The organism is Pseudobutyrivibrio sp. 49, assembly GCF_900100545.1.
In the GTDB taxonomy this organism is placed as follows: Bacteria; Bacillota; Clostridia; order Lachnospirales; family Lachnospiraceae; genus Pseudobutyrivibrio.
On record NZ_FNDP01000008.1, the window covers coordinates 1 to 115343 of the forward strand.

Consider the following 115343-nt stretch of genomic DNA (forward strand, 5'->3'; position numbering starts at 1 on the left):
CTCGCCATGTTTGGGAAGAATACATGGAAACATGTGAAGACATAAGACATACCTTAGGTATGAAAGATTTATACTCTCACAGAAAAGAAACCATTGAAAGAATCTTTGGAACAGCTAAAGAGAATCATGGTTTTAGATATACACAGATGTATGGTAAGGCGCGCATGATAATGAAAGTCGCGCTTACCTTTGCGTGTATGAATTTAAAGAAACTGGCAAAAATACAGCAAGAATGGGATTTGAAAATGGCCTAAAGGAAGGCCTTTTTACACAAAAATCAAAATATAATCTTAGAAAAAAGGAAAGGATGCTGCAAAATTTTAGTTTTGCAGCATCCTCTTTGTCTACACTCTGAGCTTCCCGACTGTATAAGTCGAGAAGCTTTATAATCCCATTCATTACATAGAACGAACAGATTTTTCATAAACCTCATTAATTGTTGTAGCGCCATATTTGCATAGCATAATAAGGTATGTAATAAATGCTCCTGAAATTATAAATATAAAAAATGCTCCTAAAATTGTATCTACGCTTATCCAATTGATCTATTCTCTTAGCCACAACAACAAAAACCGTCAAAATAACACAACCCATGAGTACCGAGTTTCCAATCAATCTCTTATTCATTTCTATCTCCAAAATCTAAATATCAAAATAATAGAGTTCTTATTTGTCACACAAGCTCAAGATTATATAAAGATTTTTCTGCGTTAACAACGATAATAGAATACAATTTTCAATTTAGTCTTATTGGATGCATTTGTGCACTTTGTAATCGCTTTGTATAAATGACACACATTTTGTTATAAATAAGCAAAATAATTCATAATAATTAGACTAAAATAATATATATAAAAAATAGCCTGAAGCTTACGCCTCAGGCTATAAAACTGCATATTATTTATCTCCAAAAGCCTCGGAAATAATCGAATAATTTTTTAACAAAAACAATTACCTGCTCTACCACATAGCGAACTACCTTCTCAACCTGCTCTCTAGAAGGTTTTTCTGGAGCTGGAGTTGGTGTTGGCTTAACTTCAGGGGTAGGTGTTGGTGTTACCACTGGAGTTGGTTCTGGTGTTGGGGTTGGGGTTGGCTCTACTATTGGTGTTGGCTCAACCTCTGGTGTAGGTGTTGGCTCAACAACTGGAGTACCTGGGTTTGGTGCAGGAGCTGGTTCTGGCTCTGGTGTAGGTTCTGGTGTTGGAGTAGGTGTTGGTGTTACCACTGGAGTTGGTTCTGGTGTAGGAGTTGGGGTTGGTTCAGGAGTAGGTGTTGGTTCTGGCTCCTCAGCTGGTTCCTCCTGCTTAAGCTCCTCCTCGCTTGGTCTTACAGTAGTAACAAGAGTCTTGTCACCTTCAATCTGATCATGCTTTCCATTGTCGTTTACGATTAACTGAAGCACAGGTGCCACTTCCTCAGCATGTACTGTGATTGGTGCGAATGTTGTGTCAACAGCATCTTTAACCTTATGCATGAAATTAATAATATTATGTACAATATCGCCTACTGTGATTTCGTCAGATTCCTCTGTAGCCTCTGACTCATCGCCAGACTCTTCGGAAGCTTCCTCAGCAGCTGTAGCTACTGGCTCTTCAACCTCAGTTGTCTCTTCCTCTGCTACCTCTTCTGCTTCTTCCTCAGTCTCTTCTGCAACTTCCTCTTCTACTAACTCTTCATCAGCAACTACATCCTCAAGATACTGACTATCGATATCTACTGAATGCCATCCGTTGCCGATGTGAGTCATCTTTGTTCCTGGCCAGTCACCAAGTGGTGAACCCGCAGACGTTCCATCTGCCTTCTTAAGCCAGCCATACATAAATACGTCACTGTCCCAGTCAGCATCAAGCTTGTAGTAAACTCTTGTCTTTCCTTCTGCAAGCTCTGGCTCTTCTTCGATTGCCTTAAATGCCTTTGGCTCCTCTGGATTAGAAGGTGCTGGTTCCTGAGGCTTTTCATTTACATCAGGTCTCTCAGAAATAAGGTCAACATTATTAATCTGCTCACCATTACCATTGTTATTAGCGATGAGATGTAATCCATTATGTGACAATGCATCTTCGCTGACACTTACTGAATACCAGTTGCCACCGATGTGCTGCATCTGCTTTCCTGGCCATCCACCAAAGTATTCTGTGTTGGCACCATCTGTCCATGCATACATGCTAACTTCATCCCAGTCAGCCTTGTTGTAATAGTAAATCTTTACCTCGCCATCCTTTAAAGCTGGCTCTTCCTCAACAGGTCTGTCTGTTGGCTCTTCGATAGGATTGAGCTCTGGATGAAGATTCTTTTCTAACTTAAGATTATCATTTTCAAGTGCATCTAAAGCTGCTGCCTTTGAAGCATACTTATACTTAGCGCCAATGAAGTAAACCTTCTTCAAGCTGTCGCACTTCATATCCTCAGTCTGGCGCTTGTCATCATCGCTTGTTGGCATATTGTTAAAGATGATGTTGAAGTTTGAGCTTGGAGCGCACTCAATAGTCTTCTTCCACCAGCCATCTCCCTCATATTCACACTGAGAACCTGGCCAGCTTCCCATATCCACATCGCCCCATGTATAAACACCTACATTTCCCCAACCAGCTGCATCATAGAAATGAACGGTTGTTGATGTACCGTTGATACCTGTTGCCTCTTCTGCCTCAGCCTTTGAAGAATACTTGTCTACAACAAGATTTCCACCTGGCTGATCTGCTGAAATAGCGATTACATTCTTGCTCATGTCTGACATTGAAATGTCAACTGTCTGAGCGCCGTCGTTGTTGTTAAAGATAATTGAGAAGTCATGGTCGCCAACCATCTTTACGTCAGCTTTCCACCAGTATCCCTCTTCATTAACAATTGGTGCACCTGGCCATCCACCAAAGTGCTGTGTTCCGTCTGTCCACGCATACGCATATACGGATTTCCACTCCTCTGTGTTGAGGAAGTAAACTGTCTTTGTAACAATGCCAAGAGCGTCCTCTGCCTCAGCCTTGCTTCCATATATCTTATTTGACTTTGCAGTCATAAATCTGCCTGACTTAGAAGTTACTTTAAACTCAGCAGACTTATTTGTTCCATCTGTAAATACTACTTTAAATTCCTTCTCTGGAATGGTAACCTTCCACCAGTTATCCTGTGTATAATCACAAGCATAACTATTACCGTTAACAAGAGCGCTAACGTTAGCCCAACCATCGGTGTTGTGAAAGAAGATCGTGGAATAATCTCCATCAGCTGGTGTATCAAGAACAACTACTGACTTAGCAGGAACTGTTCCATAGATATTTCCATCTGATACTGTATAAAGTCCGTCTCTTCCTTCTACTGAATCAACATAAGTTCCATCTGAAAGATTAGTCTGCGAATCAAGTGCAAAATCATTTTCGCTTGCATTTACAATTACAACTCCCTTAGTACCTCTTTCAATCATTAAGATTGATGAGTTATTTCCTGGATTTCTGAGATTCTCAGAAAGTCCTTCCATTGCTGTTCTAAACTTGTTAACAGCAGCTACCTCAGGTGCTTTGTATATATCGCTACCTGCATCGCCGATGCGATTAGCACCCCATGGGTTCTCAGCTGAGCTTCCCTCTGGACGGCTGAAGAAAAGTGGAGTTCCATCGGCACGTGCTGCAATAATTGCCCATCCAAGGATAACTTCTCTGTCGTCAACCTCGTTATAGCTGTGATCATTAATATAGTTATCGTGAGACTCTACCCAAGTTACAAGCTTGTTTGAATCAGCTGTGTAGGTAGTTCCCATAGATGTGTCATCACTAATCTTGTAGCTTTGAAGCTTCTTTACAGAAACATTGCCTGAAGATGTAGCATTTCTGATTGCCCCACCGTAATTGCTGGCAACTGTTCCGCCAAGCATATCCTGATAGGCAGCAACACGTGATGCATCGCCATCAAGTACTTCGCCGTATACGAAAAGGTCTGCATAGTCCTTTGAACCATATGCATCAATGGCAGACTTCATATTAGGATAGAAGTTATTTCTGTCATCCTGACCTGCATACTCCTCTGGTACCTTGTCATCAGGAAGTGCGATGTGCTTAGCAGTATCAATTCTAAAACCATCTGCTCCACAGTCGATACAATCTTCAAGGAAATCATAGAAGTACTCCTGGAATCCAGGATTCTCTGTATCAACGTCTGGAAGACCACCCATTGCATCGTATGTAACAGATACACGGTTGTCATACTTCATTCCACCATCATCGCCATTCTCAACCTTTGCGCCGATGTGATAAAGAGCATCCTCTCCACCTGCAGCTGCCTTTAAATCCTCAGAAACCTGATCATATAAAGGTGTTGTGTGGTTAGGAGCGATATCTACGATGATACCAATGCCGTACTTGTCAGCCTCGTCACACATAGCCTTAAATTCAGCACGTGAGCCAAGCTGATAGTTTCCAATCTTCCAGTCTGTTGGCTGATAGTGATAGTACCAACGACCTTCGTCTTCTGTGTCTCCATAAAGAGCCATTCCGTTATGGATAGAAAGACAATCATTGATTGGTGATGTCTGAACTGCTGTGTAGCCTGCAGCTGCAATCTCTGGCATCTTCTCCTTTATGGTATTAAAATTCCAACAAAATGCGTGTAGAATTGTGCCATCATGAATTGATGACCTTGTGACAGCAGATGCTGCCTGAACTGAATCCATTCCCTGTGTAGCAAATACACTAAGATTTGCACCAGGAATGCCTGCTACCATGGCAAGTGACATGGCAACTGCGACGAATCTCTTCGCCATCTTACCCATTCTTTTCATTAATGTGACCTCCCTAAACATACTAGTTTTTAGATGCTTGCCTAAGGCATCTGCGCAACTACTTGCGCATAAGTATTTTTAGAGATTTCCTTCCCCCATTAATTTAAAATATAAGGCTTTGACACAAAAAGGTCAATAGCATTATTTTGTCATTTTAATGCGCAACCCTATAAAGAGTTGCGCATGTAATTTAACCTTTTACAGAACCGGATAATCCTTCTACATAAAACTTCTGTAACCATATAAATAGAATGACAATAGGTATTGCTACTATCACTGCCCCGGCAGCAAACTGTGTATAATATCTATCGATACGTCTGAAATCTGTCAACCAGTATAAACCTACTGCAACTGTGTACGAGCTTTGCTTATCGCCAAACAGCATACTTGGGAAAATGTAATCCGACCATGCTGCAAGGAAATTAACAAGTGCCGTATATACGATAATTGACTTTGAAAGAGGCAATGTAATGTGAGTAAAAATCTGTAAGCGTGATGCCCCGTCAATTATGGCTGCCTCATCAACAGCTCTTGGAATAGTATCGAAAAAGCCTTTGCTTACGTGATATCCCATAGCCGCTCCCGCTGCACTTACAATGATAAGTGCCACAAGTGACTGATTAAGTCCGATTCCCTTAAGGATGTTATAAACTGCAATCAGCGACATAAATCCTGGGAACAAACCAATAATCATAAGCACGTTCATAAATGCTTTTCGTCCTGCGAATCTTGTACGGCTCAATGTAAATGATGTAGCAAGAATAATCAGTGTGTTTAACACACATCCACAGATAGCTACTATAAATGTGTTTACCCACCATTTTCCAAATGGAATTACACTGTCCTTGGCAAATAGCTTTGTAAAATTTGAAAGTGTAAGTCCCTTTGGGAAGAAATATCCTACATAATATCCCTGCTCTGCACGAAGGGCTGTAAGTAAAATCCAAAGGATTGGAAACATCCAAATAATTCCCATTATAGTAAGTACAATATAGCCAGTGTTTGTCTCATTTAGCTTCATAACAAAGATTAATGTAAGAAAAGCAAAAATGAATCCACCATAATAACCTAATCCCAGATCCTTGTTTAAGAATCCCCTGGCCAATCCAGCTTTTTCAACTATTGTCTTCGTTGAAAATAATAATACTGTTATGGCCACTGTATTAATTGCCTGAAGACATTGCCATATCTGCACCTTCACCTTTGATTTTGAAATCAGATTCACTACCACAAAGCCAAAGGATAATATCGTAAATACGATAGTTCCATAGACAACTACATTTAATTTACTTCCACCCTCTGTGTGAATTAACATTGATGTCATGTGGAAAAAATTATGCTTGCTGCCTTCAATATTCACATAAGGGAGGAACAAGCAGATGAACTGCAATATTCCAAACACTACTGCCCTTGTGAAATACTTTATATTTAATCCTATAACCGCCTTTTTCATCAGCTGAATCCCTCCTCATTCTTAAGTGAATTTGACCTTGAAAATGATATCAGGGTAAAAATCGCTGAAATAACAAATATAATAATTCCGATTGTTGCCGCTAAATTAAAGTCGTTGCTATCCTTAGTCAGCTTGTACAACCAGGTAACTAAAAGGTCTGTCTTTCCTGCACCCTTATAGTAATCAAGAGTGTGTGGTTCACCTGCTGTCAGGAAATAAATAGTGTTGAAATTATTAAAGTTGCTAATCAGGTTTGAAATCAGATATGGAGTAGTTACGAACCACATATATGGGAAGGTAATCTTCCTAAACATGGTCACAGGTCCTGCTCCATCGATTCTAGCTGCCTCATATAATTCCCCTGGAATATTCATTAATATGCCGCTCACCATCAACATTGTAACTGGAACACCTATCCAGAAATTTACAATGATAACTGAAAATCTGGCCCATGTAGCATTTGATAAAAATGGAAGTGCTGCATTGGTAAATCCCCACTGCTGAAGAAGCACATTGAATATTCCTTTTTCACCTAGCATTGTAGCTACTACTCTAAGCGAAATAAAACCTGGTATTGCCATGGTAAATACGAATATCGTTCTCCAGAACTTTTTAAATCTAATACCCTTTGAATTGATAATCATTGCTAAAATCATTCCACCAAAATAGCAGGTAAATGTGGCTGCAAATCCCCATACAAGAGTCCAGCCAAGTACAGGCCAGAATGTAGATGCCAGTCTGTCGCCTGTAGAAAGCAATGTTATAAAGTTCTTTATTCCTACCCAGTCAAAAAGATTTCCTGGTGGCTGATGATTCTGATCGTAGTTTGTAAATGCCATCAGAATCATGTACAGAAGTGGCATTACCGTAAATACGATAAGTCCTACCACTGGAACACTGAGTAATAAAAATCGGATGTTATTGTTTGAAAGACTTCTTACATCCTCCAAAAAGTTGTTGTTATGTTTTCCTGCCAAAGCTCTGTCTCTGGCAGCCTTTCCAGATGAAACTGAAAATAATCCAATTGATATAACAACACATGAAATAACTATTGTGATTACTCCGTAGAGAAGAATCAACATGGAGTTATCTCCGGCTGTCATTTCGTATATTCCGATTTCCTCATTGAAATTCATACCCTGCAGCTTGTCACCAAGAGTGATTAGCTGGGCGAGATTTCTCGCCCCGCTAATAATCATGAAGAGTATGTATGAAATTTCTAATGAAAGAAAAATCAAACCTTTAACTATCTGTCCGTGGATAATATTTAAAAGACCCCAGACCACATATGATAATTTTGTATAAATATCCTTAATCATAATAATTTCTTCTATTCTGTAAGAGTTCCTGTAATGCTGTCTACTAATGAATCAAGCTGAGCCTGAAGGTTTGCTGATGTAATATCGCCATAGTAGATTCCTTCGCCAAGAGCCTTCATAGGATCCCAATAGTCTCCCATCTTTGGAATACTTGGCTGGTTTGTCGCGTAAGATGCCTGCTGGTTAAGTGCCTTAGCTACGAAATCAGCTGAGATAGCTTCGCTAGAAGCCAATGACTCAAGCACTGGAATATCTCCCTGATTCTCATATCTTGTAAGACAGTTTTCTGGATTTCCCATAAATACTGCAAGCTGCTGTGCTGCAAGTGGATACTGTGTATTTGACTTAACAGTGATTGTCTTGAAATCTACGAAGTTTGAAAGCTGAACCTTGTTGCCTCCGATTGTAGCTGTAGGAAGTGCAACTGCTCCAAGCTTGTCCCCAAGTGCCTCTCTAAACTCTGGTGCTGACCAAGCTCCTGATGTGATAGCACCAAGGTTTCCTGCCTTGAATTCAGAACCTCCTGCTCCATCTAAATCTTCGATGTACTTAGGATTCTTTACAAGATCAACAATATACTGACCAGCTGCAAGACCAGCCTCGTTGTTGAATGTGCAATCTGTTGCATCCTTACCGTCATCACCGAATAATGTACATCCATTTCCAAGGAAGAACATCTCTGAGTACCATGAATCAGTGATGTGTGTACTGAAGTTGTACTTTCCATCTCCTAAATCCTTAGCCATGATAGTATCCAGATCCTTCACATCTTCCTCTGTGAGAAGATCCTTGTTGTAGTACATGAAAAATGTATTTGGTGAAAATGGAACTGCGTAAGTGATGTCGTCCACTGTAACTGCATTTAAAGCACTCTCTGGAAGCTCATCCTTGATTTGCTCATAATCCTTTGTGATTGGAAGAAGGAGTCCCTTTCCTGCAAGATCAGCTACACCACCTGATGGTGTGTAAAAAATATCTGCGGCTGTATCAGCATCTGTATCGAGAGCCTGTGGCGCCTCGTCTATACCAACTACTGCAATCTCGTATGTGATGTTAAATTCATCATGAATCTCATCAAACTTCTTAACCATTGCATCTGTAATCTCTACCTCTTCTTCAGGTACCCAGATCTTAAGTGTGACATGCTGTGTCTCTCCCTCCTGAGCTGTAGAAGCTGTAGCGCTACCCTCGCTACTTCCGCTGTTAGCTCCACAGCCTGCCACTGTGCCTGCTACCATTGCAGCCGAAAGCATGGTAGCTACTAATCTTTTCATTTTCATTCTTTGTTCCCTCCATACCTTTTCTTTGGTTTTGCGTTTAACTCATTTTAAAGAGTTAAACATTCTTCTTCATTTGTTTCTTTGGGTTTTATTTAGGTTAATCGCTTAACTAAAATATAGTCATCGAACCCCAAATCGTCAAGAGGGATTTTTTATTTTGTGATTAATTGACAAAAAGAGACCAATTTAATTTGGCTAAAAAATACAAAAAAGGCTTCCCCGAAAATGGGAAGCCTTACACCTCATCCGTCAGCTTTGCTGACGCTTTTATTCACTTATATCCTTTACTGACTGACGTTCTATCAGCTGCACCGGCAAATGCAGATCTTCTCCGCCATCCTTTTCTCCCTCAAGAATCCTGAACATTCCTTCCACAGCTGCTTTAGCCTTGGCAGAAAAATCCTGAGAAATTGTAGTAAGCTTAGGCGTCATGAATTCGCACTCTGGTAAATTATCAAAACCGACCACGGAAATATCCTCCGGCACCTTAAGACCACACTGCTTTATTCCTTCTACTACACCAAAGGCAACCACATCCGACATGGTGGCTACGGCAGTGTATTTCTTCTTTGCAAGCATCACATCCAGTCCAGTGCTTACTGCGTTTTTGTATATAGTATCTACCTTGAAAACATCATCCTCAGTAAAATCTATATTAAGCTCCTTCAGGGCTGCAGTAAAGCCCAGATATCGCTCTCTTACTACTCCTGTCTCATGATAGTCAGGGCAGACTAAAGCTATATTTCTATGGCCCTTTCCAGCCAGATATCTGGCAGAAAGATATCCACCTCTATAGTCATCCAGACCAACATTAACTGTATCCTTGATGTCTGAATATGTATCAAGAAATACTACAGGCGCACCCAGAGCTTCCTGTATTTCTGCCACATCCTTTTCCATTACACCAAGGAAAAATGCTCCATCTACGTTCCATGAAGAAAGCAGAGGTATTACCGCCCTGCAGTCTGGAACGCATCTCAGCATAAGATAATAATCCCTGTTTCTTACAAAACGCTCGATGGCAGCCACCATGCGGGCATAGTATGGGTTCATGAGGAAATCATCCTCAGCCCCTATATATGGAACCACCAAACCAAGAATCTTACTCTCTTTTTTAGCGAGAGATCTGGCCATGGCATTTGGCTTATAGTCTACTTCTTTGATGATTTTTTCTATTTTTTCTCTGGTTTCCTGAGAAACCTTGCTGTTGTTACCATTTAGAACATTTGACACTGTAGCGGTACTAACCCCGGCAAGTGCCGCAATATCTTTTAAATTCATCTTTATTCCCCATTCTTAGATTAAACGATTAACCACTAATAACTATAAGCCTTTTGCCAATTGATTGTCAATTAATTCACCTACATTAACTCAAGCAAAGCATCCTTAACCATAAGGTTAATATTAGCACCTGAAATCCACTGCTTTAGCTCATCCATAGACTTACAGCTTCTGACTGCATCAAAGGTTCTCTCCTTTTCCAAGATATCCATCCAGCCATTCTCAAGGATAGAAAACGCTGCAGCCTCAATATCATTCTCAACTCTTAGCTTTCCTTCAATCTCCCAGATATAATCCTGCTGAACTGGAATCTCAGGAGTAAGATGGTTCTCCACTTTTCCTTCCAAACCAATAACCTGGATTTCGTATGTACGTTTTTTTGGAATAAGTGAAAGATTGCCCTCTGCCCCATGGATAACTACACGAGTGACATTCCTATCACTAATATATTCAGTGGTAAATCTTGTGGTTACAAAATCTCCATTTTCAAAGTTCTTGCTGCAACCATCATCCTCAAACATGGTAAACTCACCATTTTCTCCTGCACCGATAAGAAGTTTAATGTTTACTGGATTACTTACATCATTTCCAACATTCAATGATAATGGCACTATTCCACCAGCCTTAATAAGAACTGGAATGGAATCAATTGTTCTGTAAAGATTTCTTCTGCCTTCTGTATATCTGTAGCCTGTGAAAATATCGAACCAGACGCCCTCTGGAATAAGCATATTTGCCTTTGCCATACGGAGATTATCATCTGTCTTTTCAGTAATTGCTCCTACCAAAAGATTATCTCCAAAGAAATATTCATTTCCTACCTCGTAAGCATCCTTCTTATCGTTTATACGATAATACATTGGTTCCAAAAGCATCTGACCATCTGTGTACATCTTATAATTCATAGAATAGATGTATGGAATCAGCTGATGACGAAGGCGCATAAATTCTCCCATAACTCTTCTATAAGGCTCAGAAACATTCCAAGGCTCCTTATTGAAGAATGGGCTGCAGCTGCTGTGTAATCTCATAATTGGAGAGAATACACCAAACTGAATCCATCTTATAAGACGCTCCTCATCCTTTGTGCCCATCATGTGGCCACCAATGTCATGGCTCCACCAACCGTATCCAATGTTTGAAGACAACGCTGTGAAATAAGGCTGAAAATCCAGACTCTTCCACGTAGCTACAGTATCTCCTGAAAATCCCACAGGATATCTGTGGCTTCCCACTCCGCCATAGCGAGAGAAAATCATTCCACGACGATTTCCTCTGTTTGAATCCTCATAGTGATAATGATTCAAAAGGAATAATGGGTCTACAGCATTTTCCTCTCCGGTGCCCTGCTGCCAGTCTATCCACCAGAAATCCACACCATCATCCTCATAAGGATCCATTACTATATCAAAATAAGCTTTTCTAAATTCAGCATCTGAAAAATCAAATTCAATTGGTCTTTCACTGGCAGGATCCACTCCCAGTCTCTTTGCCATCTTTTCATACATTGACTCAAATGCTCTGATTCCATCTGCTGGATGTAAATTAAGTGTTGTTGCAAGTCCCCTATTTTTTAGTCCCTTCAAAAAGCCCTTATAATCTGGAAATAAATCTTCATTCCAGGTATAGCCTGTCCAGCCAGTTCCGTACTTTGGATCAACATTTGTAACATGCCAGTCCATATCCAAAACTGCCACTGAAACAGGGATATTCTCCTGCTCCATTTTATCTAAAAGCTGATTGTATTCCTCTGCTGAATAGGCATAATAACGGCTCCACCAGTTGCCAAGCGCATATCTAGGCAGCATAGGTGTTTTTCCACAAAGTGTGAAGAAATCCTTCAATCCGCCTCTGTAATCCTTTCCATATCCAAAGAAATAAAGATCATGCCCTTTATTTTCTCTTGCTACAAATTCTCCATCAATCAGCAATGCACTGTCACTGTCATCAAGGACAGCAAAACCCTTTTCTCCAAAAATTCCATATTCAAGACAGACACCACCATCTGCGTTATCAAGTGTACGGGCAGTACCATAAAGGTTTTTGTCTGAATTTCCATAAACGATGCTATAATGCCAAACCTCGCCGTTTTCTTTAAGCTCAATAGTCAGACCATCTGTGGAAAACTCCCTGCCATCGTATTTAAAAATCAAATCATCTGTCTCTAAAATAAGGAGTCCATCCTTGTGAAGTGTTGTGTACTCCACCTTTGGAAATGATCTGTTCACCACCATCTGAGTTGGTGCATCAACAAAATCATAACCAGCCTGATACTCCATTCGAATAAGCCTGCTGGTAAGCACAGTTATTCTATATTTATTTCCAATTGTCATCGTCGACCTCTCTCTACTACATAAAACTATAATTACAGAGCTCGAACCTTTTGTTGGGGATAAAAAGAGATAAAAAAGAATTTTAGACAACAAAAGGTTTTCGCCATAATAAGCGAAAACCTTTTAACCCATGTCCGTATTATACGTTGCACCAAATCTAATTGCAACTATTATTTTACAGAGATGTAAATTTCTGAGTTGTATCGTTCAGCTGCTCTGTAACCTCGGTATTCTTGTCCATGGCCTTGAAAATGTTCTTAATACCAGTAACAATCTCTGCTGAATTCTCTGCACTCATAGTAATTGCTGTAGAGCTTTCACGAACGGAATTTGTAATTGTATCTACAGAATCAACCATATCCTTCATAATTACATTAAGGCTTTCTGCCTTCTCAGTAAATTCTGTAAGCATCTCGTTCATAACCTCTGCAGTATGTCCATACTTCTCGCCAGTATCAACGAACTCATCATAATCTCCGATTACAGTTCCATTGATGAAATCAAGAACCTCTTCTGCACTGGAAGCCAAAGTCTTAACTGCCGCTGTAACTTCACTGGCTATCTCCTGAATAGTAGCTGCGGTCTGTCTTGAATTAGCAGCAAGCTTACTAATCTCATCAGCAACAACTGCGAAGCCCTTTCCTGCTTCGCCTGCTCTTGCAGCCTCAATAGAAGCATTAAGAGCAAGAAGATTTGTCTGGCTGGCAATGTCCAAAATATCATTTGTAAGATCACTAATCTGATCAACTTTCTCTGAATCCTTAACTGACTTTTCAAGTGTCTCTGAAAGATCTGCCATCTTAATGCCTACATCTGACTTCTTGGTATTAACCTTAATCTGAAGCTCCTCTGCCTCAGTCTTAATTTCGTTTGCTGTCTGCGAGCCTTCCTCAGCCTGATTTGTAATCTTTTCAGCTGCTTCTTTAACATCCTCAACACTCTCATTGATTGATGCAAGAATACCAACTACAGATTCCATATTAGCTGAAAGCTCCTCAAGTGCTGCAGAGGAACTTGTTACATTATCATCTGCAATCTGAAGCTGTGAGTTAACCTCCTCAGAACTATCTCTAAGTACTCCTGTACCATCCTTAACATCCTTCATAATTCCCTGAAGTGTCTCGATGAAATGATTTATACCATTCTTGATATAAAGAAGCTCTGATCTGGTCTTTGTATTAATTCTTGCTGTAAGATCGCCCTGTCCCCTTTGGATGCTATCGATAATATCATTTACCTCAGCACTCATAGACTTGATTCGTGCAACTACACTTCTATAGGTCATGAGGAAGTTGAAGATAATAAGTAAAATGAAAATACCAATACCGATTGCAGCTATAATATTTCCTCTCTTAAGAAGGTAATTCATATTAGACTTGGTATTTGAAGAGTTTTCTTCGATTGCCTCATCCAAAATCTCTGTTGAATGGATAATAGCAACCTTCTGAATCTCTGCCTTATCAAAGAGTATCGCATATGCGTTATCCTGATCTCCAGCATCACACTTCTCGATTGCCTTATCAATAAATGAGCACATTCTGTCGTACTGAGCTTCAATTTCCTGAAGCTGTGCTGCTGCGTCCTCATTGCTGTATGCGGCAAAATCTGTGGTCAGCTGTGAAATATCCTCTGCTATTGTAGACTTAGCCACTTCTATCTGAGGCAACAATGCTTCCTGCGTTTCTGCTGAGCCTGATGCTATATAACCAGTTACCTGATCATAAAGAGACATAATATCTGTTTTCAGCTTTGCATCATGTGTAGTCAGATTCATCATTGAATCAAACATCTCAACACTGGTGCTTGTAGAGGTGTTCATTGATGTCATGATCATAACCATAACTATCAAAAATGCTATAAGCATACCAATATTTAAGAGAGATATCTGTACAACTATTGAATGAATTCCGCCTACTTTTACGTCTCCGTTATCCTTCTTACTCATAACAAACACCCCCCTTCCTATAATTTAGCGTACCATTCTTCAATGGTACGATTGAACTCATCCCTAAAGCCTTCCGCAGTAAGCTCTCCATTTGCATATCTATAATAGCTGTAGCAGAAGCCTCCTTCTCCGTTACCAATACCTTCAGGCAGGTTCATCCAATGCCAGTTGGAGGTTTTTCCTGACGCAATGTAGTCTGAAATAGTCTGTGCGAATGGATCTGAAGCCACATACTTGCAATCTGTAAATGGGCTTACACAACCTGCTGATTCTACCAAAATCTTCTGGCCTGCATCCTCTGAACACCACTGAAGAAACGCCTCAGATGCTGCCACATTTCCTTCCTTGAATACTGCCCACCATGAAGGTGCCGCTGTAAGTATTGTCTCCATTCCATCCTCAAATGCATATGGAACCATTCCTACCTTGAAGCTTCCAGCGGCTGCATAAGCTTCAGAAGAGGTAAGAGATGCACCAATCCATGAACCCTGTGTGATAAATGCGTACTTTCCAGCTGCGAAATTTGCAACCTGATCATCGTAAATACCAGTTGTTAAAAGCTCTGGGTCAGAGTATTGATTAAACAAACCTATCATATTTGCAAAATTTAGGAATCTGGAATCATCCACCTTCTTATCATTTGCAATCATATCGATGTAGGTTGTATCATCACGTGCCAATCCAGAATCTATATATGCGCCAGTAATATGATTACCAGCTGACCAGCCTAAATTAACTGGCTCTGCACAATAACCAATTACTGCTTTAAGTCCTAATGCATCCTTATTAGCAGCTACTGCTTCGAAAGCAGCACGAAGAGCATCTGGTCCTGTGATAGACGCTGGGTCAACACCGCACTTCTCTAAAATGTCAGCATTATATGCCAATCCGATAGCCTCTGTAGTATAAGGGAAGCCCAGAGTTCCATATGTACTGTCTACATAGGCGGCCTCTGTTCTCTTTGCCCAGTCCTGATTGCTCATATCTACAAGCAGACCTTCCCAATTACCAAAGCCCGAAGCCTCGCAGGCAATTATATCTGGCATCTGGTCAGACAGATAATATCCCTTTAATGTTGCCTGTGCATCAACACCAGCTGGGACATTAATCACCTTTACCTCCACGCCAGTGGCTGCCTGATAAGCCTTAGCAAGCTCTTCAACCTGAGAATTAATCTCACTTTTGATGTTTACCATCGTAATTGAGCCACCAGCAGATGTATCACCAGCATCACCACTTGCTGCCTCTTCCTGCTTTCCACAACCACCCAAAACAGTGGCCATAACCAGGAACAAACACATCCACACACTAATCTGCTTTCTCATAAGTTTTCCCCTCCTGCCCTATTAGTAAGCATATGTCTACCCAATTAGTATAGGGAACTTAGATTAAAAAACTGTGAATTATCTATTAAAGTTCATGTCTTAGAGAATATTATCTGATAATTATCCTAGACAAAAAAAGAGTCTCCCGAAGGAGACTCAATAATTAAAGGAGCACTATTCCTTTACACCACCAAGTGCAACACCTGCAATGATGAATTTTGAAAGGAACAAGTACGCGATGATAATAGGTACGATTGCAACAGTAATCATCATGTAAACCTTTCCCATATCGAAGTTCATATAATCAGCACCACGAAGAGTAGCAATAAGAATAGGAACTGTAGCCTTCTCCTTTGACTGGAGAATAAGTGCTGGAACAAAGTAGTTATTCCATGAACCTACGAATGTGAAGATGGCCTGTACTGCAACAGCTGGCTTCATGATAGGGAAGATAATTCTGTTGAATATCTTCATCTCAGAGCAACCATCAATTCTTGCAGCCTCAACAAGTGAAAGCTGAAGGTTTGACTGAAGGTAGCTGTACATGAAATAGAAAACAGCTGGTGATGCAATCGAAGGTAAAATAAGTGGAATTAATGTATCATATAATCCCATATTTGTAATCAGACGAAGGAAACCAAGTGCTGTAACCTGTGTAGGCATTACAAGGATAATCATGATGAATGTAAATGCCACCTTCTTAAGCTTGAAGTCATAAACATAAAGTCCATAAGCAGTAAGTGCTGAGAAGTATGTACAGATTGCAGCGCAAAGGCTGGATACGATAATACTGTTTCCGATACCCTTCATCATCGGGAATGTACCGTCATTAGCAACTGCGTTAAAATTCTTACCGAAGTAATTCTTTGGAAGAGCTGAGAAGCCCTTCTGTAAATCTGCATGCGAACATGTAGAGTTAATAATCAAAATATAGAAGAAGAATAAGCACATAAAAGCAAGAATAATTAAAACTAAATGTGCTATGAAGCTTCTTGCAACTCCCGCAAAATCTTTTCTTGCCATTAGTTCTTTCCTCCCTTCGCTGCCTTCATTCTCTTCTTGGCAGCTTTCTTTTCAGCCTTTGCATCATTATCCTGTCCGTTTACCATCTTATAAACAACAAGGCAAAGAATACCGCTGACAATAAACAAATAAACTGAAAGTGCACCTGCGCGACCGTAATCTGGAGCGCGAAGTAAGTTGTTGAGCCACATAATAAGTGTGTAGCTTGTTCTGTTTGGATTTCCCTGTCCGTTTGTAAGGATCTGAGGAACGTCAAACATCTGAAGACCACCGATAAGTGATGTGATTAATGTGTAAGTCAAAATAGGTCTGATAAGTGGCAATGTGATATGGAAGAATGACTGTCTAGGTGTGCAGCCATCGATTGATGCAGCCTCGAAAATATCAGGGCTGATACCCATAATTGCCGCCATAAGCATGATTGTTGTATTACCAAACCACATAAGGAAATTCATAAGTGCAATAAGAAGTCTTGTTCCTACTGGTGTTCCCATGAAATCAATTGGTCCATTTACAATTCCAAGACCTGTAAGGATGTTGTTAACAGGACCTGATGTTGAGAACAAAGTAAAGAATAACATTGCAAATGCTGATGCCATAATAAGATTTGGTAAATATATCACCACCTTGAAGAACTGTTCACAACGGATTTTAAGTCGAACATCTACAAACCATGAAGCAAGTAGAAGTGCGATGATAATCTGCGGAACAAATCCAATCATCCAAAGGATAAAGGTATTTCCCATATATGTGAAGAAATCCGCACCCATCACATTGATATAGTTATCAAATCCCACGAAAGATGGTCCTACGATACGAAGACCAGAGCGGTAATATTCATAAAAACTATACCTAATCGTGTCTAACAGTGGTATCAATGAAAAAATGAAATAAGTCACAAAGAAAGGCAATATGAAAAGGTAGCCATACTTTGCTCGGCTTATACTTTTTGCTTTTTTCATAATGTAAATCTCCTTAAAAAGTCGGGGCAGACTTATGCCTGCCCCATATATATTTGGGATGAATAGAGAAAGCTAAATTAGATATTTCTATTCTGGCCAGTTAACAGCTGTGATATCTGGATATCTCTCCATAATAGCCTTTTCGAAGTTAGCCTTAGCTGTTTCGAAGTCAACCTGACCCTGGAAGTAATCACCAAATGAGCTCTGGATAAGCTCTACACAACCCTGATCATATGGTGAAAGTGTTGTCATCTTGATAGATGCAGCTGCTGGCTGGAAGTACTTGAATGGATTCTCACCGCCAAGGAACTCAGCACCAAAGCTCTCGTCCTCTGCGATTTCCTTCATACCAGACTGTGTATTTGTGAAATCAAGATAATCCTTTGTAATCTTCATAAGGTTATCCTTGTTTGCTGTAACAGCAAGGATGATTTCCTTAACGTGCTCTGGGTTATCTGTACCAGCACAACCGTGAACGAAAGAACCACCCCAGTTGAATGCCTGTGGACCATCTGTAACTGCCCATTCACCAGCTTCGCCATCCCAGTTTGGATTAAGTACGAAATCGATACCCCAAGCTGGAAGTAAGAAACCAAATACCTTTGAAGCAGAACCCATTGACTTGTTCCAATCATCTGTCCACTGACCCTTGATGTTCTTATCAAGAAGACCAGCATCAAGCCAATCCTTAGAATCGTTAATCCAGTTGATGATCTGTGGATCTACGTTAATCTCTGTTGAACCTTCCTCAACCCATGGAGCTGAAATGCTGTTTCCATAAGCACGGAATGTATCTGCATAACCTGCAAGTGTGAAGTAACCCTTAGCCTTAAGCTCTTCGCCTGAAGCCTTCATTGTTGCCCAATCAGCAACCTTTGCGTGAATCTCGTCTGGATCATCTGTTCCAAATGTATCCTGAGCGATGTCTCTACGATATACGAAAAGACATGGGCAAGCCTGCCATGTAGAACCTCTCTGTACTCCGTTAGCATCAGAAGCAACTGTCTTTGTGAAGTCATACTGATCAGCTAAATCTGTTTCTGGGTCAATACCGAGGTCTGTAAGTGGAATAGCTACATCTGCCTCAGCGTCTGTATACTTAACAACATAATCTGTCTCTGAAAGGAACATATCAATCTTGTCATCATCTGCTGCTGTAGCCTGGTTTAAAAGACCCTCATCAAGCTTGCTCTGATATACACCGTCCTGGTTAGGATTTACTGTCCAGTGAATCTCTGTACCATCTGTAAGGTATGTGATTGTTCCATCGTCAGATGTGTGATCGACCTTGTCATAAACTGCCTCAACTCTTGTTCTGAACTCGTCGTTCCAGCAGTAAATGTTAATTACCTTTCCTTCTTCGCCTTCTGCAACATAGCTGCTATCCGCACTAGCATCTGCTGCACCGCTGTTGTTACCAGCTGCGTCTCCCCCGCAAGCTGTAAGTCCTGCTACCATAGAGAAGGCAAGCATAAGACTAACTACTCTTTTTTTCATTACTTTTTCCTCCTTAAAGAAAACTACTTTGGGATTCCGTTTTTATCTCCCTTAAACGTTTACTATATTAATTTTTCGGCAATCTTTTTAATATCAAATTCATTGCTAAAATATAAAAATCATGCTATGCTTTTCTAAAAATTTAATCCGTTTTATAGAGGATAAAATAATGAGTAATATGAGTAATTTATTTATTAATGTGAATGACGACGGTGATGAGGTTGTTCATCGTCATCAGAATGCCGAGCTGTTATTCTATCAGCAGGTTGCCAAGGGGGATATTGATGCCATCCGTGAAAACTGCTTAAAGCATGAGTTTTTGAATCAAGCAGGAGTTGGCATTCTTTCAAAGGATCCTCTACAGAATCTGAAATATCATTTCGTTGTTTCTGTCGCCATTATTTCTCGTCTTTGTGTAGATAATGGAATGGAAATGGAAAAATCATACAGACTTTCAGATTATTACATTCAGTGTTTAGATGACATTACTTCTATAGAAAAGATGGAGCAGCTTCACGACCGAATGGTCACTGACTACACTGGCAAGATGAAAATCATTCGTCAGAATGCAGGTCTTTCACGTCCTATGACAGAATGTATGAATTACATCTTCTCTCATTTAAAAGACCGTATCACTGTAAAGGATCTTGCAGAATACACAAGCAACTCTGCCAGCTATATTTCACGTCTTTTCAAAGAGGAATTAGGTGTTTCCACTAGTGATTATATTAGAAATGCAAAATTGGAAGCTTCGAAGAATCTTCTTAGATATAGCGATTACTCTCTTGTTGAGATAGCAAATTATTTTTCATTTACGTCTCAGAGTCATTTCTGCCAACTCTTCCAGAAAGAGACTGGCCTTACACCAAAAAAGTACCGTGAAAAATATTACGGTACTCATTGGAAAGGAACTGATGGGGATATAATGGATTATATCCCCCATGAAGAATGAAGATATGTTATCCTAAAGTCACGATAATGCTATTGCATTTTGGAAGGTTATCAATAACTTCTCGTGAGATAGTAACCTTAGTTTCATCAAAGGCGAGTTGGCCCTCATTAAGGCTGGCCGCCTTTATTTTATATGTGCCCTGCTGAAGCTTTGATGCATTCGCATATACGATATCAAATCTCTTATCAGCAAAGTTCAAACTAATCTTAGCCTCGCCGGCTTCATCAAACTGTTCTTTTAAAAGTGCAGGAGCAAGAACCAAATTTCCTGCCTCCCCCTTAACGCCAAACACCTCAGTAATCATAGTCAATAAATACCATGATGCTGCTCCAGTCAGGTAAGGATATTTACCTCGACCCTTAGCATCAAAATACTCAGGGATGCCTGGATACATGTGACTTATATTGAAATTCATAGAAGCTTCTGAAAGAGCATTAAGTGATTTGTATCCCTCTTTAGCGAAGCCTCTCTGATACAATGCATTTGAATACATCACAGCCATATGTGAAAATACCGCGCCATTTTCTTTCTCCCCGTAAGCAAAGCCGAACATTCTGCCAAGGTCGCCCTTAAGCTCATGGAAGTCAGTATTCAGCCTGTAACCTCCAATCTCTTCCCTGTACAGATATCTGTCTGCAGCCTTACTTATATATTCTATCTGCTGGTCAGTTGCCACATTACCCATAATTGCAAACACCTGACCTGTCAGCATCATGCGAGTTTTTTCATCATCCTTATCGTAGCATTCAACTCTACGACAGCTATCATCGTAGTAGCTATTGAACCATCCCTGGCCCTCATCACCTGAAATCCATTCCTGTTTATTCAGATGTTCTGTAAACCATTCTGACATTTCCATAAGCTTAGAAACCAATGTAGATACTGGAATAGAAATCTGCTTACCAGAAACATCTCCTTCAACAAGCTTGCAATACTTATCTAAAAGCTTAGTCTTTTCTGTTACTGATTCGTAAATCTGAACGTATGAATCCAAAAGAACGTTAAGCTCAGAGGCAATGGAAATAGTATCGATGCCGGTATTCTCTGCATATTCCTGAATCAATTTCGAAAGGTCTTTAAGATTTCCAGCATATGCGTATGAGAATGCAACGGACTCACCATTATGTGATGCCATATCAAGAGCATCGTTCCAATCAGCTCCACGAAGCCTTAATGTATTGTGCTCTCCCACCTCGTAGAATGCGCAAAGGTTCTGAACGAGAAGATGCTCGATGATTGAGCCCTCGTATACCTTTCCACCTTCGCTGTACTGGTGATTGCCTTCTGTTTCAAACTTCTTGTCGATAAGATTTCCTCTGTGGACAATAGAATCCTTGAAATAAGGAACCTTTTCCTTGAGAATCTCATAATCACCAGACTGATGTATGTATAAAAGCAATGTCTTAAGTGGCCAGTACGCGTGGTCCATCCAGACTCTTGCGATTCCATTTCTATCTGCAATAAAGTTGCCAAGACCGTCACCGATGATTGTGGCATTGGTACCATCCATTCTGACACCACCAAAGTTTGCAACAAGCATCTTGCGAACGTCATCTGGCTCCATGAAGAGAAGTGCAAGGCAGTCCTGCCATAAATCTCTCCATCCTCTTCCACCTCTTCCGTAGTCATGATATGGAAGGAATGAGCAACCATAAACTCTTCTAAGGAATGGCTGGAATGCTACCCATGCCATAAACTCATCGAATTCCTTGTTTCCTGTGTGGAAGCTAACATTAACTTTGTTTTTCCAATATTCCTTTGTAGCCTCAAGTGCTTTTTCTACATCAGCTTTTGATGCAAGCTTCTTCTTTGCGTCATCAAATTCTGCCTGATCTTCTGCCACACCAATTAATACCGTATATACGATTTCTTCCTTAGGTTCAAGTGTAGCCTTCGCAAACTTTAATCCACCAACAGCCTCAAGACCAGCGAAGCTTTCACCAGCGCCACAGCCTGCTTCCTGACGATATACACTTCTAGGCTTTGAGAAGCTTCCTCCCTCACCTATGAAAGACTCTACTGTAGGGAAGAAAGACTCTGGCTTATTGCCTTTCTCATCAAATCCAATTACAAAATATGTTTTATTATTAAGTCTATGCCCCTTCTCATCAAAGGACATAGTTGGCTTTACAGTAACACCATCTTCTATAGTAGAAATTCGGTGGAGCATAGATGTAACGTTTCTATGATCACGAAGGTTATCTGCAGAACGTCCAAAAATAGGAATTGCTGCAATAGGGGTTATAACCTTTGTCTGTTCGGAGATATTTTTAATTGTTACTGACATGACTTCAACATTTGCATCTACAGGTACAAATGAAGTAATCTCTGCCAATACACCAAGGCTACTGTTTGCTCTTGTAGCGGTATGCCACATAAAGCCAGCGGAAACAAGGCTCTCATCCTGCTCCATTGTGAATTTCTTACTCTCCTGCTCTGCAGAAGTACCAACAGCTGACCATACAGAACCGTTGTCCATATACAGCCAGAAGTTACGGCCATTTTTATTATTGTGGAGGTTCTCCACGCTCACTGGCTCGAGAAGAAAGGTTTCCTGATTTACCATAGCGTCACCACCAAGATTTGGTGTAACAGATGACTTTAAACCCTTCTCACCAGCTATTGGAAAATAAAGGTAGCTTGTGTCCTCGGCTCTGCCGATTTTAAAGCTTCCCTTGTTATCTAAAAACTCAAACTTACCTGTATTGATTGTTTTTAACATATCATACCCCTCACGAAATTTATTTTGTGATTATGTGGTGTATTATACGCCGTGGTTTTAAAAAAAGTTATCAAATCCGTTATTTAATATCAGATTTGTGAACTCAAAAAAATAAGCCACCTCTTTTTTAGAGGTGGCAAAAAAATTATCGTAATTCCGAATATCCAAATGAATTGACAATCGCGTCGATTGGTACCCCCTGCTTGCAAAGAGGGCAGTCATGAAGTGGATAAGAAGCATAATTTGGAATATCCTCATCGTGGAATACTGCAGTGATGTCGATACCAGCGACCTGGCGTACAGCAGAGAAAATAGCACAGGCGCCACTTATCTTTGCTCCATAATACTTAACGCATTCTGCAAGACTTTCTACAGTACGTCCTGTACTTAATGAACCAAAAAGTAGAAGTACATTTTTATCACGTACAGTTAACTGCATATTATCACGGAAAATACTTTGTCCTGTAGATGTAAGCTCTGGAGATGTGACATAGATTGTCTTGTGCTGATTATAATTTGCTACTCCAGCTTTTGTAAGTTCCATAGCTAGAAATGTTCCAACAACTTCCATGTCATCGGCACATACGATTGTGTCAACGGGAGTTTGTACTGAATAATGCATAGCAAGAAGCTGGGCAACACCCTGTGCCTCGTTGCATCTGGTCTTCATTGTACCGATTTCCATATAGTTAGTGATGTGTGAATGATTGGTAGCAAAATGACCAGGAATAATCTTGAGCGCGACTTCTGAATTTAGTGGTGCAGGAATTTTAGTATACTCTTTTAGCATAATAACCCCCTTTTATTAACCTAATATTAATAACCCCATTTACAAAATACTCTCTAGCAAAGTTATTATATCATACCCTTAAAATTAAAAGTGTGAATTTTTTAATGCAACTATTCACAATTTTTTTACTATTGTTATGTAGAATAAACATAAGATATTAGGGGGCATTATGGAATTATTCAGATTCAGTGATGAAATTCAAACTGCATACGAGCGATTACCACATGCACTGGCTATCTATCAATTTATAGATAATCAGATTTTTGCCATTATGTTATCTGATGGATATTGCGAATTATTCGGGTTTGAGGGCAAGGATCAAGCCTATGAGGCCTTGGACAAAAATGTTTATCATAATATCCACCCAGCCGATGTATCTCGAATTAATGACGAGGCTTATCGCTCGTTGATGGCTGGAGATACTTATGACATCATCTATCGCTCTCGCACAGCTGGAAATGACGATACAGCTGAATATAAAGTTATTCATGCCATTGGAAAGCATGTAGATATGGAAAATGGAGTACATCTTGTTCATGTAGTTTATGCAGAATCTGGCGATCAAGTAACTAAAAAAATTATGGATTTACAGGAATCTGTTTCTTCTCTTCTTTCAAATATGCCTGCCATGACATTCTCAAAAGATGTTGTTACAAGAAAATATATTGCTTGTAACCAAGCCTTTGCGGATTATGCATGCAAAGAAACTCCAGAAGGTGTAGTGGGGCTCACTGATTTTGAGATTTTTGATAAGGAAACCGCACAGCACTTTGTAGATGATGATAAAAAGGCCTTGGACATGAATAAACCTTACATCTTTTATGAAGATGTGCCAGATGCAGATGGAAATCCACGCCGATTTCAGACTACAAAGCTTAAATTCATGGATGCTACAGGAAGAACCTGTCTCCTTGGACTATGCCAGGATGTGACAGATGCCATGGTAATTAAGGAAGAATATAACAAGAAATTGGAAAATGCTCAGAACCGTGCCAACGTCGATGCTTTGACAGGTATAAGAAATAAAGCAGCCTACGTTGAGTTTGAGAACAAGCTCAATAAGACTATTAATGAAAAAGGCTGGGTTCAGTTTGCTATAACAATATTTGATGTAAATAACCTTAAAACCATCAATGACACTCTAGGACATCAAGCAGGTGATCAATTCATATGCGAAGCCTGTAAAATAATATGTACTAAATTTAAACACAGCCCTGTCTTTCGTATTGGCGGTGATGAGTTCGTAGCAATATCTCAAGGGGAAGACTTCGATAACATAGAAGAATTATTACAATATTTCAGCGAGCAAAATAACGCAGCTATAAAGAGCGGTGGAATTGTTATAGCTTGTGGTATGGCCATTTATAACAATGAAGGTAGTGTATCCCCAGTGTTTAAAGCCGCTGATGAACAGATGTATAAAAATAAGCAGTATTTAAAGAGTCTACAATAACTCATAGTAAAAAAATGGACTGGCGATTTCGCCAGTCCTTATATTTTCTATTAAATTTCAGGCATTACCTTTAAAGCACCCTTTACCTGAGTAACCTTTGCAGCTGTAGTGTTTGCTTTAGTAAGCAACTCTTTTACCTGATCTGCTGTAAGCTCCATGCCATGACCTAAAATGTAATGAAGTGCGCAACCCATGAAGGTATCTCCAGCACCTGTAGTGTCTACTACTGATTCCATCTTAACACCAGCTACTTTAACAAGCTCACCATCAGCCATTCCGATACTTCCGTCTGGTCCAAGTGTAACAAACACCTGCTTAGCTGATGACATTTCTTTAATCTTTTTATATCCTGCTTCCATATCTGTAAGGCCTGTCATAAACTCAACCTCGTTATCAGATATCTTAAGGATATCACAGTTTTCCATTCCCCACTTGATAGCTGCCTTGGCATCATCAAGATTTGCCCAGAGTGGCTCACGTAAGTTTGGATCAAAAGAAACAAGAAGTCCTTTTTCCTTTGCAAAAGCTACAGCTTTCTTTGTAGCTTCCTTTGCACATTCTGATGTCATTGAAAGTGTTCCGAAATGGAAAATCTTTGAGTCCTCGATTAAGCCATATTTAACCTCAGACGCATTTAACATCATATCTGCACCTGGATTTCTGTAGAAGCTGAAATCTCTGTCTCCGTTAGGAAGCTTCTTAACAAAAGCAAGTGTAGTGCGAACCTCCTTATCGAAAACAACACCCTCTGTGTTGATTCCGATTTCCTCGATAGTGTCTGTAAGCAAACGACCAAACATGTCCTCGCCAACCTTGCCAATAAATGCAGTCTTGTGACCGTTCTTGTTAAGTAATGAAAGAACATTGCAAGGTGCTCCACCTGGGCATGCCTCGAATGTGTCATTTCCCTGTGAACTCTGCTCACCTGGAGCCATGTCAATTAAAATCTCTCCTAATGCAATTACATCGAATTTCTTCATTTATACTGTGCTCTCTCTTTCTATATAAGATACTGGAAGAAGTGTGCGCTTTGGCACGACCTTTCCCTCCGCAGCTGAAATCACAAGCTCCACCGCCGACTCTGCCATTTCTTTTATTGGCTGGTGTATAGTGGATATAGGTGGTGTAGTAAGACGTGATATCATTACATCATCAAAACCCACCAGCTTAATGTCTTCAGGAACTTTTCTACCTATTTTACCACAAACTTGAAGCACTTGCGCGGCAATTAAATCCGAACTGGCAAATACTCCATCAATATCAGAATCAAGCTTTAAAGCACTATCTAAAAGTGAATGATAATCCAGGCTTTCGTACTGATCCTGACTGGTGACTATTTCCTTATATGAAATACCATTTTTTTCACAAACTTTTGCAAAACCTTTTACACGATCATCCGCAGGCATTGAATTATTAACAACACCTGAAATCATAAGAACATTCTTACATCCTGAATCAATAAGAGCCTGGGCTGCCAGCATTCCCCCCTGTTCATTGTCACACTCTACGGCTGCAGTTCCATTTTCTATAAAACGCTCTACTGTGACAAGTGGAATTTTGCTATCTGCAAACTCCGATACCTGTACACTGGAAGAAAATAATATAACACCTGCCACTCTATTACTTGTGCACATGTCTAGGTATTCCTTCTCCTTGTGTTTTGCCCCTTTTGAGTTGGCAAGGATTATTTTATATCCTTGTTTATTTGCTGCGTTTTCAATATTACTAATCATTTCCGAAAAGTAAGGATGTCTGATATGTGGGACTATAACCCCTATGGTTTTTGTAGACTTCTTGGATAAAGATCTTGCCACCTCATTTGGTTGATAGTTAAGCTCTTCCATGGCCGCATAAACCTTTGCTCTAGTCTCTTCGGAAATGTATCCTCTGTTATTTAATACTCTTGATACTGTAGTGACAGTCAATCCGCACTTTGCTGCCACATCCTTTAATGTTGCCATTTTTCCCTCCAATTAAAGCTAATCTCCCTGTCCACATTCTACCATAAAAATCGGCAATACCACACTGAGCATTGCCGTTTTATTTTACGAATGTTCAATAGTGAACTTCTTAGTTTTTAAGTTAGCTTTAAGTCTTGCAAAAGCATCTCCCTTTTGTCTGAGAATAACAAGCTCTTCATCGCTGCAATCCTCTAATATGAACTCTCCATCAAAAGCTGGATGCTCATTTCTAAACTTCATAAGCTCAAGTAATTTCTTAACCACTGGTCTTTCAACCTCGCGGTCGATTTCATCAAGCTTGTAGTAGTGACGATTAATATTTCTACCAACCTTTGTCTCCTCTAAAAGCTGAAGGTCGTTCTTTCCTGCAAGAAGTCCCACATAATAAACCTGTGGAATACCTGGTGCAAAGAACTGAACTGCTCTTGCGAGAAGATAAGCATCGTCATCATCTCCAAGTGCTGAATAGTAGCTGCAGTTAACCTGATAAATATCAAGGTTATTGTATGCTGCTGTATTGTAAATCTTTTTAACATTAGCGCCGAATTTAAAGATGTCTTCCTTTGTACGCTCGATTTCCTCATCAGGAAGAAGATCCTTAACGTCTACAACTCCGATTCCATCGTGTGTATCAAGTGTTGTAAACTGCTTTCTTGGGCAAATCTCAAGCCAATGCTTTAAGTACTGTGACTGTCCATAGTAAAGACCGTTAATAAGAAGCATAGGAAGCGCAAAATCATATACATAGTAATCATGACTTTCAATCTTCTGCTGCATTGTATAGTGCTCGTGAATCTCTGGAAGAAGTGTTACACCATATGGCTCAACAATCTTAGCTGACTCATCCATAAGCTCCCATACTTCTGGCTCAATAAAGAAGCAAGAAGAACCTGCCTTCTTTGTAGCATATGCAAAAGCATCAAGTCTGATCATAGCAAGTCCATGCTTGCAAAGTGTCTCAAGATTATCCTTGATAAAATCCTTTGCAGTCTGAGACTTACAGTTGATATCAATCTGCTGCTCATCAAATGTACACCAAACCTTCTCAGTAGTTCCGTCTGCGAAATTCGCATCTACGTATGGAGCTCTTGGCTTTCTCTTGTAGATTGCATCTACTTCTTCCTCTGTTGGTTCGCCGTTCTCCCAGAAATCCTTGTAACGGATAAAAAGATCCTTGTACTTAGAATCATCCTTCTTTGCAAGGAAATCCTTATAGTATTCACTCTGTGCTGAAATATGATTAATCATATAATCAGCCATAAGATAATAATCTTCTGCTAACTTTTCAATATCATCCCAATCACCAAAAGCTGGGTCTACTACGTGATAATCCATTGGAGCAAAACCTCTGTCTCCTGATGAAGGGAAAAATGGAAGAATGTGAATTCCACCGACTGCATCCTTAAAATGCTTGTTCATTACTGTTGTTAAATCTGAAAGGTTATCACCCATAGAATCTGCATAAGTGATAAGCATACATTTGTTTTCTAGCTTTTTCATTTTTTCAATCCTTTATTTTTTATTTAACAGCGCCAGCTGTAATACCTTCTACGATATATCTCTGGAGGAACAAATACAAAAGAAGGATTGGAAGCATTGCAAGTAACAGTGCAGCCATAATTAATCCTGTATCTGTTGAATAAGTACCGTAGAATACCTTTGTTGCGATAGGAATTGTGTAAAGCTCTTTACGTCCAAGTACAAGAGATGGAAGTAAGTAGTCATTCCAGAATGCCATTGCATCAATGATTGCTACTGTTGCAATTGTTGGCTTTAATATCGGAAATACGATTTGTGAGAAAATCTGCCATTTGTTACAGCCATCAATTGTTGCTGCCTCCTCAAGTGAGATAGGTACGTTTGTGTGAATACTTCCGTGGAACATAAATGTTGCCATTGAAAGTGAGAAACCGATGTGCATAAAAATAAGTGTAATTCTGTGATTTAATATTCCAAATATTCCACCGTATAAAGAAACAAGAGGAACCATAAGTACCTGGAATGGAATTACCATTGATGCAATCATTGTTACGAATAAAATCTTGTTTGCTTTCCAGTTATTTCTAACAATAAGGTATGCAGTCATTGATGAAAGAATGATTGTACCGATTGTTGAGAAAATTGTTATAAAAAGTGAATTTCCAAATGAGTTCCAGAAATTCATTTTCTTAATAGCATTAGGGAAATTCTCTAATGTAAATCCATGCTTACCAATAAGAGCAAGTGGATTAGCAGTGATATCTGCCTTAACCTTAAATACATTTATGATTACCATTATGAAAGGGAAAATAAATGCTACAAATAATATCGCAAGTACGATAATCATAATGGCGTGTCTAATTTTTTTATTGCGTGCTGCTTTTTCGTTTTCCATTATGCCTGCACCTCCCCTTTCTTACCAACGTATACTTGAATTCCACCGATAATAGCGCAGATTACAAAGAGGATAAGTGCCTCTGCCTGACCTGTACCATAATTCTTGTTGATGAAAGCCTGGTTGTAAACGTGCATAGCTGCAAGTGCTGAGCTTCCGTATGGATCACCGTTTGTCAGTGAAAGGTTAACATCGTATACCATGAAGCATCTTGTGATTGTAAGGAATAAACACTGTACAAATGATGCTGTCATAAGTGGAATTGATATATGAATGATTGACTGTGTCCCCGTACAGCCATCAATTTTAGCCGCCTCAATAACATCTTCTGAAACACTCATAAAGCCTGCTACATAAATAAGCATCATATAGCCTGCATACTGCCAAACTGAAACAATGATAAGTGCTGCAATAGCACCTGTTTCTGTGGCAAGGAGTGACTTGGCATCTCCACTTGCAATAGAAGCTGAAAGTGAAACTAATGCCTTATTAAATACGAATTTCCAAACATAACCAAGTACGATACCACCGATAAGGTTTGGAACAAAGAAACCTGCTCTAAAGAAATTCTGACCTTTGATTCCGCTTGTTACCATGTAAGCGATAATGAAGGCCACTGCATTTACCAAAATAACAGCGATTGCTGAATAGATAAATGTACGTCCAAGAGATACCCAATACCCTGAATCTCCTATTGCATTAACATAATTATCAATGCCAACGAATGGCTTATTTCTAGAAACACCATCCCAACTTGTAAATGTAAGATAAAGACCATAAATAAAAGGAATGATTACCACGCTAGCAAAGATCACTGTAGAAAGACCAGCAAATAATAAATACTGTTTTAATTTATAGCTCAGTGTATTTGTTTTCATAATTTTATCCTTCTTTTAAAATAGGGCTCTTAAGTCTCCCTAAGAGCCCTTAGTAATCAATGATGATTAGTGCTGAATTGGTGTTGCTGTCTTGAAGTACTCTGTTACTTCCTTAGCAACCTCTGCTCTGTCAATTGCCTCATCGAGGTACTTCTGCATAATCTCCTGACCTACTACTGTCATGTGATCATCTGGAAGGTAGTTGTAGTTTGGTACAAGGTTTCCAGCATCAGCGTATGCCTTTACTGAAAGTGAAAGTGGATCAAGTGCTGAAGCATCAATGTTGTCGAATGCAGGAACTAAAGCGCACTTTTCTGTAAGGAAAGCATTTCCTTCAGCATCACTTACTAACCAGTTAAGGAAATCAAGAGCTGCCTGTCTCTGCTCATCGCTTGTAGCATCAGAGCTGTCTACGAAGATGTACTTAGAACCGCCACCAACAAGCTTCTGGTTTGTACCATCTTCTGTGTTCTGTGGAACTGGCATCATACCAAGGTTCTCTGTGTAGTCGTACTGGTTGATTACCGACCAATCCCAGTTACCACCAAACATAAATGCAATGTCGCCCTGAGCAAACTTCATTGATGTTTCTTCACGGTCAGCGTTTGAAGCAGAACCCTTAGCGTAGTTGTACTTAACAAGTGTCTCGAATGTATCCATGATTGAGTTGAACTTCTCATTTCCAGCAAGGTCCTCAGAACCTGCAAGAAGACCATTTACATATGCGTCTGGATCAGCCTGCTCTTCGTATACCATTGGGAACCAGTGAGCACCAAGTGACCAGTACTCTGAAAGAATACCAACTGGAGCTTCCATTCCACCAGCTACAAGCTCATCAAGAAGCTTCTGGAAGTCATCAAGTGTTGCTACTGATGAAGGATCAAAATCCTTACCTGTTACCTTCTTAATTGCATCTGCGTTGTAAAGAATACCTCTTGCCTCTACACAGAATGGGAAGCCAGCAAGCTTATCATTTACTGTAATACCTACTGAAGTGTGACTAGCCCAATCTTCATTTGAAAGATCATAAGCATAATCATCAGCAAGTGAGTAAATATCCTTTGCATCAACCATTGTAAGTGTATATGGATCGTTTGATGCATATCTTGTTGCTACCTGTGAAGCAACTGTTGTATCTGTATCAGCATTGTAAACCTCAACGTGTACACCTGTGTTTGCCTCGTACTCTTCTGCCATCTCTTCGAACTGAGTCTGAATCTCTGTCTTAGAGTTTAAGATTGTGATAGAAACGCCATCACCCTTTGCTGCCCCATCGCCTGAGCCTGAAGCTGAACCACATGCAACCATAGACAATCCCATAGCTGCTACCATAACTAATGAAACTAACTTTTTCTTCATTTCAATTACCCCTCCTTCAAAAGGTCTGTTTGTTTTGATGATTGGATGATAGCACTGTGTGTTATGGTATGTCAACCGGTTGACATATATCTTAAAGGTTTTCGTGAACGATTTGTGAATACCGCTATAAAACAAAAAAGGATTTTGTTGAAAATACCAACAAAATCCCTTATTGCTATATAAAAACAAATATGTTATGCGTTTGACATATTCTTCTTTTCAATTAATTAAAACCAAGTGCAAGACCTATTGCTCTAACTATAAATGCTATGAGCCATGCTACTGCGCACTGGAAGATAACCATCTTAAGAGCTGCTCGTCTTCCTGCTTCTCTTTTTTCTGCTGCTATTGCAGCAACACAAGGTGTGTAAAGCAAGCAGAAAATCAGGAACACAAAAACTGTAAGAGGAGTAAGCTCTGCCTGTAAACCTTCTGCTCCACCATAAAGTACAGTAATCATTGAAACTACGCTTTCCTTTGCAAGGAAGCCTGAAATAAGTGATGTTACCATCTTCCAGTTTCCAAAGCCAAGTGGAATAAAGATTGGTGCAAGGACACCCGCAAGTGCTGCAAGGATACTATCCTCTGATGACTCTACCATATGAAAATAGAAGTTGAAGTTCTGTAAGAACCACACTGCAATTGTTCCAAGGAAAATTACTGTGAAAGCTCTTTGGATAAAGTCTTTAGCCTTGTCCCACATAAGCATCAATACATTCTTAAGACCAGGTAATCTGTAGTTTGGAAGCTCCATTACAAAAGGAACTGCCTCACCCTTAAACATAGTATTCTTCGTACATAGCGCTACCACTACAGCCACCACTATTCCAATCACATAAAGCACTACCATAACAAGCGCAGCCTTCTCTGGGAAAAACGCAGCTGCAAAGAATGCGTAAATCGGCATCTTTGCACTACAGCTCATAAATGGAATAAGAAGCTGTGTCATCTTTCTATCTCTATCAGATGGCAATGTACGTGTAGACATAATAGCTGGAACCGAGCAACCAAAGCCTATAAGCATTGGCACAATGCTTCGTCCAGAAAGACCAATTCGTCTAAGTAGCTTATCCATTACAAATGCCACACGCGCCATATATCCACTATCTTCAAGCATCGACAGGAAGAAGTATAGAACAACGATAATTGGCACAAAGCTAAGTACCGAACCAACACCTGTAAAAATAGCATCTATAATCAGCGAATGAATAGGCGCTGCCACATTAGCCGCAGTAAGCACATTGTCTACGGAATCGGTAATTGCACCTATGATTGTTTCCAGAACTCCCTGAAGGAATGCTCCCACCACATTAAAGGTAAGATAAAACACTAGGGCCATAATTCCGATAAACGCTGGAATAGCTGTCCACTTACCAGTGAAGAACTTATCAAGATTTCTACTTCTGATATGCTCCTTACTCTCCTTAGGCTTGATAACTGTCTCTTCGCATATACGATTTATAAATGTAAATCGCATATCTGCCATGGCTGCTGCTCTATCAAGTCCTCTCTCCTTTTCCATCTGAAGAATAATCTTCTCTAAGGTATCTGCCTCATTTTCATCTAGACCAAGAGCCTTTGTAACAAGTGAATCTCCCTCTAGAAGCTTTGTTGCAGCAAATCTAATAGGAATATCAGCCTTTTCTGCATGATCCTCAATCAAGCTCATAACACCATGGATAGCTCTATGAACTGCACCATTGTGATCTTCCTTGCCACAGAAATCTGTGCGACCAGGCTTCTCATTATACTTTGCAATATGAATAGCATGGGAAACAAGCTCCGCAATACCTTCATTCTTAGATGCAGAAATTGGAACAACTGGAATCTGAAGTAAATCCTCCAATTCATTAATAAGAACTGAACCACCATTTCCTGCCATCTCATCCATCATATTAAGAGCGAGAATTGTAGGAATCTCCAGCTCCAAAAGCTGCATGGTAAGATAAAGGTTTCTCTCAATATTAGTGGCATCAACTATATTAATGATAGCTGATGGCTTTTCCTCTAATACGAAGCGACGAGATACAACCTCCTCGCTAGTGTATGGGCTCATAGAATAAATACCAGGAAGATCCACCACCTCAGTATTTGGATAGCCCTTTATTGAGCCACTCTTTCTATCTACTGTGACACCAGGGAAATTACCAACATGCTGATTAGCACCAGTAAGCTGATTGAAAAGTGTAGTCTTTCCACAATTCTGATTTCCTACAAGGGCAAAAGTAAGCTTACCAGTATTTACTTCCTTTGCCTTATGCTCTACCTCATAATCATGAGTGAGCGTCTCTTCACCAAGTGCTGGATGGGGAATACTTTTTTCATGTTTCTTCTGATTCTTTTCCACCTCAGCAGTATCTCTTATATTCTCAATTTCTATTTGCTTAGCATCTGCCAGTCTGATGGTAAGCTCATAGCCAGATATACGAAGCTCGATTGGATCTCCCATTGGAGCATACTTAATCATGGACACATCTGAACCAGGAATGATACCCATGTCCAGAAAATGCTGACGTAATGCTCCACTACCTCCAACCTTAGTAACCGTGGCAGTCTTGCCTATTTCTAACGTACTTAAATTCAATATATTGACTCCTCTAATCTAAGTTAGTTTCTTATCGCGTTCATTATATCATACTAACCAAGGTTTGTTGTATACAATATACAATTTTGTTTAAATAATGCTTATATGCGGTTCCTTTAATATTGGGGCCGCTATTATTTTGCTCATAAAACATATAGAAATAGCCCACCATGCTACCGTGCCCTGCCATTCTCCTGCAGCATTTGAGCAAAATGTTAGATTTTTTTAAGCTGCTGGTGGAGCTTTAAGTGGGTGTCCTTTCATTGATTTTGCACTTCGAAAAGAATGCTGTGTTTTCCACAGACATGTTTTTTGTCTATAAATATTCTCCAAAGTTTTTTGTTGAGGTTGCTTCCATATTCCGTTTGCTAAGTAGAACTTAAAAAGAGATATTTGTTTGTAAGGGCACCGTGGCACATTCAACGTCCTGTTTCAAGTGACCACTGCTGCCGCCGTCCTAGCGGCAGCTGCCCTTACAATTCAAATATCTCTTTTAGTTCTACTAAGCTCACTCCAAATATCCAGCAACCTTCAACAAAAAATTTGGAGAATAATTCATAAAATATATTTCATGTCTGTGTTAAGCACACATTCTTAATAGAAGTGCAAAGAATGGAAAGAACACCCACCAATAAAGAAAGCGACACGCAGCTTATAGAAAATCAACATTTTGTGATTGGGCAGGAGAATGGGCAGGGCACGGTAGCATGGTGGGCTATTTCTCAATACACTAAATTGAGCAAAATAATAGCGGCCCCCCGCCTAAGCAAGGAACCGCATATAAGCATTATTCAACCAAAATTTATTCTGTAAAAAGTGGTGTTGAGTAGTATCTGTCGCCTGAATCTGGGAGAAGAGCTACGATTGTTTTGCCCTTGTTCTCTGGCTTCTTAGCGTACTCGATGGCACCGTGAAGTGCAGCACCTGAAGAGATACCAACTGAGATACCTTCCTTCTTAGCAAGAAGCTTTGCGGCTGCAAATGCATCCTCTGCCTCTGCTGTGAAGATTTCATCATAAACTTCTGTATTAAGTACATCAGGTACGAAACCAGCACCGATACCCTGAATCTTGTGAGCACCTGCACGCCCCTCAGAAAGAACTGGAGAATCTTTTGGCTCTAAAGCTACAACCTTTACATTTGGATTCTGGCTCTTGAGGTACTCGCCAACGCCTGTAACAGTTCCGCCTGTACCAACGCCTGCGATGAAAAGATCAACCTTTCCGTCTGTGTCCTTCCAGATCTCTGGACCTGTTGTTGCACGGTGAGCTGCTGAGTTTGCTGGGTTTACGAACTGACCTGGAATGAAGCTTCCCTCGATTTCAGCTGCAAGCTCCTCAGCCTTAGCGATAGCCCCCTTCATGCCCTTAGCACCTTCTGTAAGTACGATTTCTGCACCGTATGCCTTAAGGATATTTCTACGCTCAACTGACATTGTCTCAGGCATTGTAAGGATTGCTCTGTAACCCTTAGCTGCTGCAATAGCTGCAAGACCGATACCTGTGTTTCCAGATGTTGGCTCAATGATAACTGAGCCTTCCTTAAGCTGTCCCTTCTTCTCTGCATCCTCAATCATAGCAAGTGCTACTCTATCCTTTACAGATCCTGCTGGATTAAAGTACTCAAGCTTAACTAATACTGTAGCCTCGAGACCGAGCTCTTTCTCAATGTTTGTTACCTCTACAAGTGGTGTGTTTCCAATGAGCTCTGATGCGCTCTTATAAATGTTTGCCATAACATTAAACCTCCGATAATTTCTATATTGTATTCTAGTCCTTTTTAGACTGCCTGGCTATTAGTTTTTGAATCCGTATTTACGTTATTAATACCGTCAATTGCTGCAAAGCCTTTCTCAAGGTCCTCAATGATGTCATCAATGTGCTCAGTACCAATTGAAAGTCTGATTGTAGACTGTGTGATTCCCTGATCAAGTAACTCTTCCTCTGTAAGCTGTGAGTGTGTTGTTGTCGCTGGGTGAATTACTAAGCTCTTTACATCAGCTACATTTGCAAGGATTGAGAAAATCTGAAGATTGTCGATAAACTTAAATGCTGCTTCCTTGCCTCCCTTGATTTCAAAGGTGAAGATGCTTCCGCCTTCCTTAGGGAAGTACTTCTTATATAATTCGTGGTCTGGATGATCCTCAAGCGATGGATGGTTCACCTTAGAAACCTTTGGATGATTCTTAAGGAACTCTACAACCTTTGTAGTATTCTCTGCATGTCTGTCGAGACGAAGTGGAAGTGTCTCGATTCCCTGAAGAAGAAGGAATGCATTGAATGGAGAGATTGTAGCTCCAGTATCACGAAGCAGGATTGCTCTGATGTATGTTACGAATGCTGCAGGTGCTGTTGCATCTGCAAAGGAAATTCCGTGGTAACTTGGGTTTGGCTCTGCAATTGCAGGGAACTTTCCGCTCTTCTTCCAATCATAAGTACCTGCTTCTACGATAACACCACCAAGTGTTGTTCCGTGTCCGCCGAAGAACTTTGTTGCTGAATGAACTACGATGTCTGCTCCGTGCTCGATTGGACGTACCCAATAAGCTGCTCCAAATGTATTATCAACAACAAGTGGAAGGTCGTGACGGTGAGCGATTTCTGCAAGTGCATCAATATCAGGAATATCTGAATTTGGATTTCCAAGTGTCTCGATGTAGATTGCCTTTGTGTCGTCCTTGATTGCATCCTCAACCTCTTTAAGGTTGTGAGCATCTACGAAAGTAGCTGTAACGCCATACTGTGGAAGTGTGTGTGCAAGTAAGTTGTAGCTTCCACCGTAGATTGTCTTCTGTGCCACGATGTGTCCGCCGCCTGCTGCAAGTGCTTCGATTGTGTATGTAATAGCTGCTGCACCAGATGCAACTGCAAGTGCTGCTGTACCACCTTCAAGTGCTGCAACTCTCTGCTCTAAAACACCCTGTGTTGAGTTTGTAAGTCTTCCGTAAATGTTACCTGCATCTGCAAGACCAAATCTGTCTGCTGCATGCTGTGAATCTCTAAATACATAAGAGGTTGTCTGGTAAATAGGTACTGCTCTTGCATCAGATGCTGGATCTGGATTTTCCTGTCCTACATGAAGTGCTAATGTTTCAAATCTATAGTTGCTCATGTCTTCTCCTCCTTTGAATTACCTACCCTTTAGGTTCGTTTTTTATTTGATGATGTTATGTTAAACGTTATTACCTACTAGGTCAATAGGTTTTAAGATAAAGAAAAACTATAGCCAGCTATCAATCAAATTTATAACCAGCTATAGTTTTTCATTTACTATGGTAGTTGGACTTCTACAAAATCAACTCACTATCACGAACCGTTAAATACTTATTCGCCCCTTCACTATAGGTATCAAACGTACCTGAGATTGTGATGAAGTCTCCCTCCTTCGGGTAATCCTCCTGAGTATATTTTTCCTCATCCAAGGTGAACTCAAGCCCTTGGGCACAGCACTGGGTTGCATCTTTAATTATACAAGCATAATAGACTTTACCTGTTTTTTCATCTGTATATATAGAACAAGTGCCCTCCATTTTGACCTTTTCACCTATATATACCTCTGGTTCCATTACCATGTTGTAAACTTCTGAGTATACAAAGGTAGCTGAGAGAACTGTCAAATCAATATCTACTGAGGGGTCACCTTTCAGCTCTTCTTCAGCTGGGTCTTCCTCAGGCTCTTCTTCCACTGGAGTATCATCAGCAGCTTCTTCAACAACCTGATTTTCCTCTACATCAGATGCACTCTTAGAATTATCCGCACCAGAGCATGCTATAAAACATAAAGCCTGTAATATGATTCCTAATAAAATAATCTTCTTCATCAGCTATTACCCCCTAACTTTACCTAGCAAGTAACATGCTAAAAACAAAACTACATCTGCTGTTACAATAGTTGAACCTACAGGAGTACCAGCAAGAATAGAAATTATAATTCCAAACAGTGCACAAACGACTGATGAAATAGCTGAGAAAACTATTACCGCCCTAAAACTTTTTAAAACACTCATAGCTGAGAGAGCTGGAAAAATTACCAGTGCTGATATGAGTAATGAACCAACTAAATTCATAGCGAGCACGATAATCACAGCAATGATTGTAGCAACAAGGAAATTGTAAGCCTTCACATTAGTCCCTACTGCTATGGCAAAATTTTCATCAAAGGTAACCGCAAAAATTCTGTTGTAAAAAAGGATGAAAATGCCCACAACTATCACTGACATTATTCCACTAATCCACACCTCTTCTTTGGTAAGTGTCAATATTGATGTAGAGCCAAAAAGAGTTGAACAAACATCTCCAGAAATATTAGAAGAAACTGGAAATACATTCATCAACATATAGCCAAATGCCAATGCTCCAACAGAAATCATGGCAATGGCCGCATCACCCTTAAACTTGGTATTATTACCATTTTTCAGCAAAAGAATGGCAGCAAGCACTGTAAAAGGAAGTACTATAATCATCTTATTTGTAAAGTTTAGTACTGCAGCAATAGACATAGCGCCAAAGGCCACATGTGATAAACCATCTCCAATATAAGAATATCTCTTAAGTACAAGGGTGACTCCCAACAATGATGAGCAAAGCGCAATCAATACTCCAACAATAATCGCATATCTGACGAAAGGATACTGCAGATACATAAAAAGCATTTCTAACATGTACTTACACCTCCCTGCACAGAAATGGTTTCTGGAATCTGATTCACATCAAATATCGTATTTGCGAATTTTTTCACATTGGCAATATCGTGACTTATCATAATTATTGTCAATCCTTCATCATTAAGCTGCTTTATCATCCTATACATTTCTTCTGTTGCTTCCGGATCAAGACCAGCTACAGGCTCATCCAAAATCAAAACCTGTTTTGTGGCACAAAGAGCTCTTGCCAGAAGAACTCTTTGTTGCTGTCCTCCTGACAGTTCCCTGTAGCAACGTTTTGCCAGATGTCCTATCCCCATTCGCTCTATATTTTTCAGTGCCATTTCCTTTTGACTCTTTGAATAGAAGAATTTATGTGCCAAGCCATTTTGGCAGCCTGAAAGAACAATCTCAAATACTGATGCTGGAAAATCACGCTGAACATCAGACTGCTGTGGTAAATATCCTACAGCAGTCTTAGTAAAACCATCTCCATAATTCAATTCGCCTGAAATAGGAGGAATGAGCCCCACAATTGTTCTAAGCAGAGTTGTCTTTCCTGAGCCATTCTCTCCCACAATACAGAAATAGTCCCCAACATTTACCTCAAAGTTAACATTTTGAAGTACAGCCTTTCCTTCATAACCAACCGCCAAATCCTTTGCTGATAATACAATCATTTTTATTTCTTACCTCAATGCTTCCTTTAATACTTCCAAATTGCTTTCCATAATACTTATGTAAGAAGCCCCTCCTGCAACATCCTGGCTTGTAGTAGCCTGCATTGAATCCATAGCCAAGACTATTGCATCCTTGTTTGCAGTGTTTTGAATTATCGTATTTGCGATTTTTCCATCAGATTTTTCTATTGTAAGCACAGTATTCAAATCTAATTCATCTACCTTCTTTGAAAGGAAAGCAACAGTCTCAAAGCTTGCTTCTGTCTCTGCAGAACATCCTACAAATGCTGCATAATAGTTAAGACCATAGTCATCAACCAAATATCTGAATGGAAATCTGTCTCCAAAAAGTAATGTATCCTTACTTGCATCAGCTACTGCTGCAGTGTATTTTTCATCTAAATCTGCAAGCTTTGCAATGTAAGAATCTGCATTTGAAGAGTATGTCTGACTATTTGGGGCATCTATCTCTGAAAGCTTTTCTGCAATTACCTTCACTAGCGTTTGTGCATTCTTTAGAGAAAGCCAAACATGCTCATCGATTTCAGGCCCTTCTTCCTCTTCTCCCTCTTCTCCTTCTTCTTCCTCTTCTTCAGCTTCCATACCTTCAACAACCTCTTCTTCCTTAAGGCTGCTCTCTCCCAAAGCATCTAAAAGGTTGATAACAACCATATCTGGATTAACAGACTCTTTAAGGGCATCCTCAACCCACTCATCTGATTCTCAGTAATCTCTGAAGACTGAGCATTGCCACATCCAATTACACTTCCTGCCAAAATGACTGCAGTAAATAGAAGAGTCATAATTCTACGATTCTTTGTAAATAGTCTTTTAGTAAAAACATTCGATATTAAATTTTTCATTTTTGGATCCTTTCATGCTAATTATCAATTTCATGCAACACAAATAAGACCTGAGCTATCAGGCCTGAAAATAAGCATTTTTCAAGAATCTAATCTAACCTTTTGTGAAACTAATGTAGTCTGAACAGACTGATATTTATAATCTAAGCTTACAGTAAATAGCTGCACTAAAACAGCCGCATATAATACTGCAACTATAAGACCAGTGCCAAGTGACTTAAGACTGCTCTCACACTGAGCAAGCATTGAACATATAGGACAATCTGCACTATCATTACAATGATGATTGACATGTCCTGAAGAATACGCAACTGAAAAAAGCATCACAAAGATAGTAGCTACAAGGGCTACCATAGATATTATTCTGCTGTGAGACTTATTCATATACATGCAAATATCCTTTTTCAAAAAATTAACGTCATAGAAATCATAGATAAAAATTTTTCATTTGTCAAAGAATAATTACCCCTCGGCAGCGTAAATTTGTACCAAATATGCGGCAATATAAAACAGATATTTAACCAACAGAATGCTGCTTTATATTGCCGAATATGTTATAATTATTCCATAAAGATAATTAATGAACTTTCGGAGAAGCATATGATTTATATTGATGTTACAGAAGCCGCAAATAAATGGAATATATCAGAACGTAGTGTAAGAAATTATTGTAATGCTGGGAGAATCCCTGGAGCAGTAATACAAAATGGTTCGTGGGCTATCCCTTCGGATGCTGAAAAACCAGCAAGAAAGCAAAGAGCTGGAAAACTTCCGACAGATCTTCTTTCACGCTTAAAAATAGAAAAGGACGCAGGAATCACGGGTGGAATATATCACAAAATTCAGATTGAATTAACATATAATTCCAACCATATAGAAGGAAGTCGCCTTACACACGATGAAACAAGATACATATACGAGACAAACACAATAGGCGTAGAGAAAGATACTATTAATGTCGATGATATTGTGGAAACAGTCAATCATTTCCGCTGTATAGATCTTGCTATTGAACAGGCAAATTATGCACTTAGCGAGAGTTTTATTAAGCAATTACATCTTGTTCTCAAATCGGGCACTTCTGACAGTAGAAAACCTTGGTTTGCTGTAGGCGATTACAAAAGACTCGCCAACGAGGTTGGAGGATTAGAAACTGTTTCTCCTGAAAATGTTCCAAATTCCATGAAAGAACTTATTAAGACATATAATAAAGACAAGATAAAATCCATAAATGACATAATCGAATTTCACTATCAGTTTGAAAAAATCCATCCATTTCAAGATGGAAATGGACGAATTGGGCGACTTATCATGTTCAAAGAATGTCTTAGAAATGGAATTACTCCGTTTATAATTGAAGACGATATAAAAGAGTTTTACTATAGAGGTCTGAAAGAATGGAATAATGAAAAAGGTTATCTCACCGATACCATTCTCTCATGCCAAGATCGATTTAAGAAGTACATGGATTATTATGGTTTAAAGTATAATGACTAAATAAATGCGGTTACAAAGGACAGGTATAATGTAAATCCCTGTCCTTTTTGGCACCACAAATTCCCTATCTTATAAAAACTCAGAGAAAATAGCAATGGATTTTTTCTCAATGAGCAAGCCCTTTTTGTTGCCAATTTCTAGCCGATAATCAATCCACACTCTAAACGAAGTTCTCTAGCGTATCATTTACAGGATTAAGCATCTTCTATTTTGGTCCAAAAAAATCTGCTTTGAGCTCAATTGACCTAATCCCAGCCCAAAGCTTTTCTCTTTTCCTTCATGTCATTTACAATCTGCTTCGCAAGCTCTACTGGGTCTGTATTTACGTTCATTGTAGAACCAAGCAAATCCTTTGTTCCATACTTTAAGAACTCGATGACATTCTTTGAGCCGTAGATTGGAGCCTCCACACAATGATATGAGCTGATACCATTAAGTCTGAAGCCAAGCGCTGCATCAATACCCTTTTCATTTCCCCACTCAGGTGATGAAAATGCAAATGGAAGCTCGTAAAGATTCTTTCCAAGCTCACCTGCAATTCCTGCAAAGATTCCTGTAGAACGGGTATTATCGATACACTCTCCCACGTGCCATACTGGTGGAAGATCTGGTTCTAAGAATTCTTTTAATGATTCTCCAGCCTTTTCCTTTCCTGAAACCGCACAGTAGCCAAGCTTCATTAGTGGGAAGGATGCACATCCATTAGTAATGATAAGTACGTTATTCTTAAGGAGCTCATCTGCCACATCAATGATACACTTCTCATAAAGTACCTTTGGATTATTGCAGCCAACCATATTTACAACACCAAGAATCTGACCTGACTTAATAGCCTCTGCAAGTGGCTTCATGCTTCCAAATCTCTTGTGAATATACTCCACTGAAAATCCCACCTCTGCTTCCACCTCATATGGTGGGATGTATACAGGGATTTCCTTTCTATCTTCAAAGCTTTCGATGGCACGTCTAACAATCTTTTCCGCAAGCTCCTTTGTCTGACCAATATTGCTGTGATGATGGTCGTATTCATATCTTTCCGCACCTGGAAGTCGTGCTGAATCACTTGTAGTAACAACAACTGTTTTAAAGCACTTTGCCACATCCATAATTGATGGAAATACATCCTGCACATCTGCCACCCAAAGATCAAGTGCGCCTGTGCCAAGTACAAGCTCTGCTGAAACAGCATTTGAAAGTGGAATAACTCCGCTGTCTCTGTACATAGCTGAAAGTCCAGAGCAGCAAATACCGTAAAAACGAATTCCCTTTGCCCCCTTTTCCTTTGCAAGAGCAACTAAATCCTCTCTCTTACCAGCTGTCACTATCTGGCTAACAAGCGTTGGAAGATGTCCGTGAACTGCAATATTTACATAACCCTTTTCAAGAGCTCCAATATTTACCTTTGATGTAACTCTGTCACCAACACCAAATAATGAATCTGTTGCGAGGCTGGCACCTACTACACCTGAAAATGTAAAGGCAAGACCGCAGCGTAAGAACTGTTGCATAACGCTCTTCCAATCTCCATCTGTAGCACAGCCTGATTTATGATAAGCCTCAAATACTTCATGGTAAGCACTGATTGGTAGGATATCTAATTCCTCCCACACCTTCTGACGCTCTGGAAGTGCACAGGCTCTAATAGTTTTATAGTCATCTGGAACTGTTCTTGATAAATCCTCTAAAAGAACATCTGCCAAATCCTTTGCTACATTTTTAAGCTGTCTGTTCTTTTCTCTGATTCCAAATGCCTTGGCTGTGCTTCTGATTTTCTGTTCACCAAGAAGTGGAATATCAAGCTCACCTTCTGCTACTTTTTTAAGAGTAAGCATAACCTCACGGGCATGCATACCGTGCTGAGCTGCACCAGCAGCTGCTGAGCGAAGAAGATTTCTTGCAACAATCAAATCTGCATCTGCGCCGCACACACCCCTCTGAGCTTTTGCTGTAATACGACATGGTCCCATATTACAAATTTTACAGCAGGTACCACAGAGACCAAAGTTACACTGAGGCTTCTGAGCATCAAATCTATCAAAGGCTGTATCAATTCCAAGCTGTTCCATTCTAAGAAGCATATCTCTTACTGCTGGGTCTGGAGTCTGGTCGATTACATCCTGCTTTGAAGGAAATGTCTTTCTATATTCCTGTACCGCATTCATGTAGTCTCTTGTAAAATCCTCTGGACTGCTTTCTCCACCATGGTCGCTGGCTTTTAAAGTGACAGTAGGAATTCCATGCTCATCAAAACCTATAAGATTTCTGTGTGAATGTATATGTTCAAGGCCATGTTTACCATGAGAATGTGAATGACTATGTTCATGTGTGTGACTCATTTTATTTCTCCCTTTACTAAATGTTGTACTCAATATTTTCTTCCGTCTTCATGTTCAATAAGTCAAATATCTTATCTCTTACTAATAAGAAATCTCCGCTGGTTCTGTCTCTGAAATGATGAAGCGGAACTGTAATAACCCCCTTTACTTTGCCTGGATTAGGTGTCATTACAACAATTCTGTCAGCTAAATAAACCGCTTCATCTATATCGTGAGTGACGAAGATAATCGTCTTCTTTTCATTTTTACAAATATCTAAAATATCATCCTGAAGCTTCATTCTGGTGATAGCATCAAGAGCACCAAATGGCTCATCCATGAAGATGATATCTGGCTCCACAGCAAGGGCTCTTGCTATTGCCACTCTTTGCTTCATACCACCTGAAAGCTGTCTTGGGAAGCTGTTTGCAAAATCCTCAAGCTTTACAAGTTTAAGGTACTCTAAAGCTTTTTCTCTTCTGGTCTTCTTTTCAATCCCTTGAGCTTCAAGTCCAAGCTCTACATTTTTCACAACTGTGCGCCATGGTAAAAGCCCGTAGTTTTGAAAGATAGTTACATTCTTTGTACTTGGAGCTTTAACCTCTTTTCCATCAATTTGAACACTTCCATGATTCGCCAAATCAAAACCTGCTATGGCATTAAGTAATGTACTCTTTCCACATCCTGACGGGCCAAGCAGACAAATGAATTCTCCCTTTTCTATATCAAGATTTACCTCTGACAGGGCTGTGAATTCTATGCCATTTTCCACAAAAGTCTTTCCTGCATTTTCTATATGAATATATGACATTAGCTTTCACCTCCCCATGCTTTAAGAATTCTCTTTTCTGCAAGTCCAATTAAGAAATCAAGTAATAATCCAATCAAGCCAATCACCAGGATTGTAGCAAGAAGAATATCTGCTCTGATGTTATTTCTGGCATCAATGATCTGATATCCAAGTCCTGACTGAGCACCTACCATTTCACCTGCCACAAGGAAAATCCATGCGCTTCCAAGAGCAAGATGTATCGCATTTGCTATCCCAGGAAATGCCGCTGGTAAAATCACCTTCCACATAAGTGCAGGCTGCTTGATTCCAAAGTTGTCAGATACCCTGAAATAGATGTCATCAATCTTTGAAACAGCAGATACTGTAGATAGCAAAACTGGGAAAAATGCAGCAATGAAAATAATTACAATGGCTGGCAAATCTCCAATACCAAAAAGAAGAACTACAAAGGGCATCCACGCTGTTGGCGAAATTGGTCGTAGCAACTGCAAGGTTGGATTTATATAGTTAAATACCTTTGGCAGGCTTCCCAAAATCAATCCTAAGAACACTGCGATAATAACAGATAAGCCATAGCCTATTACAAATCTGTACATACTGGCTCCAATTGATGCAATAAGTGTTCCATCGACTATCATTTCCACCAAGGCCTGAAGTGCCATTAATGGTGATGGAAACAGAGCCTCACTATAATCACTTATCGTAAATGCGAATTGCCATATAGCAATTAATATTAGTATTGAAACGATTACATACTTTAAAGAGATTAATCTTTTCATGCTTCCCCTTTTAGCCCCCATTAAAAGTCACTTTTTACGAAATCAGCATATGCTGGTGGATTGTCTGAAAGACCATAAGACTTTACCTTCTCAGCAAGCTCGTTGTACTGCTCCTCTGTGATTGTCAAATCATCATAAGAAATCCACTTGAGAGAAATATCAAGAACATCATCCTTCTGATTTAAATATTTCTGTGCAACTGCCTTTGCTGTATCTGCATCAAGATTGTTTCCTGCTGTCTTATAACCATCTACAAAAGCCTTTGCTGTATCTGCATGGTTGTCGATGAAATCATCTGTAAGAACTAAGGCGCAGCATACTGAATCCTCCCAAAGCTCCTCTGATGTATAAAGAACCTTTCCTGCTCCAATTGAAACACCCATAGCACCAAATGGCTCAGCCACGCAGTAGCCATCGATTGTTCCAGCAGCAAGAGCTGATGGCATCTCTGTAGGTGCAAGCTCTACTACATTAATGTCATCAATTGTAAGTCCATTCTTTGCAAGAGCATCATTTACTAAAATGTTATGTGATGACTGGCGGTGTGGAATGGCAATTGTTCTGCCCTTTAAATCAGCTCCATCCTTCACATCATTTGAAACTATGATTACATTTCCATCTTTATGACCAAGGGCTACTGCCTTGATGCCAACTCCCTCTGCCTTTGATTTCATGGCAAGCTCGATGAGTACTGATGCACCATCTACCTGTCCTGAATTGAGTGCATCTAAAAGCTCTGGCCAAGAACCATATTTAACAAGCTCAACTCTTACTTGATCATTGTTTGCAAGCTCCTCAGCTTCCTCCAATGCTGCAAGAGAATGAGTAATTGGAAGATAAGCAATCTTCACAGTTTCTGCTGATTCACTTGCCTTGGCGCTACCGCAGCCCACAAGAGCAAATGATGAAATGATTAGTAATGTAGTTAATAGTATGTATTTTTTCATGTTCTTATCCTCCACTTTATCTCAATAAATTCCTATCGCCTACTAGGTTAGTAGGATAATACCAAAATAAAAGAACCAGGTCAATAAACCTGGTTCCCACAATTTATGATAGCTGGGTATCAATTATATTAATAACTATATTTTATCTCCACTCCACCTTATTGTAGTGGTTTGTTTTCATAGGTCTGTCGGTTAATTTGACTTGCCAGAACTCCGGCACCATATCCATTATCGATATTTACTGTTGCAATACCGTTTGCGCAAGAATTTAACATAGTCAATAGTGCAGAAAGTCCATTAAAGCTAGCGCCGTAACCAATTGAAGTTGGTGTGGCAATCACAGGACATTTCACAAGACCTGCAACGATACTTGCAAGTGCACCTTCCATTCCCGCAACAGTAATCACACAGCTGGCATCATCAAACACGCTCATATTATTAAACAGCCTGTGAATACCACTGACACCTACATCAAAAAGACTAACCACGTTTGCTCCCATAAAAGATGCTACTTCCACCGCCTCTTTAGCTACTGGAATATCCGCAGTTCCTGCTGTACATACAACCACTTTTCCTATGTGTTTTTTATCTTCTTTTTCAATTTTTAAAATACCTGATTCTTCGTCAAACTGTAGCATAGGAAGTTCTTTTTTTAAGAATTCATACTGTTCCTTTGATGCTCTGGTTCCAAGGACTTCCCCATTTAACTCATATAGCTTTTTTAAAATCTCAAGAAGATATTCATCCTTTTTTCCACTACAAAAGACAACCTCAGGAAATCCCTGTCTTTGCTGGCGTCCAATATCAAGCCTTGCAAATCCCATATCCTCGGTGCCATCAGGTGTAAGCAGTTTCTTTACATCTTCTTTAGAAAACTGTCCGTTTTCAAATCCACTTAATATTTCATCAATAGTCATGTCACTTCTCCACTAAGCAAATCAAAAGTATTGCAAGCAATCTCATTGTGCTTCTTATATATTCACTATACACCATGGAACTAACTCCAAGTCAAGTACATTTTAATTAGCAACCTCTCTTACTCACTACATATAATAACAAAAAAAAGTAATACATAAATCAACAAACAATTAGTCGCTCAAAAATATATGTGATATATTTAGATTAATAATTTGTAAAAGGAGATTATGTATGGGCGAAAAATATTTTGGTGAAGACACACCTAAGCTGGGGTTTGGACTAATGCGATTACCAAAGGAAGCTGGCAATCCTTCAAAGATTGATATCGAACAGACCAAGAAAATGGTAGATATGTTTATGGAGGCTGGACTAACTTATTTTGATACCGCTTTTGTATACGATGGTGGCGAATCTGAGAAGGCCGCAAAGATAGCTCTCGTGGACAGATATCCTAGAGAAAGCTACACTCTTGCCACAAAGCTTGGAGCATTTGCAGCTCATGATGAAGAAAGCGCAAAACAGGAGCTTCTTACCAGCTTGGAGCGTACTGGTGCAGGCTACATTGATTACTATCTGCTCCATGCTCTCTCAGAAGGAAACTTAAAAAAATACGAAGAATGGCACCTTTGGGACTACGTAAAAGAGATGAAAGAAAAAGGCCTTATCAAGCACTATGGCTTTTCTTTCCACGATACACCTGAGCGTTTAGATGAAATTCTTACAGCTCATCCAGATGCAGAATTCGTTCAGCTTCAGATTAACTATGCTGACTGGAACAATCCTAATGTACAGTCCAGAGGCTGCTACGAAGTAGCTAGAAAGCACGGAAAATCTATCGTGGTTATGGAACCAATCAAAGGTGGTACACTGGCAAATCCTCCAGCTGCAGTCCGTGAGCTTTTAAAGGGAGCAAATCCTAACACAAGTATTGCATCATGGGCAATCCGCTTCGTTGCATCCTTAGATGGTATTATCACTGTACTTTCTGGAATGTCTAATGTGGAGCAGATGGCTGATAACCTTTCATATATGAGTAGCTTTAAGCCTCTATCCGATGAAGAACAGCAGGTTATTTCAAAAGCGCAGGATATACTTGATAGCATTGATTCTATTCCTTGTACATCATGTCACTACTGTACAGACGGCTGCCCTATGCAGATTCCTATTCCAGAGATTTTCTCTGCCAGAAACAAACAGCTTATTTGGGAACAAATTGAAGCCGGTAAACAGGATTACGAAAAGGCAACTAAAGATCGTGGCATTGCTAGCGCATGTGTTCAGTGTGGACAGTGCGAAAGCGTTTGTCCTCAGCACATAAATATTATTGAAAGACTTCAGGATTGCGCCAGCGTATTTGAATAAAAAACAAGAACCATCAGCAAAATAGCTGATGGTTCTTGTTCATCTCTTATTGCAAATTATTACTAGCAACCTTTCTTACTCGTTACATACACTAATTCTCAGAATATCCCTATGTGGATTAGTCTTAGCAACACCTATTTCTTCTATCTTCGCCTCCATAGGCACAAAGGATTTCTGCAAATATGAAAATGCCTCCCGCATCTGCTCTGGTTCAAGGGTCTTGCCAAGAGTGATGTGTGGCATCCAGGAATATGGCTGATAATATTTACTAAATGATATCCCCTCTACATCTTTCAATGCAGCATATAACTTTGTCTGCATATCCATTAGATATTCATTTATAACAGGGGATGCATAGATTACCCCAGGAAGAATCTGCCCTAAAGTAGGAATCAGAATTTCTCCTGCCAATAGTGTTTTCATCACAGCAGAAGCCTTCTCCACTACCGCATCCTCATCCCTGGCCTCTATACTAAGAACAGTAAGATGTGGTGGTACATTATTATCTGGCATAAAGTTATTTCCGCAAGCTTTTGCCACCCCATCCACATATCCAGATAAAGTCTTATTTGTTTTTTCATCAAAATATGCTGATATTAAGTACATATTCTACTCCCCACACAAATCCTCTGGTCTGCATTTCAATACTTTACTTAATGATAAAACTGTAGCTGCGACCGCCTTATTTATATCCTTAGCACCTATTTCATACTGCTGCAAGGTTCTCAGATTAATCCCTGCTTCCCTGGCTAATTCACTCTGTGACAATCCATAAAGCTTTCTCTGGCACCCATATCTCTGGATACTTTCTTAGGATAATAATCATCATAGTCTACAGGAAAAGCCAGCCATGGCTTCCATGACTGACTTCAAAATAATCATATCCTATTGTATGTCTATAGTTACACTTCCCACACTTCCGGTTCCATTGAAACCAAACTCTGTGCTAGCGCCATTAGAAAGGCTTGAATTCCATTCTGCAGGAGTAATTACATAATAATCTCCTGATTCCTTCATGTTTACACTCCAGATTGAATCAATCTTTACTTCACTCTTCTTAAGTTTGATTGTCCAACCATTTACAGTCTTTCCTGTAGTATTTGAAACCTTAACAGTAGCTGTGTAACCTGAGCCCCAGCTATTAATTCTTATAGATGCCTCAAGACCTGAAGCTGCAGCTGAAGGTGTAGGTGTTGGCTGCTGTGTAGGCACTGGTGTTGGAGTAGGTGTTGGTGTTGGCTGAGCAGTGCTGTTATCTACTGGCTCAAAAATCCACTCCTGATTTGGATTTCCATAATATAACCACTGACATACATTTGCTCCATCGTTCTTCTTGTGCTCATATACATCCACATACTTGGTTGCACTAGAAACCTTTGTGCCAAGTGTATAAACACCTGATTTCTTTGTATTCTTTACAACAAACTTCTGAGCATCACCTGAGTAACCATGATAGATACCAATGTTTGCGCCATCAACATTTTCTGCGTTAGCAACGTCAAGCATAAAGCTGCCAAGGCCAGATGTTAATGTGATATATCCATCAGATGTGTTTGTAACATACCACTTCTGTCCATCTGCACCTGTACCTGTGCTGATGCATACATTAGTTGCAGCTGCTGCCTTGTTGCCTTCAACTGTAAGATACTTCTGAGAATTTGTATTCTTTAAGTAGTACCATCCATTTGAAATGCTTGCTGTTGAATTCGTATTTACGTTAGCACTTGTTGTAGGTGTTGTAGTTGGTGTAGGTGTAGGCTGTACTGTTGTGCCACTTGCAGGAGTGAACTGCCAGTAATTGAAGTTCATAAGTGAACCGCTGCCGCCCTTAAATACAAAGTAAAGGTCATGCTTACCTGTTGCACCGCTTATGTCACAGGTCTTTGTAACATATGACTGCCATCCAGCTGTCTTTGCAACGTCAACTGTACCAATTAATCTTCCGCTTGTTGAATCAAGACGAAGTTCGATTCTTCCACCGCCATAGGCTGAAGCAACGCGTGCTGAGAAGGATTTTGCTCCATTTCCAAAATCTACATTCTTAACCTTAATCCAATCACCGTTCTCGATGTATGAAACATTCTGTGTTCCCTCGCCGCAGGCTTCTGTCTTAACACCTGATGAGTAGCAGATTGTCTCAGCCTCTGTCTTGAGGTATGGGTTAAGTGTAGCGATAGCACTTGGGCCTGATGTAGACATCTTTATAGTAGGAATGCTGCCATCTGGATTGTACTTAAACTCTTCTACTGCTACTGAACGGGCAAATCCACTACCACCTGGCAGGGCTCCATTATGGTAGAAGAAATATGAATGTCCCTTGAAATCTACAATACCAGAGTGATTTGTAAAGCTCCTGCCCTCTGTAGGCATGATTACACCGCGATATGTCCAAGGACCTGTTGGTGATGTACTTGTAGAGTATGCAATGTGCTCTGGAATTCCACCGCCAGAGAATACCATGTAGTAAAGATTTCCTCTCTTATAGAACCAAGGTCCTTCCTCATAAGAGCTGCTTCTTCCAGCATAATAGCCAAATGAATTAGCTGTGAGATTAACCTTATTGATTCCTCCTGAATAAGAGGTCATATTAGGATTAAGTTTTACATAGCATAAGTTTGGATTTCCAAAATAAAGATATGCCTGACCATTTGAATCAACATAAACTGTTGGATCAATAAAGCCATAGCCCTGACACAAAGGTCTGCCGATAGCATCCTTGAATGGACCAGTTGGGCTGTCAGATACAGCCACACCAATAGAATTTCCACCCTGCTTTGCAACTACAGGGCAATAGTAATAGAACTTTCCGTTTCGCTCTACTACCTGTCCAGCCCAGGCATCAGACTTTGCCCAGCTGAATGTGTTAAGTGAGCATACCACGCCATGGTCAGTCCAGTTAACCATGTCTTTAGTAGAATAGCAGTGCCAGTCTCTCATGTCGTAATAGCTGGCGCCGTCCTCATCATGTCCTGTGTAGACATAAAGAGTGTCTCCATAGACCATAGGTGCTGGATCTGTGGAGTAGATTGTTTGTACGATTGGATTGTCAGCTTTTGCCACTGCTGGATTTAGACCAGTCAAAACAAGAGCTGCCGCAAGCAACCCAATCAAACCCCCTCTTTTTTTCATTTTTTCTCCCTTTCTCTCCCCCTTATTATTTTTATCATAACTCCCAGTGTGTATATTATACCACACTCGTGTTTTAATTATCCATAAGCTGAATATTAAAAAAGGAGTCCTTAAGGGACTCCATATTACATCAACATTTCTTTACAAAATGATTAGCTGCAATTCCTCCTACCGCATTTCCGATAGTGATAATCAATAATCTGATAAACATATCTTTAGAATAATTTCCTGCCATGTTGTAGTAGAACATATCTGCAACACAGTGTTCTGAACCCACAAGTATAAATCCCATCACAGAAAGAATAATTGCCACGTATTTTCCAAGTACATGTTCATTCTTCTTATACTCATCCACTCCAATGAAAATGAAAATATTACAAATAATGCCAAGCATAAACAAACTCAGGTAAGAATCCTGATTTTTAATTTGGCACAGGCCTACCGCCTTCTCATATAGTCCTCCATAAACTCTGGTATTTTTAATAATAAAGGTAAGAATAAATGAACCAATAAAATTACCGCACCAAATCAGTACAATATTAATAAGATTATTTTTCACCTTACCTTCCAGCACGTAGCAAACTTTACCTGTAAATAAACTGAAGTTCATTGTTAAAACTAAAAATAATCCGATGCTGAAAAGTGCTGAGCCCACAATTTTATTGTCCACGGAGAGGAAAATCATTCCTCCAAGACCAATAGAAAAGCCGGCAAGAATTGAAGTTAGAATAGTTTTCTTATAATCCATAACAAAAATCCCCCTACACTGTCTCCCAACAATATAGGGGTATTATATCCTTCCTTTGTGAATATTTAATGTTACACAATTAGTTAAATTACTTTACATTAAAAGCTCCCATTCCTGGATAATCTGCTGCAGCACCAAGCTGTTCCTCGATTCTAAGAAGCTGATTGTACTTTGCAACGCGCTCTGTTCTAGATGGAGCACCAGTCTTAATCTGGCATGTGTTAAGAGCTACTGCAAGATCCGCAATTGTTGTATCCTCTGTCTCACCAGAACGATGTGAAGAGATTGCTGTGTAGCCTGCCTTATGAGCCATCTTAATAGCTTCAAGAGTCTCTGATACTGAACCAATCTGGTTAAGCTTAATAAGAATAGAATTTCCACATCCATTTGCGATTCCCTTTGAAAGACGCTCTGTGTTTGTAACGAATAAATCGTCACCTACAAGCTGTACCTTGTCACCAATCTTAGCTGTCATCTTCTGCCAGCCTTCCCAATCTTCCTCATCAAGACCATCCTCGATAGAGATGATTGGGTACTTGTCAACAAGAGCTGCCCAGTGATCAATAAGCTCATCTGTTGTAAAGTCCTTGCCTGACTTTGGCTGATGATAGAAGCCCTTGCCTTTCTCAGACTTCCACTCGCTAGATGCAGCATCCATAGCAATCATAAAATCCTTGCCTGGCTCAAAACCAGCTGCCTTGATAGCCTTTAGAATAGTCTCGATAGCATCCTCATCATTCTTAAGAGAATTAGGTGCGAAACCACCTTCATCACCTACAGCTGTTACGTCTCCCATATCCTTAAGGATAGCCTTGAGTGCGTGGAATACCTCAGCACACCAACGTAAGCACTCGCTAAATGAAGAAGCACCTACAGGCATAATCATAAACTCCTGAGTGTCAACAGCGCTATCAGCATGAGCACCACCATTTAAAATGTTCATCATAGGAACTGGAAGCTTTGTCCCCTGAACACCACCTAAAAATCTATAAAGAGGAATATCAAGAGCTGTTGCAGCTGCTCTACAGCAAGCAATGGAGGTTGCGAGAATTGCATTGGCACCAAACTTTGACTTATCCTTTGTACCATCTGCCTTAATCATTGCTGCATCAATGGCATAGATATCCGAAGCATCCATACCACAAATTGCATCTGCTATCGGCCCATTGATATTCTCAACTGCCTTAAGTACTCCTTTACCTAAATATCTATTCTTATCTCCATCTCTAAGCTCAAGTGCCTCAAACTCGCCTGTTGATGCACCTGATGGAGCCATTCCGCGTCCCACTGTTCCATCCACAAGAGTAACCTCGCATTCTACAGTAGGATTTCCTCTTGAATCAAGAATCTCTCTTCCAATAACCTTTTCAATTTCTAAATAATCCATAAAACTACCATCCTTTCAAAAAGTTTAGAACTCCTTTTTTAAGAGGTAGCAACTCTGTGAAATAAAAAAGGAGTTCTGCAATGATCCACACGGTTAGATGTTTCTAACCAAGAGTAGAATAGCAGAACTTCTTTGATTACTCAAGAAATCTATTTAGTTTTTATTGATTATTTTTATCGATTAGAAGGCTTCCTCTAAAACCTGCTTCAAAGTATCACCTGAAGCCTTAAGCGCAGCCTTCTCTTCATCACTTAGTCTGATTGGAACAGAACCCTCCACTCCATTTCTACCAACTATTGCTGGCATACTAAGTGCCACGCCATCAATTCCAAAGTCTCCATGCTGGATGCTTGAAATAGGGAGGATTGATTTCTCATCACGTATAATTGCCTCGCAGATTCTGCGAACACTCATTGCGATTCCGTAATAAGTAGCTCCCTTCTTTTCAATAATGCCGTAAGCACTATTCTTAACATCCTCTGCAATTCTCTTCATTGATTTCTCATGCTCGAAATGTCCTCTCATCTCACAGAAATCATTGATAGGAATTCCAGATACATTTGCTGATGACCATGCTGCTATCTCGCTGTCACCGTGCTCTCCAATAATAAAGGCGTGAACAGAACGGCTGTCTACATCAAGATGCTCGCCTAATAAGTATTTAAATCTGGCTGTATCAAGAACTGTACCTGAACCAAATACTCTGTTCTCTGGGAAACCACTAAGCTTTGCAGCTACTGATGTAAGAATATCAACAGGATTGGCAACAATAAGAAGAATTCCATCCTTATTGTATTTTGTAATCTCAGGAATAATTGATTTAAAGATTCCTACATTCTTCTTTACAAGATCAAGTCTTGTCTCACCAGGCTTCTGTCCTGCACCGGCAGTAACAACTACAACTGCTGCGTCCCCAGCATCCTTGTAATCTCCTGCATATATAGACATTGGCTTTGCAAAAGGTAAACCATGACTGATATCAAGTGCCTCGCCCTCTGCCTTGTCCTTGTTCACATCAATGAGAACCATCTCAGAAAACAATCCGCTTTCCATTAGTGCAAAGGCTGACGCTGAACCAACAAATCCACAACCTACAACTGCAACTTTTCTTTCATTTAACTTACTCATGATTTTACCTCCTATGTTTTTCTTTATTCTCCTACATCTTAACCTAAGAGGCAATAGCTATGAGTTGCATTTGCAACTTTTAAAGTGATAACATTTCTCAGTTAAACTGAATTACAGCCTCAAGAGTTCTTACAAACTCCTCAAGACCAGCCTTATCTTCATCTGAAAATCTATTGAGGCTTGGGCTATCAATATCTAACACACCTACAACCTTGCCATCCTTATGAATAGGAACTACTATCTCAGAATTGGATGCACAGTCACATGCAATATGTCCCGGGAATTCGTGGACGTTTGGAACTACAAGTGTTTCATCCTTTTCAGCTGCTGTTCCACATACGCCCTTTCCAAGAGCAATTCTTATGCAGGCAACCTTTCCCTGAAATGGTCCAAGTAATAAAGAACCGTTATTCATCAAATAAAAACCTGCCCAGTTTAAATCATCTAAATTTTCATTTATAAGTGCAGAAGCATTTGAAAGCACAGGAAGGTAGTTTGGCTCATCCTCTGCCAAAGCTTTTAATTGTTCTGAAAGTAATTTGTAATCTGTCATTTTTCCTCTACGCTCGTACTCTTTAATTATTTTTCTTTAATAATTGAGATTGCTACAAAAACAATCAACACAAATGGATAAATCAACCATGGAATAAGTGAAAAACTGGCAATCTTTGCAATGTTTGCCGCCACAAGAAGCTGAGCTCCATAAGGAATGATGCCCTGCATAATACATGAGCAGGTATCAAGAAGTGATGCTGTCTTCTTAGGCTCCACGCCGTACTCTTCACTAATGTGTTTTGCAATTGGTGCTGCTATTACGATAGCAACTGTATTGTTTGCTGTTGCAAGATCCATAAACATAGTAAGGAAGGCAATGCCAAGCATTCCGCCCTTTTTGTTTCCTGCTTTTCTTCTTATTAACTCTAAAATAGCTTCAAAGCCACCGTGTTCTCTAATAAGAGATGCAACAGATGCAACAAGAATAGTTACAATCATTGTCTCAAACATTCCAGCGATTCCTGTTCCCATTGAAGAAAGACCAGAAACGTAGGTAAGGGAACCTGTGAAGATTCCTACTACAATAAACATGAAGCATCCAAGTAGAAGTACTTTAAAAACATTTACACTAAGAACGGAAAGCACAAGCACGATGAAATATGGAAGTGCCTGCCATAAATTGTAATCAAAGTTTCCAATTGCACTTACCTCTGTTTTAAAGGAACATGCGATAAGGATTGCAAGTGTAACAATAGCTGAAGGAAGTGCAAGCTTTAAATTTGCTTCAAACTTATCCTTCATCTCTATTCCCTGTGTCTTAGTGGCTGCAATGGTAGTGTCCGAAATAAATGAAAGATTATCTCCAAACATAGCTCCACCGACAACTACACCTACACAAAAAGCCAAACTAATATGACCGTTTTTAGCAACAGCACAGGCTATTGGTGCAAGGACAGAAATAGTACCTACGCTGGTGCCCATTGCCATAGAAATAAGGCATGCAATGATAAATAGCCCTGGCACTGCAAACCTGCCTGGGATGACACTAAGCAAAAGGTTAGCTGTAGATGAAGCTCCACCAGCCTCTCCCGCTACACCACTGAAAGCACCTGCCAATATGAAAATAAAAAGCATTGTTACGATATTGTCGTCCCCAATGCCCTCTGCGCAAATATGAATCTTCTCTTCAAAGCTCTTACTTCTGTTTTGAGTAAAAGCAAGAATAAGCGCAAAAGTAAAGGACAGAACTACCGAGACTACATAAAATCCCATCTGCCCTTCAATTGGTGAAATGTATTGGAAATAGATTCCATTACCAAGATATAAAACCAAAAACAATGCTATAGGCAGTAATGCCTTAGCATTTGCTTTTGGTTGATTATTTGTATTACTCATTAAATAGCTTCCCTTCAATATTTCTTTAGGAACTATTTTAACTTATGTAAGCGGTTTTTGGCAAATAAAAGCCTCCGCTAATTAATGCATATGACAAGCCTCTACCTCAGGGTCAGGGAAATCCTTTGGATCATATTCAATGCCATTATTATCATAGTAATTCTTTACTGCAGACTTGATTGCCTCCTCTGCAAGAACTGAACAGTGAAGCTTGTGAGCTGGAAGTCCATCAAGTGCCTCTGTAACAGCCTTGTTTGTAAGCTGAAGTGCCTCAGATACAGGCTTTCCCATAATAAGCTCTGTTGCCATTGAAGATGAAGCAATAGCGCTGCCGCATCCGAAAGTCTCAAACTTTACATCCTCAATAATCTGCTCATCATTTATCTTAAGATAGATTTTCATGATGTCGCCACAGACTGGGTTACCAACTTCGCCTACACCATCTGCATTTTCAATTACTCCTACATTTCTTGGGTTTCTAAAATGGTCCATGACCTTTTCGCTATATAATGCCATTGTTTTTCCTCCAATTACTTCTGTCTATTAATTAAGCCACTGTGTGCTCTGCAAATACGTGTGGACGCTTGCCACTTACTAAATCACCCCAGAATGGTGAAAATCCACGAAGGTATTCAACTACTTCTGAAACAGACTTGATGATGTAATCAACCTGCTCCTCTGTTGCATCCTCACCAAGTGAAACTCTAAGTGAACCGTGTGCAACCTCATGTGGTCTGCCAATTGCAAGAAGCACGTGGCTTGGGTCAAGTGAACCTGATGTGCAGGCAGAACCTGATGAAACTGCCACTCCCTTGTCATCTAATAATAAAAGAAGTGATTCTCCTTCGATTCCTTCAAAACAGAAGTTTACGTTTGACTTTACTCTTAAATTTCTGTCACCGTTAAGCTCTGAATAAGGAATCTTTGAAAGACCTTCGATTAATCTGTCCTGAAGCTTTTCAAGCTTCTCATTTGTCTCATCAATGTGAGCAACCACATCCTCAAGGGCTACTGTAAGTCCGACTATACCTGCAAGGTTTTCTGTGCCGGCACGCTTGCCTCTCTCCTGAGCGCCACCGTTGATTACGTTTGTAAGAACGATTCCGCCTCTTGCGTAAAGGACACCTACGCCCTTAGGACCGTGGAACTTATGAGCTGAAATTGAAAGCATATCAATGTTCTGCTCCTTTACATCGATGTGAACATGGCTAACTGCCTGAACAGCATCTGTGTGGAAAAGAACTCCTCTTTCCTTGCAAACTGCACCTATTTCAGCGATTGGCTGAATTGTTCCAATCTCGTTGTTAGCGTACATAATAGTAACAAGAGCTGTATCCTCACGGATTGCATCTGCTACCTGCTGTGCAGATACAACACCATTTGAATGTACGTCAAGAAGCTCGATTTCGAAGCCTTCCTTCTCAAGTGCCTGAAGTGTATGAAGCACTGCGTGATGCTCAAACTTTGTAGAAATGATGTGCTTCTTTCCCTTCTTCTCTCCAATTCTGGCTGCTGAGATGATGGCCTGATTATCAGCCTCACTACCGCCTGATGTGAAATAAATCTCTCTAGGTGAAGCGCCAAGAACCTTTGCCACTCGCTCTCTTGATTCCTCAAGAACCTCCTTAGCCTTCTGGCCTACTGAATAGAGGCTGGATGGATTACCATAAACCTCTGTAAAATATGGAAGCATTGCTTCAACTACCTTAGGTGAAACAGCAGTTGTTGCTGCGTTATCTGCGTATACGAACATATCCTTTTACCCTTTCTTTTTATATTACCTACTTGCCTAGTATTTTAGTCTGCGATTAATATAAAAGAAATCACCTATCGAGTCAATAGGTGATTCTCAAAAATATGCTTATTGCGAGTTTTTATCAATTACTCATATCTTAATGCGTCAATTGGATTCATTTTGGCAGCATGTTTTGCTGGTGAGTAGCCAAAGAACATACCTATGGCTGTAGAAAAGCCTACAGAAATATAAATGCTTGCAAGTGAAATTGTTGGAGCGTATCCCATAAGCTTAGATGCCACATCTCCAATAACAACACCAATTACCATTCCTATAAGTCCACCGATAAGGCAAAGTATAACTGCTTCACTAATAAACTGAAGCATAATCATGGAATCCTCCGCACCAAGTGCTTTTCTGGTTCCAATTTCTCTGGTACGCTCTGTGATAGAAACGGTCATTATGTTCATAACACCTATTCCACCTACAATAAGCGCAATAGCTGCTATAAGCGAAATTGCCATGGTAAGCTGATTCATCATCTTATTGTTTTCCTGGATCATGGACTGATTGCTGTATGCATCAATCTGAAGTTTATCCCCCAATTGATTTGCCATTTTCTGATTAAGGTAAGCTTTTATATCATTAGAAAGAGCAATGGTATCCACTCCTTCTGCCGCAACTACAGTCGGAGAATACATATCTTTATTATGGTTAAAGTTCCAGGCTGTAAAGAGAGGTATATACATAGTTGTTGTTTGGACACCAGCTGCGCTGCCTCCCATTCCCTGAGACTTTTGCTCCTCATAGATTCCTACAACTGTAAGATTAATGTATTCATCATTTAGATTAACCTCATAGGTCTTACCAATTACATCCTCATTCTTATAATTGTCTCCAGCTATTTGCTTGGCATATTTTTCTGAAACAAGAGCCACATTAGTACCCTGTCTATATGCATACTCATTAAAATAACTTCCTGACTTTAGCTTAAGATTATTTGCTTTGAAATATCCGGCACTAACTCCGGTAACATCAACCTTTGCTTTTTTATTATTAACAAGAACTGTTCCGTTTCCAAGACTAGAATCCATGGATATAGCTGCTATTTTTTTGCCAAAATGTTCTGAAAGAGAGTGAATATCTTCTGGCTTAAATTTAAGATTCTCCTGCTCTTCTTCGGACAGTTCCTGTGAATAATCTATTGTTGAAATATACACTTCAATATTTTGAACGCCATAGCTTTCCAGCTGTTTTTGTACGCCCTTAGTCATGGAGTTTCCCACTGTCATGATTGCAATTACAGCCGCAACACCAATAATAATTCCAAGCATTGTCAAAAATGCTCTCTTTTTATTAGCCTTGATACTTTTAATTGCAAGCTTGCAATTTTCAACTAACATACGATTTTCCTTTCAGGATTGTTCATCAATCCTTCAACCTCATTTATCTTTTCATTAATAATATTGCCATCACTAATTGTAATTATCCTTGGTGTCTCTGCAGCAAGCTCATTTGAATGAGTGATTAACACAATGGTCTTTCCCTGCTTTTCGTGAAGCTCGTGGAAAATATCCATAACCATTCGGCCTGTTCCAGAATCCAATGCTCCTGTTGGCTCATCAGCTAGAATAATATCAGGGTTATTAGCCATGGCTCTAGCAATTGCAACTCTTTGCTTTTGTCCACCTGAAAGCTCATCTGGTGTATGATGCATTCGTTCTTTCATTCCTACCATCTCTAACAGTTCTTCAGCTCGTTCTCTTCTTTCTTTGGGTGAAATACCTGCATAAAGCATTGGCATTTCTACATTTGAAATGGAATCTGTTCGAGCAATTAGATTGTAGGTCTGAAATACAAATCCAATATGTTTATTTCTTAGCTTTGCAAGCTGCTTCGCAGGCGCTGTAGAAATATTTACTCCATTTAACACGTACTCGCCAGCTGTCTGCCTATCTAAAATTCCAAGGATATTCATCAAGGTACTTTTACCAGAACCAGACTGACCTACTATAGAAACAAATTCGCCTTTACGAATATCCAAATCTATCCCATGTAATATCTCAAGTTCGTTGGGAGTTCCTATGTAGTAGCTTTTTCTAATATTTCTTGCTGACAACAAAACACCATTATTACTCATCGTAAATACCTCCATCTGCTCCCATTGCATCAAGAACAACATCTGCTCCACCGTCCATTGAAGCTTCTACAATTTCCTGTCCCTCTTTAAGCTGACCGCCTGTAATCTCTGTATAGAATTCATCAGATATACCTGTTTCAACCTTAACATTGGTAGTAGTTCCGTCTGCCTGCTGCACTACAACATACTTGCTTCCATCTGCATCTGTCTGAATGTCAGCTGAAGGTACTGCAAGAGCGTTTTGTTTATCTGCAATAATAAAGGTCATTTTGGCAGTCATTCCTAGTCTTAACGCTTCATTTGAACCTTCTAAATCAACATCCACTCTATAAGTAGCGCGGGTCTTAGAAACTGATGCTGTTGATGATTGATTATCTGTGTTCTTGTTACTATTTTTTGTCGCTGTGGGTGAAACAAAAACTACAGTACCCTTTAAAATTTCATCGCCTGTTGCATCTGTCTTAATCTGAACCTTCTGGCCTTCTTTAACATTTGGGATTTGTGCCTCATCTATGTCAGCAGTAGCTTTTAGATTTGTAACATTATCTATTACTACAGCATCTCCCCCACTAAAAGGCTGCCCCGCCTTAATATTTACATTAGTAACCGTTCCATCCTGAGAGGCATACACTATTTCTTTCGAAAGCTCTTCCTTTGCCTTGCTCATCTCCTGCTTTGCTGAAAGACTACGCTGTTTTGCATTGAGCTCGTCCACTTTGGATGCCATGTACTTATCAATTATTGCATCGTTAGCATCTTTCTTTGCCTTATCTGTTTTTATAATCTCTAACTCTAAATCCCTTTTTGCTTCCTCTAAGGCATCCTTAGCTGGCTGTAAAGCATTTTCTGCTTCTATTCGCTCCGCATGAGCACTACGTTTTTCTTCCTCCGAGTCTCCTTCTTCTGCATGTCTAACAGAATCATAGGCCCTATCAATGGCCTCCTTTGCTTTCTTTACATTTCTTTCTGCCTCAACAACTGCCTGCTGCTTTCTTGCTATATCTCTATCAGCATCTATAACTGCAATAGCACCGCTATCCTTGGTACTTTGCATACCTCTTTCAGCGTTCTGCCTTGAGATATCGTCAAGCTGATTCTGGATGCTAAGTGCCTGCTGCTGATAAGACAGCTGCTCTTTCATAGAATTCATATCAAGCTTATATAGTGGATCTCCCTTTTTTACAACATCTCCAACTTTTACATATACTTCAGCCACAGGGTAACTACCTGTAATGGAAGCGTTCTCTGATGACTCTTCAGATGAGATGATTGTTCCAGTTGCAGAAATTGTTTTTTGAATATCCTGCTTAGCCGCCTGCACTGTAAGAATCTCAGGTAACTCTGTATTGCCTGCCTTAACATTTTTTATTACAGTCGCTCCAATAATAGTTGTTAGAAGTACCGCAGCAATAACCATGGCTGCAACTACTTTTTTATTTAATCTCTTAAAAAAGCTTTTATCCTGCTCTGACATTTCGCCTTCATTTTTCTGAGCAGCTAATATTTCTTTTAACTTCATTTTATTATTTCCTCCGAAGCACATTTTTAACTTACAGAGGACATCATACAGATAGATTCTTAAGAAATGCCTATGGTAATTCTTAAGAAATCTAAAATAACCTTTTTTCAAAGATTAAACACTTTTTTTATGCTAGTATACATTTAGGAACAAAGTATTTTTGTTTAGTTAAGGAAAAATTTATGAGTAAACAAAAGATATTAACAGTAGATGATAATGAAGAAATCCGTAACATCATAAAGATATTATTAGAAAGTGAGGGCTATGAAGTTATAGAAGCACCTGATGGTGAAACTGCCCTTTCTCTTGTGGATAATTCCATTGACCTTATAATTCTTGACATTATGATGCCTGGCAAATCAGGTCTGGATGTTTGCAAGATAATCCGTGAAAAGTATCAAATGCCAATTCTATTTTTAACTGCAAAAGGAACTGATTCTGATAAATCGTTAGGACTCTTAATAGGCGGTGACGATTATCTGGCAAAGCCATTTTCCCATGCAGAGCTTACCGCCAGAGTAAAATCACTTCTGCGCCGCTATTATGTATATAAAGGAAAAGAGGCACCTGTCGATGATAATCTAATTTCCTATGATATATTCAAGGTTGCCAAAGATAGAAATGAAGTATTCACTACCGATTCAAAGGGAAATGAAGTTCAATTAGATTTATCCGAACTAGAATACCAGATTTTTAAGCTTCTTATTAGTAGTCCTGGCAGAATCTTTCCTGCCCAGCTGATATATGAAACTATTTGGAATGAGCCATACCTATACAGCTCAAATGCTACAATTATGGTTCATATTAGAAATCTTCGTACCAAAATCGAAGAGGATCCTTCTAACCCACGACATCTGCTAACAGTTTGGGGAAAGGGCTATAAATTACAATGATAAAAGTAAGGAAATTATTATCCAAATCATTATATATAGAGTTGGCCATTGCAGTATGTATTTCTGTATTGCTGGGCGCAATCTGCTATTTTTTCCTTTCTAGATTTTCAGCAGATGTCTCTTCCTCAAAATGGTTTGATAACACCTACAAAGAATATAAAATCAATTCTCTAATAGATAATTTACAAACCTTCATCTACGAGGAAAGTGTAGACTCGGGAGATACTTCACCGCTTAATGATTGGTATGATTCCAATCCCAGAGCTTTCTTTTACCTAAAGAAGGATAATTCGATAATATATTCCTCCTTTTACAATCCAGGCTATGCTGAAACAACCATTGATGCGGACGATGCCGAGTTTAAAGAAAATGTCGATATTTATAGCGACTATTTTCCAGAGCAAACCACACGTACACTTAATCTTACTGATTGCAAGTTAACACTCTGTTTATTCACTGACGTTCAGTATTCCTTCTACTCTAATTTGTTACGATTAAGTATTGCAATATCAGCTCTGATTAGCCTAATTGTGCTTGTTTTATTTGTTAGAAATAAAATCAATTACATCAATGATGTTACACAGGGAATTAGAATCTTAGAAGGTGGCAATCTTGATTATCAGGTTCCCGTAAAAGGAAATGACGAAATATCACAGGTGGCTGAAAGCCTTAATTCTATGCGTATAGCCTTGGATCAGCAAATGAAAAATGAGAAGCAGGCTCTTCAGGCAAATAATAGTCTTGTTACTGCCCTTTCTCATGATTTGCGAACCCCTCTTACCACACAGATGGGATATTTGGAGATTCTTAAGGAGCATCATTACAATTCTCCGGAAGAAATGGATAAATACATTAACACCGCATTAGATACCTGTCATCAGATTAAGGAAATGTCTGACCGACTTTTCGAATACTTCCTTGCCTTTGATCCTCATCCTGAACGTCCGGCAGAAGCTTTGGAAGAATATGATGGCGTCGCTCTTTTTATGCAGCTGATTTCTGAGCTTTCTCTTCCACTTGAGGCTCAGGGTTTTAGCTTTGAATTTGAAGAACCTAAAGATACCTTTAATATTCATGTGAATATGAATGATATATTAAGAATCTTTAATAACGTATTTACGAATATTGATAAATATGCTGATGAAGCTGAGCCAGTTAGAATTCGCATTTTCCATGATAATGAAAACGCTGTACTTTCTATTACTAATAAAATCAGAAAAGAGCCACGTAAAAACGAAAGTGCAAAAATTGGTCTTATAAGTATTTCAAGTCTTATGAAACGTCAAAGTGGTGCCAGCAAGACTCGCACCTCAAGAGACCACTTTACACTGGAACTCAAATTTCCAATCACTAAACTTACAAAAGCTTAGGATGATTCTCTCATCCTAAGCTTTTTGTTATCTTCCTTATACTTCCGCATCATCCTTGAAGAATGAAATCTCTTCATTCAGCTTAACAGCAATATCCTTCAAATCATCTGCAGAAGCTGCAAGTGTAGAAACTGTTGCTGAAAGCTCTTGAACAGAAGCACCTGTTGTCTCTGAAGACGCTGCATTCTCTTCTGAAATAGCTGAAAGAGATGACATTGCATCAGATACGATGTCATTAGAAGATACGCAAGTCTCAGCTCCACCTGCAATCTCCTTAACACCATCAACAGTTCCATTGATATCCTCAAGCATTCCGTTAACAGATTCGAGGGTTCCTCCGATAGCTTCCTGTTGCTCTAAGTTGCCCTGCTTAACAAGGTTAGCTGCTGCAACGGCTGCCTCAGACTGCTTCAGAAGGATATCCATCTGAGTTCTAATATCCTGAGCCATGCTGTCTGAATCATCAGCAAGCTTTCTAATTTCCTCAGCAACAACCGCGAATCCCTTACCAGCCTCGCCGGCACGTGCTGCCTCGATACTTGCATTAAGTGAAAGAAGGTTTGTCTGAGAAGCGATTCCTGAAATACCCTCTACGCTCTCGTTAATGCTTGTAACAGCATCTTTTGTAGCGGAAATTGTTTTAGCAATTTCTTCAATCTTCTCTGTCATGTCACTACTTGAATCCTGGAGATTAAGAAGTGACTTGCTTGAAGCCTGTGAAGCATCCTTCATCTTGCCTGCAAGAGTTTCCATGTTGTCGGTAGAATTCTGAACGCCAGCTACAGCATCTGTAATCTTTCCAACATTCTCCGCTGCTTCCTGAATTTCCTCAGCCTGCTGAACAGCACCTGTAGCAATTTCCTGAACGGCATTTGCAACAGTGTCTGTTGTGGCAGCAATCTGATTTGCCATATCAGCCAAATCTTCAGATGACGTTGTAACAGTAGAAGCAGAATTCTTAATTGAAGCAACAATGCTTCCTAATCTATCAATAACGGAGTTTGTACTACGGACAATTTCACCAAATTCATCCTTGCGTTTTTCATGACCATCAATCTTCTTGAAACGACCATCTGCCAACTGAGTGATAGATGCTGTAACAGCAAGAATAGGTCTTGTAAAGCTTGTTGCAATAATAAGTGAGATAACGATAGATATTACAAGCAATATAAGTCCTACAAATACAGTTGTCATTGCTGATCTATTAGCTGATGCCATAATATCAGAGTGAGTCTTTGAGGCCGCTACAACGTATCCTGTCATTGGCTCTTTTACCCAAGACATATATGTAAGCCCTGAGTCAAATTCTGATTCAATAACACCACTACTTTCACTAGAACCTACAAATCCAAAAGAACTTAAATCGTATTCTTCCTCTGGACTAATTTCGAACTGAGCATGAGCTACCATCATACCAGCACGATCAGCAATAAAACCATCAGAGATATTCTCTGCAAGGAATTCATGTAATCGATTCAAATCATAGCTTCGCTGAATGGTACCAATTACCTGAGTTTTTGCCTCGTTATATACAGGAACGCAGATAATCATGATACGGTTTCCAGCCTTCTTACTTACCTGAACATTAGAGATTGCAGGCTTTCCAGTTGAAACAGCCTCCTGGAAATATTCTCTATCAGAAATATTTGCAAGCTCTTTTCTATCAGTTCTCAGCATCTGATCACCATTGAGCTGAGTAAAAATCATACTGGTATTACCATCATTGATAAACTCATTGATGGCATCCATATGGGCAAGCATTACATCATCTGGCACTGGCTGATTCTCAGTATGATAATTTTCAAGGTAATTTATCGTACTAGGTGCAGTGGCAAAAGTTTGAAGAGCTGCAGTATTTTGCACAACAATTTCTGCAAACTCGGTCTCTACCATTCTTGCAGTCATGTTCAATAATTCTAAGGCATCATTTTTATCCTTAGTTCTTGAATTACTATAGCTAATCGCTATAGAAATAAGTAATGGAACAGCTACAAGTAAAGCCATGATAAGTATAAGCTTAGTCTTAATACTATCTTTGGCAGCTATACCAGACTTTGCTGGATTTGTTGGCTTTTCTTTTTTCTTTCCCATAGTACACTCCTCATACAAAATCAACAGGTTACTATTGATGACTAAGTGAATTATAGGGCAGAAATATGAAAATTCAGTTAAATACCATAAATTTTCACAATTGTCAAACGAATCCTCTATAAATAGATGAAAAAAGGGCCAGCTAAGCTGACCCTCGGAGGATTAATTAAAAATGTCGTTATTCACATTAGAATGGAACTACTGCTCCATCGTATGTATCGTTAATAAACTTCTGAACGTCATCAGACTTAAGAACTTCTACTAAAGCCTTAATTCCGTCATTGTTCTCGTTGCCCTCAGCAACTGCAATGATATTAACGTATGTCTTTGCCGCCTCTGAATCAGAAGCCTCATATGCGATAGAATCCTTAGCTACTGAGAAGCCTGCCTCAAGAGCATAGTTACCGTTAAGAACTACGTATGCAACCTCATCCTTTACACGTGCAACCTGAGCTGCCTCAAGCTCCTGGAACTCGATGTTCTTAGGATTCTCTGTAATGTCGTTGATTGTAGCTGTAAGACCTGCACCTTCCTTAAGTGTAAGAAGTCCGTTGTCCTGAAGAAGAAGAAGTGCTCTAGCCTCGTTTGTTGTATCATTTGGGATAGCGATTACATCACCATCAGCAACATCATCGAGAGATGCCTTTGTACCTGGGTAAATTCCAAATGGCTCATAGTGAATATCGCCTGCATCTACGAGATGTGTTCCCTGCTCCTCGTTGAAGCTGTCGAGATATGGAACATGCTGGAAGTAGTTTGCATCAAACTCACCAGACTCTACTACCAGGTTTGGCTGTACATAATCATCAAAGACTGTAACATCAAGCTTGTATCCCTTCTCCTCAAGAAGTGGAGCTGCAAACTCTAAAATCTCTGAATGAGGTGTAGCTGATGCAGCTACCTTGATTGTTGTAAGCTCACCAGTTGCTTTATCTGCAGCTTCTTCTGTTGTAGCCTCTGCTGGCTCTGCAGCTGTCTCCTCTTTGTTTGCGCTACCGCAGCCTGTAAGTGCTGCTACTGCAAATGTTGTTGTTAAAAGTCCTGCCAATAATTTCTTTTTCATAGTTCTTTCTCCTTTATTGTGTAATGCTAATTGTGTCCTGTTTCATTTAAATTTTATGGTTAAGCTTTCTTGCTATAAACATTCCAGTGTTCTGGAAAATCTGGAACAATGCAATAAGCAAGATAACTGTAACAATCATGATATCTGCCTGATATCGATAGTATCCGTAGCGGATTGCGATGTCGCCAAGTCCGCCACCGCCTATGGTGCCTGCCATTGCTGAATATCCAAGGACAGTACCAAGGGCTATTGTCGCGTTGGTGATAAGTGAGGTTCTGGCCTCTACTAATAAAACCTTAAAAACTATCTGGGTGTTTGAAGCTCCCATTGCCTTTGCTGCTTCAATAACACCCTCATCCACTTCCTTAAGTGAAGACTCCACCATTCTTGCAATGTATGGTGCTGCACTGATTACAAGTGGAACGATTGTAGCTGTGGTGCCGTAAGACTTTCCAACTACAAGTCTTGTAAATGGTATTAACAGAATGAGAAGAATTAAAAATGGTACAGATCGTACAACGTTTGAAATCGCATCTAAAATCTTATAAAGCACTGGATTTGGCTTTAAGCCATTCTTGTCTGAAATTGTAAGTAGTACTCCCATTGGAAGTCCCAATATATATCCAAAGAATGTAGAAACTATACTCATGTATACTGTTCCAACAATTCCCTCTAATATCATGTTAATTGTTGTGCTATCCCACATAATTTCTTACCTCCTTAATGCCAGCTTTCTCGAACTCTTTATTCTTCAGCTCATTTTCTTTATTCAGCCAAAAAAACTTGTCCTCTGGAAGATTGACATCCTCAAGTCTTCCGCTTTCGATGAGCTGTCCCTCTTCAAGGACTGCCACCTTATTACAAATAGCCTTTACTACTGACATCTGATGCGTAATAAGAACTATCGTAATTCCGTATTCCTTATTAATCTCCTTAAGAAGTGTAAGAATCGATGCTGTTGTCTGTGGGTCAAGTGCGCTTGTTGCCTCGTCACAAAGAAGAATCTTTGGATCTGCTGCAAGGGCTCTTGCGATAGCAACTCTCTGCTGTTGTCCACCTGAAAGCTGCGATGGATAAGACTTTGCCTTATCCTCAAGTCCTACCTTTGAAAGTAATTCAAAGGCTTTTTCTCTGGCTTCCTTCTTCTTAACTCCCTGAAGAACAAGTGGAAAAATGATGTTATCAATAACGTTCTTCTGCTGAAGTAAATTGAAGTGCTGGAATATCATGGCGATATCCTGGCGCTGTTCTCTAAGCTCCTTTTCATTAAGCTGTCCCAGCTCTTTTCCTTCCACGATAACCTGACCACTTGTAGGCTTCTCCAAATAGTTTATACATCGAATCAAAGTACTTTTTCCTGCTCCAGACATTCCTATGATTCCAAAGATATCACCCTTATCAACTGTGATGTTGATGTCTCTTAAGGCATCTACCTTTGTATCTTTGTCTACGAAGCTTTTTGAAAGATTTTTAATTTCTATCTCGTGCATTTCTATCTCTCCTCATATCTAAAATGGCAATAAAAAAACCATTGCCAGGTTTTTGACTCCCAGGCAATGGTTCAATCAACTCTCAGTGATTTACTCCGTAACAGGCGCAAGACATAAAGCCATCGCACCAGAACCATCATTAGCTGCCTGGGAGATAAGCATTCGACGCATGCACATGTACATCATTGTATGTCTCATAAGCTTTTTCATATGTCTTGCTCCTTTCCTAAAAGATGACTTAACTATACCACTGTTTTCTTAAATATGTGAAATAGATAAAAATAATAGCTGGTTATCAATATAATTTATAGCTGGAGCTTATTCATATGCAAACGTCTTCAGGAATTTCTGAGCTCTCTCCGTCTTAGGCTGGATAAAGAAATCTATCACATCACTTGTCTCTTCAACAATATCTCCCTTGTCTAAGAAGATAATTCTGTCTGCCACCGCCTTGGCAAACGCCATTTCATGAGTGACAATCAACATTGTCGAACCGCTTTTTGCAAGTGCAATCATTGTCTCTAACACCTCGTGAACCATTTCCGGATCAAGGGCTGCTGTGACCTCATCAAATAAAATCACCTCTGGATGCATAAGAAGCGCTCTTACGATTGCCACTCTCTGCTTCTGTCCTCCTGAAAGCTGACGTGGATAATAATCCTTTTTATCTACAAGACCTACCTTGTCTAAAAGCTCTAAGGCTTCTCTTGTAGCATCCTCCCTTGTACGCTTTTGCACCTTAGTTGGCGCTAAGATAATGTTTTCCAAAACAGTCATATGAGGGAAAAGCTCGTAGGACTGGAACACCATTCCAATCTTCTGTCGAAGCTTTGTAATATCGCGCTTGCCTGCTTCTACAGGAAGTCCATCTACTGTGATTACTCCGCTCTGAATCTCCTCCAATCCGTTCAAACATCGAAGGAATGTACTTTTACCACAGCCGGAAGGACCAATGATAACAACTACCTCTCCCTTTTTTACCGACAAATTAATGTCCTTTAAAACTACATTCGGTCCGAATTCCTTATGTAAATGTGTAACCTTTAATAATTCACTCATCTATGCCCACCTTTTTTCCAAGTAAGTGGCAAGCCTGCTTATAGGCCAGCACACTATGAAATATAGTAAAAACACCACCAGGAAGACTCCAAATGCTGCATTAGGTGAAGTCTTTCTATTTGCCTCAATAATCTGCTGAGCCACCTTCAAAACCTCTACAATACCAATCATCATAACTAGGGATGTGGTCTTAATCATTCTTGTAATTAGATTTATTGAAAGTGGAATCAGACGTCTGACTGTCTGCGGAAGAATAATGTAAAAATATGTCTGTACCTTATCCATTCCAAGAGCCCATGCAGATTCAAATTGGATAGCTGGAATACTTTTTATTGAACCTCTAACCAAATCTCCCATCTCTGCTGTTCCCCAAAACGTAAATACGAATATAGCTGATGTCTCAGCCGACATATCCCAGCCAAAAACTCTTGTGGTTCCAAAGTAAACAATAAATAAAAGTACCATCTGAGGCATGATTCTTACTGTCTCAAGATAGACCTTAAGAATTGCATGTAATACCTTGTTATTTACTGTCATCAAAACACCTACTAATAATCCAAGCAGGATGCTAAGAACTACTGAAATCAAACTGATTTCTATTGATACCCAAAGTCCCTGAAGAAGTCTAAGGAAATTGGTTCCTTTAAATAAAACATCAATCCCCAAACTGGCCATAACGCATCCTCCTTTCTACTACTGCCCCTATGATAGATATAGGAAGAAGCATTATCAGATAGAACACCACCAAAAGGAAAAGGCATTCTATTGTTTTTGCATACATTCCAATCAGATCCTTTGCTGTAAACATCAGGTCCATAAGACTGATTGTGGAGAATACTGAGGTCTCCTTTAATAAGAAGATTACGTTTGCAAGAAGTCCAGGAATACTTATAGTAATAGCCTGTGGCAATATTACATGCCACAAAATCTGAAGCTTACTCATTCCAAGGCTTGCTGCACTCTCAGTCTGAATTACAGGTATTGCCTCCACTCCACTTCTAAAAGTCTCAATCATGTAGGCTCCGCCTAAGAGACCAAGTCCAAGTACACCGCAGGCTTCTGCTGTAACTTGTATGCCCACCTTTGGCAAAGCAAAATAAATAAAAAATAGCTGCACCAAAAGTGGTGTGTTTCTGAAAATTTCAATATATACTCCCACAATTGTTTTGAGCACCTTCACCTTAAAATGTAAGATGGCAGAGCCGATTAGTCCTATCACGAAAGCTAGTATTATGCCCTGCCATCCAATTTTAAGTGTTAATATAAGTGCATCCTTATATAGTGGGAGATATTCAATAAGAATATCCTTATCCATTACTTCAGGTTAACTGTTCCTTTCATATCGTAATTACGATTTTTTTACTTGCCACCCTCTAAAACAAGTGTGTCTTCATAATCAGCACCGTATGTATCAAGAAGAGTTGCCTCATAATCAGCGTGGAAGAAGTTCTCTGAACCAAGTGATTCAATCTCCTCATTGAGCCAATTAAGAAGTGTCTCATTACCCTTTGTTACAGCTGGTGCGATTGTATCCTGATCACCAAGTGATGGGATACCTACTGTATAGCCCTCGTTCTCAAGTGAGAAGGCGATAACCTCTGTGTTGTCATTTGCCCATGCTACGCCGTTGCCATTTTCAAAGGCTGTCTTTGCCTCTGCGTAAGCATCGTACTTCTGAAGCTTGATATCTGGATAATTCTTTGTAAGATAGGTCTCAGCAGTTGTACCAGAAATTACGATAATCTGATCATCTGCTCCAAGGTCATCAAGGCTTTCCACTACTGCTGAATCAGGTGAAACTACACCAAGGGCTACGTTCATATATGGAAGTGCAAAATCAACCTCCTGTGCTCTCTCTTCTGTAACTGTGAAGTTTGCAAGGATGATATCTACCTTTCCTGTCTGAAGGTACTCAATTCTGTTTGCTGCCTCTGTAGATACGTAATTGATTTCTACACCAAGGTCCTTGCCGATACGCTCTGCAAAATAAACATCATATCCAGCATACTCGCCATTCTCATCCACAAAACCAAATGGGCTCTTATCTGAAAAAACGCCGATGTTAATTGTTCCACTTTCCTTAATTTCATCTAAGGTTCTAAAGCCTGCGTTTGAGTCAGCCTCTACTGTATCCTCGCCTGTTGCTGCCACCTCATTTGTTGATGCGCTAGAGCCGCAACCAGTAAGTGCAGCTCCTACAAGTCCTGCTACTAAAAGTCCACCTGTTAATCTTTTTACAAAATTCTTTTTCATTTCAATCTTCCTCTTTTCATTTTTTATTTTGATTTTTATGCTGCTATCAATTTTTTATAAACAGCTTCTGCAAGGAACCTGTGACTTTCTACGTCCATATGCTCCTGATCCGTTTCTGAAGGCTTCGCCACATCAGATGCTGCCAAAAACATACAATCAAATTCCTCTGCCAACTTTGCAAATACTGCCTTAAGTTCTTTTGATGTAACCACTGATTTCTCATCAAATTCTGGGTCATACTCCTGTTTCCAAACCTGTTCCCCCAGGAAAATTGGAGACAATAACAAAATTTTTGCATTTCTGTTATTTGCCTTTATCTGTTTAAGAAGAATTTCTGTTCCTCTGGCTATAAGTGCAGGTGATGCATTATAAACTGTCTTACAATCATTTGTGCCAAGCATCAACACTACTGTATCAACAGGACCGTGACTCTCTAGTAAAACAGGAAGAAGCTTTGAACCGTTGCGACCAATTCTTGTGCTGTCCTCAAACACTGTGGTTCGACCAACAAGTCCTTCCTCAATCACTTCGTATTCGTTATAATCAAGCATCTGTGAAAGAATACCTGTCCATCTTTCATTCTTCTCATATCGTCCACTGCCATCTGGCTTTAATCCGTATGTGTTTGAATCCCCAAAACAAAGTACACTTTTCATGCTGGCCTCCTCTCTCCCATTGTTTTGTGCCTCATATCCTTTACATGTTGGTATGTTAAACCTATTTACCTACTGCGTCAATAGGTTTAATAATCGGGAAAATTTATAGTTCGTTATCAATTAGCTTTATAACAAAAAATAGCTAGGGCATTTTGCCCTAGCTACCTCATTTTTCGTAATTTATTTACTCTGTATCATCCTTAAAGAAGGAAATCTCTTCGCTAAGCTTAACAGCAATCTCCTTCAAGTCATCAGCAGAATTTGCAAGACTCGAAACTGTAGCTGAAAGCTCCTGAACAGATGCACCTGTCGTCTCTGAAGATGCAGCGTTCTCTTCTGAAATAGCTGAAAGAGATGACATTGCATCAGATACGATGTCATTAGAAGATACACAGGTTTCTGCGCCACCTGCAATCTCCTTAACCCCATCAACAGTACCATTGATATCCTCAAGCATACCATTAACAGATTCAAGGGTTCCACCAATAGCTTCCTGCTGTTCCAGATTACCCTGCTTTACAAGATTAGCTGCTGCTACGGCTGCCTCAGACTGCTTCAGAAGGATATCCATCTGTGTTCTGATATCCTGAGCCATGCTGTCAGAATCATCTGCAAGCTTTCTGATTTCCTCAGCAACGACTGCGAAGCCCTTACCAGCTTCACCAGCACGGGCTGCCTCGATACTAGCATTAAGTGAAAGAAGGTTTGTCTGAGAAGCAATTCCTGAAATACCTTCTACGCTTTCATTGATACTTGTAACAGCATCCTTTGTAGCAGAAATTGTTCTTGCAATTTCTTCAATCTTTTCTGTCATGTCACTACTTGAATCCTGAAGATTAAGAAGTGACTTGCTTGAGGTCTGGGACGCATCCTTCATCTTGCCTGCAAGACATTCCATATTTTCAGTAGATGACTGAACACCTGTTACAGCATCTGTAATCTTTCCTACGTTCTCAGCAGCTTCCTGAATTTCTTCAGCCTGTTGAACAGCACCTGTTGCAATTTCCTGAACAGCCGTTGCCACAGTATCAGTTGTGGCAGCAATCTGATTTGCCATATCTGCCAAATCTTCTGAAGAGGTTGTAACTGTAGCAGCTGAATGCTTAATAGCAGAAACAATAGCACCTAATTTATCAATAACGGAATTGGTGCTACGGACAATCTCACCAAATTCGTCTTTACGGTTTGAATATCCATCTATTTTCTTAAATCGACCATCTGCCAATTCAGTAATTGTATTTGTAACAGCAAGGATTGGGTTTGTAAAACTTGTTGCCATAACAAGGGAAATAATAATTGCTATTATCAGCAGGATTACACCTATAATCACTACAGATATTGCAGCCTTATTAGCTGAAGACGTAATCTCCTCTTCCTGCTGGGCGATTATCACTGAATATCCTGTTATAGGCTCTTTTACCCATGCATTGTAGGTATTAACACCACTGAAAGCCTGTTCAAACAAACCACTTGATTCAGAAGATGTTACAAACTCGCCAGAGCTCATATCATACTCTTCATCAGGGCCAATATCAAACTGAGCATGTGCAGCCATGATACCATTCTGATCCACGATATAACCGTCACTTATATTGGCTGCCAAAAACTCATGAAGAACTGATAAATCTATACTCCTCTGGCACTCGCCAATAACCTCGCCACTCTCACTAAAAATAGGTACAGCAATAATGGCTACTCTTGCTCCTGAAGACTTACTAACAATAACACCTGATACTGCAGGCTTTCCTGTAGATATTGCTCTTTGGAAGAATTCACGATCTGCAATATTAACGCAGTCGCCACCATCAGTTCTAAGAATCTGCTGACCTGACACCAAAGTTAATACTACGCTATCGTTTCCATCATTAATTATTGTATTAATTTGAGCCATATGTGCCTGAATTAGTGCATCTGGAATATTGGTTCCATCAGTACCATAATATTCCATATAATTCATAGTACTTGGAGATGTGGCGAACATCTGTAGAGAATCAACATTTTCTCTTATAATCTGTTCATATTCCTTTTCAACATACTTAGATGTTGTCTCAAGCAATTCCAAAGCATCTTTTTTTGCCTTATTAGATGATGACAAATAACTAATAAAGATGGCGACAATCAAAGGAACTGCCACAAGTAAAGCCATAATAACTATAAGTTTGGTCTTTACACTATCCTTTGGATTAATGCCTGACTGAGTCTTGGCACTCTTAGTTTTTGGTTTCTCTGCCATGTTCCCTCTCCTTTACTGAAAAGCAGCCCCACTGCACACCACAAAGAAATTATACGACAAATATATGTTTAAATGGTTAAAATTCTGAAAACTCTACAAAAATAAGGGATTCCATTTCTGGAATCCCCCAATAATACTTTTACCACCAGCCAAAAATCTTCTTAAAGATGTTTGTCACAGCCTTTATTATAGGCTTGATTACTGGCTTTATTACCTCTACTACCTTCTTAACACATTTTACAACCTGTTCAATTACAACCTGCGCCTCTTTAGCTGGATCAACCTTTTCGTCCTCCTTAGGTTTATCCTCAGGAGTTGGTGTAACTGTAGGAGTTGGCTCATTATTCTCTCCAGGATTATCTACCTCGCCATTGTCATCATCCTTTCCTGGTTCAACTTCCTCAATAACATCTCCTGTGCGATAAAGATAGAAATCATCCCATGCGCCCCAGCCACCAGCTACAGCCTTTACTGAAACACCGACTTTTACGGTAGTGCCATCTGCATTAACCTTTATTTCCTCTACCTGTGGATTAGCCCAATTCTGCCATCCTGTTACACCTGTTGGAGTCTCAAAGCTATCCTCTCCAACCTTAGCATAAAGCTTTAAGTCTGCATCATCTCCGCAGTCTCCACCTTCTACATAAGCACCAAGCTTATAGATACCTTTATCTAAGGTAACCTCCTGCTCGACTGTGTAATCGATGCTTTCATTATCCCAGAACTTCAAACTCATTGTTCCAGTTCTGACATTAGATGAATCAGCCTGAATTGCTACGCCGTTTTTTCCATCAGTATTTCCATCATCCTTAATGGTCCATACTGTGTTGCCATCCTCAAAACCTGGATTAGCAAGAAGATTTCTAGGATTGATTGTAAGCTTGCAGGTAACTTCTTCCTCTTTATCAAGGACTGTTACTGTTCCCTTAATTGTATATTCACCTGCTCCGCTATTTACTGCTGCTGTAAGGGCTTCAGTATCCCAAGTAATGGCTACTTCTATTTCAGAACCATCGTTATATACTACCTTGGCATTCTCTGGAAGCTTTACTTCATCTCCAAGTTCGAAGATAACATCCTCAACATCAATTCGTAAAACCGATAATGGAGCAGATGCACCTGTTCTTACATAGCTATAAATCCTTGCTGACGGAAGGGCATGACCTTCGAAATTAAACCATGCCTCGTTATCTACTGCTGAACCTCCAAACCAATCTCTGGCATCCTTATCGTATTTTCCGGAATAAGATGATGCCCAGCCTGAACCATATTTCTCCCATGCTTCCTTATTTGAAGCAAGGACTTCCTCTGCATTATCAGCATCCTTGTCATATACATTTACTGGAATCCATGCTGGCTCCCAATAGAAAACACCAATACCATTATCAATTGAAGCTACAGTGCTAATGACACTGCGAACAGAATCTGCCTGTCCCTGAACTGAGATGTCATAATTTAAAGCATCTCCGCTTTTCCCCTCATATTCAGTATTGGTATGACCATCGCCATCCTCTAAGGTATGTACATAAGAAGTTTCTGCAACCATTACTTTCTTATTGTATTTATCTGCTATATTAGAAAGAACATTTTTCAGATTTGCAAGTGTTCCATGCCAATATGAATAGTATGAAGATGCGAAAACATCATAATCTACTTCATATTTCTCAAGATTAGCTGCATAGCCTTCATATCTGCCGCTTGTCTCTGGGTTTGTAAAATGAACGGCTACTAAGATATCCTTATCATTCTTCTCTGCTACAGTTCTAACAGCTTTACTTCCTGCAGAAAAGATTTTAGCCATATTAGCCCATGACTTTTCTCCTGCCACACCATTATTGGTCTCATTACCAATCTGAACCATTCCTACATCAACACCTGCATCTAAAAGCTTCTGTAGACTTTCTGATGTGAATTTTTGGCAAGCCTTTGCCTTCTCCTCTACAGTCATTCCAGCCCACGCCTTTGGTGCAGTCTGTTTTCCAGGGTCAGCCCAAAAATCTGAGTAATGGAAATCAATGAGTACCTTCATTCCAGCATTAGAAATCCATCTTCCCATTTTTACCGCTGAATCGATATCGCAGTTTCCACCGCCATAGCCATTACCATTTTCATCTGTTGGGTCGTTCCATACTCTGAGTCTGACGTAGTTAACTCCGCAATCCTTTAAAAACTCAAAGAACCCTTGATTACTAAGCTCATTTCCATCGAAATCGTAGAATTTAACACCACTGTTTTTCTCAGAAAGATATGAGCTCACATCGACACCTGTGATAAAGTTTGCATCACAGCCTGGTACCTTCTCTACGTTAATATCAGCTTCTATCTTGTTATCCTCTTCCTCATCTTTATTATCATCATCCTTTTCGTCGTCATCTGATGATTCCTTTAAGGAATAGAGTACGAAGTTATCAACATCTCCCCAATAACCTGCAGCTACATCTCCACTTAGAGCAACAGTTAAATCCTCCTCTTCTTCCAAAGTAAACTCTTCTGTTGTAAAAGTGGACCAGCTATCCCAGCCGGTGGTCTTAATTGAAACACTCTCACCATTAATAGATACTGAGACACCTGCTTCGCTCTCAGCACCATCTGCTTCAAAAGAAAGCTTGTAGGTACCTGCTGGAACTGCATCTACAGTCTGCGAAAGCTCAAGTGAAACTGCTTCTTCCTTGTTGTTCCAGTAGTTGAATATGTTTGTTGTGTTGTTGCTTGCCCACTGATCAACTTTGATTTTACAGCCTGCACTGTCTCCATCATCTTCTGGCATTTCAACAGTCCATCCCGATAAATCACCTGTTTCAAAATCACCATTTTCAATAAGGCTGGTTTCCTTCCAGCTTTTCTCTTCCTCCGCTTTTGCAGGAATAGCCACACCAACCTGGCACAAGACAGTTGCTGCTGCAAGCCCTACACTTGCAGACTTTGCAAAAAACCCTTTTTTCAATCTTCCCATAGTTTTACTCCCTTACCTCCTGTTATTTATTTGTCATCTATTTTTATTTTAGCAAAGGCTGTTTTCCAAACCGCATAGTTCCCACGATATTTCGTGCAAATTCTACTATCTTAAACGCAAAAATAGCGCAACCCCCGGTTGCGCTACTAATAAAAAATCTGCTATCTACCTTATGCTTTTAAATTATTTAGCGTATCATTAAAATCTGCTCGTCTTCTATGCTGAGCTTCCTTATCCTTATATAATAATTCATCTGCTTCGTTAAATACCTGCTCATATGTCATGCTTGATGTTGAACACTTATATGCACCTACACTAAAGGAAAGTGCATAGGTCAGTTCATTATTATTATGTAGCACTTCCTCAAGCCTTGCTCTTACATCCGTAGCAGCTATTTCATTTTTGCTGGCCACTACAAATTCATCTCCGCCCCATCTTGCAACGATAGCATCATATCCCCTAAAAATTTCTTTCAGAGCATCTGAAAAGACAATTAACGCTCTATCTCCCTCATCATGTCCAAAGACATCATTAATGCTCTTAAAATAATCAATATCCAACAAGATAACTGTAAGAGGGTTTTCCTCATCACAGTTTGCCAATTCATTATTTATATATTCTGTAATACGTCTCCTGTTATTAAGCTTTGTCAAAGCATCTGTGTAAATCTGAGAATCCTGAAGCTCTACAAACAACTTTATAACAATAGGAATTACACAAAGCTCTATTGCAGGAAGATTCAATAAAAATCCTATAAGTATTCCGCTGACGGTAAAGAACACAATAAACAGAATCTGACTACCATATTTCTTCTTTTCAAGTCTATTCTTGGCTCGTCTCCTATTCCTAATAGAAATAATAGTTGCAGACACCAGATACACATAATCCAAAAACAAAATAAAGGACAGCATGGGAGTAAACACCAGCATACCATCTACTATGTCGTACACAAAAACATGAAGCGGCGTAAAAAGTAAGCTTACAACAATTGCAAGTGGTATTATCGCCAATGTATCCCATAAATTAAAGGATTTAATCTGCTTCTTTTTTATCTTAGGATTAATATTTGAAGATACATGAATAAACCAAAAATAACAGGCTAGGGACATAACCCCAAAACCAAGTGCCACTATAAAAAGGACAATTGTTCTTGGGAACATTGTGTAAAATCCATCTCCAATAAGTAATCTTATATCAACAAGAGCATATATCATAAAGGATACAAGCATTCCCTTAAAGGACATAACCTCTCGTTTGCTACCTATGCTTTCATTAGTTTTTGCAAAAATTACATTCAAGGATATAAGGCATACCGCAAGAATCAATAATATGAAAGGTTTTATCTGTGTCTCCAACTGAATCGTCATAAAATGCCTCCATGAACAAACACACACTGCTCATGGTAGCATTTTACCAAGAATATATTTAAGAAATGTGACGTGTTGATGAAACTTTTTATTCCCTATTCTCTTCTATCCATTTGACAGCAAAATCTACTAGTGTCCTTTGGCTCATACAGCGGATAACAGTGCCTCCAAGCTCTGCCTTTTTTACAGTATTCTTCTCCTCGAAGGCGGCACCTATATCAACAAAATCCTCTCCATCCACAAATAGTGTCTCGTAGGATTTCCATATGCGCTTGCCATCTTCCATCACGGCACTATGCTCGATTGTATTATGCTTGCTCTTATAATCAGCTCTCACATCTGCCAGATGAATTGAGGTGTTCTTATCATAATCAACGCCTATTAACAGCACTTTACCATCAAGCTTATACAGCTTTCCTACTGGAGATTCCTCACCAAAAATATCACACAGGTCGTGATTTTCTGTGAGATAGCTGGCATGCTTTCCCCAGGCAGCTACAGACCTGGCAGGATGGTCACTACGAAGAGCTCCTGGCCACTGACGGAACTTTTCCGCCGTGGCACCCATGGTGTTTGTTGGGGTTATTTTTTTGTCATAGGCTGGCCAGTTCTCTCGTATTATATTCCAATACTGTTCGTCCACATCCCAGTGGACTCCAGTATCAGGATCTAAATTTTTCCAGGACTGGGTAGGCATCATGATTGTGCCTTCCTGTCCAACTACTTCTATCAGTGCCTCAATAACAGTTTGGGCGCCACCACATACATAGCCAATCTGACCAAGAGAGGTGTGAACCATGACAGCATCACCTCTAGTCAGACCTACTGTTTTCAATGCATCTATAATTTCATTTTTCACAACTGGTTTCATAATCATCCCCCGTGTCCTCGTCTATCCCTTAACAGCACCCTCTGCTATACCATTAACCATGTTTTTAACAAGGGCAAAATACAAAATTACGATAGGAACAGCAATAAACACACTTCCTGCTGCAAATCTTGAAAATTCTGTTTCGTCAAGACTCATTAAACCAACGGCAACGGTGTATAAATCCTTTTCTTTAAGTAAAAGCTTAGGCAAGATAAAATCCGACCATGGCCAGGTAAAGGAAGTTAATGCCGTATATACGATAATCGGTTTTGACAATGGTAGATTAATCTTCCAAAATATCTGGGCTGAATTTGCTCCATCTATTTTGGCTGCCTCATCTATTGCCTTGGGAATAGTATCGAAAAATCCTTTTTGTGTGAGATACCCCATAGGCGCTCCAGCAGCGTAGATTAAAATCAATCCCCAAATCTGATTGATTAAGCCAAACTGTGTCATCAGAATGTATACCGCAGTCATTCCCATAAAGGATGGAAACATACCAAGAACCATGGTAGTTTTCATCATTGGTTTTCTTGCCCTAAACTCAAATCTGGACATGGTATAAGCTGTAAGTATTGTAAGAAAGGTGCCCAAAATACAGCTTCCTGCTGCCACAAATAAAGTATTAAAAAACCATCTTGGGTAATTGTACATGGTGGTATCAGTAAATAATTTCTTAAAAGTATCTATGCTATAGGTGGTCGGGAAAAATCCTTCAAAGGAATAAATACTTCCTGATTTTGAAAAGGAAGCCAGCACTATCCAAAGACAAGGAAAGAAAAATATAAATCCAACCACTATAAGAAGGGCATAGGTCCATACTGCATCAAAGACCTTCCCAAAGCTCTGCTTTTTCATCATTGGAATGTATCCTCCTCTTTAAAGGATGGTGAGTTCACATAAACTGCAAGTGAAATCACTGAAGTGATAATGAATATTATCAAACTTATTGCTGCTCCTATGCAGTAATAATTATTGTCGATTGAAAGATTGTATAGCCAGTTAATCAGCAAATCTGTATCGCTGGCAAGGAAATATCCATCAAGATATAATCCACCTCTCAAGAAATAGAAAATACCAAAATTATTGAAATTTCCAATAAACTGTCCTAAAAGCACTGGCATAGTGGCAAAGAGCATAAATGGTAAGGTCAGCTTCTTAAACTGCTGAAAAGAAGTAGCTCCATCTATTCTGGCTGCCTCATATAAAGACATATCTCTGTTTGATAAATGTCCTGTTGCCAGTAGCATAATAGCTGGAACACTTATCCAACAATTAACTAAAAGACCAATCAGTCTTGCTATCCACTTTGCATCCAAATCTAAAAATCCAATTGGTACTCCTCCTACAGAGCGAATAAGCTGATTAACAGGACCACCATATGAAAACATAAATTTAAAAGCTAAAAGAGTAATAAATCCTGGGATGGCATAAGCCAGAATTGGGAAAGCTCTAAAAAATGCTTTTCCTTTTACACAGTCTTTATTTAATAAAAGGGCCAGACCTATTCCTGCAAAATAATTAAGTGTTGTAGAAACCACTGCCCATAAAATATTCCAGCCCAGTATTCTAATAAAGGTAGGAGCAAACTTTGAGAGTGTAAGTATCTTTTTAAAGTTATCGAAGCCCACCCAATCTACAAGCTCAGGCGGAACAGTGCTCCCACCATAATTAGTGAATGAAATAAGTATCATGAATATAATTGGAAGAATATTAAAAACACATATTCCAATCACAGGTAACACCAATACCGTTACATAGAATTTTCTATCTATTAATTCCTTTAGCTCTTCTTTAAAACCTTTTGGTCGCTTTCCTGAAATTATCGTATTTTCGATATTAATAACATCCTTTAAATTCGAGATATAAACTCCAATAAAAAGCGCCATCACTATCCAGGCAAAAATACCCATCAGTAGCATTACTACTGAATTATCGCCTGCTATTCCAAGCCAGGCATCTGCCTTCTGAGTTCCTAAGGTAAAGAAGCCCTCGATATCCTTACCGCCTCTGACAAGCATGTAAGAAATAAATCCAATTTCCAAAAGCAAAAATATGATTCCCTTGGCAATGCACCCATATAAAATCTGGCCGCTGCCCATGAGAAGAGCTGAAAGCTTTACACGCCACGAACTATTTTTGAAAACTCCTATGTAATTCTTAAATCCTTCTAACATTATTTCTTCCTCTATTCCAAGGTATAAATCGCATCATGAATCTGATTGCACATATCCTCAAGACCTGCTTTCATAGAATCCAAGTCCTTATATTTCTTCTCAGCTTCACTTCTAAAGGCATCCTTTGCCAAATCAGTAAAGAAGGTCTGACCTGGAGTCCAAATCTGACTCACTTCCTTGATAGATGGCATAAGTACAATATTGCCCTTATCAAGCTCTTCAAACATATCCTTTGAAAGACCACCTAATTCTGAGGCTGCGTCCTCTCTGGCTGGAGCTATTCCAAGAGTCTCGTTTCTCAGCATAATCATCTCATAGCTGGTGGCAAAATTTACGAAAGCAAAGCATGCATTTGGGTACTTTGTATAAGAGCTAATGGCATATCCATTAACGCCTCCCATTGTTTTACTATCCACAAGCTTAGGGTTTTCCTCTGTAAGATTTCCACTTTCAGGAAGCTTAGGAAGCCCTGTCATAACAAGATTCTCCTTAGCCTTCTCCTCTGCTTCTGCCTGAGCTAATCCCTGACCTACATATTCATTTACCAATTCATCATAAAAGGTTGAGTAGGTATCAGGAGTAGAAAGTGTTGCAAAATATGTACCATCAGCAAGCTTGCTGTAAGCGTTAGTAGTTATAGTATCATCAATACAATCTTCATTCATTGTGCTGGCAAGCTGGCTTAATACCCATGCGCCCTTTTCTGAATCTCCTGCTGCAAATCCAATATCCTCTGGATTTGTATTGTTATCACCAAAGATATATCCACCATAAGAAAACAGGAAGCCACTAGAAAAATACACATCATATAAGGACTTCATATATCCATACTGTTCTGAATTTTCCTGATGACGCTGGACAGAAAAATCATACATATTCTTCCAGTCCTCTATCATATCTGGCACATCATTGGAATTTGCATCCCAATTTTCTTTCCAGTCCTCAGGCAGTAAATCCTTTCTGTAGTAAAGCATAGGAGCCTGCACATTTACTGGTACTCCACAGGTATAAGTACTTCCATCAACATCAACCTTATAGGCCTGCCATGCTGTTTCTGGAATCTGAGAATAACAATCCAACTCCTCCACTGGAAGTGGCAAAATATGTTTGCCTTGCGCATACTGCATAATCACGTCATTTGCCTGATACAAAACATCTGGGCCATAACCATAAGGACCATCATTTGCCAAATCCAAATACTGATCCATATTGGCATCAACAGCTGTTATTCCATACTGCTCATATTCCTTGTTAAAAGCCTCTATAAGCTGACTAAAATATCCCTTTGAAATGGCAGTGTCATTTTCCAAAACCTGAATAGTAACATTTTCTTCAAGTTCTCCGCTGAAAATACCGTTTGCCGTTGAACCTTCACTGGCTGCACTAGAATTTTCAGCTTCACTACCACATCCATTTAACAGGCCAAGCGACATAATCGCTACAAGCATCATTGCTATTTTTCGTTTCATTTTCTATTCCCCCTATACATCCATCTGTATCGTATATACGGTAGGACTTTTTATTGTAAGTATTGCATTTTTTCCATTGTAACTTCTTACAAGCTTTATCGCACCATCTTCATGTTTTATAGAAACATCTCCCCATTGTAAAACAGGATTTTTCTTTAGCGCCAATAAGCCCTTGATTTTATCCATAAGCTCTATATCCCAATGGTTCTTATCCCAGTCAAAACAACGTCTGCAATCAGGATCATATCCACCCTCCATAGCAATCTCCGTTCCATAGTAGATACAAGGTGTTCCAGGGAAAAACATGGTTAACGCTATGGCTGTCTCAAGCTTTTTCTTATCTTTTCCGATTTCTGTAAAGAAACGCAATGTGTCGTGGCTATCCAGCAAATTAAGCATCATGTAATTTACCTGCTCCATGTTTCGCATAAGAATAGAATTCAAATGCTGAACTGTCTTCTTCTCATCGCATCTTCCTTTTGCAAAGTAATCTAGACATACCTTCGTATATGCGTAATTCATAATGCTGTCCTGTTGCTCTCCCATAAGTGCAGGATATGCATCATGCCAATTTTCGCCAATAATTACTGCATCCTTCTTTTTTGCCTTAACAGCCTTCCTAAACTGACGCCAGAAATCATGAGAGACCTCATCTGCCACATCAAGTCGCCATCCATCAATATCAGCTACATCAATCCAGTATGTTGCAATATCTAAAAGGAACTGCTGCACTGCTGGAACCGCTGTGTTCAGCTTAGGCATATACTCACAATGGGCAAAGCACTCAAAGTTGCGCTTTTTCATATCAAGCTTGTCACCATCTATGATGAACCAATCATAGAACTCAGAGGCTTTTCCCTTCTTTACCACGTCCGCAAACTCATTCATCTTATCGCTGCAATGATTGAATACCGCATCTAAAACAATCTTGATTCCACGCTTGTGAGCTTCTTCTACAAGCTTTACCAAATCTTCTGTAGTACCAAACTGTGGGTCGATTTTCTTGTAATTGATGATGTTGTATTTATGGTTGGATTCTGACTCAAATATAGGTGTAAGATAAATGCCTGAGATTCCTAAATCCTTAAGGTAATCCAGTCTCTTGATAATGCCCTTCAAATCCCCACCTGCATGGTTCTTTGGTGTAGGCTTATCACCCCATTTCATATCTATGTAAGACATGTCTTTGTTCTCATCACCTACGCAGAATCTATCAACAAAGATTTGATAGAATACTGTCTCTGGCATCCAGTCCACCATAGGCATCACATCATTTTCATTAATGTATGGCAGCTGGAAGAAATTATAAAAGCACTCTTCGTAGTTGTAATCCTTGGTGAGACCGTCCTCACTGAAGTAATATTTCTTTCCCTTTTCTTCAAGCTCAAAAATATATACTAATCTTACGTCGTTAATATTAAGCTTCACCTCATAAAAAGCGTAAAGCTCATCCTCATATTTAAGTGGAACCTCTTCAGTAAATCTTTCCTTTTGGTAATCATATTTAACGCCGTAAATGATTTTTACTTTCAGACCAGCCTCTGCATCTTCTTTTGCAGTTCTAAGTCTGATGACCACCTCCTCCTTTGATAATGGAAAACAATATCTCGATTCTGGTATATGTAACAGTGCGTGCTTATTCATCTAAAAACTCCTTATTCTACGAAATTCCAGGTAATCTTGTCATATGGGTTTGAGTTAAAATTCTCTCTTGTTTCCTCTGTGTAATATGGGTCCTCCTCGTCGTACACATCTTCACCAGGATAAGTTGTAAGTACAAAGGTATATGTACCTGCAACAGCAACCTCGATATTCGACTTCTCAGCAGGTGTATCTCCCAAGCCTCCCGAATTCTTGAAATATGTAGTGCCATCAAACATTCCTGACTCAAGATAACCATAGCCTCTCTGATTTGACCAGCTGGAATCTGTAGCAAACTGGAATTGATCTCCTTCATTAAGCTCAAGGGTTATCGTATATACGTTTTCATTTTTCACATCTTCTTTTGTGAACTTCTGGGATTCTCCAATAACCTTTCCCCAGTCTGATTCACTTAAGACATCCGAAGTACCAGAACCTACAATATAAAACTCTCTGGTGTCCTCAGTATAGCTGACAAAACCTGCATACAAAGGAGTATCCTCAGTAATAGCTCTGTCAAAATCAAACTCTCTGGTAAGCTTTGGTGTTGCAAACCAGCCAACAAAGGTATATCCATCTTTTTCAGGAATAAAGCTTTCTACCTTTTCTTTATGAGCTACTGTGGCTGTATCAAGTACTGTAGTACCATCGGAATCATAAAAGGTAACTGTGTGTTCATCCGCCTGCACCTGTGACTCAGCATTTATCTCAGCTGAAGTCATATCCTCGCTACTTCCGCAACCTGTCATTGAAACCGCATTTACGATTACACATGCTAATAATAAATAACTTACAATTCTTTTCTTCATAGCAAAACCCTCCGTTTCATTTAACCGTTTAAATTAAATTTTAAAAATATAAACAAGCTCTTGATATAGCTTGTTTAATCGTTTAAACTAACTTCATAGTATAATTTTTATTTTTAGATGTCAATAGAGAATAAAAAATTCTTCGGAGGAGAAAAATGGCAGGCAAAAAAGTCACCATAAAAGATGTTGCAAGGGAAGCTGGTGTGTCTGTAGCAACAGTATCATACGTGGTAAATGGAAGGACAGATTTGAAGATATCTGATGAGACTAGAAAAAGAGTTTTACAGGTTATTAATCTTCTAAACTACTCTCCTAATCAGGCAGCAAAGGCTCTTGCCTCAAAGAGAAAAAGCCAGGTTGGGTTTGCCATTTCTGATAGTAGTTCCATCTTAAAGATTGCAGATCAGATGCATGTCATGAAAACAATTGCAGCCTTCATGGGAGATAAGAATTACGATGTATTTTTAATTCCCCCATCACGCTTTGAAAACTATGGTCAGGCAGATGCACTTATTTGCTACGACTTAGATAAAAAGACCTTTGCCTCTTTAGGCGATTGTAACTTTGCACCACTTTTAGCTTTTGACTGCTACATTAATGACTCACTATTTTTCCAGATAAATACTAACCTGAACCGACTTAAAGCTGCCGCTGAAAAGAAATTTAAGGGTGCACCTTATCAATATGTGATGCTAGAAACACCTAATACAGAAAAGAAGGAATTTACCAATAACACTTTTGATAGTGTTATCTACATTGATAATCCCTCTGATTTTGATAAGCTATCCTGCGATAACCTACTTGTTTCCAGTGAAGTTTTATTAGATTTTGTTCCCAAAAAGTATAACGTATGCTACGAGCCTGATATAACTACCGACAAACTTGAGTTACTTTATAAAGCTTACGAACAAGCTGCAGAAAGAATCCCAATCGAAAATCATAATCTTTGTATTTAAACCTAACTCTTGATTCACCTATTTACCTACGTTATAATAGTGTAAATAAAAAGCGATTAGGAGGTACGTAAATGTTTAGTACAAAAGGAAGATACGCACTTCGAGTTATGATAGATTTAGCTCAGCAGAATCAGGAAGAATACATTCCTCTTAAGGACATTGCAGAGCGTCAGGATATTTCAAAGAAGTATTTGGAGATTATTGTTAAAGAGCTTGTCCACGGCGGTTTTGTCAAAGGCGTCAGCGGAAAAGGCGGCGGCTATCAGCTCACTCGCCCTGCAAATGAGTACTCTGTAGGCGAAATAATCGAGCTTATGGAAGGAAGCCTCTCTCCTGTAGCCTGCCTCTCAGATGAAAACTATTCATGCCCTAGAGAAAGCATCTGCAAAACACTTCCTATGTGGACTGAGTTCTACATGCTTGAAAGAGATTTCTTCTATGGCAAAAAACTTAGTGATTTAGTGGTTTCTTAGGCCTTTTGCAATTGAATTTGAACTATCTTTATGGTATAAAAAGTTGGTTTGACTTTTTATACCATTTTTATTTTAAGCAATACATGAGGAGACATAATTAATATGGTTAAGTTTTTAAATGAAATCAAAAAGTATGGAAGCGATACTGCTTTTCGAATTTTAGATGGTGACAAATCTTTCAATATCACCTTCGAGGATTATTATAAAAAATTAAGCAGCTGTGCTTATAATCTAAATAATTTAGTTACAGATTTAGCCCATAAAAAGATAGGTATCTACTGCAATTCTTCCTATGAATACACCTTGCTTCTTACAGCAATCATGTTCAGCAGAGCTGTTGCTGTTCCACTCAATATCCGCGAAAGCCTTGATAACCTTCAATATGAAATAGAAAATTCAGAAGTAGACTATGTGGTAGTAGATAATGATGTATTATCAGGTCTTACAAATATTAAGCTTGTCAATAAGGATAAGCTTCTCAAAGAAAATGGTGGAGCTGTAGCTTTAACGGATTTCACTGAGGAGGAAAAAGAAGCTACTTCTCTTATCGTTTACACTTCTGGAACTACCGGACGACCAAAGGGTGTTGTTCTTTCAGTCGCAAATCTTTTCGGCTTTGAAAAGGCTATGTATGACGATAATGCACCTTTTGATAATTTGGAAGGACTAAAGGTTTATACCAACTTCCCTTATTTTCACATCGGTGGAATAAACGGATGGATTACACATTTTGAAAAGGGCTGCGCTACATATCTCAGCATAAATCCTGGTAATATTCTTATGGATTTAGAAAACGAACAGATAGACAGTGCTGTCGTAACACCAGCCACCTTAAATCTTTTCAAAAAGTCTGTTGCCCGAGGTCATCTTGAGCGACTTGGTGGTGCAAAGCTTCTTGTATCAGCAGGTGCCCCTGTGGATATTAATACTGTGGAGCTTCTAATGGAAAATGGAATAGGTTATGGACAATACTATGGCATGTCCGAATCCTGCGGTAATATTTCATGTAACTTTGATTGTAAGAATCATCTAAAATCAGTAGGTATGGCAGACCCTAATGTAAAGGTTTCTATCATTGATGATGAGATTTGTGCTGAGGGTCCTGGAATCATGCAAGGATATCACAAAAATCCGTCAGAAACCGCAGCTACATTAATCAATGGCGTTCTTCACACTGGAGATCTTGGCTATGTGGATGAGGATGGCTACATCTATATCACCGGACGTAAGAAAAATCTTATTATCCTTTCAGGTGGAGAAAATGTCAGCCCTGAGGAGCTTGAAAAAGAGCTTTATAAATGCGATTTCATTACTGAATGTAAAGTATATGCGGAAAACGACAGAATCGCCGTTGATATATTTGCAGACGAATCTAATTCAGAGGCTATCTTAGAATATATAGCTGAATTAAATACTAAGCTTCCTATATATAAAAGAATCTATAAGAAAAATCTTTTAAATCAGCCTCTTGAGAAAACCAGTAGCGGTAAGATAAAAAGATAAATATCCCTAACACAAAAAGGACTGACACCTATGTGCCAGTCCTAATTTTATATATTATAAATTCTCACCATTTGAAGCGATAACCTGCTTATACCAATCGAAAGATTTCTTCTTTCTTCTAGCAAGTGTTCCTGTTCCATCATCATACTTCTCTACATAGATGAAACCATAACGTTTTGCCATCTCACCTGTTGATGCACTAACAAGGTCAATGCATCCCCATGGTGTATAACCCATAAGATCTACACCATCCTTTACAGCTTCTCTCATCTCTGAGATGTGCTTTCTAAGATAGTCGATTCTGTAATCGTCATTGATTGAACCATCAGCTTCGATTTCGTCTCTTGCGCCAAGTCCATTCTCAACAACCATAAGTGGAATACGATATCTGTCATAAATCTCATTAAGTACATATCTAAGTCCCTGTGGATCAATCTGCCATCCCCAGTCAGATGACTCAAGGTATGGATTCTTTCCACCCATGATAAGGTTTCCTTCACCCTCGTTGGCATCAGGATTTCCACTAATTGTGTTAGACATGTAGTAGCTGAAAGTATAGAAATCAACAGTTCCCTGTCTTAAAATCTCCTCATCCCCTGGCTCCATCTTGATAGTAACACCAAGTCTATCCCAAAGACTCTTAGAGTATGATGGGTATTCACCGCGAACCTGAACGTCTGAACAATACCAGTTAACCTCACGCATATGCTCCTGATTTGCAATAATATCTGCTGGGTTACAAGTAGCTGGATATGATGTTACAAAGCAAATCATATTTCCCATCTTGTACTCTGGGTAATTGTCATGAGCATATTTTACAGCAAGTGCTGAAGCAACGAACTGATGATGAAGAGCCTGGAATCTCTCCTGTGGCTTATTTGGAACCTCTGTTACAGGTCCTGTGTAGCCCTTTACTGTTCCTGTAGATAAAACAGCTCCCATTGGCATTGTACCAGCGTTGATTTCGTTGAATGTGAGCCAATATTTTACTTTGCCCTGATATCTTGCAAAGATTGCCTTGCAGTAATTCATAAAGTACTCGATAAGCTCGCGGCCTTCCCAACCATTATATTTTTCTACAAGGGCATATGGAAGCTCATAATGTGAAATTGTAACAAGTGGCTCAATACCGTGCTTCTTGCAGCAATCAAACACCTTGTCATAGAATGCAAGACCTGCCTCGTTTGGCTCAGACTCCATTCCTGTAGGGAAGATTCTTGTCCAGTTGATAGATGTACGGAATACCTTAAATCCCATCTCTGCAAAGAGTGCGATATCTTCCTCATAGTGATGATAGAAATCAATTGCCTCGTGTGAAGGATAAAGTGTATCTGGCTCAATAGTAGTTGTAATTCTCTTTGGGGTTGTATGACTACCATTTGTGCACATATCTGATACTGATGCACCCTTACCATCTACATTCCATGCTCCCTCAAACTGGTTTGCGGCAACTGCGCCTCCCCATAAGAAATCTTCTCTAAATGTTCCCATTATTATTGCCTCTCTTTCATTGCGTATATCTTATTTATTAGTGGGGCCCTAAAGCCCCACCTGATTATATTAAAGTAATGTGATTAACTCATTACCACTCTCTACTGATACTGAATCTGTAGGAATGATATCTGCATACTTACCTGAGTTTGTGATTACGATAGGTGTCTCTGTAGAGTAACCAGCCTCCTTGATGAAGTCGAGATCGAACTCAAGAAGAAGATCTCCTCTCTTAACCTTGTCACCCTGCTTAGCTACAGGATTGAATCCCTTGCCCTCAAGCTGAACTGTGTCCATACCTACGTGGATAATAACTTCTGCACCCTTGTCTGTAGTAATACCGATAGCGTGACCTGTTGCGAAGAAAGCTGTGATTGTTCCATCAGCTGGAGCATATACCTTGCCTTCTACTGGAACGATTGCAATACCCTTGCCCATTGCCTCTGAAGAAAATGCTGCATCAGAAACTTCTGTTAAAGGCTTAACCTCGCCCTTTACTGGAGCTACAAGAACTTCACCGTTTCCTGAAGCATCAGAAACTACTGTCTTCTTAGCTGCTGGAGCCTCGTCCTTGTACATAATCATTGTAAGTGTAAATGAAACTGCTACTGCAACAAGAATTGAGATGATTACCCAAATCATGCTGTAAAGGCTGTTTGTGTTTGGATCAATGTAGCATGGAAGTCCGAATAAACCAAGACCACCCATTGTGTAAGACTTAACACCTGCTACTGCTGTGATGATACCACCTGCTGCACCACCGATACATGAGATAACGAATGGTGTCTTCTTTGGAAGTGTAATACCATAGATACATGGCTCAGTTACACCGAATAATCCTGAAATAAATGCTGGGATAGCGATATCCTTAAGCTTCTGATCCTTTGTCTTAAGAATCATACCAAGTACTACTGCTGACTGTGCAAATGATACGCAGAAGTATGGTGAAAGAATGAAGTCATAACCAAGTGAACCATAGTTAATCATTGCAAGTGGAACAAGACCCCAATGTAAACCGAAGATAACAAGTACCTGCCACATAGCACCAATAAGTGCACCAGCGATAATTCCACCAATAACTGGAATGTTATATAATCCGCCGAAGATAAGTGTAAGTAAATTACAAACTACTGTAGCAACTGGTCCAATTACAAGATATGTAAGTGGCATCATAATTCCAAGAACGCAAAGTGGAACGATGAATGTCTTGATTACATCTGGAATGTGCTTCTTGAAGAACTTCTCAAGCTTTGCTGCAATGTAAACAGCTAAAACAACTGGTACAACTGACTGTGTATAACCAGAAGCTGGCATGATTACTGGAATTCCAAACCAGTCTGTCATGTAATCCATGCTGAATGATGTTCCAGCAAATACTGTTCCAAGAACCTCAGCGCTCTTAAGAGCAACCATGTTTGGATATGTAAGACCTACACCAAGTGCCATACCAATGAATTCGCTACACTTGAATTTCTTAGCTGCTGTGTAACCTAAGATGATTGGTAAGAAATAGAAGAAACCATCACCAACTGCGTTCCAGATTTCATAAGCACCGCTTGTTGTTACATCAATACCGAATGAGCTGCTAGCCACGAATGACCAAACTGCAAGTAAACCTTTGATGATACCAGCTGCACATAATACTGAAAGAAGTGGCTGGAATACACCAGAAATAATATCAATAAGAGCTGCACCAGGGCTCATCTTCTCAGCTGGGCCGTCATCTGAAACAGGAGCTGCTCCTGAGATACCTGCATGCTCACATACTACGTCGTATACATCAGGCACATGATTTCCAATAACTACCTGATACTGTCCACCAGACTGGATAACTGTTACGATTCCATCTGTGTTCTTAAGGATATCTGTGTTTGCTTTGCTTTCATCCTTAAGCTTAAATCTAAGTCTTGTTATACAATGTGTAATACTTTTAATATTGCTCTTACCACCAACATTCTGGATGATAATGCGAGCTAAGCCATCATACTTGCTTGCCATTTTAATTTTCCTCTCTTTTTATCCCTATAATATATTTATCTTCTTCAGACCCTGCGCACTGGTCTGTCAAATTCCAATAAAAAAACCTGCACCTAGTTATAGTATCTACGTATAGACATACTTCTATAACTAACGTACAGGTTTAGCCGACTCTGACGCCGTAACTATCCTAAGCTTTTGCTCTTTCTGTTATTCTAGAGATATGAACTGTGAGATATAACATCTCTTCGTCTGTAATCTCCTGTGGATATTTTGCTTCCATATAGCTTTTAATGCGCTGTGCGCATTTGTAAGCATCTGGAAATCTTCTTTTTATACTTTCATATAACTCTTCGTCCTGAGGCTCGTAGTAAGCACTACGCTCTGCTCTCTGTAAAAAGTATTTCAGATGAGTGATGAATCTTTCATATGAGAAAGTTCCTTCATCTAACTCTGAGTTATATGTGAATTTAACGATGCTAACTATATCATCAATAATTTCTGGAGCTTCCATGGTGTGATGCATGTTACCATCTAACTCCGCATTTACGATGTGCAGCGCAAAGAACCCTGCCTCATCCTCTGGAAGAACAACTCCCAGCTTATCCTTGATAATATCAAGTGCATGTAAGCCCATGCAATACTCTGTCTTGTAGTAGTTCTTAATCTCCCAAAGAAGCTTATTCTTAAGAACTGTCCCTGTTTTGCTTCGCTCAATAGCAAAGCCAAGGTGATCTGTAAGAGTGATATATATATTATTGCAAAGTCGCTTACCAAGGTTATTAGAAGCATAGGTGATAATTTCATCAGCCACCTGAATCTGCTCATATGGCATTTCAGATACCAGCTTCATAAACTGCTCACTTGACTTTTCCATAACGAAAGTTTTTTCTATTTTACTTTCGTCCAACTGATCTCCGCTCTTCTTTTGAAAGCAAAGACCACAGCCTGTATAAACTATTTCGTTTCCCTTGTCATCAATCGCCAAGGCCGCATTATTATTTAAAATCTTTTTAATCTTCATTCCTGATGGTTCTCTCTACAATTTTAAAATAAAAAAAATGACCGAATCAGCCCCTCACACATGTATCATCTCGAATAAGATAATACCATAATCACGAATGATTATAAATAAATTGGGCGATTCAGTCTTGCCTGCCTTGCAGTAACAATCCGAACTTGTTTTGTTTACAAGAAATACTTTACAGTTAATTCCTGTTTTTGTAAATACCTCATATACAATTTCGACGTTTTCGTTAATTTAAGTTTGGCTATTTTGTATATGTTTCACAAAAACTTCACATTTTAAACACAAATTAAAAGCTCAGAGCTAAATACCCTGAGCCAATTTATACTATGAAATAGACTTTCTAACTACACCCTTTGGGTCCTTGATAAGCAAATACACTACCCAAATGATAAGTGCAAATGCAATAACAGAAAATCCGAGGAAGCTATCATTAATCATATCCTCTACTGCAGGTGCAAAATAATCTGCACCAAGCTCTGTGTACTCTGCAATAGCATCTACAAACCACATAAGTGATGCTCCCCAGAACATAAACATCAAAACATGAAGCTGCATGTCATTATTCTTTCTGTTGTACCAGAGAATAGTTGTTACAATTGCAGCGAATACTGTCAACAATAATGTCATGGCGCACCTCCTAGTTTGAAGCCTTTGCGTTTGAAACTGGACGCTTAACAATAACGTCAGCAGCTACGCAAATTCCAACCCAAACCGCAGTAACTAATACTGCCATACCAACACCTACTGTACCCATCTCATGAAGCATCTCTGCCTTGTCTGCTGGGTTTTCCATAGCTGTAAGGAATGGGAAGAAAGGCTTTACCTCTCCATGCCATACATGCTCGTATGCTAAAAGAACTGAACCACCCCAGAGAAGGTTTGTAAGCCACTTTAACTTACGCGAAAATGGAATACCATTCTTAGGTGTCAAAGTTCCTTCCTTAATCTCTTTCTTATCAATTACTTTCTTAACTATAGTTGTAACTACAGCCTCGCCAGCTGGCACTGTAAAACAAGCCATATCTGTACCTCCTTACTATTTAAAACTCCAATTAGAAGTATAACAAGAAGGCTAGTATATTTGGAAGTAAAATATGACCTTTGGACATTCATAAAAAGAGTTTTGCCATTCCGTTCTAGAATAGCACAGCTCTTTTCTTATCAAAATTTGGGGAATAATTGATAAACACTATCCTAGGAGCAGTATTGGCTGTATATTAATTGAGTTGCACTGCCTTTGAGGCAGTGACGGTGTGATTTTATTTCATTTGCACTGCCCCAGAGGCAGTATTGGCGGGTTTTTATTTCATTTGCACTGCCCCAGAAGCAGTGGTGGAAGATTCTCGATTGATTTCCACTGCTCTACAAGCAGTGGCGGCGGTTTTTTATTTCGTTTGCACTGTCCCAGTGGCAGTGGTGGCGGATTTTCAATTCATATGCACTGCTCTAAAAGCCATTTTTATAAAAAGAGCTTGGCCATTAGCCAAGCTCAGTTCTATTAGTCCCATCCAAGCTGCTTTCTCTTCTCTTTCATGTCAGCCACAATCTTCTTAGCCAACTCAGTTGGGTCTGTATTTACATTCATTGTGGAACCAAGAAGCTCCTCCAGCTATTTCATAGCAATAGTTATCATCTCTAGCGGTATTCCCTAATGGCTTTCCATAACCATTAGGATGAACTACTCAATTTCCACCTCGTCCATTATTGCTTCTAATTCATCCATGGTGAAACCGCTTTCTTTTACAACATCTTCAAATGGAATAGTAGGACTATCTTTTCTTTCCTTTATAATTTCTTTTATCTCTTCTTCTGTAGGTAAATTATCATTATCCAAAGAATATTTAAGGATGCTTTGAAAAACTTCTTTTCTTTCAGCTTCATTAGGAAGTACGTCTATTACCTGTGCTCTCCACTGACCCATAAGATCATTTATTTCTCCAAGCTTAGGCGTAAGGACTTCTTTCTCCTTATCTCGTAGAAACTGGGTGAGTACTGGACTCTTTCCACTACTGGAAAATGCTCCTACAAGGTCCCCCTCTTTCACATATGATGAAAAAATAAAGGAACATTTTTCCTGATCGTCAACAACGTTTACTGGGATGTTGGCCTCATTGCATTTTTCAGATACAAAACTGTTAAAATCATTGTCATCTGTAGCGACTACAACAAGCTTTCTCCCCTTTAAATCAGAGTCTTCAAACTGACGCTCTTCTATTTGTAAATTATTATTCTTACCAGCGATTTCTCTAATCTTTGAAGATACTTCCCTGGCAATAACAGTGACTCTGGCATCAAAATCCAAAAGGACTTTCACCTTTCTGTATGCCACCTGTCCGCCGCCGATGATTAGGCAGTCACTGTCTGTTAAATCTATGAACATTGGGAAATATGCCATATTAGTACCTCAATATATTTATTATTCCATCATAAGAAGCATCCACAGCCTCCGTTACCTCATTCACGCCCTGACCTTTTAAAACAGCTGTACAGCTTGGTCCGATAGAGAATACCTTGTCAGGTAAAGTTATCCCTGCCACTGCCTTTGCATTGCTTCCACTTGTAAAGATAGCTCCATCGCATTTACGAATTTCTTCCTTAAGCTCATCAGAAATTGTAAGCTCATTTTGTACATTCTCATAGCAGACTATTTTATTCAAGGCATAGTCACTTCCAAGAGTCTTTTCAAATTCTGGTGACTGGACTTTTCCACAAAGCCAGTTTATAGCAACACCTTCGCTAACATTTTTCTTAAGTAATTCTGCAAGTTCTGCACCTGTCTGCTTTTCAGGAATTAAATCAGCTACAATGCCAAACTCTCGTAATATAGCTGCTGTCTTTTCTCCTACAACAGCAAATCTAAAGTTTGATACCGCCCTAATATCTCTTCCCTGCTTTTCAAAAAGATTCCAGAAGAAAGAGCGGACTCCATTACCACTGGTAAATACGATATAGTCTCCCGTAGTGGCTAATTCCAAAAATCCTAAATCACACTCAACTGGCTTAATCTTACCTGTGACAACTGTAACAACCTCAGCACCATCTTTCTCAAGTCTTTCTTCAAGCTCGTTGTATAAAATCTCTGTAATCCCTGTTTCAAGTTTATAATTAAAGCTTTGAATCTTTGGAAGGAAAAATCTCTTACCAAAGAAAGGACGTTTCTCAAAGAAGTCTAAATCAGCTGCAAGCCCTACTACTTTTCCAACCACAATAATTGATGGTGATTCAAGGCCTGCTTCATTAACAAGACTTTCTATATTTGAAAGTGTTCCCACTACCTTGCGCTGGTGATTTGTGGTTCCATTTGAAACAACAGCAACCTTTGTATCAGCTGCTCTTCCAGCATTAATCAAGCCCCTTGCTATCTCTCCCACATGAGCAAGTCCCATAAGGAAAACAAGTGTGACATCTTCATCCATAAGCTGGGTAAAATCGATGTTAGTAGGCTCATCCTTTCGACTGTGGGCTGTGATAACCTGAAATCCCTTAGCCAATCCTCTATGTGTAATAGGAATACCAGCATCTGCAAGTGCAGCAATAGATGAGCTGACTCCTGGCACTATCTCCACAGGAATATCTCTTTCCTTTAAATAAAGAGCCTCTTCTCCACCTCGACCAAATACATAAGGATCACCACCCTTTAGTCGAACTACAAAGTCATACTCCTTAGCCTTTTCATATAAAAGCTCGTTGATTTTATCCTGAGTCAGTGTGTGATGATGATTAGCCTTGCCAACAAAAATCATTTCACAGTCTGAGCTGGCCAGTTCCAACATCTTCTTGTTGCATAATCTGTCATATACAATACAATCAGCTTTTCTTAAATATTCTTTTCCTTTTAAAGTGAGCAGATCCAAATCTCCTGGACCTGCTCCAATTAATGCTACTCTTCCGTATTTATTCATTACATTATTCACCTAGCTGTGCCTTTATTTCAGCAACAGCTTTATCTATCAATTCCTGGTTGGCATCTTTGCCCCTTACCACTGTAGTAGCAAGCTTGCTTCCCGATTCATCACCAAATAAAGCTCTAAGAGTATATCCTTCTTCAGTCTTTGAAGCATATGCTCCCACCGGCAAATGACAATCTCCACCAATAGCTTTTAAAAAGCCTCTCTCCAAAAATGTAATCTCTTTTGTTTCTTCATTTGCTAATGCATTTACGATATTCAAAAGCTCAGTATTATCCTCTGCTATCTCGATAGCAAGTGTACCCTGTGCAGGAGCTGGAATCATATCCTCCACATCTAGATACTGAGAAATGTTTCCTTCCAAACCAAGTCTTCTCACACCGGCTGCAGCAAGGATAATTCCATCAAGTCTCTCCTTACAGGGATTTTCTTCATAAAGCTTTCTGATTCGCGAATCTATATTTCCTCTTATTGGAAAAATATTAATATCAGGCCTTAGCTTTAAAAGCTGGTATGAGCGTCTCTTACTTCCTGTGGCAATATTTGCCCCAAGTGGAAGCTCCTCCAAAGATGAAGCCGTTCTAAGAATCAATACATCTCTGGCATCCTCTCTAGTCCATGCGTCAGCAAATACCAATCCTTCCTTAGGAGTATCTGGCATATCCTTCATGGAATGTACCGCCATCTGTATCTTTCCCTCTAGTAAAGCATTCTCGATTTCGTCTACAAAAAGTCCCTTGGAACCAATTGCATCCAAGGGCTTTGATAAATCGATGTCGCCTTTAGTAGTAATAACCTCTATTTCATATTCATTTTCAGGGAAAGCTGCCTTAAGCCTGTCCACTACATAATTTGTCTGAGCTAAAGCCAGCTTTGAACCTCGGGTTCCTACTCTAATTTTCATGAAATCTCCTATGGCAATTAATAATAATATTCTTCCGAAATGATTCTCAAATCCTCTTTTGTCACTTCGCCATTTTCAATGTGAAAGCTGTTAAAAACAGCTTCTTTAGACATCAATGATAATATCATATAACTTGCCTTTGAATCAAAAGCTAATTTGATGTCTTCAACAGATGGTCTTGATGGCGACTCAGGATGAGAATGCCAGTTTCCTAGAGGCTTTAAACCTAATGAGCGCATGTCCTTTATTGCCTCCATCTGCTCTCTTGGATCAAGAGTAAAGTGATCATTAGCATGATCAATATTTTCCAAAAAATATACTTTTTTGATTAGTCTTTCACCATCCTCCTCGGTGCCTGCGATAAGACCGCAGGCCTCCTCTGGAAGATGTTCTCTGGCATAGGCTGCCAGCTCATCGTATAATTTGTAGTCAATTCTTATTATCATCTTGCTGCCTCAAAGCGTCCTGCAGTTTCCTCACAAACCTCCTGCTCATAATCAATAAGCTCTGTGATTGTAGGATTCTTGCCACATACTGGACATGTGCTGGTGTCGTGTGGAAGCTTAATTTTTCTGAATTCCTGATTTACTGCATCATATGTAAGAAGCTTTCCTGTGAGAAGCTCACCAACTCCTACAATGTACTTAATAGCCTCCATTGCCTGAAGTGAACCGATAACACCACCCATTGCACCGATTACACCAGCCTGCTTACATGTAGGCACTGCATCCTTTGGTGGTGGGTTCTTAAATACGCATCTGTAGCATGGACCTTCCCCAGGAACATAAGTCATAAGCTGCCCCTTGAAGCGAATGATACCAGCGTGAGAAAATGGTTTCTTCTCCATTACGCATGCATCATTGATAAGGAACTTAGCTGGGAAATTATCTGTTCCATCAATTACAAAATCGTATTCACGAATTATCTCTCTTATATTTGTAGAATCCACAAACTTGTGGTAAGTCTTTACCTCCACATCTGGATTCATTGCATTCATTGTCTCTTTAGCAGACTTAACCTTAGGTTTTCCAATGTCCGCTGTAGCATGAATTATTTGACGCTGAAGATTTGATAAATCAACCTCATCCGCATCTACGATACCAATTGTACCAACGCCTGCTGCTGCCAAATACATAGCTGCTGGAGCACCAAGTCCGCCAGCACCAATGATAAGGACCTTTGCGTTAAGAAGCTTCTTCTGTCCCTTAGCTCCTACCTCCTTAAGAATGATGTGACGGCTATAGCGTTCAATCTGCTGATCTGTCATAGCCATTACTGTCCACCTCCCATGAAGTAAAGGAACTCTACTGAATCACCTTCATTTAAAACTGTTGTAGCTTTATTCTCTGTAAGAATAAACTCATCATTAATAGATACTGTTACATACTCTGGTGTCTCTACATTTTCTGCTTCAATAAGCTCAGGAAGTGTAAGTCCATCCTTGTATTCCTTTTTCTCTCCTGCTACTGTAATTGTCATTTTTCCATTCTCCTTTACTACTAAATTAGACCATCAATCCAGTCAGTTAACTCGTCATAATCCTTGGCACCAATCTGTCGATCAACAGCTTCGCCATTCTTAAAAAAAATCAATGTAGGATTACTTAAAATCTCATATTCCTGAACAAGCTTTGTGTCATAGCCTGTATTTACCTTGAATACACTTACCTTACCCTCGTAATCTTCCTCCACATCGCAAAGTGTAGGAGCAAGCTTTTTGCAGGCAATGCATGAATCAGAGTAAAAATCTACTAGCACTGGAACAGGACTATCTAAAACCTTTGCCTGAAAATCATCAGCGTAAATTCTCTCTGCCATTATTCCTCTACCTTTCTCACATAAAGTGTATATGTGCCATCGCCATTGTCATCAAGCTTAAGTACCTGATGGCCATCCTCTTTAAATGAACGAGGTACGTTCTGTACTGGCTCACCATCATTAAGGCGAATTGCCAAAACCTCACCATCATCAAGCTCTTCGATTGCAACTTTTGCAGTTACAAAAGTCAAAGGGCAAACCTTATCAGTGATATCAATCTTCTCATCAAATTCAATTACATCTGCCATTTTAGTTACCTCCTTGGTATGCTTTATTTACAACTTCTCTTAATCCCTCATCTCCAAGTCTCTGAAGTGTTGCGCGGAAGCGCTCACTTGGATTTGCGTTAGCCTCGAAGTATTCGATAGCTGCATCTGTTACTCTAAAAAGTGTCTCCTTATCACGGATAATTGGGACAAGCTCCTCGGCTTTGTAAATCTTATTTCCAAAGGTTCCACCGAAGGATACGATATATCCTGGGGCGCCTTCCCATGCATCAGTAGGACAGCTCTTTACACATCGTGCACAGTTGTTACACTTTGTTCTGTCGATTTCTACCTTGCCATCTGTCATTGTAAGAGCTTTTTCTCTACAAGCCTTTACGCAGACACCGCATGAAATACATGCATCCTCTTTATACTCAACTGTCATACCGCCCTTAATTCCGACATCGTTTTCCTCCGCCTTAAGGCAGTTGTTCTGACATCCAGTTACACCAAACTTAAACTTGTGTGGAAGCTCTCTACCGAAATATCTTGCGTCAAGTTCCTTTGCAAGAGTGTATGTATCAATACATCCACTAGGACAAATCTCTGAACCCTGACAAGCTGTGATAGTACGTACTCTAGGTCCGCATACACCGGTACCAACTCCGCCTTCCTTAAGTTCATCCTTTACCTTCTGAAGATCATTTACATGGATAAATGGAATCTCAATTCCCTGACGAGATGTCATATGAACATATCCATGACCATATTTCTCTGCTACCTCAGCAACAGTCTTGATTGCCTTTGCATCAAGGTTGCCTCCGATAACCTGTAATCTGAGGGAACCATATCCCTTTTGTACCTGCTTCATGAAGCCGCCAGCCTTCAGAGCCTTGTAATCAATTGCTTCTGCCATCATTATTCTCCTTTTAATGCATTTCTAAAATCTTCTATCAAGTCATCAACGTCTTCGATTCCTACGGATATACGAATTAAATCATCGTATACACCTGCATCTTCCAGCTCCTGTGGAGTACTGTGAAGAGAAATCGTTGAAGCTGGATGAACTACCAGTGTTTTTGTATCTCCTATATTTGAAAGGATATATGGAATCGTCAGCTTATTCATTATCTGGAAGGCTCTTTCTTTAGAACCCACTCTAATAGTAAGAATCGCTCCATATCCATTCTTCAATTGTCCTTCTGCTATATCATGCCATTTGCTGGACTTTAGTCCCGGGTAATTTACTGTGATGTCTGGATATGTTTCCTCAAGCCATGTTGCAAGAGCTAAGGCATTGCTGCATTGTCTATCCATTCTAAGACCAAGTGTCTCCAGTCCAATCACATTCAGATATGCGTTGAATGGTGACAGGCATGTACCCATATTTCTGAATAAACCGCTACGCATCTTTGCTATATAAGCCATAGGGCCAAACTTTACATAGTCTCCAAGTACTGGATACTTTTCCCTTGTCCATTTGAAATGTCCGCTGTCTGTTAATACACCGCTGATTGAATTGCTGCTTCCATTTATATATTTTGAAGAAGAATTCACTACTATGTCAGCACCAAGCTCAATTGCTTTTATTAAATAAGGAGTAGCTGTTGTATTATCAACAATAAGTGGAACTCCATGTGTGTGAGCGATTTCTGCAAGTTTTTTGATGTCTGTTACGTCCAAACAGGGATTGCCGATGGTCTCTGCAAATACCACCTTGGTACGTTCATTGAAAGCAGCTTCTATTTGCTCTAGGTCGTTGTTTCGCACATAATTTGTTTTTATTCCAAATGCTTCTATGTCACGGAACAAATCAATTGTTCCGCCATAAAGACTGGCACTTGAAATTATTTCATCTCCAGCCTGTAAAATATTCAGCAAAGCATTTGATAAAGCTGCCATCCCTGAAGAACAGGCAACTGATCCTATTCCCCCCTCAAGCTTTGTAATCCTGTTTTCAAAAGCTGTGATAGTAGGATTTGCAACTCTGGTGTAACAATAGCCCATCTTCTTATTCTCGAAGATTCCTGCCAAATCCTCTGCAGTTTCCTGATCAAAGGCACTACTTTGATATATAGGAGGAAGTGTTGCTCCGTTTGTCTCTCTTGTTACTCCTTCATGGAGTAATCTAGTATTAAATCTCATACAGGCGTTCTCCCTTTTATTACTCTAATAACCAATTACCTACTAGGTTGATAGGATATTATCAAATAAAAAGAACCAGGTCAATAAACCTGGTTCAACATTAATCTTATAGCTGGTTATTAATGAAATTTATAGCAACGTATTTACGATATTATTCCTCATAAATTACCGATTTATCTATCTGATCAAGAGCTTTCTCCATCTCCTCCAGATACTGCTCCCCTATCTTACTCATAACAGCATTTTTCTTTGTGATATATCCGATTTCCATAACACTGTTTGGATTCTCTTCATCTCCACGGAATGGAACAACAATATAGCCATCACCATTGTAATCACCGTAAATGATACCAGAGCATAACGTATATCCGTTAAGAGCCTTAACAAGATTAAGCATGGTAGAACGGTCTGTAACACGAAGTGTCTTAGGATAGAAATTCTCGCTAAGGATTTCCTCTGCAAGGAACTCACTGTTGTCACCCTGCTCGAAGAACATACATGGGTAATCTTCCAAATCCTCCATGGTAATATATTCTTGATTTGCAAGAGGATGATCCTTCCACAGGTAAACAAAAGCCTTACATTTTATAAGGGGATGGAACTCCAGGGCATGCTCAGTGAATAGTCTATTCATAGCCTTGCGGTTGAGCTCGTTGATATAAAGGACTCCTATCTCACTCTTAAGTGTGCTGACATCCTTAATGATGTCCATGGTGGTAGTCTCGCGAAGAGCGAAATCGAACTCGTTCATATCATATTGCTTTGCCATATCAACAAAAGCACGTACGGCAAAGGTGTAATGCTGTGTGGAAACACCGAACTTTCTCTTGTAATTTCCTTCTCCGCTGTACTTCTGCATAACGATATCGTATTGACGATAAAAGCCCCTGATATCCTCTAAAAATTCTGCTCCCTCAGGAGTGACAATTACGCCCTTGTTTGTTCGCATGAAAATGGTGATTCCGACCTCATTTTCAAGCTCCTGAATGGCGCTTGTAAGTGTAGGCTGAACAATATAAAGCTTTTCAGCCGCCTTATTCATTGAACCGCATTCCTGAATCGTTAGTGCATATAAAACCTGCTGAAGTGTCATTTTCTTCTCCCTTTAATTCTAAGTTTATAAACCTCTACCAAAACCGTCAGATAAATCTTTTATAACCTCGCTGGCAAGCACAAGCCCTGCCACAGCAGGTGTAAATGCAATAGAACCTGGAATGTCCCTGCGCTCTGTACATTTATGCTCTGCACCTGGTGGACAGATACAATTTGTCCTACAGCTGATAGCCATATCCTCTATTGGACGTGTAGGCTTCTCGTCTGAGAATACAACCTTGAGATTCTTAACACCGCGCTTTTTCATCTCACGACGCATAACCTTTGCCAGAGGACACATGGTAGTCTTGTAAATATCAGCCACCCTGAAACGGCTAGGATCAAGCTTATTACCTGCGCCCATGCAACTAATAACAGGAACATCATCCTGCTTACATCTCATAATAATCTCAATCTTTGCTGTGACAGTATCAACAGCATCTACAACATAATCATATGATTTAAAATCAAAATCATCAGCATTCTCAGGAAGGAAGAAGCACTTGTGAACAGTGATATCAGCCTTTGGGTTGATATCAAGCATACGCTCCTTCATAACATCAACCTTATGCTTTCCTACTGTAGAACGGGTAGCTATAATCTGACGATTGAGGTTTGTGAGACAAACCTTATCATCATCAATCAAATCAAAATGGCCAACGCCTGTACGAACCAAGGCCTCACACACATATCCGCCAACTCCACCTATACCAAAGATGGCAACTCTCTTATTCTGTAACTGCTCCATGGCATCCTTACCAAGAAGCAATTCTGTTCTCGAAAACTGATTTAACATAAATACCTCTAAACATATGAATAAAGCAGATGATATTCACCATCTGCTTATTCTCCTACTAACTCACTAGGTTTTATTTTATTTGGTTTATAAGACTTTGTCAATCGCTGACAATGTTTTTTCCAAATCTTCTTCAGTGTGAGCATCAGAGATGAACATTGCCTCAAACTGACTAGGCGCCACATAAATTCCCTCAGCCACCATGCCTCTAAAATACTGGGCGAATTTTTCTGTGTCACATTTAAGTACATCAGCGTAGCTTTCCACTGAACCATCTGTAAAGAATGGAGAAAGCAGTGAACCTACACGATTGACACTAATGCCCTTTTTCTTATAAGCCTCTTCAAGCTTTGAAGCAAATGCATCAATTCTCTTATAAATATCCTTGTCGGCTTTTAGTACCTTAAGACTTTCGATTCCAGCTGTAACTGCAATAGGATTTCCTGAAAGAGTACCTGCCTGATATACAGCTCCAACAGGTGCCACCATATCCATGATATCCTTCTTACCAACATAGGCTGCAAGAGGCATACCGCCACCTACAATCTTGCCAAAGGTAATCATATCTGGCTGAATTCCAAAGTATTCTGATGCACCGCCGAAAGCCAATCTAAATCCTGTGATAACCTCATCAAAAATAAGAAGTGCATCATTATCCTTTGTAATCTGACGAAGGAACTCTAAAAATCCCTTCTTTGGCGGAACCACACCCATATTTGCGCTGACAGGCTCCACAATAACTGCTGCAATCTCGCCCTTATTGGCCTTAAACAAAGCCTCCACAGAAGCCTCATCATTGTAATTAGCCAAAAGTGTAGTCTGAGTATATCCCTTTGGCACTCCTGCAGAATCAGGTGTGGACTCAGTGAGAAGACCTGAGCCTGCTGTAACAAGGAGTCCATCACTATGTCCGTGATAGTTTCCTCTGAATTTTATAATCTTATCCTTGCCTGTGTAGCCTCTTGCAACTCTGATGGCACTCATGACAGCCTCTGTTCCAGAATTTACAAGACGAACCTTATCCATAAAGGGAACAGCCTCTAATATAAGCTTTGCAAGTACTGTTTCCTTCTGAGTAGGCGCTCCGTAAGAAAGTCCATTATCACAGGCTGCTTTTACAGCGTCGATAACAGGCTGATAGGCATGACCTAAAATCATAGGTCCCCATGAACATACATAATCTACATATTCATTTCCATCTACATCAAATATGTGACTACCCTTTGCATGGTCTATAAAAAGTGGATCCTGTCCCACTGATCTAAAAGCTCTTACAGGGGAATTTACTCCACCAGGAATATGTTGCTTTGCATCCTCAAAAAAATCATGTGACACACTCATTATTAAACGTCCTCTTCCTCTAAAAATCTGGCTACATCAAGTGCATGATAGGTGATGATTCTGTCTGCACCAGCTCGCTTCATAGCAATCATATTTTCAAGAACAATTCTCTTTTCATCTATCCAGCCATTGGCAGCTGCGGCCTTTACCATAGAATATTCGCCGCTGACATTATATGTGATGAAAGGCACATCAAAGCACTCTCTTGCTTCCTTCATAATATCAAGATAAGCAAGAGCCGGCTTTACGATAATCATGTCTGCACCTTCCTCTAAATCATCCTCTATTTCTCTCATGGCTTCTCTGCCATTTGCAGGGTCCATCTGATAAGATTTTCTGTCACCAAAATGAGGTGCAGAACCTGCTGCATCTCTAAATGGTCCATAGTATCCAGAAGCAAACTTTGCACTGTAGCTAAGGATTGGCGTATTGATAAAGCCAGCCTCATCAAGAGCCTCTCTGAGAGCTGCCACTCTTCCATCCATCATATCTGATGGTGCCACAATATCTGCTCCAGCCTTTGCCATTGAAACTGCCATCTTCGCAAGCAAAGGAAGTGTCTCATCATTTAAAATATGTCCCTCGCAAACAAGACCACAGTGACCATGGCTTGTATATTCGCAAAGACAAACATCCGCAATTACGATAAGACCAGGATAGTTTTCCTTAATGTGTCTCACACACTGCTGTGTAATTCCATTGTCGTCATAAGCGCCGCTTCCCTTTTCATCCTTATGCTCTGGAATTCCAAAAAGAAGGATGGCAGGAATCTTTGCTGCCACAACTTTATCCAATTCTTCAGCTATTCTATCAAGGGAATACTGATAGATGTTTGGCATTGAAGGAACTACATTTTTAATATTGTTTCCTTCAATTACAAATAATGGATAAATCAAATCCTTTACTGATACTTCATTTTCCCTGACAAAGCTTCTCATCTGGGGTGTCTGTCTTAATCTTCTAAATCTTCTCATAATCCTTCTCTCTAATCTATTTATTAAGCTCCTGTCATCTGTGTTACCACATTTACGAAGCTTGAAAATTCTTCTGCCGTGGCAATTTCCTTGTATTTAAAAAGGAAATGCTGAAAATCTCCACTTGGAGAGTTCTTTATAGCTTTTAGCTTTTCCCTGTTATCGTGGAAGATCAGATCCTTAAGCAAATCATTAATCTCTTCCTCAATAATAAGCTCTCCGCTTTCTTTTTCCTGAAGCTTTATGGAATTATTTTCCTTTGCTATAGCTTCAAAATCATCTATTGTAATAAGCTGGCTTTTGCCAAGCTTTAATATGTCTTCGTCAATATCCTTTGGAACAGCCAAATCTATAAACAGTCTGTCCCTTTCTTCCATGTGAATATCCACAAGTTTCCCGTATGTAATGGTATAATGTGGACTCTTTGTAGCTGATACTACCACATCCATATCATTAATGTATTTATATCTATCCTCATAAGGTATCGTATTTACGTTTTTAGAATCTATCTGATGAATATGCTTAGTTACATAAATCTCACAATCCCCGTAGGACAAAAGATTTTTAAAGACCTTGTTACCTGTGTCTCCTGTGGCACCGATAATCATGACCTTTTTATTATCATGGGCAAAATTATGAATTTTTGTAGCGGCAAGGGATGCAACTGAAACAGATGATTTTGATAGCTTTGTCTCTGTTTTAATTCTTTTAGCACATGCGATAGCGCTCTGAAAAACAGTGTTTAATTCAAAGCCAGTGAGGCCCTCCTCCATGGAATAGAAATAGGCATTCTTTATCTGTCTAAGAATTTCATCTTCACCTAAAACCATAGACTCGAAGCCTGCTGCGACATGAAACAGATGATTCACCGCACCATTTCCATCAAAGAACAAAACATTTTGTTTTAATTCTTCCACAGAAATGCCTGCAAGCTCAGCCCAAACAGGAAGCAGCTTTGTGGCTTTTCCCACTCCATAGACCTCACATCTGTTGCAGGTATTTACATAAACGCATTCTTTTATGCATACCTCAGCAAGTCTACGAAAAAACTCCTTTGTTTTGTCTTCATCAAAAGCAAAACTCTGTCTAAATTCAGTAGATGCTGTTTTATGATTTACTGAAACTACAAACATAACACTTATCGCCCTTTCATTGCCCATCATTATATATTATCTCTATAACAGAGCCAACTATAAATTGACTTATAGTTGGCTCCATAATTATATGATGTAATACCACTCCTCTGATTGATGCAACTCTTCTGTCGCTATCGTATTGTCGGATGTCCGATACTCCATCTCCAAATTTTTCATGCTCACTATAGTATTAGGATTGATTGAGCTGGTAATAAATGCGTTACCACCTATTACAGCATTCTCTCCTATTATAGTATTACCTCCTAATATGGAAGCTCCTGCATATATAGTGACATTGTCACAAATGGTAGGATGTCTCTTCTTTCCAGAAAGCTTTTGACCACCTCTGGTAGAAAGAGCTCCTATGGTAACTCCCTGATAGATCTTTACATTTTTTCCTATAATCGCCGTCTCACCAATAACAATACCTGTTCCGTGATCTATAAAGAAATTTTTATCAATAGTGGCACCAGGATGAATATCAATACCAGTTTTTGAATGAGCAAGCTCTGTCATCATACGTGGCAATACTGGCACCTGCTCAACATAAAGCTCGTGGGCAATTCTATAAACTGTACTAGCTATCAGACCAGGATAAGCAAGAATAATTTCCTCAAAACAACCTGCAGCAGGGTCGCCGTCGTAAGCAGCCAGCAAATCGCTTTCTATGTATTCGCGAATCTTTGGTATTCTACCAAAAAAAGCTTTACAGATTCTGTAGCTTTCCTTTCTTCTGTCATCTTCTGTCATAGTGCCTCGTTTTTTACAGAAATCCAATGCCAGAAAGACCTGCTTGTTCATATGATAAAAAGTATCCTCGATAATGACAGCATAGCTATTGCTAGGATTGTATATTTTGAATGACTTATCTCTGAAATAGCCAGGATAAACTATTTTGAAAAGGTTTTTCACCAATTCCTGCACTTCCCTTTTATCCGGCTTATTAAAGATATCAACAGCATCAATATTTTTTCGACCGTCAAAATCCGCAAGGATATCTTTTACAATCACATCTATTTCCTGTTGTTCTTTAACTAGTGTGCTCACTATGTCCCCTTTCTACATTTTAAGCAAATGTTTTTAATACTCTTACAAGAGCATCAATATCATCTGGTGAATTATAAAGTGCTAATGTAGGACGAACTGAACTCTCATATCCAAAATGTCTAAGCACTGGCTGTGCACAGTGATGTCCTGTTCTTACTGCAATACCATAGCTGTTAAGTCTGTTTCCTACCTCTTCATCTGAGTAGCCATCTAATTTGAATGAAAGAACTGATGCTTTATTAAGGGCTGTTCCAATAAGGTGCAACCCCTTTACTGTCTTCATTTCCTTCATGGCATACTGTAAAAGCTCGTGCTCCCATCGGTATACACATGGCATTCCAATCTCAGAAAGATATGAAAGTGCTGCGCCAAGACCTACCGCATCTGCGATACTTCCTGTTCCTGCCTCAAACTTGTTTGGAGCTGGATTGTAAATAGTACGCTCAAAAGTAACATCCTTAATCATGTTGCCACCGCCATGATATGGTCTGGCAGCATCCAACAGCTCCTTCTTTCCATAGACAACACCGATTCCTGTAGGTGCAAATACTTTGTGTCCAGAGAACACGAAGAAATCAGCATCAAGAGCTGTGACGCTCACTGGAATGTGAGCAATTGACTGAGCTCCATCAATAAGTATTCTCACCCCGTGTCTGTGGGCAATAGCAATAAGCTCTGCAACTGGTGTAACTGTACCAAGTACATTTGATACATGAGCTACTGAGACAAACTTGGTCTTCTTTGTAAACAGCTTCTCATATTCATCTAGCTTCAGCTGGCCTGATTCATCAACAGGAATGACCTTAAGTACTGCACCTGTCTCCTGGGCAATAAGCTGCCATGGAACAATATTTGCATGATGCTCAAGGATAGAAACGATAATCTCATCTCCTGGCTCAAGTGTAGGCTTTACATATGCGTTTGCAACAAGGTTAATAGCCTCTGTTGTGCCTCTGACAAATACGATTTCATCAGATGAGCCTGCACCGATAAAGTCTCTTACAATATCTCTTGCATTCTCATATGCATCTGTAGAGCGGGCTGCCAAAGTATGAGCTCCTCTGTGAACATTTGAGTTCTCATGCTCATAGTAATATGAGATTCTGTCGATTACCTGCTGTGGTCTCTGTGTAGTTGCACCATTATCAAGCCATACCAACTGACGACCATTAATCTGCTCTGAAAGAATTGGGAAATCACTTCTTATCTGGGCAAGAGTCTTAGAGCCAATTCTTATGGACTCATCTCTTGAAGTATAAGAAATATATTCCTCACTTTCTTTTTTCACCTGGTCTCCACCAAGTGATGTAGGCACATCAATAGCCCTGCTTTGCTCGTCAGCCTGAGTCTGAGACAGTACCTGTGGAGCATATCCGGAAGTTTCTAGAGTTGCTGTAGGCACTTCTGGAATAGCAGACACTTCTGGGATAGCTGGAATCTCAGGGACATTTGCATAAGGCAAAATGATATCCTGACTTCCGCCATAGATTGTCTGTTCTGGAACCTCTGGTGCTTCTGGCTCTGCTATGCTGCCTGTCAAATCAGGGAACAATTGATTAGCAAGTGCTGTCAGTTCTGCTGCACTTGGAACCCCTGCAAGATTCTCAATCGTAGTCATAATACTCACCTACCTCTACATCTTCCAATACTGCAATAGCGTCATCTGCAAGAATTGCTGCTGAGCAGTATAAAGACAAGAGATATGATGCTACACCCTTATCATCGATTCCTCTAAAACGAACAGATAAGCCTCTTGAGTGCTCATTCTTAAGACCAGCCTGGAATAATCCAACTACACCACGCTTTGCCTCACCTGTACGAATTAGTAAGATGTTAGTCTTACCGCTCTGTGACTTTGGATTCTTAAGACCATCAACCAAAAGCTTGTCGGTTGGGATAATTGGAATACCTCTCCATGCTAAGAATGTTCCTCCAGCAAGATTTACAGTTACAGGTGGAACACCTCTCTTTGTACACTCTCTTTCGAAAGCTGCAATTGCACGTGGGTGTGCAAGGAAGAATGAAGGCTCCTTCCATACCTTTGTGATGAGCTCATCAAGGTCATCTGGTGTTGGAGCACCATTTCTTGTCTGGATTCTCTGAGAATCTGGAACGTTCTTAAGAAGACCATAATCATCGTTGTTGATTAACTGGCTTTCCTGACGCTCTCTTAAAGACTCGATTGCAAGTGAAAGCTGCTCCTGAACCTGATCATAGGGTGCGCTGTAAACATCTTCGATTACAGTGTTTACGTTAATGATTGTTGAGATTGAATTTAATCTGTACTCTCTTGGTGAAGTCTCATACTCAACATAACCATCAGGGATAATGTCAGATTTCTTTGTCTGACTGCAGAGAACATCAAGTGGGGTCTCACCTTCCACTACCTTGTTAACTCTGTAGATACCTGTCTCCAATCCCTTGAATTCCAAAAACTTTGTAAGCCACTTAGGTGTGATAGCACCAAACTGAGGCTTAGTCTTTGTGACATTCGCAAGATTGTAGGCAGCCTGGGCACCAAGAGCATTGATGCCTTCAGTCTTTTCTACTGCTTCTTTTGCCATTTTTCTTATCCTCCTTAAAAAAAATAATATGGGGTTTTATTTAGAAACGCCATTTGGCGGTTTCTATCCTTATAACCACGCACCTTCATGAGAGAATATAATATCTTTCATTGCATCTAATCCTCCCTTAAGATTGTACATAGGTCCTTCATAGCCAGCTTCCCTAAGGGTTCTGATTGCAAGTTCGCTTCGCTTGCCCTGTTTACAAATAAATATCGTGTCTACATTAGGATTCAGCTCATTCTTTCTTCTTGCCAGCTGTCCAATTGGAATTACTACTGCATTAGGAAATCTAAGCACTGCTCTTTCATGAGGCTCTCTTACATCAACAAATGTAATTGGTTCCTCTTCCTCAATTCTTCTAGCAAGCTCCTCTGGTTCAATGCTTTCGATTGGCTCCTCATCCTCATCAACCCTAAGTCCGCAGAAGTCTTCATAGTCGAAATCTTCCACATCAGTGATAGTTGGTGAATAACCACAGAGTGGACAGTCGTGATTCTTATCTACATGTAGAATTCTTGAATGAAGATAGAGGCTATCTACCACCAAAAGCTTTCCATCCAAATGCTCACCAATTCCTATAATTAGTTTCAAGGCCTCATTGGCCTGAATACTTCCAATAATTCCACCTAAGGGACTAATTGAGCCTCCCTCTGAACAGGTAGGAACCAGTCCCGGCTCTGGTGGTGCAGGATAAAGACATCTAAGACATGGGCCTCCCTTATAATTGAAGACTCCTACCTGACCTTCATATTGGAAAATTGCACCAAATACAAATGGAATTCCTGCCAAGACGCAGGCGTCATTTATTAAATATCTGGCTTTATAGTTATCTGTACAGTCGATGACAAGATCATATCCATCGATTACAGAGACGATATTATCTGCATCAAGCTGAACATTCTCGTCCTCGAATACAATACTTCTATTAATATTCCTGACCTTATCTCTTGCTGATGCCACCTTTGGTCTCTTTAAATCACGGCTTGTATGAAGCACCTGATTTTGAAGGTTCTCCAACGATACCTCGTCGAAATCCACCACCTTTATAGTTCCAACTCCTGCTGCTGCAAGATACTGAATCACAGGTGAGCCAAGGGCTCCTGCTCCTGCCACAACAACACGGGCAGCCTTAATTCTCTTTTGCCCCTTAACTCCGATTTCACGAAGCATTAAATGCTTACTAAATCGCTCTACCTCTGAATCATCAAAGGCCACTGCCTTTCTTCTGTCGTCTGAAATGATGCTGTCCTCTGGAGCACCACCTGCTATAGCTGGAAGAAGAAGAACTTCCTGTGATGCTTTAATTTTCTTGTTCCAGTTTTCGCTGTGGCTGTAGTTTTCGTCTCCCACATATATCTGTACGAAGCTTCTAAGTTTTCCCGCCTCGTCAAACAATACTTTCTTTGAATCTGGGTACTCATCAGTAAGAAAACCTAAAGCTTCTTTTATGTTGTCAGCTTCCACATTAAGCTGTACGTTTTTGTCGAAAAAATTTCTAAGTGTAGCTGAAATGTAAACTAGCATTATCTTCCCTCCAAGTCTTTATATATGAACCAATACTCTCTCTTCCTTTACGTCTGTAGTCTCTGGCTTTTCTCTTCTATAAGCTCTCATATCTACAACTCCGTTTTTAGTAACAGCAAATATAAGATTTAAAACTCCTGGCACCATATACTCTTTGTCTGAAGTTGAAAGAGTTGCTGTCTTGTTAGGATGTGAGTGATAAAATCCAATAATCTCTTTTTGCTCCTTCTCAACCCTGTAAATTTCCAACGGATTCATAGAGAAAAAGGACTCCCTTTTGTCATTTTCTCTGTTGGTTGCTTCTTTGATATCGTATATACGATTATCATGGAGGTTTCCAATAAGAATCCCACAGGCTTCATTTGGATACGTATTTTCGATATGTTCTGCTAATTTGTTATACGCATCATCTTCAATTACAAATGTTCCACTCATAGGCAATCCCCTTTCTTTTATTTCCTATCTATCCACTAGGTTGATAGGATTATAGGCTCTAGAGCCCGTAAAATCAATACTTCTAGTTCCTAAAGATAATTAGAGCCAGCTATCAACTCAATTGATAGCTGGCTCAATAACTTAGCTAATCACAATAATCACAGCTTTTTCTCCAGCCATGACCATACTTTGTACATGAAAGCTCCCCATATTAAAAACAGTGCAATATGAACCCACATAGGAAACTCCGATTTAAAATGATCCACATTTACATACTTAGAAAACTGAGGGATATCTGCGTAATAATATGCTCCAGCACCAAATTCCAGACTATCTATCAAGCCAAGTCCATTTGCCATGATATAAATAACTAGCGCCAATACTGCAATAATAAATACTACACCAAAAATTCTTTTAACTTTTCCTAAAGTGAATCCATTTTTCATATCTGTTGCTCTCCTTAGTTCAATACTGGAATTGGGAAGAACTTTCCTGAAAGTAATAAATATACTGCAAGGAATGTAAGCACAATGTTAAAAAGCTGTCCTACTATGTAAAGAACAAGTGGCTTTCCTCCCCTGAACTGCTCCTTAATCTCCTTAAAGTTTGTATCAAGACCTATACTTGTAAATGCAAGTACAAATGCCCAGTTCTTATACTGATCAAGAACACCGTTGATTCCTGATACTGATTCCTTTCCTACTGTTGGAAGGAAAATAAATGATGCAATAAGTGATGCTACAAAGAAACCAATAATAAACTTTGGAAGTCTATACCAGATTTCTGCTGCTGTCACATTAGACTTTCCATTCTCTTTCTCTACATGTGTCGAGAAGAAAATTGCTACCGCAAATGCGATAAAGCCAATCAAAATATTCTGAATTGATTT

Annotated in this window: 100 protein-coding genes and 2 pseudogenes (1 of these 102 running past the window's edge); 11 read left to right on the plus strand and 91 right to left on the minus strand. The window is 39.6% G+C overall.

Annotation, left to right across the window (positions count from 1 at the left end; translation table 11 throughout):
- A pseudogene (locus BLP54_RS08405) lies at nt 1-236 on the plus strand (transposase); the annotation flags it as partial.
- Between the two features lie 665 nt (nt 237-901).
- On the opposite strand, the gene BLP54_RS15825 reads toward BLP54_RS08405, so the two are convergent.
- The 11 genes from BLP54_RS15825 to BLP54_RS08475 all read right to left on the minus strand — a co-directional run bounded on the left by BLP54_RS15825 (nt 902) and on the right by BLP54_RS08475 (nt 19192).
- Nucleotides 902-4774, minus strand: coding sequence for a starch-binding protein (locus BLP54_RS15825; protein WP_176754515.1), 3873 nt, complete (start codon nt 4772-4774; stop codon nt 902-904).
- A 190-nt stretch (nt 4775-4964) separates the two neighbouring features.
- Nucleotides 4965-6227, minus strand: coding sequence for a sugar ABC transporter permease (locus BLP54_RS08430; protein WP_207646780.1), 1263 nt, complete (start codon nt 6225-6227; stop codon nt 4965-4967).
- Nucleotides 6227-7546, minus strand: a complete 1320-nt coding sequence (locus BLP54_RS08435) for a carbohydrate ABC transporter permease (RefSeq protein ID WP_081660297.1) — start codon at nt 7544-7546, stop codon at nt 6227-6229. The genes BLP54_RS08430 and BLP54_RS08435 overlap by 1 nt, the downstream gene beginning before the upstream one ends.
- 11 nt (nt 7547-7557) lie before the next feature.
- Nucleotides 7558-8826, minus strand: a complete 1269-nt coding sequence (locus tag BLP54_RS08440) for an extracellular solute-binding protein (RefSeq protein WP_090168757.1) — start codon at nt 8824-8826, stop codon at nt 7558-7560.
- A gap of 267 nt (nt 8827-9093) precedes the next feature.
- Entirely contained in the window at nt 9094-10107 is a 1014-nt protein-coding gene (locus BLP54_RS08445; RefSeq protein ID WP_090168760.1) for a LacI family DNA-binding transcriptional regulator, read from the minus strand.
- An 80-nt stretch (nt 10108-10187) separates the two neighbouring features.
- A complete protein-coding gene (locus BLP54_RS08450; protein WP_090168763.1) occupies nt 10188-12440 on the minus strand; it encodes a glycoside hydrolase family 31 protein in 2253 nt (750 codons plus the stop codon).
- 175 nt (nt 12441-12615) lie between these two features.
- A complete protein-coding gene (locus BLP54_RS08455; protein ID WP_090168765.1) occupies nt 12616-14385 on the minus strand; it encodes a methyl-accepting chemotaxis protein in 1770 nt (589 codons plus the stop codon).
- Between the two features lie 17 nt (nt 14386-14402).
- A complete protein-coding gene (locus BLP54_RS08460; RefSeq protein ID WP_090168769.1) occupies nt 14403-15710 on the minus strand; it encodes an ABC transporter substrate-binding protein in 1308 nt (435 codons plus the stop codon).
- 174 nt (nt 15711-15884) lie between these two features.
- The gene (locus tag BLP54_RS08465; protein WP_090168772.1) at nt 15885-16733 is read right to left on the minus strand and encodes a carbohydrate ABC transporter permease; all 849 of its coding nucleotides are present in this window, start codon (nt 16731-16733) and stop codon (nt 15885-15887) included.
- Entirely contained in the window at nt 16733-17698 is a 966-nt protein-coding gene (locus BLP54_RS08470) for a carbohydrate ABC transporter permease (RefSeq protein WP_090168775.1), read from the minus strand. Before BLP54_RS08470 ends, BLP54_RS08465 begins: the two co-directional genes overlap by 1 nt.
- 84 nt (nt 17699-17782) lie before the next feature.
- The gene (locus BLP54_RS08475; RefSeq protein WP_090168776.1) at nt 17783-19192 is read right to left on the minus strand and encodes an ABC transporter substrate-binding protein; all 1410 of its coding nucleotides are present in this window, start codon (nt 19190-19192) and stop codon (nt 17783-17785) included.
- A 169-nt stretch (nt 19193-19361) separates the two neighbouring features.
- On the opposite strand from BLP54_RS08475, the gene BLP54_RS08480 reads away from it, so the two are divergent.
- Nucleotides 19362-20144: a helix-turn-helix domain-containing protein gene (locus tag BLP54_RS08480; RefSeq protein ID WP_090168780.1), complete on the plus strand. Its 783-nt coding sequence runs from the start codon at nt 19362-19364 to the stop codon at nt 20142-20144.
- Nucleotides 20145-20151: 7 nt separating this feature from the next.
- On the opposite strand, the gene BLP54_RS08485 is transcribed toward BLP54_RS08480, so the two are convergent.
- Together BLP54_RS08485 and BLP54_RS08490 are read right to left on the minus strand one after the other, a co-directional pair.
- Nucleotides 20152-22866: a GH36-type glycosyl hydrolase domain-containing protein gene (locus BLP54_RS08485; protein WP_090168782.1), complete on the minus strand. Its 2715-nt coding sequence runs from the start codon at nt 22864-22866 to the stop codon at nt 20152-20154.
- 145 nt (nt 22867-23011) lie between these two features.
- Entirely contained in the window at nt 23012-23656 is a 645-nt protein-coding gene (locus BLP54_RS08490; protein WP_028246521.1) for a type I phosphoribosyltransferase, read from the minus strand.
- Nucleotides 23657-23825: 169 nt separating this feature from the next.
- Between BLP54_RS08490 and BLP54_RS08495 the strand changes: the two genes are divergently transcribed.
- Nucleotides 23826-25109, plus strand: coding sequence for a diguanylate cyclase domain-containing protein (locus BLP54_RS08495; RefSeq protein WP_090168784.1), 1284 nt, complete (start codon nt 23826-23828; stop codon nt 25107-25109).
- Nucleotides 25110-25159: 50 nt separating this feature from the next.
- Here BLP54_RS08495 and BLP54_RS08500 read toward each other — a convergent pair whose 3' ends face one another.
- From BLP54_RS08500 to feoB, 7 genes are all read right to left on the minus strand, one after another.
- Nucleotides 25160-26089 carry a carbohydrate kinase family protein gene (locus BLP54_RS08500; RefSeq protein WP_090168786.1) on the minus strand — a complete coding sequence of 310 codons (930 nt, stop codon included), beginning with the start codon at nt 26087-26089 and terminating at the stop codon, nt 25160-25162.
- A complete protein-coding gene (locus tag BLP54_RS08505; RefSeq protein WP_090168789.1) occupies nt 26090-27070 on the minus strand; it encodes a LacI family DNA-binding transcriptional regulator in 981 nt (326 codons plus the stop codon).
- 84 nt (nt 27071-27154) lie between these two features.
- Nucleotides 27155-28570 carry a sucrose phosphorylase gene (gtfA, locus tag BLP54_RS08510; protein WP_072911482.1) on the minus strand — a complete coding sequence of 472 codons (1416 nt, stop codon included), beginning with the start codon at nt 28568-28570 and terminating at the stop codon, nt 27155-27157.
- Between the two features lie 19 nt (nt 28571-28589).
- Nucleotides 28590-29444, minus strand: a complete 855-nt coding sequence (locus BLP54_RS08515) for a carbohydrate ABC transporter permease (RefSeq protein ID WP_028246512.1) — start codon at nt 29442-29444, stop codon at nt 28590-28592.
- The gene (locus BLP54_RS08520) at nt 29444-30322 is read right to left on the minus strand and encodes a carbohydrate ABC transporter permease (protein ID WP_090168791.1); all 879 of its coding nucleotides are present in this window, start codon (nt 30320-30322) and stop codon (nt 29444-29446) included. The genes BLP54_RS08515 and BLP54_RS08520 overlap by 1 nt, the downstream gene beginning before the upstream one ends.
- A 66-nt stretch (nt 30323-30388) precedes the next feature.
- Nucleotides 30389-31681 (minus strand): ABC transporter substrate-binding protein, encoded by a 1293-nt coding sequence (locus BLP54_RS08525; RefSeq protein ID WP_090168793.1) that lies wholly within the window; start codon nt 31679-31681, stop codon nt 30389-30391.
- A gap of 223 nt (nt 31682-31904) precedes the next feature.
- Nucleotides 31905-34265, minus strand: a complete 2361-nt coding sequence (feoB, locus tag BLP54_RS08530) for a ferrous iron transport protein B (protein ID WP_090168795.1) — start codon at nt 34263-34265, stop codon at nt 31905-31907.
- A gap of 612 nt (nt 34266-34877) precedes the next feature.
- On the opposite strand from feoB, the gene BLP54_RS08535 reads away from it, so the two are divergent.
- Nucleotides 34878-35078 (plus strand): hypothetical protein, encoded by a 201-nt coding sequence (locus BLP54_RS08535; RefSeq protein ID WP_090168797.1) that lies wholly within the window; start codon nt 34878-34880, stop codon nt 35076-35078.
- On the opposite strand, the gene cysK is transcribed toward BLP54_RS08535, so the two are convergent.
- The 8 genes from cysK to BLP54_RS08575 all read right to left on the minus strand — a co-directional run bounded on the left by cysK (nt 35068) and on the right by BLP54_RS08575 (nt 40840).
- Complete coding sequence (cysK, locus tag BLP54_RS08540; protein WP_090168799.1) at nt 35068-36000, minus strand: cysteine synthase A; 933 nt, start codon at nt 35998-36000, stop codon at nt 35068-35070. The genes BLP54_RS08535 and cysK overlap by 11 nt on opposite strands.
- Before the next feature lie 44 nt (nt 36001-36044).
- Entirely contained in the window at nt 36045-37376 is a 1332-nt protein-coding gene (locus BLP54_RS08545; protein ID WP_090168801.1) for an O-acetylhomoserine aminocarboxypropyltransferase/cysteine synthase family protein, read from the minus strand.
- A gap of 175 nt (nt 37377-37551) precedes the next feature.
- Nucleotides 37552-38085, minus strand: a complete 534-nt coding sequence (locus tag BLP54_RS08550; protein ID WP_090168803.1) for a hypothetical protein — start codon at nt 38083-38085, stop codon at nt 37552-37554.
- Nucleotides 38086-38091: 6 nt separating this feature from the next.
- The gene (locus BLP54_RS08555) at nt 38092-38925 is read right to left on the minus strand and encodes a metal ABC transporter permease (RefSeq protein ID WP_090168805.1); all 834 of its coding nucleotides are present in this window, start codon (nt 38923-38925) and stop codon (nt 38092-38094) included.
- Nucleotides 38919-39587, minus strand: coding sequence for a metal ABC transporter ATP-binding protein (locus BLP54_RS08560; RefSeq protein WP_090168806.1), 669 nt, complete (start codon nt 39585-39587; stop codon nt 38919-38921). The genes BLP54_RS08555 and BLP54_RS08560 overlap by 7 nt, the downstream gene beginning before the upstream one ends.
- 9 nt (nt 39588-39596) lie before the next feature.
- Nucleotides 39597-40259: a metal ABC transporter substrate-binding protein gene (locus BLP54_RS08565; RefSeq protein WP_090168807.1), complete on the minus strand. Its 663-nt coding sequence runs from the start codon at nt 40257-40259 to the stop codon at nt 39597-39599.
- Nucleotides 40238-40450 carry a hypothetical protein gene (locus BLP54_RS08570; RefSeq protein WP_090168809.1) on the minus strand — a complete coding sequence of 71 codons (213 nt, stop codon included), beginning with the start codon at nt 40448-40450 and terminating at the stop codon, nt 40238-40240. The genes BLP54_RS08565 and BLP54_RS08570 overlap by 22 nt, the downstream gene beginning before the upstream one ends.
- Nucleotides 40451-40531: 81 nt before the next feature.
- Nucleotides 40532-40840: a hypothetical protein gene (locus BLP54_RS08575; RefSeq protein ID WP_090168811.1), complete on the minus strand. Its 309-nt coding sequence runs from the start codon at nt 40838-40840 to the stop codon at nt 40532-40534.
- Nucleotides 40841-41050: 210 nt separating this feature from the next.
- Between BLP54_RS08575 and BLP54_RS08580 the strand changes: the two genes are divergently transcribed.
- A complete protein-coding gene (locus BLP54_RS08580) occupies nt 41051-41947 on the plus strand; it encodes a Fic family protein (RefSeq protein WP_090168812.1) in 897 nt (298 codons plus the stop codon).
- Nucleotides 41948-42192: 245 nt separating this feature from the next.
- Here the strand turns inward: BLP54_RS08580 and cooS are convergent, their stop codons facing one another.
- From cooS to larB, 5 genes are all read right to left on the minus strand, one after another.
- The gene (cooS, locus tag BLP54_RS08585) at nt 42193-44283 is read right to left on the minus strand and encodes an anaerobic carbon-monoxide dehydrogenase catalytic subunit (RefSeq protein WP_090168815.1); all 2091 of its coding nucleotides are present in this window, start codon (nt 44281-44283) and stop codon (nt 42193-42195) included.
- A gap of 16 nt (nt 44284-44299) precedes the next feature.
- A complete protein-coding gene (locus tag BLP54_RS08590) occupies nt 44300-45073 on the minus strand; it encodes an ABC transporter ATP-binding protein (protein ID WP_090168818.1) in 774 nt (257 codons plus the stop codon).
- Nucleotides 45073-45834 carry an ABC transporter permease gene (locus BLP54_RS08595; protein WP_090168819.1) on the minus strand — a complete coding sequence of 254 codons (762 nt, stop codon included), beginning with the start codon at nt 45832-45834 and terminating at the stop codon, nt 45073-45075. The genes BLP54_RS08590 and BLP54_RS08595 overlap by 1 nt, the downstream gene beginning before the upstream one ends.
- Before the next feature lie 20 nt (nt 45835-45854).
- Entirely contained in the window at nt 45855-46781 is a 927-nt protein-coding gene (locus tag BLP54_RS08600) for an ABC transporter substrate-binding protein (RefSeq protein ID WP_090168822.1), read from the minus strand.
- Between the two features lie 158 nt (nt 46782-46939).
- Complete coding sequence (gene larB, locus BLP54_RS08605) at nt 46940-47698, minus strand: nickel pincer cofactor biosynthesis protein LarB (RefSeq protein ID WP_090168824.1); 759 nt, start codon at nt 47696-47698, stop codon at nt 46940-46942.
- A 232-nt stretch (nt 47699-47930) separates the two neighbouring features.
- On the opposite strand from larB, the gene BLP54_RS08610 reads away from it, so the two are divergent.
- Nucleotides 47931-49061 (plus strand): aldo/keto reductase, encoded by a 1131-nt coding sequence (locus BLP54_RS08610; RefSeq protein ID WP_090168826.1) that lies wholly within the window; start codon nt 47931-47933, stop codon nt 49059-49061.
- Between the two features lie 75 nt (nt 49062-49136).
- Here BLP54_RS08610 and BLP54_RS08615 read toward each other — a convergent pair whose 3' ends face one another.
- The 13 genes from BLP54_RS08615 to BLP54_RS08675 form a co-directional block, all read right to left on the minus strand.
- Nucleotides 49137-49667: a 2'-5' RNA ligase family protein gene (locus BLP54_RS08615; RefSeq protein WP_090168828.1), complete on the minus strand. Its 531-nt coding sequence runs from the start codon at nt 49665-49667 to the stop codon at nt 49137-49139.
- 3 nt (nt 49668-49670) lie between these two features.
- Nucleotides 49671-49865: a helix-turn-helix domain-containing protein gene (locus BLP54_RS16390; RefSeq protein WP_090168830.1), complete on the minus strand. Its 195-nt coding sequence runs from the start codon at nt 49863-49865 to the stop codon at nt 49671-49673.
- 81 nt (nt 49866-49946) lie between these two features.
- Nucleotides 49947-52190, minus strand: a complete 2244-nt coding sequence (locus tag BLP54_RS16080; protein ID WP_090168832.1) for a family 43 glycosylhydrolase — start codon at nt 52188-52190, stop codon at nt 49947-49949.
- 130 nt (nt 52191-52320) lie between these two features.
- Entirely contained in the window at nt 52321-52938 is a 618-nt protein-coding gene (locus tag BLP54_RS08630; RefSeq protein ID WP_090168834.1) for a formate/nitrite transporter family protein, read from the minus strand.
- An 88-nt stretch (nt 52939-53026) separates the two neighbouring features.
- Nucleotides 53027-54325, minus strand: coding sequence for a phosphopyruvate hydratase (eno, locus tag BLP54_RS08635; protein ID WP_090168836.1), 1299 nt, complete (start codon nt 54323-54325; stop codon nt 53027-53029).
- A 180-nt stretch (nt 54326-54505) separates the two neighbouring features.
- A complete protein-coding gene (locus BLP54_RS08640) occupies nt 54506-55453 on the minus strand; it encodes an L-lactate dehydrogenase (protein ID WP_090168838.1) in 948 nt (315 codons plus the stop codon).
- 97 nt (nt 55454-55550) lie between these two features.
- Nucleotides 55551-56006 carry a GAF domain-containing protein gene (locus tag BLP54_RS08645; RefSeq protein WP_090168840.1) on the minus strand — a complete coding sequence of 152 codons (456 nt, stop codon included), beginning with the start codon at nt 56004-56006 and terminating at the stop codon, nt 55551-55553.
- A gap of 26 nt (nt 56007-56032) precedes the next feature.
- Nucleotides 56033-57343, minus strand: a complete 1311-nt coding sequence (locus BLP54_RS08650; RefSeq protein WP_090168842.1) for a Na+/H+ antiporter NhaC family protein — start codon at nt 57341-57343, stop codon at nt 56033-56035.
- An 81-nt stretch (nt 57344-57424) separates the two neighbouring features.
- Nucleotides 57425-57859, minus strand: coding sequence for a Fe-S cluster assembly scaffold protein NifU (nifU, locus tag BLP54_RS08655; RefSeq protein WP_090168844.1), 435 nt, complete (start codon nt 57857-57859; stop codon nt 57425-57427).
- Between the two features lie 31 nt (nt 57860-57890).
- Complete coding sequence (gene nifS / locus BLP54_RS08660) at nt 57891-59096, minus strand: cysteine desulfurase NifS (protein ID WP_072911403.1); 1206 nt, start codon at nt 59094-59096, stop codon at nt 57891-57893.
- Between the two features lie 128 nt (nt 59097-59224).
- Nucleotides 59225-60481 (minus strand): ABC transporter permease, encoded by a 1257-nt coding sequence (locus BLP54_RS15960; protein WP_090168846.1) that lies wholly within the window; start codon nt 60479-60481, stop codon nt 59225-59227.
- Nucleotides 60475-61218, minus strand: coding sequence for an ABC transporter ATP-binding protein (locus BLP54_RS08670; protein ID WP_090168849.1), 744 nt, complete (start codon nt 61216-61218; stop codon nt 60475-60477). The genes BLP54_RS15960 and BLP54_RS08670 overlap by 7 nt, the downstream gene beginning before the upstream one ends.
- On the minus strand, nt 61211-62737 hold the full coding sequence (locus tag BLP54_RS08675; protein ID WP_176754516.1) for an efflux RND transporter periplasmic adaptor subunit: 1527 nt from the start codon (nt 62735-62737) through the stop codon (nt 61211-61213). The genes BLP54_RS08670 and BLP54_RS08675 overlap by 8 nt, the downstream gene beginning before the upstream one ends.
- 182 nt (nt 62738-62919) lie before the next feature.
- Here BLP54_RS08675 and BLP54_RS08680 point away from each other — a divergent pair, with 182 nt between their 5' ends.
- Nucleotides 62920-63630, plus strand: coding sequence for a response regulator transcription factor (locus BLP54_RS08680; RefSeq protein ID WP_090168853.1), 711 nt, complete (start codon nt 62920-62922; stop codon nt 63628-63630).
- On the plus strand, nt 63627-65000 hold the full coding sequence (locus BLP54_RS08685) for a sensor histidine kinase (RefSeq protein WP_090168855.1): 1374 nt from the start codon (nt 63627-63629) through the stop codon (nt 64998-65000). The genes BLP54_RS08680 and BLP54_RS08685 overlap by 4 nt, the downstream gene beginning before the upstream one ends.
- 36 nt (nt 65001-65036) lie before the next feature.
- On the opposite strand, the gene BLP54_RS08690 is transcribed toward BLP54_RS08685, so the two are convergent.
- The 18 genes and pseudogenes from BLP54_RS08690 to BLP54_RS08775 form a co-directional block, all read right to left on the minus strand.
- Entirely contained in the window at nt 65037-67091 is a 2055-nt protein-coding gene (locus BLP54_RS08690; protein WP_090168857.1) for a methyl-accepting chemotaxis protein, read from the minus strand.
- Nucleotides 67092-67278: 187 nt separating this feature from the next.
- Entirely contained in the window at nt 67279-68154 is an 876-nt protein-coding gene (locus tag BLP54_RS08695) for a MetQ/NlpA family ABC transporter substrate-binding protein (protein WP_090168859.1), read from the minus strand.
- Between the two features lie 46 nt (nt 68155-68200).
- Nucleotides 68201-68860, minus strand: coding sequence for a methionine ABC transporter permease (locus tag BLP54_RS08700; protein ID WP_072911362.1), 660 nt, complete (start codon nt 68858-68860; stop codon nt 68201-68203).
- 94 nt (nt 68861-68954) lie between these two features.
- A pseudogene (locus tag BLP54_RS08705) lies at nt 68955-69644 on the minus strand (methionine ABC transporter ATP-binding protein); the annotation flags it as partial.
- A 318-nt stretch (nt 69645-69962) separates the two neighbouring features.
- Complete coding sequence (locus BLP54_RS08710; RefSeq protein ID WP_090168863.1) at nt 69963-70703, minus strand: amino acid ABC transporter ATP-binding protein; 741 nt, start codon at nt 70701-70703, stop codon at nt 69963-69965.
- On the minus strand, nt 70704-71378 hold the full coding sequence (locus BLP54_RS08715; RefSeq protein ID WP_090168865.1) for an amino acid ABC transporter permease: 675 nt from the start codon (nt 71376-71378) through the stop codon (nt 70704-70706).
- Nucleotides 71359-72018, minus strand: coding sequence for an amino acid ABC transporter permease (locus tag BLP54_RS08720; protein WP_090168868.1), 660 nt, complete (start codon nt 72016-72018; stop codon nt 71359-71361). The genes BLP54_RS08715 and BLP54_RS08720 overlap by 20 nt, the downstream gene beginning before the upstream one ends.
- 44 nt (nt 72019-72062) lie before the next feature.
- Nucleotides 72063-72956: a transporter substrate-binding domain-containing protein gene (locus tag BLP54_RS08725; RefSeq protein WP_090168870.1), complete on the minus strand. Its 894-nt coding sequence runs from the start codon at nt 72954-72956 to the stop codon at nt 72063-72065.
- A 35-nt stretch (nt 72957-72991) separates the two neighbouring features.
- Nucleotides 72992-73612, minus strand: coding sequence for a GDSL-type esterase/lipase family protein (locus BLP54_RS08730; protein ID WP_090168872.1), 621 nt, complete (start codon nt 73610-73612; stop codon nt 72992-72994).
- A 184-nt stretch (nt 73613-73796) separates the two neighbouring features.
- Complete coding sequence (locus tag BLP54_RS08735; RefSeq protein ID WP_090168874.1) at nt 73797-75845, minus strand: methyl-accepting chemotaxis protein; 2049 nt, start codon at nt 75843-75845, stop codon at nt 73797-73799.
- A 139-nt stretch (nt 75846-75984) separates the two neighbouring features.
- Nucleotides 75985-78798, minus strand: coding sequence for a glycosyl hydrolase 53 family protein (locus BLP54_RS08740; protein ID WP_090168877.1), 2814 nt, complete (start codon nt 78796-78798; stop codon nt 75985-75987).
- 170 nt (nt 78799-78968) lie between these two features.
- Nucleotides 78969-80165, minus strand: a complete 1197-nt coding sequence (locus BLP54_RS08745; RefSeq protein ID WP_090168879.1) for a GGDEF domain-containing protein — start codon at nt 80163-80165, stop codon at nt 78969-78971.
- Nucleotides 80166-80253: 88 nt separating this feature from the next.
- Entirely contained in the window at nt 80254-81036 is a 783-nt protein-coding gene (locus tag BLP54_RS08750; protein ID WP_090168953.1) for an AAC(3) family N-acetyltransferase, read from the minus strand.
- A 21-nt stretch (nt 81037-81057) separates the two neighbouring features.
- Complete coding sequence (locus BLP54_RS08755; protein ID WP_090168881.1) at nt 81058-81897, minus strand: sugar ABC transporter permease; 840 nt, start codon at nt 81895-81897, stop codon at nt 81058-81060.
- Complete coding sequence (locus tag BLP54_RS08760) at nt 81894-83213, minus strand: carbohydrate ABC transporter permease (protein WP_090168883.1); 1320 nt, start codon at nt 83211-83213, stop codon at nt 81894-81896. Before BLP54_RS08760 ends, BLP54_RS08755 begins: the two co-directional genes overlap by 4 nt.
- Before the next feature lie 11 nt (nt 83214-83224).
- Nucleotides 83225-84682 (minus strand): sugar ABC transporter substrate-binding protein, encoded by a 1458-nt coding sequence (locus BLP54_RS08765; RefSeq protein ID WP_090168885.1) that lies wholly within the window; start codon nt 84680-84682, stop codon nt 83225-83227.
- A gap of 12 nt (nt 84683-84694) precedes the next feature.
- The gene (locus tag BLP54_RS08770) at nt 84695-86326 is read right to left on the minus strand and encodes a glycoside hydrolase family 13 protein (protein ID WP_090168889.1); all 1632 of its coding nucleotides are present in this window, start codon (nt 86324-86326) and stop codon (nt 84695-84697) included.
- Nucleotides 86327-86337: 11 nt separating this feature from the next.
- Nucleotides 86338-87132 carry an InlB B-repeat-containing protein gene (locus tag BLP54_RS08775; RefSeq protein WP_090168891.1) on the minus strand — a complete coding sequence of 265 codons (795 nt, stop codon included), beginning with the start codon at nt 87130-87132 and terminating at the stop codon, nt 86338-86340.
- Between the two features lie 155 nt (nt 87133-87287).
- Here BLP54_RS08775 and BLP54_RS16085 point away from each other — a divergent pair, with 155 nt between their 5' ends.
- From BLP54_RS16085 to BLP54_RS08790, 3 genes are all read left to right on the plus strand, one after another.
- Nucleotides 87288-88088 (plus strand): LacI family DNA-binding transcriptional regulator, encoded by an 801-nt coding sequence (locus BLP54_RS16085; RefSeq protein WP_090168893.1) that lies wholly within the window; start codon nt 87288-87290, stop codon nt 88086-88088.
- Nucleotides 88089-88159: 71 nt separating this feature from the next.
- Complete coding sequence (locus BLP54_RS08785) at nt 88160-88561, plus strand: RrF2 family transcriptional regulator (protein WP_090168895.1); 402 nt, start codon at nt 88160-88162, stop codon at nt 88559-88561.
- Nucleotides 88562-88663: 102 nt separating this feature from the next.
- Nucleotides 88664-90064 (plus strand): class I adenylate-forming enzyme family protein, encoded by a 1401-nt coding sequence (locus BLP54_RS08790; RefSeq protein ID WP_090168896.1) that lies wholly within the window; start codon nt 88664-88666, stop codon nt 90062-90064.
- Between the two features lie 54 nt (nt 90065-90118).
- Here BLP54_RS08790 and BLP54_RS08795 read toward each other — a convergent pair whose 3' ends face one another.
- The 27 genes from BLP54_RS08795 to BLP54_RS08925 form a co-directional block, all read right to left on the minus strand.
- Nucleotides 90119-91555 carry a glycoside hydrolase family 1 protein gene (locus BLP54_RS08795; protein WP_090168898.1) on the minus strand — a complete coding sequence of 479 codons (1437 nt, stop codon included), beginning with the start codon at nt 91553-91555 and terminating at the stop codon, nt 90119-90121.
- A 69-nt stretch (nt 91556-91624) separates the two neighbouring features.
- Nucleotides 91625-93553: a beta-glucoside-specific PTS transporter subunit IIABC gene (locus BLP54_RS08800; RefSeq protein WP_090168899.1), complete on the minus strand. Its 1929-nt coding sequence runs from the start codon at nt 93551-93553 to the stop codon at nt 91625-91627.
- A 169-nt stretch (nt 93554-93722) separates the two neighbouring features.
- The gene (gene licT / locus BLP54_RS08805; protein ID WP_090168901.1) at nt 93723-94556 is read right to left on the minus strand and encodes a BglG family transcription antiterminator LicT; all 834 of its coding nucleotides are present in this window, start codon (nt 94554-94556) and stop codon (nt 93723-93725) included.
- Between the two features lie 330 nt (nt 94557-94886).
- A complete protein-coding gene (locus BLP54_RS08810) occupies nt 94887-95189 on the minus strand; it encodes a hypothetical protein (RefSeq protein WP_028246473.1) in 303 nt (100 codons plus the stop codon).
- Between the two features lie 10 nt (nt 95190-95199).
- Nucleotides 95200-95583, minus strand: coding sequence for a hypothetical protein (locus tag BLP54_RS08815; RefSeq protein ID WP_090168903.1), 384 nt, complete (start codon nt 95581-95583; stop codon nt 95200-95202).
- A gap of 657 nt (nt 95584-96240) precedes the next feature.
- Nucleotides 96241-96957: a precorrin-2 dehydrogenase/sirohydrochlorin ferrochelatase family protein gene (locus BLP54_RS08820; protein WP_090168905.1), complete on the minus strand. Its 717-nt coding sequence runs from the start codon at nt 96955-96957 to the stop codon at nt 96241-96243.
- A 1-nt stretch (nt 96958) separates the two neighbouring features.
- Nucleotides 96959-98464: a uroporphyrinogen-III C-methyltransferase gene (cobA, locus tag BLP54_RS08825; protein ID WP_090168908.1), complete on the minus strand. Its 1506-nt coding sequence runs from the start codon at nt 98462-98464 to the stop codon at nt 96959-96961.
- A 4-nt stretch (nt 98465-98468) separates the two neighbouring features.
- Nucleotides 98469-99374 carry a hydroxymethylbilane synthase gene (gene hemC / locus BLP54_RS08830; RefSeq protein ID WP_090168910.1) on the minus strand — a complete coding sequence of 302 codons (906 nt, stop codon included), beginning with the start codon at nt 99372-99374 and terminating at the stop codon, nt 98469-98471.
- A gap of 17 nt (nt 99375-99391) precedes the next feature.
- Nucleotides 99392-99820 (minus strand): M67 family metallopeptidase, encoded by a 429-nt coding sequence (locus tag BLP54_RS08835; protein WP_036951630.1) that lies wholly within the window; start codon nt 99818-99820, stop codon nt 99392-99394.
- Nucleotides 99817-100647 (minus strand): thiazole biosynthesis adenylyltransferase ThiF, encoded by an 831-nt coding sequence (thiF, locus tag BLP54_RS08840; RefSeq protein ID WP_090168912.1) that lies wholly within the window; start codon nt 100645-100647, stop codon nt 99817-99819. Before thiF ends, BLP54_RS08835 begins: the two co-directional genes overlap by 4 nt.
- The gene (gene thiS, locus BLP54_RS08845) at nt 100647-100853 is read right to left on the minus strand and encodes a sulfur carrier protein ThiS (protein WP_028246461.1); all 207 of its coding nucleotides are present in this window, start codon (nt 100851-100853) and stop codon (nt 100647-100649) included. The genes thiF and thiS overlap by 1 nt, the downstream gene beginning before the upstream one ends.
- Nucleotides 100854-100873: 20 nt before the next feature.
- On the minus strand, nt 100874-101191 hold the full coding sequence (locus BLP54_RS08850; RefSeq protein WP_028246460.1) for a thioredoxin family protein: 318 nt from the start codon (nt 101189-101191) through the stop codon (nt 100874-100876).
- A complete protein-coding gene (locus BLP54_RS08855) occupies nt 101191-101439 on the minus strand; it encodes a sulfurtransferase TusA family protein (protein ID WP_028246459.1) in 249 nt (82 codons plus the stop codon). Before BLP54_RS08855 ends, BLP54_RS08850 begins: the two co-directional genes overlap by 1 nt.
- A gap of 1 nt (nt 101440) precedes the next feature.
- Nucleotides 101441-102313 (minus strand): 4Fe-4S binding protein, encoded by an 873-nt coding sequence (locus BLP54_RS08860; RefSeq protein WP_090168914.1) that lies wholly within the window; start codon nt 102311-102313, stop codon nt 101441-101443.
- A 2-nt stretch (nt 102314-102315) separates the two neighbouring features.
- Nucleotides 102316-103542: an O-acetylhomoserine aminocarboxypropyltransferase/cysteine synthase family protein gene (locus BLP54_RS08865; protein WP_090168916.1), complete on the minus strand. Its 1227-nt coding sequence runs from the start codon at nt 103540-103542 to the stop codon at nt 102316-102318.
- A gap of 151 nt (nt 103543-103693) precedes the next feature.
- Nucleotides 103694-104635, minus strand: a complete 942-nt coding sequence (locus BLP54_RS08870) for a LysR family transcriptional regulator (protein WP_090168918.1) — start codon at nt 104633-104635, stop codon at nt 103694-103696.
- A 24-nt stretch (nt 104636-104659) separates the two neighbouring features.
- Nucleotides 104660-105430: a tRNA threonylcarbamoyladenosine dehydratase gene (locus BLP54_RS08875; RefSeq protein WP_028246455.1), complete on the minus strand. Its 771-nt coding sequence runs from the start codon at nt 105428-105430 to the stop codon at nt 104660-104662.
- An 87-nt stretch (nt 105431-105517) separates the two neighbouring features.
- Entirely contained in the window at nt 105518-106771 is a 1254-nt protein-coding gene (hemL, locus tag BLP54_RS08880) for a glutamate-1-semialdehyde 2,1-aminomutase (RefSeq protein WP_090168920.1), read from the minus strand.
- A gap of 2 nt (nt 106772-106773) precedes the next feature.
- Nucleotides 106774-107745, minus strand: coding sequence for a porphobilinogen synthase (gene hemB, locus BLP54_RS08885; RefSeq protein ID WP_090168922.1), 972 nt, complete (start codon nt 107743-107745; stop codon nt 106774-106776).
- Nucleotides 107746-107768: 23 nt separating this feature from the next.
- On the minus strand, nt 107769-108908 hold the full coding sequence (hemA, locus tag BLP54_RS08890; RefSeq protein WP_090168923.1) for a glutamyl-tRNA reductase: 1140 nt from the start codon (nt 108906-108908) through the stop codon (nt 107769-107771).
- Between the two features lie 57 nt (nt 108909-108965).
- Nucleotides 108966-109928 (minus strand): serine O-acetyltransferase EpsC, encoded by a 963-nt coding sequence (gene epsC, locus BLP54_RS08895; protein ID WP_090168925.1) that lies wholly within the window; start codon nt 109926-109928, stop codon nt 108966-108968.
- Between the two features lie 19 nt (nt 109929-109947).
- Complete coding sequence (locus BLP54_RS08900; RefSeq protein WP_090168927.1) at nt 109948-111546, minus strand: cysteine desulfurase; 1599 nt, start codon at nt 111544-111546, stop codon at nt 109948-109950.
- A complete protein-coding gene (locus tag BLP54_RS08905; protein WP_028246449.1) occupies nt 111533-112492 on the minus strand; it encodes a family 2A encapsulin nanocompartment shell protein in 960 nt (319 codons plus the stop codon). The genes BLP54_RS08900 and BLP54_RS08905 overlap by 14 nt, the downstream gene beginning before the upstream one ends.
- 69 nt (nt 112493-112561) lie before the next feature.
- Nucleotides 112562-114019 (minus strand): molybdopterin-synthase adenylyltransferase MoeB, encoded by a 1458-nt coding sequence (gene moeB, locus BLP54_RS08910; RefSeq protein WP_090168929.1) that lies wholly within the window; start codon nt 114017-114019, stop codon nt 112562-112564.
- 18 nt (nt 114020-114037) lie between these two features.
- Nucleotides 114038-114454, minus strand: coding sequence for a M67 family metallopeptidase (locus tag BLP54_RS08915; RefSeq protein ID WP_051194727.1), 417 nt, complete (start codon nt 114452-114454; stop codon nt 114038-114040).
- A gap of 158 nt (nt 114455-114612) precedes the next feature.
- Nucleotides 114613-114900 carry a hypothetical protein gene (locus BLP54_RS08920; protein ID WP_090161113.1) on the minus strand — a complete coding sequence of 96 codons (288 nt, stop codon included), beginning with the start codon at nt 114898-114900 and terminating at the stop codon, nt 114613-114615.
- Nucleotides 114901-114914: 14 nt separating this feature from the next.
- Nucleotides 114915-115343, minus strand: the 3' end of a protein-coding gene (locus BLP54_RS08925; RefSeq protein ID WP_090161111.1) for a YeiH family protein. Its footprint extends 948 nt past the window's final position; the window shows 429 of its 1377 coding nt (coding positions 949-1377); its start codon lies beyond the right edge, outside the window; it ends in the stop codon at nt 114915-114917.

What these genes read in the sequence shown, in the direction of transcription:
- BLP54_RS15825 (WP_176754515.1), bottom strand. Translation starts at nt 4,774, where the DNA reads ATGAAAAGAATGGGTAAGATGGCGAAGAGATTCGTCGCAGTTGCCATG.
- BLP54_RS08430 (WP_207646780.1), bottom strand. Translation starts at nt 6,227, where the DNA reads ATGAAAAAGGCGGTTATAGGATTAAATATAAAGTATTTCACAAGGGCA.
- BLP54_RS08435 (WP_081660297.1), bottom strand. Translation starts at nt 7,546, where the DNA reads ATGATTAAGGATATTTATACAAAATTATCATATGTGGTCTGGGGTCTT.
- BLP54_RS08440 (WP_090168757.1), bottom strand. Translation starts at nt 8,826, where the DNA reads ATGAAAATGAAAAGATTAGTAGCTACCATGCTTTCGGCTGCAATGGTA.
- BLP54_RS08445 (WP_090168760.1), bottom strand. Translation starts at nt 10,107, where the DNA reads ATGAATTTAAAAGATATTGCGGCACTTGCCGGGGTTAGTACCGCTACA.
- BLP54_RS08450 (WP_090168763.1), bottom strand. Translation starts at nt 12,440, where the DNA reads ATGACAATTGGAAATAAATATAGAATAACTGTGCTTACCAGCAGGCTT.
- BLP54_RS08455 (WP_090168765.1), bottom strand. Translation starts at nt 14,385, where the DNA reads ATGAGTAAGAAGGATAACGGAGACGTAAAAGTAGGCGGAATTCATTCA.
- BLP54_RS08460 (WP_090168769.1), bottom strand. Translation starts at nt 15,710, where the DNA reads ATGAGAAAGCAGATTAGTGTGTGGATGTGTTTGTTCCTGGTTATGGCC.
- BLP54_RS08465 (WP_090168772.1), bottom strand. Translation starts at nt 16,733, where the DNA reads ATGGCAAGAAAAGATTTTGCGGGAGTTGCAAGAAGCTTCATAGCACAT.
- BLP54_RS08475 (WP_090168776.1), bottom strand. Translation starts at nt 19,192, where the DNA reads ATGAAAAAAAGAGTAGTTAGTCTTATGCTTGCCTTCTCTATGGTAGCA.
- BLP54_RS08480 (WP_090168780.1), top strand. Translation starts at nt 19,362, where the DNA reads ATGAGTAATATGAGTAATTTATTTATTAATGTGAATGACGACGGTGAT.
- BLP54_RS08485 (WP_090168782.1), bottom strand. Translation starts at nt 22,866, where the DNA reads ATGTTAAAAACAATCAATACAGGTAAGTTTGAGTTTTTAGATAACAAG.
- BLP54_RS08490 (WP_028246521.1), bottom strand. Translation starts at nt 23,656, where the DNA reads ATGCTAAAAGAGTATACTAAAATTCCTGCACCACTAAATTCAGAAGTC.
- BLP54_RS08495 (WP_090168784.1), top strand. Translation starts at nt 23,826, where the DNA reads ATGGAATTATTCAGATTCAGTGATGAAATTCAAACTGCATACGAGCGA.
- BLP54_RS08500 (WP_090168786.1), bottom strand. Translation starts at nt 26,089, where the DNA reads ATGAAGAAATTCGATGTAATTGCATTAGGAGAGATTTTAATTGACATG.
- BLP54_RS08505 (WP_090168789.1), bottom strand. Translation starts at nt 27,070, where the DNA reads ATGGCAACATTAAAGGATGTGGCAGCAAAGTGCGGATTGACTGTCACT.
- gtfA (WP_072911482.1), bottom strand. Translation starts at nt 28,570, where the DNA reads ATGAAAAAGCTAGAAAACAAATGTATGCTTATCACTTATGCAGATTCT.
- BLP54_RS08515 (WP_028246512.1), bottom strand. Translation starts at nt 29,444, where the DNA reads ATGGAAAACGAAAAAGCAGCACGCAATAAAAAAATTAGACACGCCATT.
- BLP54_RS08520 (WP_090168791.1), bottom strand. Translation starts at nt 30,322, where the DNA reads ATGAAAACAAATACACTGAGCTATAAATTAAAACAGTATTTATTATTT.
- BLP54_RS08525 (WP_090168793.1), bottom strand. Translation starts at nt 31,681, where the DNA reads ATGAAGAAAAAGTTAGTTTCATTAGTTATGGTAGCAGCTATGGGATTG.
- BLP54_RS08535 (WP_090168797.1), top strand. Translation starts at nt 34,878, where the DNA reads ATGGAAAGAACACCCACCAATAAAGAAAGCGACACGCAGCTTATAGAA.
- cysK (WP_090168799.1), bottom strand. Translation starts at nt 36,000, where the DNA reads ATGGCAAACATTTATAAGAGCGCATCAGAGCTCATTGGAAACACACCA.
- BLP54_RS08545 (WP_090168801.1), bottom strand. Translation starts at nt 37,376, where the DNA reads ATGAGCAACTATAGATTTGAAACATTAGCACTTCATGTAGGACAGGAA.
- BLP54_RS08550 (WP_090168803.1), bottom strand. Translation starts at nt 38,085, where the DNA reads ATGAAGAAGATTATTTTATTAGGAATCATATTACAGGCTTTATGTTTT.
- BLP54_RS08555 (WP_090168805.1), bottom strand. Translation starts at nt 38,925, where the DNA reads ATGTTAGAAATGCTTTTTATGTATCTGCAGTATCCTTTCGTCAGATAT.
- BLP54_RS08560 (WP_090168806.1), bottom strand. Translation starts at nt 39,587, where the DNA reads ATGATTGTATTATCAGCAAAGGATTTGGCGGTTGGTTATGAAGGAAAG.
- BLP54_RS08565 (WP_090168807.1), bottom strand. Translation starts at nt 40,259, where the DNA reads ATGGTTGTTATCAACCTTTTAGATGCTTTGGGAGAGAGCAGCCTTAAG.
- BLP54_RS08570 (WP_090168809.1), bottom strand. Translation starts at nt 40,450, where the DNA reads ATGAAAAATTTAATATCGAATGTTTTTACTAAAAGACTATTTACAAAG.
- BLP54_RS08575 (WP_090168811.1), bottom strand. Translation starts at nt 40,840, where the DNA reads ATGTATATGAATAAGTCTCACAGCAGAATAATATCTATGGTAGCCCTT.
- BLP54_RS08580 (WP_090168812.1), top strand. Translation starts at nt 41,051, where the DNA reads ATGATTTATATTGATGTTACAGAAGCCGCAAATAAATGGAATATATCA.
- cooS (WP_090168815.1), bottom strand. Translation starts at nt 44,283, where the DNA reads ATGAGTCACACACATGAACATAGTCATTCACATTCTCATGGTAAACAT.
- BLP54_RS08590 (WP_090168818.1), bottom strand. Translation starts at nt 45,073, where the DNA reads ATGTCATATATTCATATAGAAAATGCAGGAAAGACTTTTGTGGAAAAT.
- BLP54_RS08595 (WP_090168819.1), bottom strand. Translation starts at nt 45,834, where the DNA reads ATGAAAAGATTAATCTCTTTAAAGTATGTAATCGTTTCAATACTAATA.
- BLP54_RS08600 (WP_090168822.1), bottom strand. Translation starts at nt 46,781, where the DNA reads ATGAAAAAATACATACTATTAACTACATTACTAATCATTTCATCATTT.
- larB (WP_090168824.1), bottom strand. Translation starts at nt 47,698, where the DNA reads ATGACTATTGATGAAATATTAAGTGGATTTGAAAACGGACAGTTTTCT.
- BLP54_RS08610 (WP_090168826.1), top strand. Translation starts at nt 47,931, where the DNA reads ATGGGCGAAAAATATTTTGGTGAAGACACACCTAAGCTGGGGTTTGGA.
- BLP54_RS08615 (WP_090168828.1), bottom strand. Translation starts at nt 49,667, where the DNA reads ATGTACTTAATATCAGCATATTTTGATGAAAAAACAAATAAGACTTTA.
- BLP54_RS16080 (WP_090168832.1), bottom strand. Translation starts at nt 52,190, where the DNA reads ATGAAAAAAAGAGGGGGTTTGATTGGGTTGCTTGCGGCAGCTCTTGTT.
- BLP54_RS08630 (WP_090168834.1), bottom strand. Translation starts at nt 52,938, where the DNA reads ATGGATTATAAGAAAACTATTCTAACTTCAATTCTTGCCGGCTTTTCT.
- eno (WP_090168836.1), bottom strand. Translation starts at nt 54,325, where the DNA reads ATGGATTATTTAGAAATTGAAAAGGTTATTGGAAGAGAGATTCTTGAT.
- BLP54_RS08640 (WP_090168838.1), bottom strand. Translation starts at nt 55,453, where the DNA reads ATGAGTAAGTTAAATGAAAGAAAAGTTGCAGTTGTAGGTTGTGGATTT.
- BLP54_RS08645 (WP_090168840.1), bottom strand. Translation starts at nt 56,006, where the DNA reads ATGACAGATTACAAATTACTTTCAGAACAATTAAAAGCTTTGGCAGAG.
- BLP54_RS08650 (WP_090168842.1), bottom strand. Translation starts at nt 57,343, where the DNA reads ATGAGTAATACAAATAATCAACCAAAAGCAAATGCTAAGGCATTACTG.
- nifU (WP_090168844.1), bottom strand. Translation starts at nt 57,859, where the DNA reads ATGGCATTATATAGCGAAAAGGTCATGGACCATTTTAGAAACCCAAGA.
- nifS (WP_072911403.1), bottom strand. Translation starts at nt 59,096, where the DNA reads ATGTTCGTATACGCAGATAACGCAGCAACAACTGCTGTTTCACCTAAG.
- BLP54_RS15960 (WP_090168846.1), bottom strand. Translation starts at nt 60,481, where the DNA reads ATGTTAGTTGAAAATTGCAAGCTTGCAATTAAAAGTATCAAGGCTAAT.
- BLP54_RS08670 (WP_090168849.1), bottom strand. Translation starts at nt 61,218, where the DNA reads ATGAGTAATAATGGTGTTTTGTTGTCAGCAAGAAATATTAGAAAAAGC.
- BLP54_RS08675 (WP_176754516.1), bottom strand. Translation starts at nt 62,737, where the DNA reads ATGAAGTTAAAAGAAATATTAGCTGCTCAGAAAAATGAAGGCGAAATG.
- BLP54_RS08680 (WP_090168853.1), top strand. Translation starts at nt 62,920, where the DNA reads ATGAGTAAACAAAAGATATTAACAGTAGATGATAATGAAGAAATCCGT.
- BLP54_RS08685 (WP_090168855.1), top strand. Translation starts at nt 63,627, where the DNA reads ATGATAAAAGTAAGGAAATTATTATCCAAATCATTATATATAGAGTTG.
- BLP54_RS08690 (WP_090168857.1), bottom strand. Translation starts at nt 67,091, where the DNA reads ATGGGAAAGAAAAAAGAAAAGCCAACAAATCCAGCAAAGTCTGGTATA.
- BLP54_RS08695 (WP_090168859.1), bottom strand. Translation starts at nt 68,154, where the DNA reads ATGAAAAAGAAATTATTGGCAGGACTTTTAACAACAACATTTGCAGTA.
- BLP54_RS08700 (WP_072911362.1), bottom strand. Translation starts at nt 68,860, where the DNA reads ATGTGGGATAGCACAACAATTAACATGATATTAGAGGGAATTGTTGGA.
- BLP54_RS08710 (WP_090168863.1), bottom strand. Translation starts at nt 70,703, where the DNA reads ATGAGTGAATTATTAAAGGTTACACATTTACATAAGGAATTCGGACCG.
- BLP54_RS08715 (WP_090168865.1), bottom strand. Translation starts at nt 71,378, where the DNA reads ATGGCCAGTTTGGGGATTGATGTTTTATTTAAAGGAACCAATTTCCTT.
- BLP54_RS08720 (WP_090168868.1), bottom strand. Translation starts at nt 72,018, where the DNA reads ATGGATAAGGATATTCTTATTGAATATCTCCCACTATATAAGGATGCA.
- BLP54_RS08725 (WP_090168870.1), bottom strand. Translation starts at nt 72,956, where the DNA reads ATGAAAAAGAATTTTGTAAAAAGATTAACAGGTGGACTTTTAGTAGCA.
- BLP54_RS08730 (WP_090168872.1), bottom strand. Translation starts at nt 73,612, where the DNA reads ATGAAAAGTGTACTTTGTTTTGGGGATTCAAACACATACGGATTAAAG.
- BLP54_RS08735 (WP_090168874.1), bottom strand. Translation starts at nt 75,845, where the DNA reads ATGGCAGAGAAACCAAAAACTAAGAGTGCCAAGACTCAGTCAGGCATT.
- BLP54_RS08740 (WP_090168877.1), bottom strand. Translation starts at nt 78,798, where the DNA reads ATGGGAAGATTGAAAAAAGGGTTTTTTGCAAAGTCTGCAAGTGTAGGG.
- BLP54_RS08745 (WP_090168879.1), bottom strand. Translation starts at nt 80,165, where the DNA reads ATGACGATTCAGTTGGAGACACAGATAAAACCTTTCATATTATTGATT.
- BLP54_RS08750 (WP_090168953.1), bottom strand. Translation starts at nt 81,036, where the DNA reads ATGAAACCAGTTGTGAAAAATGAAATTATAGATGCATTGAAAACAGTA.
- BLP54_RS08755 (WP_090168881.1), bottom strand. Translation starts at nt 81,897, where the DNA reads ATGATGAAAAAGCAGAGCTTTGGGAAGGTCTTTGATGCAGTATGGACC.
- BLP54_RS08760 (WP_090168883.1), bottom strand. Translation starts at nt 83,213, where the DNA reads ATGTTAGAAGGATTTAAGAATTACATAGGAGTTTTCAAAAATAGTTCG.
- BLP54_RS08765 (WP_090168885.1), bottom strand. Translation starts at nt 84,682, where the DNA reads ATGAAACGAAAAATAGCAATGATGCTTGTAGCGATTATGTCGCTTGGC.
- BLP54_RS08770 (WP_090168889.1), bottom strand. Translation starts at nt 86,326, where the DNA reads ATGAATAAGCACGCACTGTTACATATACCAGAATCGAGATATTGTTTT.
- BLP54_RS08775 (WP_090168891.1), bottom strand. Translation starts at nt 87,132, where the DNA reads ATGAAGAAAAGAATTGTAAGTTATTTATTATTAGCATGTGTAATCGTA.
- BLP54_RS16085 (WP_090168893.1), top strand. Translation starts at nt 87,288, where the DNA reads ATGGCAGGCAAAAAAGTCACCATAAAAGATGTTGCAAGGGAAGCTGGT.
- BLP54_RS08785 (WP_090168895.1), top strand. Translation starts at nt 88,160, where the DNA reads ATGTTTAGTACAAAAGGAAGATACGCACTTCGAGTTATGATAGATTTA.
- BLP54_RS08790 (WP_090168896.1), top strand. Translation starts at nt 88,664, where the DNA reads ATGGTTAAGTTTTTAAATGAAATCAAAAAGTATGGAAGCGATACTGCT.
- BLP54_RS08795 (WP_090168898.1), bottom strand. Translation starts at nt 91,555, where the DNA reads ATGGGAACATTTAGAGAAGATTTCTTATGGGGAGGCGCAGTTGCCGCA.
- BLP54_RS08800 (WP_090168899.1), bottom strand. Translation starts at nt 93,553, where the DNA reads ATGGCAAGCAAGTATGATGGCTTAGCTCGCATTATCATCCAGAATGTT.
- licT (WP_090168901.1), bottom strand. Translation starts at nt 94,556, where the DNA reads ATGAAGATTAAAAAGATTTTAAATAATAATGCGGCCTTGGCGATTGAT.
- BLP54_RS08810 (WP_028246473.1), bottom strand. Translation starts at nt 95,189, where the DNA reads ATGACATTATTGTTGACAGTATTCGCTGCAATTGTAACAACTATTCTC.
- BLP54_RS08815 (WP_090168903.1), bottom strand. Translation starts at nt 95,583, where the DNA reads ATGGCTTGTTTTACAGTGCCAGCTGGCGAGGCTGTAGTTACAACTATA.
- BLP54_RS08820 (WP_090168905.1), bottom strand. Translation starts at nt 96,957, where the DNA reads ATGGCATATTTCCCAATGTTCATAGATTTAACAGACAGTGACTGCCTA.
- cobA (WP_090168908.1), bottom strand. Translation starts at nt 98,464, where the DNA reads ATGAATAAATACGGAAGAGTAGCATTAATTGGAGCAGGTCCAGGAGAT.
- hemC (WP_090168910.1), bottom strand. Translation starts at nt 99,374, where the DNA reads ATGAAAATTAGAGTAGGAACCCGAGGTTCAAAGCTGGCTTTAGCTCAG.
- BLP54_RS08835 (WP_036951630.1), bottom strand. Translation starts at nt 99,820, where the DNA reads ATGATAATAAGAATTGACTACAAATTATACGATGAGCTGGCAGCCTAT.
- thiF (WP_090168912.1), bottom strand. Translation starts at nt 100,647, where the DNA reads ATGGCTATGACAGATCAGCAGATTGAACGCTATAGCCGTCACATCATT.
- thiS (WP_028246461.1), bottom strand. Translation starts at nt 100,853, where the DNA reads ATGACAATTACAGTAGCAGGAGAGAAAAAGGAATACAAGGATGGACTT.
- BLP54_RS08850 (WP_028246460.1), bottom strand. Translation starts at nt 101,191, where the DNA reads ATGGCAGAGAGAATTTACGCTGATGATTTTCAGGCAAAGGTTTTAGAT.
- BLP54_RS08855 (WP_028246459.1), bottom strand. Translation starts at nt 101,439, where the DNA reads ATGGCAGATGTAATTGAATTTGATGAGAAGATTGATATCACTGATAAG.
- BLP54_RS08860 (WP_090168914.1), bottom strand. Translation starts at nt 102,313, where the DNA reads ATGGCAGAAGCAATTGATTACAAGGCTCTGAAGGCTGGCGGCTTCATG.
- BLP54_RS08865 (WP_090168916.1), bottom strand. Translation starts at nt 103,542, where the DNA reads ATGAGATTTAATACTAGATTACTCCATGAAGGAGTAACAAGAGAGACA.
- BLP54_RS08870 (WP_090168918.1), bottom strand. Translation starts at nt 104,635, where the DNA reads ATGACACTTCAGCAGGTTTTATATGCACTAACGATTCAGGAATGCGGT.
- BLP54_RS08875 (WP_028246455.1), bottom strand. Translation starts at nt 105,430, where the DNA reads ATGTTAAATCAGTTTTCGAGAACAGAATTGCTTCTTGGTAAGGATGCC.
- hemL (WP_090168920.1), bottom strand. Translation starts at nt 106,771, where the DNA reads ATGAGTGTGTCACATGATTTTTTTGAGGATGCAAAGCAACATATTCCT.
- hemB (WP_090168922.1), bottom strand. Translation starts at nt 107,745, where the DNA reads ATGAGAAGATTTAGAAGATTAAGACAGACACCCCAGATGAGAAGCTTT.
- hemA (WP_090168923.1), bottom strand. Translation starts at nt 108,908, where the DNA reads ATGATGGGCAATGAAAGGGCGATAAGTGTTATGTTTGTAGTTTCAGTA.
- BLP54_RS08900 (WP_090168927.1), bottom strand. Translation starts at nt 111,546, where the DNA reads ATGACTACGATTGAGAATCTTGCAGGGGTTCCAAGTGCAGCAGAACTG.
- BLP54_RS08905 (WP_028246449.1), bottom strand. Translation starts at nt 112,492, where the DNA reads ATGGCAAAAGAAGCAGTAGAAAAGACTGAAGGCATCAATGCTCTTGGT.
- moeB (WP_090168929.1), bottom strand. Translation starts at nt 114,019, where the DNA reads ATGCTAGTTTACATTTCAGCTACACTTAGAAATTTTTTCGACAAAAAC.
- BLP54_RS08915 (WP_051194727.1), bottom strand. Translation starts at nt 114,454, where the DNA reads ATGAGTGGAACATTTGTAATTGAAGATGATGCGTATAACAAATTAGCA.
- BLP54_RS08920 (WP_090161113.1), bottom strand. Translation starts at nt 114,900, where the DNA reads ATGAAAAATGGATTCACTTTAGGAAAAGTTAAAAGAATTTTTGGTGTA.